Raw genomic sequence first — 113,804 nt, forward strand, 5'->3', positions numbered from 1 at the left:
GGCTGAAGACCGGACCCGTCCTCCTGCAGGTCGCCCGCACGGGCTTCTCCCCGGCCCTGGCCTGCGACCGGTGCCGCCACGCCGCACGCTGCACGGTCTGCGCCGGGCCGCTGGCACAGCCCAGCCGCCACGCGCCGCCGGCCTGCCGATGGTGCGGGCGCCCGGACAACCACTGGACCTGCCCGGAGTGCGGCGGCGGCCGGATGCGCGCCACCGTCGCAGGCGCCACGCGGACGGCCGAGGAACTGGGACGCGCGTTCCCCGGCGTCCCGGTCATCTCCTCGGCAGGCGAGCACATCGTCGACGACGTCCGGGACGTTCCCGCCGTGGTCGTCGCCACCCCCGGGGCGGAACCCGTGGCCGCGGGAGGGTACGCGGCCGTCATCCTCCTCGACGGCAACGCCCTGCTCAGCCGCGAGTCGATGCGCGCCGGCGAGGACGCACTGCGCCGCTGGTTCTCCGCGGCGATCCTCGCGCGCCCCTCCACCGCGGGCGGGACCGTGGTGATCACGGGCGATGACGACGTCGCCGTCGGCCACCTCGTCCGCTGGGACCCTGCGGGCGCCGCGTCCCGCGAACTGGCCGAGCGGCACGAACTCGGACTACCACCGGGCGTCCGGTACGCGGTGCTCACGGGGACCAGGGAAGCCCTCACCCACTTCCTCGACGGGCTGGACACCGAAGGTGCCGTTCGCGTCGTCGGCCCCGCGCCGGTCCCGCCGGATGTCCGCCGGGACGCCGTGGCGGCTGCCCGGGCTTTCGCAGGCCCGAAGCGCGGCGCCGACCGGGAAGTCCCGGCCCCTGCGGAGGCGCTGGCGGGACAGGGCAGCCATCGGATGCTGCTCTTCTTCTCCTACCGGGCAGCCGCCGGCATCACGAAGCTGCTCCGGGCCCGCCGGGCGGCACTGTCCGCCAGGCGGACGGGAGACCCGGTCCACATCAGGCTCGACGCACTCGACGTGCTCTGACCCCTCGCCGGCCGGGCCGCGGAGGGCTCACCGCGCGATGCCGGTGGTCCGGGATGTCCCGGACCACCGGCATCATCCGACCTGGGCTACTTCCGGGCGGTGAAGTACGCGTTGAACGGATCCGACTCGACGCCCTTCGACTCGATGTCCCGGAAGCCGGCCTCGGCCAGCATCGCCAGTGCGCGCTGCTCGCCCCACACGGTGCCGAGCCCGTCGCCGCCGAGTCCGAGCGAGACGCTCATGCAGTGGACCGTGGAGATCGCGTAGAGGTAGCTGCCCCAGGGGAGGTCGATGTTGTCCTGGACGTTGCTGGACGCCTTGATGTCCACCATCAGGAACGTGCCGCCGGGTCGCAGGGCCCGCTGGATGTTGCGGAGCACCCTCGCCGGGTGCGCCTGGTCGTGGATGGCGTCGAAGGCGGTGACGGCGTCGAAGCCGTCCTCGACGTCCAGCCGGGCGACGTCGAACAGTTCGAACCTCGCGTTCGCCACCCCCATCCGGTCGGCCTCTGCACGGGCGGTCCGGATGGCCGCTTCGGAGAAGTCGTAGCCGGTGAACCGGCTGGACGGGTAGGCCTGCGCCATCAGGTTGACCGCATGCCCGCTGCCGCAGCCGATATCGGCGACATCGATCCCGTCCCTGAGCCGTGCCGGCAACTCCGGCACCAGAGGGAGGATGCCATCCACCAGGGCGAGGTCGTGCACCGCAGCGCTGGTCTCCGCCATGTTCCGGTGGAAGTGGGGGTAGTCCTCGTAGGAGAGTCCACCGCCGCGCCGGAAGCGCTCGATGACCTTCTGCTCCATCTCGCCCATCATGGACGTGTGCTGCATCAGGATGGCCAGGTTGTTGGGACCCGCGGCGCTCGTCAGCACGGCCGCGTGCTCGCGCGGGAGCCGGTAGGTCCGGGTCTCCGGGTCGTACCGGACCACCCGGGCCGCCGTCATGCCGCCGAGCCATTCGCGGACATACCGTTCATCGAGGTTCCCGGCGTCGGCGATCTGCTTGCTCGTGGCCGACGGCAGGTGCGCCAGTGTCTCGAAGAGCCCGGTCTGGTGTCCGATGCTCGTCAGCACGGCGATCGCCGCGTCATTGAGGATGCCCACGAAGCGTGCGGCAAGGGCGGCTGCGGCCTCGGCGTCGAACTCCTCGCCGGCGACCCCGGCTGCATCGGCTCCCGCCGTGTCGAACGTCGCGACGGACGAATCATCGAGCACTGTGCCCTGGTTGATGGTCATGATCTTCTCCCTGTGTGCGACGGGCTCCTGTCCGCCCGGTTGATACGACTCTAGGAATCCGGGCCCGGCCCGGCATCGGGTGAACGATGCGTTCTGAGCGGCGCCGCGATGGGGCGAACGATGCAGGCGGCCCACCGGGGTGCCGCCGCGTCGGCCGTCACGGACGGGGGAGGACCCCGTGGTCGTGGGCCCAGGCCGCGGCGGCCGTCCGCGAGGACGTGCCGATCTTGGCGAAGATGTTGGCGAGGTGCCTGCCGACCGTCTTCTGGCTGATGAACAGGGCGTCGGCCGCTGACTTGTTGCTGGCCCCGGCGGCGACCAGCGCGAGGACTTCCGCCTCCCGCTGGGTCAACCCGCCGGGCAGCCGTCCGCCGTCGAGCCGGAAGACGTCCGGCAGCGCACCGAGCTGGCGGTAGATCGCCAGGGCCGTCGCGGAATCCGCGGCCGCGGCTGCGGCGCCGGCCCGCCCCGTGCCGCGGTGCGCCCGGGCCAGGAGCTCGTGGACCCTGGCGATCTCGTAACGGGCCTGCATCCCGCGGTACTCGCGGGCTGCGGCCTGCAGGACGGGCATCGCCTCGGCGTACCGCGCCTGGGCGACGAGGACTGCGGCCCGCGCATGACCTGCCCAGGCCCGGAGCCCTGGGGTGTCGAACACCATGGCGGTCTCCTCCAGCTGGGTGCAGAGCCGATCCGCCTCATCCCGGAGCCCCATCGTGAGGGCGATGTCGACGGCGGCCTGCAGCAGTCGTGCGCAGGCGAGCCGGTCGCGTCCGGCCAGGGACGCGCTCACGCCGGACCACGCGGCGTCCCTGTCTCCTGCTGCGTGCTGGAGCAGGGACTCACCGGGCTGGGGGTCGGTTCCCAGGCTCCGCGCCCGCCCGTAGGCGGTCCGGGCACCGGCGACGTCCCCTCGCAGCCGGCGGAGCTCGCCGAGCTGGTAGAACGCCTCGCCCGCCACCCAGTTGTTGCGGCCCACCAGCTCGGCCCCGCTTCTCTCGATCGCGTCCTCCGCGGCGTCCCAGTCCCCCTCGATGCTGGAGAGTTGCAGGCGGTGGATACGGCAGATGCCGGAGTAGACCACGTCGCCGGAGAACTGCTCGCACCACTGCTCGGTGGCGCGGGTCCACGCCCGCATCCGGTGCAGGTCGTTGACGTCGTAGCAGGCGTGGATGACGATGCAGTAGATCTCCCCGGCCCACTCCGGCGGGAGCCGGCCGGCGAGTACCGGCAGCATCGCCTCGTCCAGTTGCGCGAACCCGGCGGCGGTCCTGCCGCTGCGCAGGTCCGCCAGCCCGGCGAGCACGAGGGAGAAGGACGTGAGCGCCGGAGCGCGCAGGCGCCGTCCCAGGTCCTCCAGGCGCGCTGCGGCCTCCCTGGCCGGGCCGAGGTCGCGGACGTCGAGCGTGAGGGCGGCGTCGAGATAGAGCAGGTAGCCGTGCTCCACTCCCTCCGGGAGGTCCTGCAGGATCCGGCGGGCACGGTTCGTCCAGCCGGACGCGATCACCAGGTCGCCGCGGATGAACCAGACCAGCCCGACGTCCAGGGCCTTCCGGGCGGCGCCGAGCGCGTCCCCGCCGTCGAGCAGCCGGTGGTGGACGTGCTCGGCGATCTCCAGGGATTGCTTGACCCGCCCGGTCCACCACGCCGCCCCGCCGAGCAGGCCGAGGTCCTCGGAGGAAAGCTCCGATCGGAGCCGTGCCTGCTCCAGCTGCTGATAGGCGGCCTGCCAGTCCCCGCGCCCGTACGCCGCCCGTCCATCGGCAAGCAGCTGGTCGAATTCCTCCATGCGGACCTCCGCATCAACGGTAGCTCCGCCGCTGCCCGGCGGGAAGGTCAGCGTCCCGCCTCCGATGACCGCAGCGGGGAAGCCTGCCGGTCCCGCCGGCGGATGGCGACCTCCGCCACGAGCAGGTTGACCGTCCATCCGGCACCCATGAGCAGGGCCCTCGGCGTCACTCCGGGCGGACTGTCGAGGACCTCCGGGACGATGAGGATCAGGGCCTGGGTGCCCGCGCCCAGGCCGATCGCGTAGGCGCGGGTCATCCACGCGCCGTGGGCCCTGATGTTCCCGCGGACCACGGCGCGGACGCCCAGCAGGAGGCTGAGGACCATCCCGGTGCCGAAGAGGAGCCGGAAGGCGAGGAGGAGCTGGCCGTCACTGGGCGGGAGCGCGGAGAAGCAGGCCAGCCACAGGCCGGTGAGCGCCGCCACCAGTCCTGCCGGGAGGAGGATCCGACCGGCGCTCCGGTGCCAGGTCCGCCTGCCCCGCCGCAGGGACGGCAGGAACTGGAAGGCCCCGAGCAGGGTGTACAGCGTGGCGCCCAGGATGTGCAGCACGACGGGCACGGGGAACTCGACGAAGCGCGCGTTCCGCTCGGTGATCCCGGCCCCGCCGGTCAGCTCGGTGAGGCGGGCGGCGCCGGCGAGCACGGGGATGAGGCCCAGCAGGATCAGCCCAGCGGGCACCAGCCACGCCCGTCGGCGCGAGGGTGTGCTCCGTAGCCCGGTCGCGGTCTCGTCGGCTTGCCGGGTTCTCGTCATGGCCGTCCTGCCCTTCTCTGCTGCCCTCCGGGAATGCCCGGGCGGTAGCGGTGGACTGCCGACCCGGCGTAGAGTGTACGGCGTACACTTCATGGGCATCACCCTAGGTGTACGTTGTACACCCGTCAAGGGCTGAGCGGTCGGGAACGGGGGATGGTCGATGATGGCAGGACGCGGAACGTCGCGCACGCGGTTGAGCAGGAACGCGGTCCTCGGCGCCGCCGTCGCCCTCGCGGACGAGCAGGGCGTGGGCGGGCTGAGCATGCGGACCCTCGCCCAGGACCTGGGGGTGGTCCCGATGGCGCTCTACAAGCACGTCTCCAGCAAGGAGGACCTGCTCGACGGCATGGTGGACATGATCGTGGCCGAGATCGATCCGCCGCTCGAGGGGCAGGCGTGGAAGACCACCGTCCGCAGCAGGGTCCTCTCGGCCCGGACCGTGCTGCAGCGCCACCGCTGGGCACGCCAGGTCCTCGAGACCCGGACCACCAGGACCCCCGCCGTGCTCGCCTACACCGACTCGTTCATCGGCATGTTCCTCGACCGCGGGTTCTCGGTCGATCTCACGCACCATGTCATGCATGCGCTGGGCAGCCGGATGTGGGGCTTCACCCAGGAACTCTTCGACGCACCCGGACCTGCGGCCGGCCCGTCGGTCGCGGAGGACGCGCGGGTCGGTACCGCGTCCGGCTCGGCACAGCCCGATGCGGCCCAGCTCGCCGAGCTGGCGCGCCGGTTCCCGAACGTCCTCCGGATCGCGATGGCCTCGGCGCACGACGACGGCGTGGTCGGGCGCGGGTGCGATGACCAGTACGAGTTCGAGTTCGCCCTCGACCTGCTGCTGGACGGCATCGAGGGCCTCCATGCCCGCGGCTGGACGTCGGCGCGGACGTAGTGCATGGTTCCCGCCGGTCAGGGCGCGAGCCGCCAGCCCTCCGAGTCGACGTCGACCACGAGCGGCGGTCGGCCCTGCAGTCCGCGGCGGCGGAGGGCGAGCGCGATGGCCTCGGCCGGTGCCGTGATGAGGAACGTCTCGCCCCGGAACCGGTCGGCGGTCTCCTCGACGACGCCCGCTACGTCGCAGGGATCCGCGAGCTCGAAGCGGTCGGCGATCCTGCGGCGGCCCAGCCAGGGTGGCGGCTCGGCGCCCAGGCCGAGCAGGATCGCCGTGGCGGGGCACTGCAGGTCCGTCATGGACCGATCCTTTCGGGCGCCGTGCCCGCTGACGTGCGGGACGGCAGGCGGATCGGCCGGGTCCGTCGTCGCGTGAACTCCTCGACGGCGCGGCGGCAGGCGTCCCGGAGCTGGTCGGCGGATTCCGCCCACGAGTACGTCGCCGCCCGCTCGAGCCCCGCCCGGGAGGCCTCGGCCCAGCGGCCGGGCTCGTCGAGGGACAGGACGGCGTCCGCGAGCGCCCCGGGATCGTCGGGGTCCACGAAGAGTGCTGCCGTCCCGCCGACCTCGCGGAAGATCGGGAGGTCACTGGCGATCACGGGCGTACCGGCCGCCATCGCCTCGATGAGCGGCAGGCCGTAGCCCTCGGCCCTGGAGAGGGTCACGAGCGCCGTGGAATCGGCGAGCAGATCCTCGTACTCGGCGTCGGTCACGCCGTCGTGGAAGACCACGCGCCCCGCCGCGGGCACGAGTGCCTCGAGCTCCGCCCGGCGTGCGGGCGAGATCCTGCTCAGCAGGTGCAGCGTGTGCCCGGGGAGGGTATGCATGGCGCGGACGATCGTCTCGACGTTCTTGTAGGGCATGAAGGATCCCATGTAGAGCAGCGACGCCGACCGCGGTGCCTCGGGGTCGCGACGCCGCAGCGTCGGCTGGGGTGCGTTGCCCACGAGCAGGACGGGCCGGCGGGTCAGCCGGTGGCGGTGCATCAGCTCCGCCGTCGTCGCGGAGATCGTGGCGACGACGTCCGCACGGTCCAGCAGGAGCCGCTGGGGCCAGTACGCCAGGTGGTAGAGCCGCCACAGGGCGCGGACGGGCAGCGGCAGGAAGGACGGCGGCGTCGGGTTCTGGTAGTAGATCAGGTCGTGCAGCGTGAGCACCAGGGGATACCTGCGGCCCCAGGATCCCATGGTCTGCATCGGGCAGACGACGACGTCGGGCTCCAGCCGGTTGAGGCGTGCGGCGACGAACAGCTCGGCGGGGGAGAGCGGGCTGTTGATCAGGACGTGCGGGACCTCCGGGAGGAGGGCGAGCTGGCGGCGGTCGCTGATGAGCATCACGACGTCGTCGGTCGCGGCGAGCGCGGCGATCAGGCTCGCCCCGTACCGGCTGATGCCGTCGTGGTGGTCGGTGCGGGTGAAGCGCGCGTCGAACAGGATCCTCATGCGGGCACGGCCTCCAGGAATCTCCCGATCAGGAGCGCCGCCTCGCGCGGCTTCTCGTAGTGGACGAGGTGGCCGACGGCGGGGAGGATCTCGAGGGTCGCCGCCGGCATCAGCGCTGCGAGGTCCCGCTGGCTTTCCACCGACCCGATGTCGTCCTCCGCCGCCGCGACGAGCAGGACCGGAAGCTCCAGGGCGCTCGCGCGGTCCCGGACGGTCCCGGAGATGGAGGCGCGGAAGGCCTCGAGCACCACCCGTCGGCTGGCGAAGGAGCTGAAGTACGCGCGGTGCTGGCCGTGGATCCAGCGGCGGAGCGCCCGGTCCTTCGTCTTGGCCATGAAGACGCTCATACCGCGGACGATCACGGGATTCGAGAGCAGGGCCCGGCCCGCGGCCTCGGGCAGCCGGTCCGCTGCCACGTAGTAGGCCTCCGCGACACGGGAGGCGATGCGGCTCGGGCCCTCGAGGGCGGGAGCGCTGATGGGGTTGACCAGCACCAGGGCCGCTGCGAGGTCCGGGGCGAGCGCCACGGCCTCCGCCGCGACGATCGAGCCGAACGAGTGCCCGAGCAGCACGCGGGGCTCCGGGACGAGGAGCCGTGTGCAGTCGGTGATGAACCGCGCGTAGGTGCCGACGTCGTGCGTGCCGGGCAGTTCCTGGCCCTGGCCGAAGCCGGGCAGGTCCGGCAGGAGGACGCGGTGGCCGGGCAGTTCCTCCACGAGGCGCAGCAGTCCGTGGTGGTCGCCGCGGAATCCGTGCACCATGACCAGCGGCGGTCCCGGCAGGACGCCGGGCTCCTCGATCGCCGGGAAGTCCCAGATCCGCTGGAGGGTTCCCTCCCACGCCAGGGTGCGGACGACCGCCTGCCGCATCAGTTCACCCTGTCGGGGTGCGACCCGAAGCGCTGGTCGCGCTCGAGCGCGTCGAGTGCCGCGACCTGGCCGTCGTCGAGCCCGAACCCGAAGATGTCCAGGTTGGAGCTGATCCGCTCGCGTGAACTTGCCTTCGGGATGGTCAGGATGCCGTGCTGCAGGTGCCACCGCAGGATCACCTGCGCGGGCGTCCGTCCGAGTTCCGCCGCGATCCGTCCGATGACGGGGTCGCCGAGGACGTTGCCGCGCCCGAGCGGGCTCCAGGCCTGCGTCGCGATCCCGTGCTGATCGTGGAAGGAGCGGAGTGCACGCTGCTGAAGGTACGGGTGCAGCTCGATCTGGTTGAGGACCGGGACCACCCCGGTCTCGGCGAGCAGGCGCTCGAGGTGGTCCTGCTGGAAGTTGGAGACGCCGACGGACCGAACGCGCCCGTCGGCCCGGAGCCGCTCGAGGGCCCGCCAGGACTCGACGTACAGGTCCCTGGACGGGCAGGGCCAGTGGATGAGGTACAGATCGAGGTACTCGAGGCCCAGCAGCCGCAGGCTCGCGTCGAAGGCGCGCAGGGTGGCATCGTACCCGTGGTCGTCGTTCCACACCTTGGAGGTGATGAAGAGGTCCTCGCGCTCGCCTGAGTAGGCCTGCGCGGCGGCGCCGACGCCGGACTCGTTGCCGTACAGGGCCGCCGTGTCGAGGAGGCGGTACCCCGCCGCGAGCGCCGTCGAGCAGAGGTCCCCGGTGTCCTCGGGCGGCACCTTGTAGACGCCGTACCCGATCACGTCGATCGAGTGGCCGTCGGCGAGCGGCGCGCGGGGAACGGAGGAGTCCATGGGTGAACTCTACCGAGACCGCCGGGGCCCGGGGCCCGGATCCGGCCGTGCGGGGAGCTAGGCGTGCAGGAGGCGGCGGGCCGAGCCTTCGTCGAGGATGAGATCCGACGCGAGGCCCGCGGCGAGGGCGCCTCGCAGGCCGTCGATCTTCGACTCGCCCGAGACCACGCAGATGCGCCGCCGGACCCGGCTCAGGGCGTCCAGATCCGGTCCCGTGCTGCGCCCGTTCAGGAGGATGTCGCGGTGGCTGCCGTCGGCCCGGAAGAACATGGTGGCCACGTCGCCGACCACCTCGTCCTTCTCCAGGGTGTCGAGATCCTCGCGGTCGAGGTACCCGCCGCTGTACACGTGGCTGGGGACCCCCGCGCCGATGGAGCCGACACCGAAGATCGCCATGGTCATGCGGCGCTGCAGGTCGAGGATGCGCCGGACACTGCGCTCGTCCCACATGGCCGTCTTCGTCGCCGCGTGGTCGAAGAACGCGGGCACGGGGAACTGCTCGACGCGCGCCCCGTAGGCCTGCCCGAAGCGGCGCAGGATCTCGCTCGCGTACGTGATGCCCGTGGTCTGCGTGTTGCCCGCCCCGTTGAGCTGGACGATCGTGCTGTCGTGGGTCTGCTTGCGCGTGAGGTGGTGGCTGACCGCGCTGAGGGTCGAGCCCCAGGCGACGCCGATGATCGCGTTGGAGTCGACGAGGGGGCCGATGGTCCTGGCGGCCTGGATCGCGACGCGGTCGAGCACCTCGGAGTCGTTGACCGAATCCGCCACCGGGACCACATGGGCCTCCACGGAGAAGCGGCGGCGGATCTGCTGCTCCAGCGCGGGGGCCCGGTCGGACGGGTTGTTGACCTGGATCTGCACCAGGCCGGTCTCCCGTGCCATCGAGAGCAGCCGCGAGACGGTGGACCGGGAGGTGCGCAGTTCCCGGGCGATCGCGTTCATGGTCAGGTCCTGCAGGTAGTACATCTGGGCGGCCCGCAGGGCGTCCCTCGACCGGGATCCCGGCGACCGCTCCCGTGCCGGATCGTCTGCTTCCGTGCTGCCCCTCGTCGACGTCATCCCGTCAGTGTGGACCGCACTGCACGTTTGTGCAATGCGGTTGACTGCTATTCCCAGTCCTCGAAGAATGAGGAGTGCAGTAACCAATCCCGACATTGACGTTACGGAGTAGTACCTTGAGCATTCCAGCCGACCGGATCAACGGTGAAGGCACAACGACATCGACCCGCAAGGTGGTGCAGGAGCTCCGGGACAACCCCCGGGCCACGGTCCTGATCATCGGCGGCGGCATCAACGGGGTCGGCACGTTCCGCGACCTCGCACTCCAGGGGATCGATGTCGCGCTCGTCGAGCGTGGCGACTACTGCCAGGGTGCCTCGGGTGCGTCCTCGCACATGATCCACGGAGGCATCCGCTACCTCGAGAACGGCGAGTTCCGACTCGTCCGGGAATCCGTCGTCGAGCGCAACGCCCTCCTGCGGATCGCCCCCCACTACGTGAAGCCCCTCAAGACCACGATCCCCATCTACACCACGTTCTCCGGGATCCTCTCCGCCCCGATGCGTTTCCTGACGCACCGCCAGGGCAAGCAGGTCGAGCGGGGCGCCGTGCTCATCAAGGCCGGCCTGACCATGTACGACTTCTTCTCGCGTGACGGCGGCAATGTGCCCCGCCACTCGTTCGTCGGCCGCAAGAAGGCCCTCGCCGCCATGCCCGACGTCCGCAAGGACATCAAGTACGCGGCGACCTACTTCGACGCCTCGGTGCACAACCCCGAGCGCCTGACCCTCGACGTCCTGCGTGACGGGAAGATCGCCAACCCGTCCGCCCGGGCCGCGAACTACGTCAGCGCCATCGGGACGAGCGACGACGGCGTGCTGCTGCGTGACGAACTCACGGGCGAGACGTTTTCCTTCCAGGCCGACGTGGTCGTCAACGCCACCGGAGCGTGGACGGACGGGACCAACGCCACGCTCGGTACGGAGACCCGCTTCATGGGCGGCACCAAGGGCTCGCACATCGTGCTCGACCACCCCGAGCTGCTGAAAGCGTGCAACGGCACCGAGATCTTCTTCGAGCACGTCGACGGCCGGATCGTCCTGATCTACCCCATGGGCGACCGCGTCCTGGTCGGCACGACGGACATCGACGTCGACGTCGACGAGCAGGCGGTATGCACCGACGAGGAGATCGACTACTTCTTCGAGCTGATCGGACACGTCTTCCCGGACATCAAGGTCTCCAACGAGCACATCGTCTACAGCTTCTCGGGCGTCCGTCCGTTGCCGCGGCACGACGAGACGCAGCCAGGCTTCGTCTCCCGCGACTACCGCATCGAGAAGCGCGAGGAGACGCTCGGCACGCGGAAGGTCACCACCCTCAGCCTCGTCGGCGGCAAATGGACCACCTTCCGTGCACTGTCCGAGCACCTCGCCGACGAGACGCTGGCCGCGCTCGGCGCCCCCCGCAAGACCTCGACCGCGGGCGTCGCCATCGGCGGCGGCCTGGACTTCCCGACCGACGAGGCCGCGGAGCGTGCCTGGGTCAGGAAGGCCGTGCGCCCCGGAGTCGACGAAGCACGGGTCGAGGTGCTGCTGACCCGTTACGGGACCCGTGCGACGGACGTCATCGAGTACCTGGCGGACGGCCCCGACAGGATGTTCCACTCCACGAAGGAGCTCAGCACGCGCGAACTCGCCTACATCGTGGAGAACGAGCAGGTCGGACACCTGATCGACGTCCTGATCCGCCGGACCTCGCTCGCCTTCAGGGGACTGGTCACCGCTGATCTGCTCGCAGAACTCGCCGACACCCTGGCGCCCCTGCTCGGGTGGGATGCAGCGCAATCAGCAGCCGAGATCAAGCTCGCCGAGAAGGTCCTCGCGGACGCGCACCGGGTGCACCTCAAGAACCTGACGCCGTAGCGGCACCCGCCGCATCGGGGTCGAGCCGCTGCTTCCAGCAGCGGTGCAGTGCCAACGGCAGTGGTTGCCGGGGGGAAGCGAACGGGTGCCGTCGAGGCGGCGGCACCCGTCGATAAGTGAATAGACAAAGGAGTCAAAGATGTCTCTGGACGTATTCGTCGCCGAAACATTCGGCACATTCATGCTGCTGTTGCTCGGCACCGGTGTGGTCGCGAATGTCGCGCTCGCCAAGACCAAGGGCAATAACGGCGGTTTTCTCATGGTCAACTTCGGGTGGGGGCTCGCCGTCTTCGCCGGCGTCTACGTCGCCGCGCTGTCCGGCGCCCACCTGAACTTCGCCGTCACCATGGGCCTCTGGGTGAACCCCGACGTCGCTGAATTCGCCCCCGGCGTGGACAAGGACTTCGTCAACGCCATGGGCTACCTCGCCGCACAGATGCTCGGCTCGATCCTCGGCGCCGTCTTCTGCTGGCTCGCCTACAAGCAGCACTTCGACGAGGAGCCGGAGCCCGCGAACAAGCTCGGCGTCTTCTCGACCGGTCCCGCCATCCGGAACTACGGCTGGAACCTCGTCACCGAGATCATCGGCACGTTCGTCCTCGTGTTCGTGATCCTGTCCTTCGGCAACACCCCGTCCGGCCTCGGCCCGCTCGCCGTCGCACTCCTCGTCGTCGGCATCGGTGCCTCGCTCGGTGGTCCCACCGGCTACGCCATCAACCCGAACCGCGACCTCGGCCCCCGTATCGCCCACGCCCTGCTCCCCATCAAGGGCAAGGGCAGCAGCGACTGGGGCTACGCGTGGGTCCCGGTCGTCGGACCGATCATCGGCGGCGTCCTCGCCGGCATCGTCATCCAGTACGTCTCTTTCCCGCCCGCAGCCTAGAGAGCATTGCCTCGGGCGGCCCTACGGCCGCCCGCTTCTCCACGTCGTCATCCAATGAAGGAGTAAGACATGTCGCAGCAGTACGTCATCGCCATCGACCAGGGCACCACCTCGAGCCGTGCCATCGTGTTCGACCACAAGGGGGACATCGTGTCCTCCGGCCAGAAGGAGCACGAGCAGATCTTCCCGAAGGCCGGCTGGGTGGAGCACGATCCCGCCGAGATCTGGAACAACACCCGCGAGGTCATCGGCAACGCGCTGTCCAAGGCCAACCTCACCCGCCACGACATCGCCGCGGTCGGCATCACCAACCAGCGTGAGACCGCCGTCGTCTGGGACAGGACCACCGGCAAGGCCGTGTACAACGCCATCGTCTGGCAGGACACGCGGACCCAGAACATCGTCGACGACCTCGCCAAGGACGGCGGCGTCGAGCGCTACAAGGCGAAGGTCGGACTCCCGCTGGCCACCTACTTCTCCGGCACCAAGATCAAGTGGATCCTCGACAACGTCGACGGTGCCCGCGCGAAGGCCGAGGCCGGCGACCTCCTGTTCGGCAACACGGACTCCTGGGTCACCTGGAACCTCACGGGCGGCACCGACGGCGGCGTGCACATCACCGACGTCACCAACGCCTCCCGCACCCTGTTCATGGACCTCGAGACCCTGTCCTGGGACGAGTCGATCCTCGCCGACTTCGGAGTCCCGCTCTCGATGATGCCCGCGATCAAGTCCTCCTCGGAGGTCTACGGCACCGTCCACACCTCGCAGCTCCTCCGCGAGGTGCCCGTCGCCGGCATCCTCGGTGACCAGCAGGCAGCGACGTTCGGCCAGGCGGCGTTCGAGAAGGGCGGCGCGAAGAACACCTACGGCACCGGCAACTTCATGATCGTCAACACCGGCGAGGAGATCGTCCACTCGAAGAACGGCCTGCTCACGACCGTCTGCTACAAGCTCGGGGACGCGAAGCCGGTCTACGCGCTCGAAGGGTCGATCGCCGTCACCGGTTCGCTGATCCAGTGGCTCCGCGACAATCTCGGCATCATCAGGAGCGCCCCCGAGGTGGAGCAGCTCGCGACGACGGTCGAGGACAACGGGGGCGTCTACATCGTCCCTGCGTTCTCCGGCCTCTTCGCACCGTACTGGCGTTCCGACGCCCGCGGCGCGATCGTCGGCCTGACCCGCTTCGTGAACAAGGGCCACATCGCCCGTGCCGCACTGGAGGCGACGGCCTTCCAGACCCGCGAGGTGCTGGACGCGGCCAACGCCGACTCCGGGGTGAACATGGAGGACCTCAGGGTCGACGGCGGCATGGTCGCCAACGACGCCCTGATGCAGTTCCAGGCCGATATCCTCGGCATCCCTGTCATCCGCCCGAAGGTCACGGAGACCACGGCCCTCGGCGCCGCCTACGCCGCGGGGCTCGCCGTCGGCTTCTGGAAGGACACCGACGAGCTCGCCACCAACTGGGCCGAGGACAAGCGCTGGGACCCGGCGATGGACGACGCCGAGCGTGACCGTCAGCTCCGCATGTGGAAGAAGGCCGTCACGAAGACCTTCGACTGGATCGACGAGGACGTGCGCTAGCACGGGTGCATCGAGGGCATCCCCGGTCCGTCGGTCCGACGGGCGGGGGTGCCCTTCCCGCGCGGCGCCCCGGCCGGGCGCCGTTCGGCGTGCACTGCTAAAGTGAAGGCATGCTGCGCATCATGCTCCTTACGTAGCCGTACGGTCTCCGCCGTGCGGCCAGCCCCTCCCGTCTGCGAGGGGCTTTTGTGTGTCCGGCGCAGGACCGCCCCCGTCGTCGCGCCGCCGGGTCGCAGCACGAGCCAGGCAGTGACGCATCACCGCAGAACCACGTTCCACCGACAGGACAGGCCAACATACAGTGAGCAGCAACCCCGAGGTCGCTCAGCCGGACGACAACACCTACGATTTCCCGGCCATCGAGGCGAAGTGGCCGGCGGTCTGGGACAGGCTCCGGGCGTTCGCCCCGGTCGACGACGGCTCGCGCGAGCGGCGCTACGTGCTGGACATGTTCCCCTACCCGTCGGGCGACCTGCACATGGGCCACGCCGAGGCGTTCGCCATGGGCGACGTCGCCGCGCGCTTCTACCGGCAGAAGGGGTTCGACGTCCTGCACCCGATCGGCTGGGACTCGTTCGGGCTCCCGGCCGAGAACGCGGCGATCAAGCGCAATGCGCATCCGGCCGAGTGGACGTACGCGAACATCGAGACCCAGGCGAACTCGTTCCGACGCTATGCGATCAGCGCGGACTGGGACCGCCGGCTGCACACCTCGGACCCGGAGTACTACCGGTGGACGCAGTGGCTGTTCGTGCGGTTCTTCCAGAAGGGACTGGCGTACCGCCGGGACTCGCCGGTGAACTGGTGCCCGAAGGACCAGACGGTGCTGGCGAACGAGCAGGTCATCAACGGTGCGTGCGACCGGTGCGGGACCATGGTCACCAAGAAGAGCCTCAACCAGTGGTACTTCAAGATCACGGACTACGCGGACCGCCTGCTCGACGACATGGAGCAGCTCAAGGGCCACTGGCCGGAGCGTGTGCTCGCCATGCAGCGCAACTGGATCGGCCGGTCCGAGGGGGCCCACGTCCGCTTCCGGATCGGGGCCGACGGCGACCTGCCGGACACCGATGTCACCGTCTTCACGACGCGTCCCGACACCCTGTACGGGGCGACCTTCTTCGTCGTCGCCGCGGATGCCCCCCTGGCGCTCGACCTGGTCACCCCGGAGCACCGGGCCGCCCTGGACGCGTACCGCGAGCAGGTCAAGGGACTCTCGGAGATCGAACGGCAGGCCACCGAGCGGGAGAAGACCGGCGTCTTCACCGGCCGCTACGCCGTCAACCCCCTCAACGGCGAGAAGCTGCCCGTGTGGGCCGCGGACTACGTGCTGGCCGACTACGGCACTGGCGCGATCATGGCCGTCCCCGCCCACGATCAGCGTGACCTCGACTTCGCGCGGGCCTTCGACCTGCCGGTCCGCACCGTCGTCGACACCGGCGCGGAGGACGCCGCCGCCACCGGGATCGCGACGACGGGCGAAGGAACCCTCGTCAACTCGGGGGAGCTGACCGGCCTGGACAAGGCGACCGCCATCCGCCGCGCCGTCGAGCTGATCGAGGCACAGGGCACCGGCGAGCACACCATCAACTACCGGCTGCGCGACTGGCTGCTGTCGCGGCAGCGCTTCTGGGGGACGCCGATCCCGATCATCCACTGCCCGTCCTGCGGGGAGGTCCCGGTCCCCGACGACCAGCTGCCCGTCACCCTCCCCGAGGGACTCCGCGGGGAATCCCTGGCCCCGAAGGGGACCTCGCCGCTGGCCGCCGTCGAGGAGTGGGTCGACGTGGCCTGCCCGTCCTGCGGGGGTTCCGCGCGGCGGGACACCGACACCATGGACACGTTCGTGGACTCGTCCTGGTACTACCTGCGCTTCATCGACCCGCACCTGGACACCGCGCCCTTCGACACCGAGGCCGTCAACCGCTGGCTGCCGGTGGGCCAGTACGTGGGCGGCGTCGAGCACGCCATCCTCCACCTGCTCTACAGCCGGTTCTTCACCAAGGTCCTGTTCGACCTCGGCATGGTCTCCTTCACCGAACCCTTCAGCGCCCTGCTCAACCAGGGCCAGGTGCTCAACGGCGGCAAGGCCATGAGCAAGTCCCTCGGCAACGGGGTGGACCTCGGCGAGCAGCTCGACCGCTTCGGCGTCGACGCCGTCCGCCTGACCATGGTGTTCGCCTCCCCGCCGGAGGACGACGTCGACTGGGCGGACGTCTCGCCGTCGGGCTCCGCGAAGTTCCTGGCCCGCGCCTGGCGGCTGGGCGGCGACGTGACGAGCGCCGTCGGCGCCGACCCGGCGGCGGGTGACCGGGCACTGCGCTCCGTGACCCACCGGACGGTCGCGGACGCCTCCGAGCTCATGGAGGCCAACAAGTTCAACGTCGTCATCGCGAAGCTGATGGAACTGGTCAACGCGACGAGGAAGGCCATCGACTCCGGGGTGGGTGGCGGGGATCCGGCCGTCCGCGAGGCGACGGAGGCCGTCGCCGTCATCCTCGGCCTGTTCGCGCCCTACACGGCCGAGGATCTGTGGGAGCGGCTCGGCCACGAGGCGACCGTGGCGACGGCGGGCTGGCCCGTGGTCGATCCCGGTTTGCTGACGCAGGACAGCGTGGTCGCCGTCGTGCAGGTGCAGGGCAAGGTGCGCGACCGCCTGACGGTCTCGCCGGACATCGACGAGGACGCCCTGCGCGCGCTCGCGCTGGCCAGTGAGCAGGTGCAGCGCGTCCTGGACGGTCGCGACGTGCGGACGGTCATCGTGCGCGCGCCCAAGCTGGTCAACATCGTCCCGGCCTGATGGGACCCCGATGAGCCGGGCATCGACGGGCGGCGGATCGGTGGGGGACGCGCTGTGCGCATAGCCGTCGTCACCGATTCCGCCGCGGGCTTCCCGCCCGGCTGGCGCCTGCCCGGGGCGCCCGCCGAGGGGATCGAGGTGGTCCCCATGCCGGTGCTCGTGGGCGACGAGATCCTCACCGGCGAGTACGACGACGTCACGGCCCCGCTGATGATGGCCCTCGCGGCCGGCGAGGACGTGCGCACCTCGCGTCCGTCGCCCGGCCAGTTCGACCGGTTGTACGGCCGGCTCGACGACGAAGGCTACGACGGCATCGTGTCCGTGCACCTCTCGGGGCTGCTGTCCGGAACGGCGGACGCGGCGCGTCTCGCGGCGTCCCGGGCGGCGCTGCCCGTCGAGGTCATCGACACGCGGACGGCCGCCATGGCGCAGGGCCGGGCGGCCCTCGCCGCCCTGGCGGCGGCACGCCGCGGCGGTGACCTGCAGGCCTCGGCCGCCGCCGCGGCGATGGCTGCCCGCGGGTCGGCGCTCTACTTCTACGTCCCGAGCCTCGAGCAGCTGCGGCGCGGGGGACGGGTCACCGGCGCGGCCGGATGGCTCGGGACGCTGCTCTCCGTCCGGGTGATCCTCCATGTGCAGGGCGGTCGCCTGGTGCCGCTGGAGCGGATGCGCACAGCCGCCCGGGGGATCCAGCGGCTGCAGGAACTGGCCGAGGCCGACGTCGCGCGACGGGGTGGGGGAGCCCTGCTGACCGTGCATCACTTCGGCAACGAGGAGGAGGGTGAAGCCCTCGTCGGGCGGCTCGAGCTGTCCCTCGGGGCCGGCCGGGTCTCGCTGGCACCCTGCCCCGCGGTCCTCGCCGCCCACGCCGGTCTCGGCGTCGTGGCCGTCACGGTCAGTGCGGAGCAGCCCGGGCTCGACTGACACACACGGGGACCTGCCGAGATGTCCACATAGCGGCATCGGCCCTCGGGGACGTACCTCCCCGTTCCTAGGGTGGCTGCATGGGAAAGCACCGATGGCCGACAGCGGGGGACGCCGGGGCGCGGTCGCCCCGCCCGCTTCCGCTCGGCGAGCCCGATGGCGGCACCGAAGGTCATGGTCCCGCCGATGCCGACGAGGGGGTGCCCCGCCATCCCGGGGGTGTCCAGTGGCGTGTCGCGCGCTCGGCCGCGCTCGTGTTCCTCGGCGTCGCGCTGGCCGTCGGAGCGGCCCTCTTCCTCGTCCGCAGCTCCGAACCCTCCGCTGCCGCCGTCTCGGTACAGCTCGATGCCGGGCCCACCGATTCGCGTGAGGGGAGCGCCGGTCCTGCGGACAGCGGACCCGGCCCTGGGGGCAGCCCCGGCCCTGCCGAGGGGGCGTCCGCTCCAGCGGGCGGGAGCGCTCCGCCGGACGGTCGGGTCGAGCCTTCGTCGCCGTCCGGTGCCGATGCAGGGGAGGGGCCGGTGATCGTGTACGTCACCGGGGCGGTGGCGTCCCCCGGGGTCATCACGGTTCCCGCCGGCACCCGCCTCGTCGAGGTCATCGAGCGTGCGGGGGGCGCCCTCCCGGAGGCAGATCTCGAAGGGATCAACCTCGCCGGGATTCCGGCCGATGGCCAGCACATCCATCTGCTGGCGGTGGGCGAGGAGCCCCGCCCCGTCGTGGGGGAGCCTCCGGCGCCCGCGTCCCCGCGGGGCGGGTCCGGGGACCCACCGGATCCGACGGCGGGCGGTGCCGGTGCGCTGCCGGGGAGCATCGACATCAACACCGCCACACTGGCCGAGATCGAGACGCTCCCCGGGGTGGGACCCGTCCTCGGCCAGCGGATCATCGACTGGCGGGACGAGCACGGCCCCTTCGTCCAGGCTGCCGACGTCGACGCCGTCCCCGGCATCGGTCCCGCGCTGCTCGAGGGGATCCTGCCCCTCGTCGCCGTCCGGTGAGCCGGGCGACCGGACACCGTGCCGCCCTCGGCGGCGGGTCGGGGCGAGACCTGCCTCCCGGCGCCACATCGGACGGCGCCACATCGGACGGCGCCACATCGGACGGCGCCACATCGGACGGCGCCACATCGGACGGCACCACATCGGACGGCACCGAGTCGGACGGCGCCACATCGGACGGCACCGAGTCGGACGGCGCCGAGTCGGGTGGTGCGGTGTCGGACGGGCGGCGCCTTCCGCGCTGGAGAGGCGATCTGAGGCTCCTGCCCTCCGCCGCAGCGGCGTGGATCGCGGCCGCGACCGCCATCCACGGCGGAGCGCCCGGCGCGACGGCAGGAGGCCTCCTCGCCGGTGCGGCCGGCCTCGTTCTCGGGTGTGTGCTCCTCCTGGTCCCTCGGGGGCGGGCTCCCACGTGGGCGGTGGTATCCGCGCAGGCCCTCCCCCCGGCCGCTGCTCTGGCGCTCGTCCTGCTGGCTGCGGGCGGCAGCCTCGCCCGCGCCGAATCCGGGCCGGTCGACCGGGCAGTGCAGGCCGGCGTGCCGTTCACGGCGGTCCTGCGGATCTCGGGCGAGCCGAAGCTCCTGCCGCAGGGTGCCTTCGGCGGCGGGGATCGCTATCTGGTGGATGCCGACGTGATCGGGGGCGTCCTGCAGGGGAGACGATTCGCCTCCAGGACACCGGTCGCGGTCCTCGCGCCGGAGCAGTGGGGCGGGATGGGGACCGGAGACACGGTGCGAGTACTGGGAACCGCGAAGCCCTCCGATCGTGTCGGCAGGGCGGTTGCGGTCTTCCTGCCCGCCAGCCCACCGACCATCGACGAGGCGGGCGGGTGGCTGGGCTATACCGATCGTCTGAGGACGCAGTTCCGGGAGCTCTCCCTGCACGACGACCGCGACGGAGGGCTGCTGCCGGGCATGGCGCTCGGTGACAGGACCGGTCTGGACCCCGTCCTGGGGGACGCCATGAGGACCACCGGGTTGACGCACCTGACGGCCGTGAGTGGGGCGAACTGCTCCTACGTCGTGGCCTTCGCCTTCCTGGCCCTGCGTCTCGTCCGCGCCCCGCGTCCGGCGGCGGCCGTGGGAGCGGTGGTCGCCCTCGCGGGGTTCGTGATGCTGGTCCGGCCCGAACCGAGTGTCCTCCGCGCCGCCGTGATGGGCTCGATCGGTGTCGTGGCCGTCCTGTCCGGGCGCGGGAGGGTGTCGTTGACCCTCCTGATGCTGTCCGTGATCGTCCTGCTCGCCGCGGATCCCTGGCTCTCCGTGTCCTACGCCTTCGTGCTGTCGGTCGCCGCGACCCTGGGACTCGTCCTCGCCGGACCACGGGTGTCGGCGACCCTCGAGCGGGCGATGCCGCGACTCGCCGCGCAACTGCTGGCGATCCCGTTGACCGCACAGCTGTTCTGCACACCCGTCCTCGTGCTGATCCAGCCCTCGCTCCCGCTGTATTCGTTGCCCGCGAACGTCCTCGCCTCCCCGGCCGTCCCCGCGATCACCCTGCTGGGCATGCTCGCCGTCCTGGCGCTCGTCGTCGCGCCGGTCCTGGCACCCCCGCTGATCGCCTCCGCCCAGTGGGGTACGCGGTGGGTCGCCGGCGTGGCGGAGGTGCTGTCCCACGGCCCGGGGGCAGCGGTGCCGTGGCTCCCGGGGGTACCCGGAGCGGTCGCCGCGGCGGCCGTATCGCTGACGGTCCTGCTGATCCTCGCCCGGCGGGAACCTCCGGGCGCCACCCGGGGAAGTACCGGTCCCCGCCGACACCGGTCGCCTCTGGGCCGGTCGATCCCGCACCGCACCCCGTCCCCGGGGCTCGAGCCGGCCGTTGTTCCCGCGGGGGCCCGCCGCCGGCGTACGACGGCGGTGGTCCTCGCGGTCCTGGTCCTGTGCGTGGCCGCCGCCGCGATCGTCCGGGTGAGGGCGGGACCCGCCGCCGGGGAATGGGATCTGGCGATGTGCGACGTCGGCCAGGGCGACGGCATGGTCCTGGAGACGACGCCCGGCCACGCACTGGTCGTCGACGCCGGGCCGGACCCGGACGCCATGGACCGCTGCCTGGACGCCCTGCACGTGGAGGTCATCGATGCCCTGGTCATCACGCACCTGCACGACGATCATTACGGCGGCGTCGAGGGCGTCCTCCGCGGACGGGCCCTGGCGGCCCTCTACTACTCCAGCGGCGAAGCCGGCCTTCCTTCGGAACTGACCGAGGCCGCGGCGGCGGGCGGCGTCGAACCCGAGCGGCTCGACACCACGACCAGCCTCGACCTCGCCCCGCTCAGGGTCCGCGTCCTCTGGCCCACGGCGGCAGCGGACCTGACGGAGGAGAACAACGCGAGCGCGGTCCTGGACGTCGAGGTCCCGTCGCCCTCCCGCCCCGTCAGGATCCTGTTGACCGGCGACCTCGAGGAGGACGCCGCGGCGGCGCTGCTCGGCGTCGACCCCGGCCTGGCGGACAGGGGCGTCGACATCCTCAAGATCGCGCACCACGGGGCGAGGAACGGGGGCACGGCGGTGATCGACGCGGTCGGCCCGCGCCTGGCGCTCATCTCCGCGGGGAAGGACAACGAGTACGGCCACCCACATCCGGGCATCCTCGACGCGCTCGGCCGGGCAGGGATCACGGTCGCCCGGACGGACGAGCTGGGCTCCTTCACGGTGCACGTCGTCGGCGCGACCGTCGAGGTCCGACCGCTCCGTTGACGCGTCCGGGACCCGGAGGGCGGCGACTTTGAGGCGCGTCGACGCCGTGCAACAGTAGGAGGTGTTTCGAAGGAAGGAACCTCGCCACGTGGCAACGAGATCACCGGCCGGCCGGACTGGCGCCGCCCATCAGCAGACAGCCTCCTGGCGTGACGTGCAACCGGCGGGAGTCGTCCTGCTCGCGGGCCCGGAGGACTACCTCGCGTCGAGGGCGGCGGAGTCCATCCGCCGGCAGGTCCGGACGGCCCAGCCCGAAGCCGAGCTGGTCCGGTTTGACGCCGGATCCTACGAGGCCGGCCACCTGGCCATGCAGGCCAGCCCGTCACTCTTCGGGGACTGGAAGATCATCGAGGTGGCGGGGCTGGCGCAGATGAGCGACGCCTTCCTGCTCGACGCGCTGTCCTACCTCGCCGACCCGGCACCCGACGTCGTGCTGGTGCTGCGCCATTCCGGCGGCAACCGCGGCAAGAAGCTCCTGGACGCGATCAAGGCCGCCCGGGCCACCGTCGTCGACTGCCAGCCGCTGAAGAAGGATGGCGAGAAGGCCGAGTTCGTCACCACGGAGTTCCGCCTCGCACGCCGACGCATCGACCCCGATGCCGTCCGGGCGCTCGTGGCGGCCGTCGGATCCCAGCTGCCGGAGCTCGCGGCCGCCTGCCAGCAGCTCATGGCCGACATGACCGGCGACGTCACCGTCGAGACGGTGGAGAAGTACTACGGGGGTCGCGTCGAGGCGACGGGTTTCAAGGTGGCCGACGCGGCGCTGGCGGGACGCACGGCGCAGGCGCTGTCGATGCTGCGCCACGCCCTCGCGACGGGCGCCGACCCCGTCCCCATCGTCGCCGCCCTCGCGATGAAGGTCCGGGCCGTCGCGAAGGTCCACGGGGTCCGGGGCTCCTCCATGCAGCTCGCCAAGGACCTGGGGATGGCGCCGTGGCAGGTGGACCAGGCGCGGAAGGAAGCGCAGCGTTTCAGCGCCGACGCCCTTGTCCGGTGTGTCCGGGCCCTCGCGGAGGCCGACGCCCAGGTGAAGGGCGAGTCGCGGGACCCCGTCTATGCGGTCGAACGCGCCGTCACCGTCATCGCGCTCGGGGACGGCTGACCGGGTGTCCCGCGGGGCGGCGGCGCCGACGGCTCCGGAGGAACGACGAAGGGCCGGCCCCGTCAGGAGCCGGCCCTTCGTCGAAGGTTCCGCAGCTTAGAGCGCGTTGACCTTCTTGGAGATCGCGGACTTGCGGTTCGCTGCGTTGTTCTTGTGCAGCACACCCTTGGTGACGGCCTTGTCGAGCTTGCGGCTGGCTGCCTGCAGCGCCGTAGCGGCAGCGTCCTTGTCCGCACCCTCGACGGCCGTGTTCACGGCGCGGATGGCGGTCTTGAGCTCGGACTTGACCGAGTTGTTACGCTGCCTCGCCTTTTCGTTGGTGAGGATGCGCTTCTTCTGGGACTTGATATTTGCCACGTATGAGAACTTTCTTTGTATTGCGGACTGGTCGTGAGGGTATTTCGGCCAACCGAAGACTGAGCGGCGTGGGGATACCGTGTGGCGATCGGCCAAAGTGCCCGAAGACCTGCGCGGACACACAGCTATACAGATTAGCAGAAACCCGCACGCAACCCGAGCGGTCCGGCGTCGGCCGCTGGTTCCGGCGGCTGCGCCGGGCGCGTCCGAGCACCTGCAGGTCAGTCGAGCAGGTGCTCGGGGACCCTCGCGACCACCTGTTCGTACTGCCGGCGAGGGAGGACGGCGCCCTCCCTCCTGACGTCCCCGGGCAGGATGCGGAGCAGGCGGTCCACCCTCACCTCGCTCGGGCGCCCCTGCCGGTCCCATGCCCCCGTTCCGATGTCGACGTAGCGGTCATCGTGATCGCCGGCGTTGTTGCGGTCCCGGCTGGCAGCATCAGCCCGAGCAGGGTTCCGCCCTCCCGCCCTACCAGCAGCACCGGCCGGTCCTTCCCCTGCGACGGGTCGTCCTCGTACGGCACCCATGTCCAGACGATCTCCCCGGGGTCGGGCTTGCCGTCCGCGGTGGGGGAGTACGCACCCAGGGCCGTCCGCCGATCGCTCCGGGGTGGCCGGGACAGGGACATCCCCGGACGTCGGGCCGGCCGCCGCCGCACAGGGGCGTCCTCCCGCTCGACGGGCGTGGTGCTGCCGGCGGCGCGGACGACGCGGTTCGCGAGGACCAGGAGGGAACGCAGGGTGATCGCCATGGTCGAATCCTAGCGAGCACGGCGTCGGCGTCGGCGACCGGCGGTCCGAGCGGCTGAGACACGGCAGAGACACGGCAGCCGGTGCAGGCGATTGCCGCAGCCGTGCGGCGTCATGGGACACTAGGGGAGGCCTCCGTGGACCGGCGGGCCCGGACCCGAGGCCCACCCGCCCGGCCGTCGGACGCCGGACCCGGTTTGGTGAGAGACCCTGCAAGAGACCCTGTTCCGCAAGAGTGAGGAAGCTACGTGTCACCCATGGCCCGCACCGCTCCGGTGCCTGCCGCCACCGATCCGGCGATCATCAGGAATTTCTGCATCATCGCCCACATCGATCACGGGAAGTCCACGCTGGCGGACCGCATGCTGCAGCTCACGGGAGCCGTCGAGCAGCGGGACATGAAGGCGCAGTACCTCGACCGGATGGATATCGAGCGCGAGCGCGGCATCACCATCAAGTCCCAGGCGGTGCGCCTGCCCTGGGAGGTCGACGGCACCGCCTACGCCCTCAACATGATCGACACACCCGGCCACGTGGACTTCACCTATGAGGTGTCACGGTCCCTCGCGGCCTGCGAGGGCGCGGTCCTGCTCGTCGACGCGGCGCAGGGCATCGAGGCCCAGACCCTCGCGAACCTGTACCTCGCGATGGAGAACAACCTCACGATCATCCCGGTGCTGAACAAGATCGACCTGCCGGCCGCCCAGCCCGAGAAGTACGCGGCGGAACTGGCGAGCCTGATCGGCGGCGAGCCGGAGGACGTGCTGAGGGTGTCCGGCAAGACCGGCATGGGCGTCGAGGTCCTCATGGACAAGATCGTCCGCGACCTCCCGTCACCGACCGGTGATCCGGACGCCCCGGCCCGAGCGATGATCTTCGATTCCGTGTACGACACCTACCGCGGCGTGGTCACCTACGTGAGGGTCGTCGACGGCAAGCTCAGCCCGCGCGAGCGCATCCAGATGATGTCCACACGGGCCAGCCACGAGCTGCTCGAGATCGGCGTCAGCTCCCCCGAGCCCAAGCCCAGCAAGGGTCTGGGCGTCGGCGAGGTGGGCTACCTGATCACGGGGGTCAAGGACGTCCGCCAGTCGAAGGTCGGCGACACCGTCACCAACCTGGCCAAGCCGGCCGCCCAGTCGCTGGGCGGGTACCAGGATCCGAAGCCCATGGTCTTCTCGGGTCTGTATCCGCTGGACGGCACCGACTATCCCGTGCTGCGCGATGCCCTCGCGAAGTTCACCCTGAACGATGCCGCCCTGGTCTACGAGCCCGAGACCTCGGCCGCGCTGGGCTTCGGGTTCCGCGTCGGCTTCCTCGGGCTGCTGCACCTCGAGATCACCCGCGAGCGCCTCGAGCGCGAGTACAACCTCGACCTCATCTCCACCGCACCGAACGTGGAGTACGAGGTCACCCTCGAGGACAAGCGCGTGCTGAAGGTGACCAACCCCAGCGAGTACCCCGTGGGCAAGATCGCCGAGGTGCGCGAGCCCATGGTGTCGGCGACCATCCTCGCACCGTCCGAGTTCGTCGGCGCCATCATGGAGCTCTGCCAGCAGCGCCGCGGTGTCCTCGGCGGCATGGACTACCTGTCCGAGGAGCGCGTCGAGATCCGGTACCGGCTGCCGCTCGCGGAGATCGTCTTCGACTTCTTCGATCTGCTGAAGTCCAAGACCCGCGGCTACGGGTCCCTCGACTGGAAGGCCGACGGCGACCAGGTGTCCGACCTCGTCAAGGTGGACATCCTCCTGCAGGGCGAGCAGGTGGACGCCTTCAGTGCCATCACCCACCGCGACAAGGCCTATGCGTACGGCGTCATGATGACGGGCAAGCTCCGCGAGCTGATCCCGCGCCAGCAGTTCGAGGTCCCCATCCAGGCCGCGATCGGGGCCCGCATCATCGCCCGGGAGAGCATCCGCGCGATCCGCAAGGACGTCCTCGCCAAGTGCTACGGCGGCGACATCACCCGCAAGCGCAAGCTGCTCGAGAAGCAGAAGGAAGGCAAGAAGCGCATGAAGATGGTGGGGCGCGTGGAAGTTCCCCAGGAAGCCTTCATCGCGGCCCTGTCCTCCGACGAGTCGAAGGACAAAGCCAAGAAGTGATGCGCCACTGTTCCGGGTGGACGGGACGTCATGCCTAGCGTCCTGCCGCTCGGCCTGCCGGCACCGGAGGACGGCGTCCTGCCGTCCTCCGCAGCGCGGGGAGCCGTCGACCGCGCCTTCTGCCTCTATGTCCACATCCCGTTCTGCGCCGTCCGGTGCGGCTACTGCGACTTCAACACCTACACGGCCACGGAGCTCGGCGGCGGCGCATCGCAGGACGCGTACGCCGGCTCCGTCCTCACGGAACTCGCCCTCGGCGCCCGGGCGCTCGAAGCCTCGGGTGTGCCGCCACGGCCACTGGCGACGGTCTTCTTCGGGGGCGGGACGCCCACGCTGCTCCCCGCGGAGGACCTCGCGGCGATCCTCCGGGCGGCCCGTGACCGGTGGGGACTGGCGCCCGACGCCGAGGTGACCACCGAGGCGAACCCGGACTCCGTCACGCCGGAATCGCTGGGGGTCCTTCGGGAGGCCGGCTTCACCCGGATCTCCTACGGCATGCAGTCCGCCGTGCCGCACGTCCTGGCGGTCCTCGACCGGACCCACTCCCCGGAGCGCGTCCCGCAGGCCGTGCAGTGGGCCCGGGAGGCCGGGCTGAAGGTCAGCCTCGACCTGATCTACGGCACCCCGGGGGAGTCCCTGGAGGACTGGCGGACATCCCTGGCCACGGCGCTGTCCTACGGCCCCGACCACATCTCCGCCTACGCCCTCATCATCGAGGACGGGACGAAGCTCGCATCGCGCATCCGCCGCGGGCAGGTGCCGCCGATCGACGACGACGACCACGCCGACAAGTACGCCCTCGCGGACGAGATGCTCACCGAGGGCGGGCTGCAGTGGTACGAGGTGAGCAACTGGGCGCGCACCCCCGCCGACGCCTGCCGGCACAACCTGGCCTACTGGCGCGGCAGTGACTGGTGGGGAGCGGGCCCGGGAGCCCACTCGCACGTCGGCGGCACCCGCTGGTGGAACGTGAAGCACCCACGCCCCTACGCGGACGCCCTGGCGGCGGGCCGTTCCCCGGCGGCCGGACGCGAGGTCCTGTCGGACGAGGACCGCTACGTCGAGGACGTGATGCTGCGGGTGCGCCTGCGGGAGGGGCTTGCCGCCGACACCCTCACGTCGTCGGGCCGTCGGGCCGTCGCGGGCCTGATCGCGGACGGGCTCGTCGAGCCGGCGGCGGCCTTCGCGGGTCGCGTGGTCCTGACGTTCAGGGGTCGGCTGCTCGCGGATGCCGTCGTGCGCCGGCTGCTGCCCGACTGAGCCGGTGGCCGCCCACCGACCCATCCGGAACGGGTCGGTGGTTCAGCGGATGAGGCGCAGGTTCAGGGGGTAGCGGTAGGGCCGGCCTCGGTTCACCTGGATGCCGGCGTTCACCGAGAAGATGGTGATCGTCAGCCAGATGAGGGCGTTGGCGACGGCGAACACCCCGCCGACGACCGGCACCAGGGAGAGCAGCCAGGTAACCAGCGCGAGGATCGTGGGAGGGAGCGTGAAGTTCAGCGCCTCCTTCGACTCCTGGGCCGTGAACGGGCCGCGATCCTTGAAGATGAGGAAGATCAGCAGGGAGGGGATGAATCCGAGGATCCCTCCGAAGTGGGCCAGGGTCGCGAACTGGCGATCCTCCGACGCCGTCAGGGGAAGGGCGTTCGCCGGAGTGCCTTCGAATGCGGGCTGCGACTCGCTCCGTCCGTGGTGCTGGCGGTCGGCGGTATTGGACAACGTGGATTCCTTTGCTGGCTGTCGAAGAACTTCCCCCGGAGTGTGATCCAAGGATACGTGGTGGCCGGGACCGCCCGGCTCAGGAACCGCCCGGAGCCGCGGTGAGGAAGTCGATCACTTCCTCGACCCGGCCCAGCAGGGAAGGCTCCAGATCCGCGTAGGTGCTGACCCGGCCGAGGATGCGTTTCCATCCGTTGGCCACGGCGGCCTGGTCGTGGTGGGGCCAGCCGAGACCGGCCAGGATGCCCGTCTTCCAGTCCTGGCCGCGGGGGACCACGGGCCAGGCCGCCAGGCCCAGCGCCGTCGGCTTCACGGCCTGCCAGACGTCCACGTACGGGTGGCCGACGATCAGCACGTTGCCGCGGGCCCCGGGAGCGGTCATCGCCTGCTGCGCGATCCGGGATTCCTTGGTGCCCGGGAGCAGGTGGTCGACGAGGATGCCGAGCCTGCGCTGCGGACCGGGGCCGAAGGCGCGGATGGCGCCTTCCAGGTCGTCCACGCCGTGCAGCGGCTCGACGACGATCCCCTCCAGGCGCAGGTCGTCGCCCCACACCTTCTCGACGAGCTCGGCATCGTGCTGGCCCTCCACCCAGATCCTGCTCGCGCGGGCGGTCCTGGCCCTCGCGTTCTCCACCCGCACGGAGCCGGAGGCGGTGCGGTTGGCGGTGCGGGCGGCGGTGCGGGCGGCGCCCGGGACGGGAGCGACGACGTGGACCGGGCGTCCGTCGAGGAGGAAGCCGTGGCCGAGCCGGAACGTGCGCGTCTTGCCGCGCCGGTCCTCGAGCACCATCACGTGGAGACCGCCGGACTTCTCGACGCGGACCACCGCGCCCACGAATCCGCTCTGGACGTCCTCGAGAACCATGTCCTTCTCCACAGGGACATCGGCGAGTTCCACCCGCTTCGGGGCCGCTAGGTCGCGGGCTCCCCAGCTGTAGTCCATCCCGGGTGTGTCCTTCCCACGGGGGCTCCGACGGTCTGCCGCAGCCCGGGATCCCAATGCTAACAATCGAAGCGGACGTACTAGACTTGGCACTTGGGCGTGTCGAGTGCTAACCGTGGGGGTACCCGCCTGCCACGCGAGCCCAGGGGAGGAACGGAGCCGGAGGTGACACAGGAATGAGTGAACCGCGACGCCTGGAGGTGCTCCGGGCCATCGTCGAGGACTACGTCCACTCCCGGGAGCCCGTCGGGTCCAAGGCCCTGGTGGACCGCCACCGGCTCGGCGTCTCCTCGGCCACCATCCGCAACGACATGGCCGTCCTCGAGGAGGAGGGCCTGATCACCGCGCCGCACACCAGCTCGGGACGCATCCCCACCGACAAGGGCTACCGCCTGTTCGTGGACCGCATCTCCGAGGTCAAGCCGTTGTCCGCGCCGGAGAAGAAGGCCATCCAAACCCTCCTCGAGGGTGCGGAGGACCTCGACGACGTCATGGACCGCACGGTGAGGCTGCTCGCGCAGATCACCCACCAGGTGGCCGTCGTCCAGTTCCCCCGCGTCGGCGGGGCGTCCGTGCGGCACATCGAATGCGTGCTGTTGGCCCCGCAGCAGATCCTCGTCGTCCTGATCGCGACGAACGGCACCGTGCAGCAGCGCATCGTACGGACCCACGCGGACATCGAGGAGTCCGAGCTCGCCGAGCTCAAGCAGCGCATCCTGTCCGCCGTGTCGGGCGTGAAGCTCGCGGCGCTCCCGGGTGAGCTCGGCCTCGCCCTCTCGCAGTTCCCTCCAGGCCTCCGTGCCCACGGGGGTACGATCGTCAGGGCACTCGAACAGCTCGCCGGGCTCGGACGGGACGATCGCATCCTGCTGGCCGGGACGGCCAACCTGGCCCGCTCCACCGGGGACTTCCCGCTGAGCATCGGCCCCGTCCTGGAGGCTCTCGAGGAGCAGGTGGTCATGCTGAGGCTGCTGTCGGAGATGGAATACGACGCGCGCGGCATCTCGGTGCGGATCGGGAGCGAGAACCCCTACGGAGGGTTGTCGGAGGCCTCCGTGGTGGCGACAGGGTACGGACCGGATGCCGGAGCGAAGCTCGGGATCCTCGGCCCCACCCGCATGGACTACCCGACGACGATGGCGGCGGTGCGCGCCGTCGCCCGCTACCTCTCGAGGATCCTCGAGGAATAACACGGGAGCGGGCAGCGGTTCTGGGTAGTCGACGGCCGCCCACGGCCGACCACGGCCTTTCCGCCGGCACAGCCGGCGAGCAGATGACAGAACGTTCAACAGGAAGTGATGTGTACGAGTGAGTAATCACTATGAGGTCCTCGGTGTAGCGCAGGGTGCAACCGGGGAGGAAATCAAGAAGGCGTACCGCAAGCTCGCCCGGAAGCTCCACCCCGACGTGAACCCGGGTCCGGACGCGTCGGAGGAGTTCAAGCGCGTCAGCCACGCCTACGAGGTGCTGTCCGACCCCCAGAAGCGGCGGGTCTACGACACCACCGGCAACGAGAACGGGACGGACAGCGGCTACGGCGCCGGGTACTCGGGCTCGGGCTTCGCCTTCCAGGACATCTTCGAGACCTTCTTCGGCGGCGGTGGCCAGCAGGCCGGCGCCCCCTCGCGGACGCGTCGGGGACAGGACGCGCTCATCAACGTGCGCATCGACCTGAAGGACGCCGTCTTCGGCACCAACAAGAAGATCGAGGTGGACACCGCGGAGACGTGTCCCACCTGCGACGGCAGCTGCTGCCAGCCCGGCACCTCACCCCGCACCTGTGACATCTGCGGCGGGTCGGGCCAGGTCCAGCGGGCCGTCCGCTCGATCCTCGGCCAGGTCATGACGAGCGCCCCCTGCGGCACCTGCCAGGGCTTCGGCACCGTCATCCCCAGCCCCTGCCACGAGTGCAGCGGCGAGGGCCGCGTCCGCGCCCGCCGCACCCTGACCATCAAGGTCCCCGCGGGCGTCAGCACCGGCACGCGCATCCAGCTGGCCGGCCAGGGCGAGGCCGGGACGGCCGGCGGACCGCAGGGCGATCTGTACGTCGAGATCCGGGTCGCCACCGACTCCACCTTCCTGCGCGACGGCGACGACCTGCACGTGACACTGAGCGTCCCCATGACGGCGGCGGCGCTCGGCACCACGGTGCACCTGGACACCTACGACGGCGACCAGGAGCTCGATATCAAGCCCGGCACGCAGCCCGGCGAGATCCTGACCCTGCGGGGACTCGGCGTCACGCACCTGCGGAGCCAGGGCAGGGGTGACCTGCGGGTCCACCTCAACGTCGAGACCCCGCGCAACGTGGACCCGCAGCAGGAGGAGCTCCTGCGCAAGCTGGCCGAGCTGCGCAACGAGGAGTACACCGACGGCCAGCTGGCCAGCAGCGGCTCCGGTGTCTTCGCCCGCCTGCGGGAGCGGCTCGGGAACCGCTGACCATGACGCGTCCCCTGTTCTTCGGACCGGGTGAGGCGGTCCGTGCGGCGACCCCCGGCAGTGTCTTCGTGCTCGGCGGGGACGAGGGGCGGCACGCTGCGACCGTCCGCCGCCTCGGCGCGGGCGAGCACCTCGATGTCTCCGACGGTGCCGGTTTCCGGATCGGCGGCGTCATCACGGCCGTCGGGAGCGGGACCGTCGAGGTCGCCGTGGAGACGGCCGGCCAGGAGCCCGCACCGCGGCACCGGCTGATCCTCGTTCAGGCCCTCGCCAAGGGCGGACGCGACGAGCAGGCCGTGGAGGCGGCGACCGAACTCGGGATCGACGCCGTCGTGCCCTGGCATGCCGAGCGGAGCATCGTGCGCTGGCGCGGCGACAAGGCCGAGAAGGGCCGGCAGAAGTGGGTGTCGCTCGTGTCGGCGGCATCGAAACAGTCGCGGCGCTCGTTCGTGCCCGAGGTCCATGCCGTGATGGACACGTCGCGGCTGGCCGCGTGGGCGGAGACCGTCGACCGCATGATCGTCCTCCACGAGGACGCCGACCTCCCGCTCGCCGACCAGGTGTCCGCGCTGCTCGCGGGCGGGCCGTCGCACGGGACCTCGACGGCCGTCGTCGTCGGACCGGAGGGTGGGATCAGTGAGGCGGAACTGGGGAAGCTGCGCGCCGCCGGAGCCGATGCTGCGCGCCTGGGCCCGCACGTGCTGCGCTCCTCGACGGCCGGCCCTGCGGCCCTGGTGCTGTTGAACCACCTGCTCGGGCGCTGGTAGTCCGCGTCGCGCGAGTCCGTCCGCTAGTCGACGACGACGGTCTTCGAGTCCGCCGACTCCCCGTCGTCCGAGGAAACCGAGACGGTGATCTCGTACCGCCCCGGTGGCAGGGTCACCGGGAACGAGTAGGCACCCGGGGCGCCGTCCTGGGGGGTGATGTCGACGGAACCGTCCCGGAAGAGTTCCGTGCCACCCTCCGCCGATCCGTCGACGCTTCGGTCGATCCGCCAGGCCAGTTCGTCCTCCGAGGCCGGGCCGATCCCGTGGATGGTCAGGCTCCCGGAGTCGACCTGCACACCCTCCTGCGGATCGATGATCCACAGTGGCGCGAGGGTCGCGGTATCCCGGGTCCATTCCCCGCCCAGGTCGATGGACCCGAAGGCACGGTGATCCGCCGCGCCGTCGACCAGCACGACGACCGAGCTCGCCTCGCCGCCCGCGATCAGCCCCGCGTCCGAGGCCGCCGCAGTGGCCGTGTACACGAGCTGCTGCAGTGCCAGCCGCCCCTGCTCCTCGTCGAGGCGCCGCGGGAAGGCGTCGGAGGAGATGTCGAGGGTGATGACGTTCTTCGTCGAGACGGATGAGCTGACGTTCGAAGCCGCCCGCCAGGACGAGTGGTAGTCGGGATCGAGGGGCTGCGCCGAGGTCATCAGCCGGACGGCATCCGCGATCGGATCGCCGGCTGAATCCTCCGGCGCGGCCAGGTACTCGCGGAAGAGCCGCTCGGCGCCGTCGTCGGCGCCGAGCCAGTAGACGGGCACGAGCGGTCGGGCGGTGTCCGACGGGCCCTCGGTGGGGCCCCGCCCCGAGGCCTCATCGGGTGGATCGGTGGCGGCGCGCTCGTCCGTCGTCGTCGCGCGGGGATCGGGAAGGGGAGCCATCTGCGCATTGCTCGACGGCAGCCCCAGATCGGGGAGGAGGAAGGCGCCGGTCCCCAGCAGCACGGCACCGGAGGCCAGGAGGATGCCGCCGAGCCCCAGCCGGTTCTTCCTCAGCGGGTCCTGGTGGTTCATGCTTGCCTCCTTCCGTCGAATGCGCGCGGGACGATCGGTGGTTCCCGGCAACAGGTGGTGTGGTCCCGGGGTGTGCTCCGGCGGCTCCGACCCTGGCGCGGGCGGTGGCGGACTGCTCAGGGTGGACCTGTTTCAGCTTGGCACAGGGCGGCAGCGGTGCCGGGTCGAATATCGACACTGGGGATGACTGAAACCTGATCGATACGAAGCCGTGGCCTATTCGCTATGAATTCCGGGACCGACGGGCGGCCGAGGGACAGCCCGAGAAACGGCTTGCATTCCGGCCCCTCCCGGGGAATGGGGAGCGCACGGGACATGTTGACGGAAGGACCGGGACAGGCGGGGTGGCGTATCATTGGCATCCCTGCCTCATGGGCGGACACGGGACGGAACCACCCGTACGACACCAGTACGACAATTCGGATGAGGGGCGATCGAAGGCCGGACGGCCGAGGTATGAGCGAAACTTCAACAGGCATCAACGCGGCAGGACTCGACACCAGGGTGTTCCTCTTCGACTCGACGGAGCAGATGGTGCAGGCGCTGGGATCCAACGACGAGGCGCTGCGGCTGATCGAGGACTCCTTCCCCGGCGTCGGTCTCCATGCCCGCGGCAACGAGCTGACCATCACCGGTCCCTCGGCCGACGTGCTGCGGACCGAGCGGCTCGTCGCGGAGGTCCGTTCCATGGCGGCCAACAACGCGCCGGTCTCGCCCCAGGTCCTGGAGCAGCTGGTCAGCATGCTGAAGACGCAGAGCGCTGCCCGCCCGGCGGAGGTGCTGTCCGTCAACATCCTCTCCTCGCGCGGCAGGACGATCCGCCCGAAGACCCTCAACCAGAGCACCTACGTCGACGCGATCGACCGCAACACCATCGTGTTCGGCATCGGTCCGGCAGGTACCGGCAAGACCTACCTGGCGATGGCCAAGGCCGTGCAGGCGCTGCAGCACAAGGAAGTGAACCGGATCATCCTGACCCGGCCGGCCGTCGAGGCGGGGGAGCGTCTCGGATTCCTGCCGGGAACCCTCAACGACAAGATCGACCCGTACCTGCGCCCCCTGTACGACGCGCTGCACGACATGATGGACCCCGACTCCATCCCGCGCCTGATGGCGGCCGGCACCATCGAGGTGGCCCCGCTCGCCTACATGCGTGGCCGGACGCTCAATGACGCGTTCATCATCCTGGACGAGGCCCAGAACACCACCCCGGAACAGATGAAGATGTTCCTCACGCGCCTCGGCTTCGGTTCGAAGATGGTGGTGACGGGCGACATCACCCAGGTCGACCTGCCCAGCGGCACGAGCTCGGGCCTGCGCGTCGTCAGCGAGATCCTCCGCGACGTCGACGACGTGTACTTCAGCGAGCTCGACGCCTCCGACGTCGTCCGGCACCGGCTCGTCGGGGACATCGTCAGCGCCTACGGCACCTGGGACGAGACCCAGCGCGCCGCCCAGGCGCACACCGGCCGGCCGGCGGCCGTCCGATGAGCGTCGAGGTCAACAACGAGTCCGGGCACGACGTCGACGAAGCGTCCCTCGTCCGCCTGGCGAACTTCCTGCTCGAATCGCTCTTCGTCCACCCCGAGGCGGAGCTGTCGGTCATCCTCGTGGACGTCGCCGCGATGGAGAAGCTGCACGTCGAGTGGATGGACGAGCCCGGACCCACCGACGTGCTCTCCTTCCCCATGGACGAGTTGCGACCGGGTACGCCGGGCCGGGTGACGCCGGCCGGGCTCCTCGGTGACATCGTCCTGTGCCCGGAGGTCGCGGCGTCGCAGGGCGCCGCTGCAGGGCACAGCACGAATGAGGAGCTGCTGCTGCTGACGACCCACGGGGTCCTCCACCTCCTCGGTTACGACCACGCGGAACCCGAGGAGGAGAAGGAGATGTTCGGTCTGCAGCGCCAGCTCCTGTCCGATTTCCTCGGCGGTAACGCCCCTCAGGAGACGCGCGCTTGACCATCTGGCTACTCGCACTGATGGGGTTGCTCTTCGCGCTCACGGCTGCCCTCGTCACGGCCGCCGAGGCGGCCTTCAGCTACCTGCCGCGCCAGGAGGGCGAGGCCCTCGTGCAGGAGTCCCGGAGGGGGTCGATCAGCCGCATCCTCGACGCGCCCGTCGCCCACATGCACGCCCTCCGGTTCTGGCGGGTGTGGTTCGAGATGGCCGGTGCCGTCGCCGTCGCGATCCTCTTCCACGACCTGCTCGACAGCATCTGGCTGGCGGGACTCCTCGCCACCGCTGTGATGGCCGCCATCGGTTTCGTGATCGTCGGTGTGTCACCCCGTCAGCTGGGGCGCACCCACGCGCCGGCCGTCGTCCGCCTGACGGCCGGGCTCGTGTCCTTCCTGTGCGTGATCCTCGGCCCGATTCCCCGGTGGCTCGTGCGCATCGGCAGCTCGATCACACCGGGCGCAGCCCGCGACGAAGCCGCGTTCTTCACGCAGGAGGAGTTCAGGGAACTCCTCTCCCGTGCGTCCGACGCCGAGATGATCGAGGACAACGAGGCGGAGCTGATCCACTCGGTGTTCGAACTCGGCGACACCAAGGTCCGCTCGGTCATGGTCCCGCGCACCGACATGGTCACCATCGAGTCCGGATCGACGCTGAGCCAGGCCATGTCCCTCTTCCTCCGCTCGGGCTACTCCCGGATCCCCGTCATCGGAGAGAGCTCGGACGACATCCGGGGGCTGCTGTACCTGAAGGACGTCGTGGCGAACCTCCACGGACGGCCCGCGTCGAACCTCTCCCGTCCCGTCGACGCCGACTGCCGACCCGCGCGGTACGTCCCGGAGTCCAAGCCGGTCGGCGATCTGCTGCGCGAACTGCAGCGCGAGTCCACCCACGTGGCCATCGTCATCGACGAATACGGCGGCACAGCCGGTCTGGTCACACTCGAGGACCTCATCGAGGAGATCGTCGGCGAGATCGTGGACGAGTACGACTCCGAGGTGCCGGAGCAGGAACAGCTCGACGGCGGCGAGTACCGGGTGAGCGCCCGCATGGGGATCGACGACCTCGGTGAGCTCTTCGGGATCGACCTGGACGATGAAGAGGTGGACACGGTCGGCGGCCTGCTGGCCAAGACCCTGGGCAGGGTGCCGATCGTCGGATCAGAGGTCACAATTGACGGTATCGGGCTGCGGGCCGAACGCGTGGAGGGGCGCCGCAACAGGGTCTCCCACGTGATCACCTACCGCTTGCCGCCCGAGCACGCAGCGCACGACGAACGAGAGACGATAGAGGCTGACAATGAGCGACGCTAAGCACAGGGCCGGATTCGTCTCGCTCGTCGGACGGCCGAACGCAGGCAAGTCGACCCTCACGAACGCCCTCGTGGGGCAGAAGGTCGCCATCACCTCGGCCAAGCCGCAGACCACCCGCCACACCATCCGGGGGATCGTGAACCGCGAGGACTCGCAGATCGTCCTCGTCGACACCCCCGGACTCCACCGCCCCCGCACGCTGCTGGGCCAGCGGCTCAACGACCTCGTCGCCGACACCCTCTCCGAGGTGGACGCCGTGGGCTTCTGCCTCCCCGCCAACGAGAAGATCGGTCCCGGCGACCGCTTCATCGCCGAGCAGCTGGCCCGGTTGAACCGTAAGCCCCTGATCGCGGTGGTCACCAAGACGGATCTCGTGGACCGGCAGGCCCTCACGGAACAGCTCCTCGCCGTCGCGAAGCTCGGCACCGAGGTGGCGGGTGCCGACGGGTGGGCCGACATCGTTCCCGTCTCCGCCGCCGACGGATTCCAGGTGGCCACCGTCGCCGAGGTCTTCAGCAGGCACATGCCCGAATCCCCCGTCCTGTACCCGGACGGGCAGCTGACGGATGAACCGGAAGCCGTCATGGTGGCCGAACTGGTCCGCGAGGCCGCCCTGGAGGGCGTCCGCGACGAACTCCCGCATTCCCTCGCCGTCGTGGTGGAGGAGATGATCCCGAGGGAGGGGCGCCGGGACGACGATCCGATGCTCGATGTCCACGTCAACCTGTACGTGGAACGTCCGTCGCAGAAGGCCATCATCATCGGCAAGGGTGGGGCACGGCTCCGTGAGGTGGGGACGAACGCGCGCCGGGGCATCGAGGCCCTGCTGGGGACGAGGATCTACCTGGACCTCCACGTCAAGGTGGCCAAGGACTGGCAACGCGACCCCAAGCAGCTCGTCAAGCTAGGGTTCTAGCGGGCACTACTTCCCGGCACCGCTCGTTGGACCGCCGGGACACGCCGCCTGCAGGCCCATCCGGCCGACCGACTTTCTCACCTTCCACCGTGCACCGGTGCGCCGTCCGGCCGCCGTCCCGTACGTCCGACCAAGCACCTGAAGGAGCCCCGGCATGACCCGCCGACCATCCAGCGATGGCGCGCAGAGCGCCGGCGACGCCCCCGCGGCGGTCCCGGGTGATGCGTCCGTCGACACGGCCCCGGCCGGACGGCACCTGGGCCGCGGGAGGCAGCACCGCGGGCTGGCCGTCGGGGCCATGGTGATGGCATCCGTGCTCCTCGCCGCCGTGGTGTTCGTCGCGGTCCAGGTGTTCCGCCTGCAGTCGAACGTCGCCACCTCCCCGCTCAACCTGGGGCAGAACGGGGAATCGGCGCTTCCCGTCGACTCCAGTACTGACCCCGTCCAGATCCTCATCCTCGGCACGGACACGCGGACGGGCAACTCGGGGAAGTTCTTCGGCAGCGAGGACGACTCGGCCGGGGAGGGCAATTCGGACGTCATGATGCTGCTGACGCTCTCCGCCGACCGGGAGGACGTCGCCGTCGTCTCGTTCCCCCGCGATCTGCTGGTGCCCCTGCCCAGCTGCGTGAATCCCGAGACGGGGGAGGCCTCCCCGGCGATGGATCTCGGCCAGCTGAACGGCGCGCTCGGCGAGGGCGGTCCCGGATGCACCGTCGCTGCGATCAACAATCTGACCGGACTCTCGATCGACCACTTCATGATGGCGGATTTCGATGCGGTCAAGGAGCTGTCCTCCACCCTCGGCGGCGTCGAGGTCTGTGTCGAGGAACCCGTGGACGACGAGTACTCCGGTCTGACCCTGCCCGCAGGGACCAGTGAGGTGGAGGGGGACCAGGCCCTGGCCTTCCTGCGGACGCGCCACAGTTTCGGCGATGGGGGCGACACGGGGCGCATCGCGGCGCAGCAGTCCTTCATGGCCTCCATGGCCCGCAAGGTGCGCGCCGAAGGCACCTTGACCAATCTGCCCCGTCTCTATGCGATCGCCGACACCGTCACACGCAACCTCACGGTGGACGAGGGCCTGTCCAGGCCCGTGGAACTGCTGAAGATCGCCGACCGCATGAAGGACGTCGACCTCGGCAACATCGCCTTCGTGACGGTCCCCACCGAGCAGTGGGTCGAGGATCCCAACCGCCTCGTGCTCGACGAGGAGGCGGCCGCGCCGCTCTTCGACGCGCTGCGCGAGGACCGGGGCCTCACCGAGGACGAACCGGAACCCTCGGCCACGCCGACCGCTCCCGCGACGCAGGCACCCACCACGCAGGCCCCCGCCACCCCGGAGGCCCCGGTGGTCGATCCGGGGTCGGTCCCGGTCCTCGTCGTGAACGCCACCTCGGACCCGGAGCGGGCGGCCGAGGTGCAGAAGATCCTCGTCGCGGCCGGCTACACGCAGGCCGCACCCTACCCGTCCGTGCCGGCGGAGTTGTCGCAGGTCTATTTCAGCTCGGGCTACGAGGCGGCCGCGGCGGATCTCGCCGCCCGGTTCGGCGTGCCGCAGAGCCAGGTCACCCTCGACGAGTCGGCGGCCGGGGTCCAACTGCTCGTCGGTGCGGACCTGGCGACGGGCTCCAGGGTCGTCGTGCCGCCGCTCGGCAGCGCGCTGGAGGGACAGACCGCGGACGAGGTCACCTGCCAGTCCTCGTCGGGCCTGTAGGGAAGGCTCCCCGGGACGCAGGCCGGCCCCCGCGTCCGGGGGACACGGGGGCCGGTCGGCTCCCTGCGGTGCGGCCTACCAGATCCGCACGCGGTCCTCGGGCTCCAGCCACAGCCGGTCCTCCGCTCCGAGGCCGAAGGCCGCGTGGAACTCGTCCAGGTTCCGGACCACCTGGTTGCAGCGGAATTCGTTGGGGGAGTGCGGATCCACGGTCAGGCGGCGCTTCGCTTCCTCCGGCCGGATCTTCTGCTGCCAGCACGTGGCCCAGGAGAGGAAGAAGCGCTGGGTCCCGGTCAGTCCGTCGATCTCCGGCGCCTGAGCACCCCCGAGGCTCAGCAGGTACGCGCGGTAGCTGATGCCGAGCCCGCCGAGGTCGCCGATGTTCTCGCCCAGGGTGAGTTCGCCGTTGACGCTCTGTCCCGCGACCTCGGACGGTTCGAGCGCCGCGTACTGGGCGACGAGCCGCCCGGTCAGGGCGTCGAACGCGGTCCTGTCCGCCTCGCTCCACCAGTTGCGCAGGCGCCCGGTGCCGTCGAACTGGGACCCTTTGTCATCGAAGCCGTGGCCGATCTCGTGGCCGATGACCGCACCGATCGCTCCGTAGTTGACGGCGTCGTCGGCCTCGATGTCGAAGAACGGGGGCTGGAGGATGGCCGCCGGGAAGACGATCTCGTTCATGGTGGGCATGTAGTAGGCGTTGACGGTCTGCGGTGTCATAAGCCAGGTGCCGCGGTCGATCGGTCCGCCCAGCTTGTCGAGCTGCCGACGGTGCTCGAACTCGGCGGCGCGGAGCACGTTGCCGTGGAGGTCGGATGCCTGCACCTCGAGCGGGCCGTAGTCGATCCACGTCTCCGGGTAGCCGATCTTCGTGGTGAACTGCGAGAGCTTCTCGAGGGCGCGCTCCCGCGTCTCGTCCGTCATCCACGCCAGGGACGTGATGCTCGCTTCGTAGGCGGCGATGAGGTTGCCGACCAGTTCGAGCATGGCGGCCTTGTGCGTCGCCGGGAAATGCCGTTCGACGTACCGCTGCCCGATCGCCTCGCCGACCGCACCCTCGACCAGGGCGACGCCACGCTTCCAGCGGTCCTTGATGCGGGGAGTCCCTGCGAGGTGCGTGCCGTAGAACGCGAAGGCGGCATCTACGAACCGCTCGTCGAGGTAGTCGGCCGCGTGCAGCAGGACGCGGCTCTGGAGCCACTCGCGCCAGGTGCCGAGGTCCTCGGAGCGCAGCGCGGCGTCGAGTCCGCGCACGAACTCCGGCTGGTTCACCACGAGCTCCGCAGCCTGGTCCGACGTGTCGGTGATGATGCGCAGCCACGGGAGGAGATGGTCCGACAGCCCGGCGACGGCGTCGTGCTGCACCAGGTTGTACGTCTTCTGCGGGTCCCTCCGCTCCACGGACCCCATCGACGACGCCGCGAGGCGCGTCTCGAGCGCGAGCACGCGGGCCGCGGCGCCGGCCGGATCAGTGGTCCCGCCGAGTTCGAAGAGCTGCGCGAGGAGCTCCCGGTACCTGTCGCGGGTCTCGGCGAAACCCTCCTCGCGGTAGTAGGACTCATCGGGCAGGCCGAGGCCCGACTGGTACAGGTGCAGCAGGTAGCGCTCGGGATTGCCGGCGTCGTTGCTCACGTACGGCGCCACGAAGCCCTGGACGCCGGAGCGGGTGAGGCCGGCGCTGAGGTCGACGAGGTCCTCGACCGTGGCCGCCGCCCGGATGCGTTCGAGCAGGGGCACGATCGGCGCGGTACCCTCGGCCTCGATGCGCGCCGTGTCCATGAAGTCCGCGTACAGGGTGCCGATCTTCGCGTCCAGCCCCTCCGTGGAACCGTCCGCCGCCTGCGCCGCGGCCTCCTCGATGATGGTCCGGACGGCGAGCTCCGAGGCATCGCGCAGGGCGGTGAACGAGCCCGTGAGCGGTCGGTCGTCGGGGATGACCGTGTCCTTCAGCCACACGCCGTTCGCGTGCCGGAAGAGGTCGTCCTGGGGCCGGATGGTGGTGTCGAGAGTGGCCGGATGGAAGGTGCTGATCGTCATGATGGCTTCCTGATTCCTCGTGGTGCGGCGGGCCGGCACTCGTCCGAGCGCCCCCGGCAGCCATCCTATGTGCCGTGCTATCGTGGCACTGTGCGTGCACAGAGAACTCTTCTTCGGTGCCGCGGCGAGGCCAACTAGGACTCAGAGCCACTGGCCACCCCTCGCCGCGGTGTTCGCGTTGCCCGGCCGCCGGCACACTCAGTTCCCATAGACAGGGCCGATTTCCCCATGCGAAACGCACAGAAGACCTCCGGTATGCCGTTCGGCAAGTACCGCCCCTTCCAGGACCAGATCACCGTCGAACTGCCCGACCGCACCTGGCCGGACCGCGTGATCACGAAGGCGCCCCGCTGGTGTGCCGTCGACCTCCGCGACGGGAACCAGGCCCTGATCGACCCGATGAACCCCGAACGCAAGCACAAGATGTTCGATCTGCTCGTCCGGATGGGCTTCAAGGAGATCGAGGTCGGCTTCCCGTCGGCGTCGCAGACCGATTTCGACTTCGTCCGCCAGCTCGTCGAGGGGGACCGCATCCCCGACGACGTCACCATCCAGGTCCTGACGCAGTCGCGCGAACACCTGATCGAGCGGACCTACGCGTCCCTCGAGGGGGCGGACCGTGCGATCGTGCACCTCTACAACTCCACCTCGGTGCTGCAGCGGCGCGTGGTGTTCAACCAGGACCAGGACGGCATCATCGACCTCGCCCTCCAGGGCGCCCGGCTGTGCCGCAAGTTCGAGGAGAACATGGGCAGCACGGCGATCACCTACGAGTACTCCCCGGAATCCTTCACGGGGACCGAGCTCGAGTTCGCCGCACGCATCAGCAACGAGGTCTCAGCGGTGTTCGAGGCCTCCGCCGACCGGCAGGTGATCCTGAACCTGCCCGCCACCGTGGAGATGGCGACGCCGAACGTGTACGCGGACTCCATCGAATGGATGAGCCGCAACCTCACGGACCGGGACAGCATCATCCTGTCGCTGCATCCCCACAACGACCGCGGCACCGGGGTGGCCGCGGCGGAACTCGGGTACCTGGCCGGCGCCGACCGCATCGAGGGGTGCCTGTTCGGCAACGGCGAGCGGACCGGCAATGTGGACCTGGTGACGCTCGGCATGAACCTGTTCAGCCAGGGCATCGACCCGGAGATCGATTTCTCCGACATGGACGGCATCCGGCGCACCGCCGAGTACTGCAACCAGCTCAGCGTGCCCGAGCGGTCCCCCTACGGCGGCGACCTCGTGTTCACGGCCTTCTCCGGCTCCCACCAGGACGCCATCAAGAAGGGCTTCGAGAGCATGGAGCGCGACGCCGCCGACGCCGGCGTCGGTGTCGACGACCTCCCGTGGGCCGTCCCGTACCTGCCGATCGACCCCAAGGACATCGGCCGGTCCTACGAGGCCGTCATCCGGGTGAATTCGCAGTCGGGCAAGGGCGGGGTGGCCTACCTGCTCAAGAACGAGCACAGCCTCGACCTGCCGCGCCGCGCGCAGATCGAGTTCTCCGGTGTCATCCAGCGCCGTACGGAGACCCAGGGCGGAGAGGTCAGCGGTGCGCAGCTGTGGTCGGTGTTCCAGGACGAGTACCTGCCCACGCGCACCGAGGGCGGCTCGGAGGCCTGGGGCCACTACGAGCTCACCTCGGTCAACACGGATACGGCGGAGGACGGCTCGTTCAAGCTGGTCGCGACGCTCCTGGTCGACGGCGTGCAGCAGCGGAAGGCTTCCCAGGGCAACGGTCCCATCGATGCCCTGCTCACCATCCTCGGCCAGGACGGCGTGGACGTCCGTGTCCTCGACTACACCGAGCACGCCCTGTCCTCGGGCGGCAACGCGCGTGCCGCCGCCTACGTGGAGTGCGCCGTCGGTGAACGCGTGCTGTGGGGCGTCGGTATCGACGCGAACACCACGATGGCTGCGCTGAAGGCCGTCGTCTCGGCGGTCAACCGGGCCATCCGCGACGCCGCCTGAACCCCGTCCGGTCCCGACCTGCCGCCCCCGCCGTCCCGCGCCGAGCGGACCTGCGGGGGTGGCAGGTGGAAGAATGGTCCAGTGCCCTCCTCGTCAGCATCACGCACCTACCGCACCGAAGGTGTCGTTCTGCGCACCTACAAGCTCGGCGAGGCGGATCGCATCATCGTCCTCCTGACGCGGGAGCACGGGCAGGTCCGTGCCGTCGCCAAGGGCGTCCGCCGGACCAGCAGCAAGTTCGGTTCCCGGCTGGAACCGTTCATGGCCGTGGATCTCCTGCTCGCGCACGGACGGAACCTCGACGTCGTCACCCAGGCCCAGACGAAGGGCGCCTACGGCCACGGCATCGCCTCGGACTACGGCCGCTACACCGCCGCCACCGCCATCGCCGAGACCGCCGAACGCCTCACGGACCTCGGAGAGGCAGGAGGGGCGCAGTACGCGCTCGTCGCCGGGGCGTTCTCCGCCCTGAGCCGCGACCTGCACCCCTCGGAGCTCATCCTCGATTCCTACCTGCTGCGCGCCCTGGCGACGGCGGGGTGGGCCCCGAGCTTCACGGACTGCGCCCGCTGCGGTGCGCCGGGCCCCCACTCCGCCTTCTCCGCGCCGCTCGGTGGCGCGGTCTGCCCGGCCTGTCGGCCGCCCGGCTCGGCCTCGCCGGCACCCGCGACCATGGAACTGCTCGGCGCGCTGCTCACGGGCGACTGGTCGGTCGCGGACGCGTCGGAGGCCGGCGCGCGGCGCGAGGCCGCCGGTCTCGTCGCCGCCTTCCTGCAATGGCACCTCGAACGCGGGGTCGCCTCCCTCAAACATGTGGAGCGTGTATGAACAACCCGGCCCGACCCGTGGCGCCGTGGCCCCACCCGAGCGGTGAGCAGGCACCGTCCATCCCGCGCCAGTTCGTCCCCGACCACGTGGCGATCGTCATGGACGGCAACGGCCGCTGGGCCAACGAGCGCGGCCTGCCCCGCACCGAGGGGCACAAGGCCGGGGAGGCGGCCCTGCTCGACGTCATGGCCGGCGCGATCGAGATCGGCGTCCGCCACGTCTCCGTGTATGCCTTCAGCACCGAGAACTGGAAGAGGTCCCCCGAGGAAGTGCGGTTCCTGATGGGGTTCAACAAGGACGTTCTGAGGCGCCAGCGCGACCAGCTCGACGCGTGGGGGGTCCGGATCCGGTGGTCGGGGCGCCGGCCGAAGCTGTGGCAGTCGGTCATCCGCGAACTGGAGGAGGCCGAGCGGCACACCGCGGGCAATACGACCTGCACCCTGACGATGTGCGTCAACTACGGCGGACGCGCGGAGATCGCCGACGCCGCGCGGGCCATCGCCGAGGACGTCGCGGCCGGCACCCTGAAGGCCTCGTCGGTGAGCGAGAAGACCGTGCAGCGCTACCTCGACGAGCCGGACCTCCCCGACGTCGACCTGTTCCTGCGCACCTCGGGTGAGCAGCGGTTGTCGAACTTCATGCTGTGGCAGTCCGCCTACGCGGAGATGGTCTTCATGAACACGCTGTGGCCGGACGTCGACCGCCGCACCCTGTGGCGCGCCATCGAGGAGTACGCCGCGCGCGACCGCCGGTACGGCGGAGCGGTGGACCAGGCGGCGGACCGGGTGTCCTCCTGACGCGTCGGCGGCCTCAGCCGGGAAGGGGCCGCCCCGGCGTCCGGTACCCCACGGGGACCTGCGCGTCCATCCACCCGGCGGCCGCCCGGACCGCGGCGCCGCGGACCTCGGGTCGGGACAGGAAGACGTCGTGCAGTGCGCCGGGCAGGCGCCGGATGGTGACGTCGTGCCCGAGTTCCGCCGCCCGGCGTACCATCGGCACCACGTCGAGGATGATGTCGGACTCCAGCATCGACTCGTTCCAGGTGGCGCCGATCACGGACGCCGTGGAGCACAGGACCAGGACCGGAGCATCCACCGTGACGCCCCGGGCCAGGGTCCTGTGGCCCGCCAGGACCGCCGCAAGCCACCCGGCCCGGATGGGGAAGCCCGTCTCGGGCCGCCAGACCGGGTCGATCCGCCATTCGCCGTCGAGCGTGTCGCTGATGCTCCTGAAGTAGAACCCCAGTGCGGGAAGGCGCAGCCGTGCCTTCGGCCGACGGCGCGAGAGGGTCTCGAGGAGGCCCTGCGCGGCGGTGCGCAGCAGGGTACTGCCCTGGGTGTCGAGCCACGGACTGTTGAGGACGAGCGCCGCGATCCTCCCCGGGTTGCGGGCCGCCCACAGCGTCGCGGTGAGCCCGCCGGTGGAGTGCGCCATCAGGACGACCTCCGGGTCGATCCCGGTTCCCGCGCGCGCCGCCAGCCGCGCCCGCAGCGCGGCCAGTGCCGCCTCGATGTCGGGGTCGTACTCCTCGAGGGACAGGGCGAAGCCGGGTGTCTGGCCGGGCAGCAGGCTGCGGCCGTATTTGTGCAGGTCCAGCGCGAAGAACGCCCAGCCCCGCGCGGAGAGCGCTTCGGCGAGCTCGGCGTGGAAGAAGTAGTCGCTGAAACCGTGGATGTAGAGCACGGCCCGGGTGGGGCTCGATGGTCCGCCGCGGGCACCGGGCGACGCGTCCGGCTCGTACGCCACGAGGGTCGCCACCCGCGCGCCCTCGTCGTCGGGCTCGAGAGGGAGGGTCAGTGCGCGGAAGGGATCGCCCAGGATGTCCACCGACCAGCTCTCGTCCATGCCCCGACCCTACCGGCGCGCCCCGCCGGGCGCCGGGTCCTCCTGTCGAGTTGGCGCCCGCCGGGGCAGCGTGGAACTCTGGTGCCATGCGCTTCTACCCGACCTTCTTCAGGATCGTCTTCTCCGGGATGGACGCCGAACGGGCCCACAGGATCGGTTTCGCCCTGATCCGGGCGGTCGACCTCACACCGGTCGGCTGGGCCCTGCGCCGTCTCTGCGCGCCCGACCCGAGCCTCGCCACCACCGCCTTCGGCGTGGAGTTCCCCTCGCCGTTCGGACTCGCCGCGGGCTTCGACAAGGGCGGCAGGGGAGTGCTCGCCCTCACCGCGCTGGGATTCGGCCACGTGGAGATCGGCACCATCACCGGCCGGGCCCAGCCGGGCAACCCTGCGCCGCGCCTGTTCCGGCTCGTCGAGGACCGGGCCGTCATCAACCGGATGGGCTTCAACAACGACGGCGCCGTCGCCGCCGCTCCCCGCCTCCGGGCGGCCCGGCAGCGGCTGACGCGCCGCTCCGGCGGACAGCAGCGGCCGGTGGTCGGCGTGAACATCGGCAAGACCAAGAAGGTCGACATCGCCGACGCCGTCGCCGACTACCTCGTGAGTACCGAGCAGCTCGCCCCCGTGGCCGACTACCTCGTGGTCAACGTGTCCTCGCCGAACACGCCGGGGCTCAGGCTGCTGCAGAGCGTCGAATCGCTCCGCCCGCTGCTCGAGGCGGTGCGCAGCACGGCGGACAGCGCGGCGGGTCGGCATGTGCCGCTCCTCGTCAAGATCGCCCCCGACCTCACGGACCAGGACCTCGACGACGTCGGCGCCCTCGCCCTGGACCTCGGCCTCGACGGGATCGTCGCCACCAACACCACCATCACGCGCGAGAATCTTGCCACCGACCCCGCCACCGTGATGGCCATGGGCGTCGGCGGCCTCAGCGGGGCGCCCCTGAAGGCACGCTCGCTGGAGGTCCTCACCCGGCTCCGGTCCGCCGTGGGCGACCACCTGGCCATCGTCTCCGTGGGCGGCGTCGAGACGCCCGACGACGTCCTGGAGCGGCTCGAGGCAGGTGCCACGCTGGTCCAGGGGTACACGGCGTTCCTCTACGAGGGTCCGTTCTGGGCGCGCAGGATCAATCGCGGACTGCTGCGGGCCCGGCGCACCTCACCGGCCTGAGCTGCGGTGGACGCGAGAGAGCCGGGCCCGCGGGCCCGGCTCTCGGTGGTGCACCGCACCTGCACGGTGCGTGTCGAACGGTCAGGCGGGGTACTGGCCCCGGCGGACCTGCGGCTTGGGCAGGCGGAGGCGCCGGAGCTGCAGGGCGCGGGTGACGCCGTACCAGAGGTCGCCCTGGTTGGGGGACCCGAACTTCTCGGTCAGCTTCTTCTTCAGCTTGCGGCGCAGCAGGACGCAGTCCACGATCACCGCGACGATCAGGACCCAGAACGCCATCAGCACGGCACTCTGCACGGCGAGGGACTGGAAGAAGCTGAGGATCACGAACACGAGGGCGGCGATCATGAGGAACTCGCCGATGTTCACCCGGGCGTCGACGAACTGGCGGATGTACCGGCGGTTCGGGCCCTTGTCGCGCAGGGGGAGGTAGCGTTCGTCGTCGGTGTCGAGCGCCCGCCGCATCCTCGCGCGCTCGTCCCGCACCGTGGTGCGGCTCTGGTCGCGCGCCGCCTTCCGGTCATTGGGCACGAGGGGCCGCTTGCGGGCGGCCTCCTGCACGCTGCGCTTGGGCGTGGGCGCGCCCTTTCGCTGCGCGCGCTGCGCCTCGGGGGTGCTTGAAGCGCTGTCAACGGCTTCCTGGGCAGAGGGGGCTTCTTTGTTTCGTCCGAACACCCCCTCAGGATACCGGGTCCGCGCCCGCCGGAGGCCGAGCCCCGACCACCGCTCCCGGCGGGGCGCCGGCCTCCGACCTCCGGGTGCGGCGTGTGTAGGGTTCTGGCATGACTTCCGTGAACACCCCGACCGACCACCCGCACGATTCCCCGCGTGTCGGCGACCGGCTCCGCGCCAGCGTCGACGCGTCCTTTCCCCGCATCGTCGAGCAGCTCTCGAGCCTCGTCACCATCCAGGGCATCGCCTGGGACGCATTCGACGCCCACGAGCTCGACCGCAGCGCCGAGGCGGTCGCGGACCTGATCCGCGGCGTGGGGATCGACGACGTCCGCATCCTGCGCGTCGACAACGACGGCACGCCGGGCGGTCCCGCCGTCGTCGCCCGCCGCGCCGCGGCCGACGGGCAGCCGACCGTCCTCCTCTACGCCCACCACGACGTGCAGCCGCCCGGGGACCCGGCGCTCTGGGAGTCCGAGCCGTTCGTCGCGACGGAGCGCGACGGCCGGCTGTACGGCCGCGGCGCGGCCGACGACAAGGCGGGCATCATGGCGCACATCGGCGCGTTCGGGGCGCTCACCGAGGTGCTCGGCGACGCCTTCGGCGTGGGCGTGACCCTGTTCATCGAGGGGGAGGAGGAAGCCGGTTCGCCGACCTTCCGGTCCTTCCTCGAGACCTATCGGGACGACCTCCAGGCCGACGTCATCGTGGTCGCGGACTCCAGCAACTGGAAGGTGGGCGTGCCCGCCCTGACCACGAGCCTGCGGGGACTCGTGGACGGCACCATCGAGGTGCAGGTCCTCGACCACGCCGTCCACTCGGGCATGTTCGGCGGCCCCGTGCTGGACGCCCCGACGCTCCTGTCCCGGCTGATCGCGACACTGCACGACGACGCCGGCGACGTCGCCATCGCGGGCCTGCACGGCGGGGACCACGCGGACGTGGACTACGACGAGGACGACTTCCGGGCGGATGCCTCGGTGCTCGACGGCGTACTCCTCGCCGGGACCGGGTCCATCGCCTCCCGGCTGTGGCACAAGCCCGCACTGTCCATCATCGGCATGGACATCCCGTCCGTCGCACTGTCCTCCAACACGCTCCTTCCGCGGGCCCGCGCCAAGTTCAGCCTGCGGCTCGCCCCCGGACAGGACCCCCGGGCCGCGATGGAGGCCGTCCGGGCCCACATTGAAGCCCACGCACCGTTCGGCGCTCGGGTGATGTTCACGCCGGGGGAGACGGGGAGCCCCTTCCGGACGGACACCACGGAACCCGCATCCCGGCTCGCCCTGTCGGCGCTCGAGGAGGCCTGGGGCGTCCAGGCCGTGGAGGCGGGCATGGGTGGCTCGATCCCCTTCATCGCCGACCTCACCGAGCTGTTCCCGTCCGCGCAGATCCTCATCACCGGCGTGGAGGACCCGGACTCCCGTGCGCACAGCGCGAACGAATCACTGCACCTCGACGAGTTCCGGAAGGCGGTCCTGGCCGAGGCGATCCTCCTCGCCCGCATCAACGACGGCGGACTCACCCGCAGCTGATCGGGTGATGAACGCGGCGGGGTGGAAATGTTTCAGCCCCGCCGTCCGTTATCACTGGTGCGGGCCCGGCGTACGATGAAGGAAAGCCGTGCGCGCCATACCGCGGACGGCACTGAGAGCGGACACACCACGGTGGGGTCCGAGCGAGGAGAAACACCATGAGCACATCGACCACCGACACCGGATCCGTCCAGGATTCCGCGGAACTCACCGCGCACGAGGTCAACCTGTCCGACGTCGCGGCAGGGAAGGTGCGCAGCCTCCTCGAGCAGGAAGGCCGGACCGACCTCAGGTTGCGCGTCGCGGTCCAGCCTGGCGGCTGCTCCGGCCTGATCTACCAGCTGTACTTCGACGAGCGTGTCCTCGACGGTGACGCGGTCCGCGACTTCGACGGCGTCGAGGTCATCGTGGACAAGATGAGCGTCCCGTATCTGTCGGGTGCATCGATCGATTTCGAGGACACCATCTCGAAGCAGGGCTTCACCATCGACAACCCCAACGCGGGCGGATCCTGCGCCTGCGGGGACTCCTTCCACTAGCACGCCGACAGGGCCCGGAACGTCACCGACGAGGTGTGTTCCGGGCCTTTTGCGTGTCACCGGATCGCGGGTCTTCCGGGTAAGCTCTACAGTGAGTAGTAAAACTGGATGTGCACCCCGGGCCGCTTCACGGGCGGGTGGCAACGCACGTAGAAAAGGAAGGTCCGTCTGTGATTTCGCAGGACCGAACCGGTAGCAAGCGCGTCAGGATCACGAAGATCTCCAGCATCTCGCTGGTCGGCGCCCTCCTACTGACCGGCTGTTCGGCAGAAGCCCAAAGGGGCTGGCTTCCGGCAGACCGGGACAACACCAACCACACCGGGGCCATCACCGATCTGTGGGTCAATTCGTGGATCGCGGCCATGGTCGTCGGCATCATCACGTGGGGCCTGATCATCTGGTGCATGGTCGCGTACCGTCGCCGCAAGAACGACACCGGGTACCCCCGGCAGATCAGCTACAACCTGCCGCTCGAGATCTTCTACTTGACGATCCCGCTGTTCATGGTCCTCGTGTTCTTCTACTTCACGGAGCGCGACATCGCGACCATCGACGCCCGCGTCGAGGATCCCGACGTCATCGTGGACGTCCGTGGCAAGCAGTGGTCGTGGGACTTCAACTACGTCAAGGAAGACAAGTACTCCACGGGCGTCCAGGGGAACCTGAACGGTGAAGAGGGCGTACCCGAGAACCTGCCGACCCTGTACCTGCCAGTCAACCAGTCCGTCGAGCTCCAGCTCAACGCACGCGACGTGCAGCACTCGTTCTTCGTCCCCGGATTCCTGATGAAGCGCGACCTGTACCCGGGCCGCACCAACTACATCAACCTCACTCCGACGAAGGAGGGGGTGTTCGCCGGCAAGTGCGCCGAGCTGTGCGGCCAGTACCACTCGGAGATGCTCTTCAACGTGGAGGTCGTCTCGCAGGAGGAGTTCGACGCGCGGATGGCGCAGCTCGAGGACGGCCAGCTCGGCGACGAGTACGACCGCGATTCCTATCCCGAGGACGATCCCGATACCGACCCAGCCAGGAGCAGCAGCTGATGTCCACCTTCGAATACACCCTTGAGGAAGCCGGCACCGTCGCGGCTCCGCGTGTAGTTCCGAGGTCCAAGGGACGCATCGTCGTCAACTGGATCACCTCGACCGACCACAAGACCATCGGGTACATGTACCTGATCGCGTCCTTCGTCTTCTTCTGCTTCGCCGGCGTCATGGCCCTCATCATCCGGGCGGAGCTGTTCGAGCCGGGTATGCAGGTCCTGCAGACGAAGGAACAGTACAACCAGCTGTTCACGATGCATGGCACCGTGATGCTCCTGATGTTCGCGACCCCGCTGTTCGCGGGCTTCACGAACGTCATCATGCCGCTCCAGATCGGCGCCCCCGACGTCGCCTTCCCCCGCCTGAACGCCCTGGCTTTCTGGTTCTTCCTCTTCGGCAGCACGATCGCCGTCTCCGGCTTCATCACCCCGCAGGGCGCCGCGTCGTTCGGCTGGTTTGCCTACGCGCCGCTGTCCAGCACGACGTTCTCGCCGGGCGTGGGTGGAGACCTGTGGGTCTTCGGTCTCGCGCTGTCGGGCTTCGGCACCATCCTCGGTGCCGTCAACTTCATCACCACGATCATCTGCATGCGCGCCCCGGGCATGACCATGTGGCGCATGCCCATCTTCACCTGGAACGCACTGATCACCTCCATCCTCGTCCTGATGGCCTTCCCGCCGCTGGCCGCCGCGCTGTTCGCGCTCGGCGCCGACCGTCGCTTCGGCGCCCACATCTTCGACCCTGAGGCCGGTGGAGCCATCCTCTGGCAGCACCTCTTCTGGTTCTTCGGCCACCCCGAGGTGTACATCATCGCGCTGCCGTTCTTCGGCATCGTCTCCGAGATCTTCCCGGTCTTCAGTCGCAAGCCGATCTTCGGCTACAAGGGCATCGTTTACGCGACGATCGCCATCGCGGCACTCTCCGTGACCGTGTGGGCGCACCACATGTACGTCACCGGCGCCGTGCTGCTCCCGTTCTTCGCCTTCATGACCATGCTCATCGCGGTACCCACCGGCGTGAAGTTCTTCAACTGGATCGGCACCATGTGGCGCGGGTCCATCACGTTCGAGACGCCGATGCTGTGGAGCCTCGGCTTCCTCGTGACGTTCCTCTTCGGAGGGCTCACGGGCATCATCCTGGCGTCACCGCCGCTGGACTTCCACGTCTCCGACACCTACTTCGTGGTCGCGCACTTCCACTACGTGGTCTTCGGGACCGTCGTGTTCGCGATGTTCGCGGGCTTCTACTTCTGGTGGCCCAAGTTCACCGGCAAGATGCTCAACGAGCGCCTCGGCAAGATCCACTTCTGGATGCTGTTCCTCGGCTTCCACGCCACGTTCCTCATCCAGCACTGGCTCGGCGTCGAGGGCATGCCCCGCCGCTACGCGGACTACCTGCCGGAGGACGGCTTCACGGCGATGAACCAGTTCTCCACCATCGGGTCCTTCGTGCTCGGCGCCTCGCTGATCCCGTTCTTCTGGAACGTGTACATCACCTGGCGGACCGGCAAGAAGGTCGAGGTCGACGACCCGTGGGGCTTCGGCGCCTCGCTGGAGTGGGCGACGTCATGCCCGCCGCCGCGTCACAACTTCACCTCACTGCCGCGCATCCGGTCCGAGCGCCCCGCACTCGACCTGCACCACCCCGAGCTGCAGCAGACGCACACCCCCGATGACAGTGCCGCCAGCTTCATGGGTGCCGCTGACCGAGAGGACGCCGACGCATGAGGATCGAGACGAAGCTCTTCACCTACTTGACGCCGTTCTTCCTGCTGGTAGGCACCGTGTACGGGTTCATGGTCGAGTGGATGGAGCCGGTCGGGTTCCTCGGTCTGTACCTCACGGCCGGCCTCTCCGGGATGATCGGTTTCTATCTCGGCTTCACCGGCAAGCGCGTGGGCGACCGCCCGGAGGACCGACTCGACGCGGAGATCCACGAGGGTTCCGGCGAGCAGGGACACTTCAGCCCCTGGAGCTGGTGGCCCCTGGTGCTCGGCCTGTCCGCCGCGACCAGTTTCGCCGGCCTGGCGGTCGGCTTCTGGATCCTCTACATCGGCATGGGGCTCGCCGTGATCGCCCTGGTCGGCTGGGTCTACGAATACAGCCGCGGGTACCACGCCCACTGATCCGAACCCCCGTAATCCGAAAGGGAGCCCGCCATGTGCGGGCTCCCTTTCGTTCGTCCGGCGTCGTACAGTCGTAGTGCCGTCCGACGCCCCGATCACAGGAGATGGAATGTATGGCCGTGGTGCCGCGACGCTTCGACGCCGAACCGCTCGACGACGCATCAGCAACACCGAAGCATGTGCAGCTGCGCGAGAGCCTCAGGCGCTACATCCGCCGGTTCGGTGAACCCGGAGCGGGGATACCGTCCGAACGGGCGCTCGGCAGCTACTACGGGGTCGCGCGGATGACGGTCCGTCACGCCATCGACGCCCTCGTCGCCGAGGAGGTGCTCGAGCGCGTCGTGGGTCTCGGCACCTTCGTCGCGCGCAGCAAGATGGATCTGCACATGAAGATGACGTCCTACACCGAGGAGATGATCCGCCGGGGGATGGTCCCCGACGCGCGGGTCCTCAGCTTCGAGCAGCAGGGGGCCTCGCCCCTCGTCGCGCGGGAACTCCGGATCGAGATCGGGCAGCCCGTGGTTCGCTTTCGACGCCAGCTCCTCGCCGACGGTGAGCCCATGAGCGTCGACGAGAACTTCATCCCGTCCCACCGCGTGCCGGGTATCCTGGACGATCCTCCACCCACGTCTCTCTACAACGTCCTGAGCGAGAAGTACGGGCTGGTCATGGAGTGGGGCGAGGACACCATCGAGGCGACCGCCGCCTCGCCGTCGATCGCGCGCCTGCTCAACGTGGAGATGAACGCGCCCCTGCTGAGGATCCAGCGGCACGCGTACGTGGCCCGCACCATGGTCGACTACTCCGTCTCCTACTACCGCGCCGACCGGTACAAGCTGTGGGTGCCCCTGCAGCGCCCCGGCGTCCGCACGCCGCGCGCCTACAGCGCCCAACGCCTTCACTAGCCCCAGCCGGCCGTCCTGAGCCGCTGGGGCGCACGCTCCAGGAAGCCCACGGGAACGCAGAAGGACCCGGACGGTGACGTCCGGGTCCTTCTGTCAGCCTGCCGGGGGTTGGCCGCTAGTGACTGGCGATGGACTCGCGGTCCTTCGCGCCGGCGACCTCGCCGTGGTGATCTCCGTGCGACGCCTCGAGTTCCTTCGGCGTCACCGGTGCCACACGGTCCTCGAAGAAGAAGCGGGACACACGGCCATGGGCCTTGTCCAGGAGCGAGATCTTGCCGTTCTCGTCCTGCTTCGGCACCGTGACCTCGGGCGACTCGAAGGCGGTCAGCTTGTACCGCTTGTAGTCGTCCACCGGTTCGTGGACCTCGATGAACTCGCCGTGCGGCAGGCGCACGATCCGTCCGGTCTCGCGGCCGTGGAGGGCGATCTCGCGGTCCTTGCGCTGCAGCGCGAGGGAGATCCGCCGTGACGCCATGAACGCGAGGATCGGACCGAAGATCACGAGGAAGCGCAGCCAGTACGTGACGTCGTTCAGCGACACCATGAAGTGCGTGGCGATGAGGTCGGAGCTCGCGGCCGCCCACATGACGCAGTAGAACGTGACTCCTGCGACGCCGATCGCGGTGCGGGTCGGGGCATTGCGGGGACGGTCGAGCAGGTGGTGCTCCCGCTTGTCCTTCGTGACCCAGGCTTCGACCCACGGCCAGGCGAACATCGCGGTGAACACGATCATGGCGGGGACGAGGGCGGGGATCAGGACGTTCAGGGACAGCGTGTTGACGCCCCAGGGGAAGGGGAGCAGGAACTCGAAGTCGAAGTTGTCACCGAGCGTCCCGGGCATGAGGCGCAGCGCGCCGTCCACCCAGCCGATGTACCAGTCGGGCTGGGTACCGGCGGACACGGGGGAGGGGTCGTACGGGCCGTAGTTCCAGATCGGGTTGATCGTGAACGCTGCGGAGATCGCGGCGAGGACACCGAACACGATGAAGAAGAATCCACCGGCCTTCGCGGCGTACACGGGGCCGACGGGGTAGCCGACGACATTCGTGTTCGTCCGGCCGGGGCCGGGGAACTGCGAGTGCTTGTGCAGCACCACCATGAACAGGTGGATACCGATCAGCAGCAGGATGACCGCCGGGATCAGGAGGATGTGCAGCACATAGAGTCGGCCGATGATCATGGTGCCCGGGAATTCCCCTCCGAAGAGGAAGAAGCTCAGGTAGGTTCCGACCACGGGGATGGCCTTCATGACGCCGTCGATGATGCGCAGCCCGTTGCCGGAGAGCAGATCGTCGGGGAGGGAGTACCCCGTGAAGCCGGCAGCCAGGCTGAGGATGAGCAGGGTGCAGCCGACGACCCAGTTGAACTCGCGCGGGCGGCGGAAGGCCCCGGTGAAGAACACGCGCAGCATGTGCACCGCGACCGAGGCGACGAAGAGCAGGGCCGACCAGTGGTGGATCTGGCGCATCAGGAGCCCGCCACGGACGTCGAAGGAGATATCCAGCGAGGATGCGTAGGCGACGGACATCTCGACGCCGCGGAGGGGCAGGTAACTGCCCTCATAGTGCGTCTCGGCCATCGAGGGATCGTAGAAGAAGGTGAGGAACGTGCCGGTGAGCAGCAGGATGACGAACGTGTACAGTGCCACCTCACCGAACATGAAGGTCCAGTGGTCCGGGAAGATCTTCCGCCCGAACTCCTTGACGATCCCGGAGCCGCCGACCCGTGAGTCGACGTAATCGGTGACCTTACCCGTGCGTGTCTTCGGCGCATAGGGTTGTGCCGCGGTTGAGCTGCTCATGTCAGCCTCGCTCCCAGAAACTAGGTCCTACGGGTTCTTGGAAATCGCTGGACGCGACGAGGTAGCCCTCGTCGTCGACCTCGATCGGTAGCTGTGGCAGCGGACGCGCAGCCGGACCGAAGATCACCTTGCACTCTTGTTCGAGGTCGAAGGTGGACTGGTGGCAGGGGCACAGCAGGTGGTGCGTCTGCTGCTCGTACAGTGCCACCGGGCAGCCGACGTGGGTGCAGATCTTGGAGTACGCGACGATGCCGTCGTACGCCCAGTCCTCGCGCCCGGGGGAGGGGTTGAGCTCTTCGGGATCGAGGCGCATGAGGAGGACGACGGCCTTGGCCTTCTCCTCGAGCTTGTGCTCTGCCTCGTTCAGTCCTTCGGGGATGACGTGGAATGCCGAACCGATGGTCACGTCCGACGCTCGGATCGGCGTGCCGCTGGGATCGCGGGTCAGGCGGACACCCGTGTCCCACATGGTCTGCCTGAGCACGTTCCCCGGGAGGGGGCCCAGGTCGCGGAAGATGACGATCGCCGGGAGCGGAGCAAGGAGAGCGGCCCCCAGGAGGGTGTTCCGGATGAGGGGACGCCGCTTGATGCCTGACTCGTCGAGGATGTCATTGACGATCTTCTCGGCGTCGCGGCGGTCCTGCTCCGGACGGATCTCGTGACGCTGCTCCGTGACCTCGTGGTCCGGCATGAGTGTCTTGGCCCAGTGGACGATCCCGACACCGATGCCCAGCATCGCGAAAGCGGTCCCCAGACCGAGCATCAGGTTCTGGAGCCGCAGCCGCGCGATGGTCTCGTCGAGCGGTACGAGGAAGTACCCCGCGAAGAACAGCAGCGTCCCGAGGACGGAGATGAAGAACAGCAGGGCGACCTGGCGTTCGGCACGCTTCTCGGCACGCGGATCCCGGTCCGCGAGGCGCGGGCGGTGGGGCGGAAGGCCCGGGTTCTCGAACTCGTCCAGCGCCCGCCCTGGCGTCGCAACGGTGACCGAGCTTCCGGGAGCGCCGTGACTAGAGTCGGCCATGATCCCTCTTATCTTTCATTAGGTACTGCGAGTCTGTAATTGATTCGTTCACGCGGCGCTCCCGGATGGTCAGGAGGAGCGCGACGTGAGCCACACGGTGAACGCGATGATGACGCCGAGCCCGGCGACCCAGATGAACAGGCCTTCGGAGACCGGTCCGAGCGAGCCCAGATCCGCTCCGCCCGGGGAGCCCTGCTCCTCGATCGTCTTCAGGAAGGCGATGATGTCCTGCTTGTCCTCGGGGCTCACATTGGCGTCGCTGAAGACCGGCATGTTCTGCGGGCCGGTGACCATGGCTTCGTAGATGTGCTTCTCGCTGACGCCGTCGAGGGACGGGGCGTACTTGCCGCGGGTCAGGGCGCCACCGGCGGCTGCAGCGTTGTGGCACATCGCGCAGTTCACCCGGAAAAGCTCGCCACCGTGGGCGGGGTCGCCCTCGGACGCGTCGAGGATCTCCTCGGAGGGGATCGAGGGACCGGCGCCGAGCGAGGCCACGTACGCGGCCATCTGGCTGATCTGCTCCTCGGTGAACTGGACCGGCTTGGCCTGCGCCTGGGGGCCGTCCATCTGCATGGGCATGCGCCCCGTGCCGACCTGGAAGTCGACGGAGGCTGCGCCGACGCCGATGAGCGACGGTGCGGCGTCCGACCCCGTGGCGCCCATGCCGTGGCACGAGGCACAGTTCGCCGAGAACAGCTTGCTGCCCTCTTCGACGTCGTCGGCAGTAAAGGTCGTGGTCTGAGCCTGCGCCTCGTTGGCGGTACTGGCTGCGGCGTAGATTCCGCCGGTGAGGAGGAGTGCCATCAGGAGCAGCGCCAACGCTGCGAGTGGGTGACGCCGCCTCTGGGAGAGTGCCTTCACGGGGTGGTTCCTGCCTTTTTCGATGCGAGCGCTGCGGAGATTCTTCAGTGAATTCTACCTCTAGTAGAAGAGCCTACAGGAGGAGTCACTGGAGGAAGTAGATGATGATGAACAGGCCGATCCAGACCACGTCGACGAAGTGCCAGTAGTAGGACGTGACGATGGCGGAGGTGGCTTCGAAGTGCCCGAACTGGCGGGCGATGAATGCGCGGCCGATGATCAGCAGGAAGGCGACGAGGCCGCCCACCACGTGGATCCCGTGGAAGCCGGTGGTGATGTAGAAGGCCGATCCGAAGGCGTTGGAGCTCAGGGCGACGCCTTCCGCGACCAGCTCGGCGTACTCGTACGCCTGCACCGAGACGAAGATCGCGCCCAGGAGGAACGTGAGCAGGAACCACTCGACCATGCCCCAGCGGGAGAACTGGAAGAGCCCGCCCGTCCTGCGGGGCTGGAGGCGCTCCGCGGCGAACACGCCGAACTGGCAGCTGAACGAGCTCGACACCAGGATGACGGTGTTCACGAGCGCGAACGGGACGTTCAGCTTCTCGGTCTCCATCGCCCACATCTCGCCCGAGGTGGAGCGCAGGGTGAAGTACATGGCAAAGAGGCCGGCGAAGAACATCAACTCGCTGGACAGCCACACCACGGTTCCGACGGAGACCATGTTGGGGCGGTTCAGAGCGGGATGCGGGGCGGCGCTGGGGGCTTGGGTCGCAGATGTCACAGACTCATTATGTCCCCAAGATCAGCGCGATCACCAACGCGAAACGGCCGTCGCGAGGGCCGTGGCGGGGCGGGGGACGTGTTACGCCCGTGATTCCGCGGAAGTTCCCCGGGATGACTTTCTACAATTCGTAGATAATCTTGGACGGTGATCCCGACAACGAGCCCTGCCGCGGTGCAGCCCACCTGGCCGTCGATCTTCTCGTCCCTCCTCGCGAGGGCGGATCTGAGTGTGGGACAGAGCCGCTGGGCGATGGACACGATCATGGCGGGTGAGGCGAGTCATGCCCAGATCGCAGGCTTCCTGATCGCGTTGCGTGCCAAGGGGGAATCCGTCGACGAGCTCGCCGGGCTCGTCGAGGCGATGCTCGGCAGGGCCCACCGGATCCGGGTGGACGGTCCCACGCTGGACATCGTCGGGACCGGCGGTGACGGGCTGGGCACGCTCAACATCTCGACGATGTCCTCGCTGGTGGCCGTGGGTGCGGGCGCGAGGATCGTCAAGCACGGGAACCGGGGCGCCTCGTCCGCATCCGGCGCGGCGGACGTGATCGAGGAACTCGGGGTCCGCCTCGATCTGCCACCGGCGGACGTCGCCAGGACGGCCGAACGGGCCGGGATCACGTTCTGCTTCGCGCAGGTCTTCCACCCGTCCATGAAGCACGTGGCGGTGCCGCGGCGGGAGCTGGGTGTCCCCACGGCCTTCAACTTCCTGGGGCCGCTGAGCAACCCGGCCGGCGTCAGCGCGCAGGCGCTCGGGTGTGCGGACGCGAGGATGGCGCCCCTGATGGCGGGCGTCCTCGCGGCGAGGGGGATCCGCGCCCTCGTCTTCCGGGGCGACGACGGCAGGGACAAGCTGACCACCAGCGGGTCCTCCACCGTGTGGGAGGTCCGCGACGGGCAGGTGGAGGCCCACGAGGTGCACCCCGGGGACTTCGGGCTCGAGGTCGTCCCCGTCGACGCGCTGCGCGGCACCGACGCCGCGGGGAACGCGGCGGTCGTCCGGTCGGTGCTGGGCGGCCTGACCGGGCCCGTCCGGGACGCCGTCGTGCTCAACGCCGCCGCCGGCCTCGTGGCGCTGGACCCGGCCGCGGAGGGAAGCCTCGTGGACCGCATCACGGCGGGCATGGAGCGTGCGCGGACATCGATCGATTCCGGTGCCGCTGCGGCCGTGCTGGAGCGCTGGGTCGAGGTCAGCCGCTCGTACTGACCGTCGTGCCGGGCGCCGCGGTCGGCTCCTAGCTGTCGAACCCCAGGCTGAAGGCTGCGTCGAGGTCGTGCTGGGAGTAGGAGCGGAAGGCGATCTGCGTCGTCGTCGAGCGGATGCCCTCGATCTTGGAGAGGCGGTCGGCGATGACGTCGGCCAGGTCCTCGTGGCGGCTCACGCGTGCGATGGCGATGAGGTCCCACTCGCCCGTCACCGAGTACACCTCGCTGATGCCGGCGATCTCCGAGATCGCCTGTGCGCTCTCGGGGATACGCGAGGCGTCGGTCTGGATGAGGACGAATGCGGTGATCATGGCATGCCTTTCGGGACAGGAAGGGGAATCGGACCTACGCTACCGGCCGGCGGCGGCGCCGGACCACGCGGAGAACGACGATGCGCGGGAGCAGCAGGAACGCACCGAGGACGATCAGCGTGACGATCTGGAAGCTGAGCGCGACCCCGCCGCCCGACAGCGCCCGCACCGCCAGGCCGCCGGCGACCGTCACCAGCCACAGGACCACCCCGATGGGCCAGGGTGCGCCCGGCGCCCGCCACGCGCGGACGGCCACGGTCGCGACGGCGTAGGCGAGGAGGAACGGCCAGGCGGTGTCGAGCACGCCGACGGTGACGCCGTGCTCGTGCGTGCGGCGTCCGGAGGCCGCGAAGACGAGGATGAGGACGACGTCGGCGACTCCCCAGACGATCGAAGTCCTGCGGGCAGGTGCCGGCCGGGACGACGACGGGTCGGCGGGGCGGAGGAAGGCGCTGCGGGGCATGGCATCAGCCTAGTGGCTGACGCCGACGTGCTTCCCGGCACCGGTGACGTGGAGACTCAGGTGGTGCGTTCGGACGGTGTACCCGAGGCTACCGGAGCGGACGCGAAGAGATCGAGGCCGAGGCTTCGCGACAGGCTCCGGATGGCGTGCTGCCCCCGGATGCTGGTACCGGCCGCGTCGAGTCGCGGGGAGTAGGCGGCCAAGCCGCCCTTGCCCGGTGCCACGGTGACGATGCCGCCGGAGACGCCACTCTTGCCCGGCAGCCCGACCTCGTAGAGCCAGTCGCCCGAGCGCTGGTACAGGCCGGAGGCGGCCATGACGGCGAGGGTGTCCCGGCAGACGGAAGGGTCGACGACCCGCTCGTGCGTCAGGGGATTGACCCCGCCGTCCGCCAGCGTCGCGCCCATCACGGCGAGATCTCTGGCCGAGACGAGGAGCGAGCACTGCCGGGTGTAGATGTCCGTGGTGAGCAGGGGATCGTAGGACATGTGCCCATAGCTCCTGAGCAGGGCCGCGAGCGCACGATTCCGGTGGTTGGTCGCCGCCTCCGATTCGTAGACCTCGACGTCGAGCAGCAGCCGCCGGCCGGCGAACCGGGACATGCCTTCCTGGAGGAACTGCCACTTGGCGGCGGCGGAGTCCCCTGGGACGAGGCTGATCATGACGAGCGCCCCGGCATTGACCATCGGATTCCTGGGACTGCCACCGTTGAGTTCGAGCGCCATCACCGAATCGAACGCCAGTCCCGTGTTGTTCACCCCGACCGCCTCCCGGACGGTGGTATGACCGATGGCCTCGCACACCAGGGCGAACGTGAAGGCCTTCGAGACCGATTGGATGGAGAACGCGTCCTGTGCATCGCCGATCGAGAACGAGGTGCCGTCCACCCCGCAGACGCTGATGCCGAACCGGCCCGGATCAGCGGCGGCGAGCGATGGGATGTAGTCGGCCACCGTGCCGTCGTCGAGCGTGGCATAGGTCGCATGGGCGTCGCGCAGGAGACCGGTCACTGTCGGACGGGCGGGGAGGCGACCCGTCGAGGTAAAGGGCGCGTCACCGGGCGGGTCGGCAGTACGAACCGGGTTGAGGAGGTCGAGGTCGCCGCCGTCCAGGGACGTCACTAGGCCGACCGACGGTTGAGCAGCCACCCCACGGCGATGCCGACGACGGTGGCACACGTGAGCGTGATCCACAGGGGAAGCGTCACCGTGACGAACAGCAGCGAGACGCTCGTGTCCTGCCTGTTCTGGGCGATGAAGATCACGGCGAGAACGGCGAGGGCGATTGCAACGATCCGGCCCACGGTGAGCCGGTGCCCCCCAGGCTTCACCGCGGTCGTACCCTTGGCCCTGTTGCGGTCCGTCATGACGATCCCTCTTCTCGATGGGTCGTGGCCGGTCGGCTCGCCGAGCCGACCGGCTCCCAGTATGTCCCGACGCCTCGGGCGCTGATCATCGACGGACGCCGATTTGCTCCCGTGCTGGCGCGGATCACCCGTGCGGGGTGTGGGCACCGTCTGTCCCGTGGCAGAAGCTGGCCGGAGTCGTGGAACCGCGACGGGAGGTGGCACCGTGTGGGAGGAGCTGGTCCACGGGGGGAAGGTCCGCCGCGTCGGGGCCATGACCGTGGCGACGACAGCGCAGTCGGCACCCAGGCTCTCCGTGATCGGGCCCGAGCTGCGGGGCATGACCTACCTCGGCTTCCTGGTCCGCGGACGTGCAGAAGCACGGGTGCCGGACGGGTCCGTTCTGGCCATCCACCCGGGGGAGGCCGTCCTGCTCGCGGAACCGCTGGGCGTCGTCCTGGAGAGCCTGGTCCCCACGCGCTGGGTCCATGTGCTCGTCACCACATCCAGGCTGTGCGAGCGTGGCGTCCCGGTCCGCGCCGGCCGGGGCGAGAAGCGGGGTGGGGCGCTCGCCGGCCCTGTCGCCGCCTTCGCTTCCTCCCTCGCGGAGGGGCCGGAGGACGCCGGTCCGGTCAGCGACGTCGTCGCGGCCCGCGTCCTCGAGAACCTGGTGGTCGCGGTGTACGGCGACGCGCACGAGGAGGCGGACCCACGGCCGGAACGGCGCCGCCGGGTGCGGCGCGCGGCGATCGATCTCATCGATGAACGCTTCAGCGATGCCCTGCTGACACCGGCGGCCATCGCGGCCGGTGTCGGCGTCTCGCTGAGGCACCTGCAGCGCTGCTTCGAGGGAAGCGGGACGACCATCGCCACGGAGATCAGCAACCGGCGGACGGAGAACGCCTTCGTGCTGCTCACCGCACCCGCCTCGCGGGAGCTCACGGTCAGCGAGGTGGCCCGGCGGTCAGGTTTCTCGTCCGCCTTCGAACTGCGCTCGCGGGTGCGTGCGAGGTTCGGCGTCCCACCCTCGGAGCTGCGACGGTCCGGACCCCCGGCAGGCCCACGCGTCCCCATCGGGACGCCGCCGTGACGCGTCAGGCGGAGGCCGGGAGGACCTCCGCGGCGCGCGCGTGGCGGTAGTGCGCCATCGGCACGCCGAAATGCCCTTCGAAGGCGGTGCGCAGCTGATCGGCCGAGGAGAAGCCGGCGCGGAGGGCGATGCGCGGGTCCGAGCGGTCCGGACCGGTGAGGGTGGCCAGGAGGAGCGCCGCGTACTCGCTGCGGGCGCGCCTGATCTCGAGGGCCAGCGTGGTGCCGGAGCCCTCGAAACTGCGTTGGAGATGCCGCAGTGACACGTTCAGTTCCCGCGCGATTCCTGCCGGGCGCAGCGACGGATCCGCGAACCGCCGGTCGACGACGCCCACGGCGCGCTCGCGGAGGAGCGCCCTGAGTGCGGCGCCGTCGGTCCGCGGCGGGTCGGACTCGAGCAGGGCGCCCGTCAGGAGTTCCACGAGGCTGCGCTCGGTCGCCCTGGACGTCGTCGTATCCCGCAGGGCCGGACCCGACCGCAGCAGGGCGTGCGCGAACTCCCCGAGCGGCGCGGAGAGGGATCTGCCCGGGCAGGCTCGTGCCACACCGCCGCGCAGGCGTAATCCCCGCGCCGCAAGGATGTGCACCGGCAGGCGCAGGAGGAGGATCAGTGCGGGGTCCCGGCCGTCGTCCGCGATACGCAGGTCACCCTGAACGACGGCGAGCGCCCCCTGCGGCAGGGCGAGCACTGGCCCCACCGGCCCGCCCAGCGTGATCGACCCGTCGAGGGGGATGACGGCCTGGAGCCTCCGGCCCGTGGGTTCCCGTGCCTGCAGGGCGGGGACGGCCGATCCGGGGAGGCAGCTGATCGTCAGGTCGCCGATCGTCCGTGACCGGTCGGTGACGCTGCGGGCGGGGCGTGCCGACACTGGCCGCTCCTTCCCCGCCGCCCTTCCAGCGCGACGGCGGGGAATTGCGACGCCCGGTCCTTTCCTGGCGGATCCTTCCCAGAGTGCGACGGCGGAGCGCGCTTCCGGATCACCTCCCGTGGGTGAACGGCACCGGTCGCTGGTCCATCCGGGTGCCTGGGAAGCAGGACAGCGGCCTTCCCTAGGGCAGCCGGGAGGGACTCCGCACCGCCGCCATGTGTGCCCGGGCCGCGTCCAGCGGCACCGGGCTGACCAGGACGGCCGGTCCCCGATGCAGGGTTCCGCTGTCCAGCGGTCGGCACCGGAGGCCACCCCGGCCGCGCATGGCCCGATGGGCACCCGGCGCCAGGACGCGGTCCATCCAGGCGCAGGGGTGGGCGTGCCGGCCGCCGTGGAGGGAGACGCTCCCGCCCGCACTCTCGAGGGTGAAGTCCTGACCGATCAGCGGGGTGAGCTCGGCACCCCGGAGGACCACGTTGCGGCGCGGGAGCAGTGGATCGAAGGGGGCCGCTCCGAGCTCCGCAGCGATGGCCTCTAGCGACTCGATGGAGAACAGAGTCACGGCGGCATCCATGTGGGCGGCCTTTCCGAAGAAGCGGTCGCCCGCGATGCCCTTGCCCGCCACCACCTCCGCGCGGTCCGCATCGACGGTGGCCACATCGGCTGCCCCGTCCCGGGCACGCCCGAAGTAGGCGTGGTCCGGCGAGACGAGCAGGTGCAGGATGTCGACGTCGTACCGGAACTCGTGCGTCATGGTCCCACGCTAGCCGGTCCCGCTCGTGACGTCGCCGCTCCGGCTCAGACACCGGCCGGCTGCGGCTCGCGCTCCCCGTGGACCGCCCAGTAGCCCAGCGAGCGCGCCTTGTAGATGGCGGGGTTGTGGGAGGCGATGGTCCGCGCATTGCGCCAGTGCCGGTCGAGCGCCCGGCCCGTCGAGGTCGCCGACGCCCCGCCGACCTCGAACAGCTCGGTGGCCGCCAGCAGTGACTGGGCGACGGCGACGAGCTGCGCCCGGCTGACCGCCAGGTCGGCCTCGTCCACCGCCGCCCGGGCAGCCTGCCGCCCGGGGGTCCCGTCGTCGGCCCCGTCGCAGGGCATCGCGGTCCGGAGCCGCTCGTAGGCCGTGTCCAGGTGGTCGGCGGCCGCGAGGACGACGGCCTCGGCCGCGAACGCGCGGCTGCCCAGTTCGCCCACCACCTGCAGTACCTGCGGATCCTCGCGCGGCAGCGCCGTGGTCGCGTTGATGTAGGACCGCGTGCGGGGCCGGACGAAGTCTGCCGCATCGTCGGCCGCGGCCCGGGCGATCCCGGCGAGCGACGCGACGAGCACCAGCTGGAAGAACGCGTGGACATGGCTCGGCGCGTCGGGGGAGAAGGGGCGCACGTTCCGCGGGTCCACGCGCACCTCCGTGAAGTGGGTGGTGCCGCTGCCGGTGAGCCGCTGGCCGAAACCGTCCCAGTCGTCGATGCGCTCCACGCCGGGGGCCGTGGCCCGGACCGCGTACCCGACGCGCTCGCCGTCGTGCACGGCGCTGCCGGCGATCCAGTCGGCGTAGAGGCTCCCGGTGCTGTAGTACTTGGTGCCCGTGAGCGTCGACGCGCCGTCGGGTGGGCCCGGGGACGTCAGGGCCGTCCGGATGTCCCGCAGCGATGTGCCGGTGAGCTCGCTCGAGGCGTTGCCGACCATGGTCCCCGCCGCGATGTCGAACAGCCACCGGTCCCGGTGCGCCGACGGCGGCTGGAGCAGTGTCCCCTCGACGTAGGCGAAGTGGCCGCGCCACAGCTGCGTGAGATTCGAGTCCGCCGCCGCCAGGTCGGTGAGGAGGGTGAAGAGCTGCCGTAGGGACACCCCGGATCCGCCGTACTCCCGGGGGATGCGCAGGGCGCCGAATCCCGCCTCCTTCAGGGCCGCGACCTCGTCGAAGGGCAGCACGCGGTCCTGCTCCCGGCGGGCCGCTCCGGCGGCGATGGTGTCGAAGAGCGGACGGAACCGTTCCCTCAGGGCTGCGGTCGTCCGCGGGGTGGCCGCCGGGCCAGGCTCGCTCGTCAGGGACTGATGGGTGGTCGTGGTGGGCACGATGGACTCCTAGGCGTAGGACGGGGCGGGCGGGATGGTCCCGGCAGGTCCAGGCGGGATGCCGCCGACCAGGGGCACGTCGAGAGGCACAGCGTCGTGGCCGAGGTTGGCCCCGTTGCGGTACCGCGCGCCGGGATGCTCGTCGAAGAGCCGTGCGGACCCGCGCCCGAACAGGCGCTCGCGGAAGGTCGATTCCTCGTACGACCTGCGGTACAGGCCGCGCTTCTGCAGTTCGGGGACCACGAGTTCGACGAAGTCCTCCGCGGTGCCCGGGGTGAGGAACTGGCGGAGGTTGAAGCCGTCGAGGTCCGTGCCCTCGACCCACCGCTCGATCTCGTCGGCGACCTCCGTGGGTGTGCCGATGGCCACGAAGGGCCCGCGGTCGAAGCGCGTGATGCGCTCGAGGGCCTCGCCGACCGTGGTCCCCGCCGGGTGCCGCCGGTTGCTGGGCTGCCGGTCACGGCCGGGCCGGTCCTCCCGCGCAAGGATGTCGTCGATCACCTCGTCGGGCCGGTAGGCCGCGAGGTCGATGCCGCCGCCTCCCGCGTGGGCGAGATAGCCTTCCGCGCTGGAGAGTCGACGGTACTCGTCCGCCTTGCGCCGGGCGTCCTTCGACGTCCTGCCGACGATCACGACGGCGCTCGCGAACGTCTTGATGTGATGGGCGCCCCGGCCGTTGGCGACGGCGAGACGACGCAGGTCGGCCACGTTGTCCCGGTAGGCCGCGGCGTCACGGCCGCCCACGAACACGCCCTCGGCGTGACGCGCCGCGAAGGCCTTGCCCGCGACGGAGCTCCCGGCCTGGAAGAGCACCGGCGTGCGCTGGAGGGAGGGTGCGCTCAGGTGCGGTCCGGCCACGGAGAAGTGCGGTCCGCGGTGGTTGATGTAGCGGACCTTCGACGGGTCGGTGTAGGTGCGCCGCTCGCGGTCCTCGATCACGGCGTCGTCGTCCCAGGAGCCCTCCCACAGCTTGTACAGGACGTCGAGGTACTCGTCCGCGATGGCGTACCGCTGGTCGTGCTCCACCTCGTCCGCCAGGCCGAAGTTCCGGGCCGCGTTGGGGAGGTAGGACGTGACGATGTTCCAGGCGAACCGACCCTTGGTGAGGTGGTCGAGGGTCGACGCGCGCCGGGCGAAGGCGAACGGCGGTTCGTACGTCGTGGAGAACGTGGCCGCGAAGCCGAGGTGCGTCGTCGCTGCGGCCATCGCCGGGATGACCAGCAGGGGGTCGTTGCTCGGGATCTGCACGGCTTCGCGCAGGGCCGTCTCCGGGCCCCCGCGGTAGCCGTCGTACGCGCCGACGACGTCGGCGAGGAAGACGCTGTCGAACAGCCCGGCCTCGAGCATCTTCGCGGTCTCCACCCAGAAGTCGAGGTCGTTGAAGCGGTGGCGGTTGTTCTCCGGGTGCACCCAGAGACCGTGGGAGATGTGTCCCACGCAGTTCATCTCGAAGAGGTTGAAGGCGATCTGGCGTGTCATGGGCGGAACAGGTCCTTCCGGACGGCGGGGAGTTCGGGGATGGCGTTGATGAGGTGGCGCGTGTACTCGTGCCCTGGCTGGTCGAAGACCTCGGCCACGGGCCCGTGCTCGAGGACCACGCCGTCCTTCAGGACCAGCACCTCGCGGCTGATGTGCTGGATGACGCCGAGGTCGTGGGAGATGAACAGGTAGCTGAGCCCGAAGCGGTCCTGCAGGTCCGTCAGGAGGTCGAGGATGCGGGCCTGCACGGTGATGTCGAGTGCAGAGACGGGTTCGTCGCAGATGATGACCTCCGGTTCGGCGGCCAGGGCGCGGGCGATGGCCACCCGCTGCCGCTGGCCGCCGGACAGGTCGAGCGGTCGGGCACGGGCCCGGTCGGCGGGCAGTCCGACGAGGTCGAGCAGTTCGAGGACGCGTCCGGCCCGTGCGGTCCGCGGGGTCCCGGCCGCGGCGACGGCCTGTCCGACCACCTGCCGCACGGTCTTGCGGGGATCGAAGGACTGCAGCGGGTCCTGGTAGATCATCTGCACGGAGCGGCGGGCCACGAGGTCTCTCGACGCCCGGTGCTCGCCCCAGGTGCGTCCGCGGACGTGGACCGTCCCGGCGTCGGGTGCTTCGACGCCGAGGGCGATGCGCGCCACGGTGCTCTTGCCGCTCCCGGATTCGCCCACGATCCCGAGGGTGGTGCCCCGGTGCAGCGTGAAGGACACGCCGTCGACCGCCGTGCGGCGGCCGCGGCCGGGCCCGCCGAAGGCCTTGGTGATCCCCTCGACCGTCAGGGAGGGCCGGCCCGGCGTGGGGGCCTTTCGGGGGGCCGCGATGCCCTGCCCGCCGTGGGGCTGCGAGCGGTCGTGTCCGTGTCCCCGGTCGGATCCGACGACGGTCAGGCGCCGTCCGCGCGAGGACCGCGACGGGATGGCCGCCAGCAATCCCTGCGTGTAGGGGTGCCGGGGGTCCTCGAGGACGGCCTGGACGCTGCCCTCCTCCACGATCACGCCGTCGCGCATCACGGCCACACGGTCGGCGAGGTCCGCGACGACGGCCAGGTCGTGGCTGACCACGAGCATCGCGGTGCTGCCTCCCTTGAGGTCGCCGAGCAGGCGGAGGACCTGCGCCGCGATGGTGGCGTCCAGCGCCGTCGTAGGTTCGTCCGCGATGAGGAAGCCCGGGTCCGCGGCGATCGCGGAGGCGATCAGGGCGCGCTGGCGGAGTCCGCCGGAGAGCTCGTGCGGGTACTGTCCGGCGCGGACCTCCGGGTCCGGGACGCCCACGGAGGCGAGGAGTTCGACGACGCGCTGCCGGCGGGCACCGCGGTCGAGGTCTCCGTGCAGGCGCAGGACCTCTCCCACCTCGTCGCCGACCGTGCGCAGGGCGTCGAGGGAGGACAGCGCGTCCTGCAGGATGAACCCCGCCTCCTTCCCCCGGACGCGGGTCCACTGGCGTTCACCCCAGGCGGAGGCCTCGCGGCCGCGGAAGCGTTGCGCGCGGGAGCGGACGTCGGCACCGGGGCCGGTGAGTCCCACGAGGGTGCGCGCGGTCACGGACTTCCCGGAACCGGACTCGCCGACCAGCGCGAGGCATTCGCCCGGTCGGATGGAGAGGCTGAGGTCGTGGATGATCTCCCGGCGGTGGATGCCGCGACCGAAGGCCACGGAGAGCCCTTCGAGTTCGACGACGGGAGTGTCCGCCGCGGTGGTCGGGGTGGAACCGGCGGGGGTGGTCAGGGCGGTGGGGCTCATGTGAGCCTCCCTTCGGCACGGCGTCGGAGCTCGCGCCCGATCACGGTGATGGACAGGACGGTCGCGACGAGGAACGCCGCGGGGAAGGTGATCATCCAGGGTGCGTTCGAGATGAAGTTGCGGCCGGCCGAGAGCATGGCTCCCCATTCGGGGGCGGGGGGAGGCGTCCCGAGTCCGAGGAAGCTCAGGGACGCCCCGGCCCCGATCGCCGAGCCGATGCCGATCGTGGCGAGGACGAGGACGGGCTTGAGGACGTTCGGCACGGTGTGGGTGACGAGGATCCGCCACGCCGGCAGGCCGAGGGTGCGGGCGGCCTCGACGAAGCCCGACCGCCGGACGAGGTGTGTCTGCGCCCTCGTGATCCGTGCGTAGTAGGCGATGCTGCCGGCACCGATGGCGAGGATCGCGTTCTCCGTCCCTCCGCCGATGATGCCGATCACCACGAGGGCGAGGAGGATCTCCGGGATGGCGAGGGTGACGTCGAGGAAGCGCATCACCGAGGCTTCGACGAGCCGCCCGTTGAGCCCGGCGAGGAGCCCGATGGCGGTCCCGCCGACCACGCCGATCGCGGTCGCGCCGACGCCGATGTACAGCGAGGTGGCGGCTCCGTGGACGATCCGCGTGTAGTTGTCGGCGCCGGAGTCGTCGGTGCCGAACCACGCGGTAGCGCCGGGTGCCTCGAAACTCCTGGCCGGGTCCACGGCGTACGGGTCGGCCGGAGCGAGCAGGCCGGGGGCCAGGACCGCCGCCGTCAGCCACAGGAGGAACGCGGAGGCTGCCAGGATGCCGGGACGCACCCGCCACCGGCGGCGCCGCGTCCGCGGGGTCCCGACAGGGGCCGCCGGGCGGTCCGGGATCCCTGCCGGCGGGGCGGCTGCGGAGGGGACGGCGGGTGCGATGGTGCGCGAGGCGATGCTCATGCGGTCACCACTTTCGGGTCGATGAGCGTGTACAGGAGGTCGATGACGAGGTTCACGACGACGTAGACGGCAGCCGCGAGGAGCACGATCCCGATGATGACCGGCAGGTCCTTGTTGTAGACCGACGCCAGGGTGAGTGATCCGATGCCCTGCCGGCTGAAGAGGGTCTCGACGACCACCGACCCGCCGAGCAGGGCCGCGACGACGAACCCGGACATGGTCATCACGGGGATGGCTGCGTGCCGGAGGGCGTGGCGGATCCTCACCGGGAGGTCGCGCATGCCGCGGGAGCGGGCCGTCAGGATGAACGGCTGCTCCAGGACGTCCTCGAGCTCGTTCCGCAGGACCTGCGAGAGGGTCCCGAAGATCGCCAGGGCGAGGGTGAGGGCGGGAAGGACCAGGGCGGCGGGCCCCTGGTTCCCGCCGATGGGGAACCAGCGCAGCGTGAACGAGAAGACGATCAGCAGCGCGAAGCCGATGATGAAGGTCGGCGTCGCCGCGAAGACCACTTCGATGCCGGAGACGATCGACCGGATCCAGGGGGCCCGGTGCGCGGACAGGATCGCGACCGCGAACGTCAGCGGCAGGGCCACGACGACGGCGGCCGCAGCGAGCGCCGCCGTCGCGCCGATCTGCTGCCCGATGGCTTCCGTGACGGGCAGGCGCAACCGGTAGGACTGTCCGAGGTCCCCCTGGAGGAGGTTCCCGAGGTAGCTGCCGTACTGGACGATGAAGGGCTGGTCGAGCAGGTAGTCGGCACGGACCTGCGCGAGCGTCTCGGCGGTGGGCCGTGCATCGGGTCCTCCGAGGATCAGCAGCGCCGTGTCGCCCGGGATCAGGTAGACCGCGAGGAACGTCAGCGTCGCGGCTCCCCAGAGGACACCGATCCCGACGGCGAGCCGCGTGAGGACGCGCCGGAGCACGGCCATCTACTCGGCCTTCCAGGCGTACGTGAGGACCGGCACCGGGTGGGAGGTGTCCACGGCGACGTCGTGCAGGGTGTTCGCGTAGGCGAACTGGCTCGGATTCTCGTAGAGCGGCACGCCGGGCACGATCTCGAGCAGCCGGTGCTGCGCCTTCGAGTACGCCTCCTCGGCGGCGGGTCCGTCATCGGCCTCACGGGCCGCGGAGAGCAGCGCGTCGAGCTGCGGGTCGTTCACGTACGAGGAGTTCTGACCGATCCGCTCACCTGTGATCTCGGAGGAGTGGTAGCGGATGAACAGGACGTCGGTGGTGTTGGTGTGCCACACCCCGGCCAGGGCGTCGTAGTCGCCGGCGTAGCGGAGTTCGGTGAGCTGCGCCTGGGGGAGCTGGATGATCTGGAGGTCGAAGCCGACCTTCCGCGCCTCACCCTGGAGCTGCACGAGCAGCGGGCTCGGCGTGGAACTCTCCACCGTGGGCACCTCGACCGTGAGCCGCTTCCCGTCCCGCGTGCGGAAGCCCTCGTCGTCCCGCCCGGTCCAGCCGGCGTCGTCGAGCAGCTGGTTCGCCCGCTCGGGGTCGTGGGTCAGCACGCCCTCCACGGACGGGTCGTAGTACTTGCTCTCCTTCGACAGGAAGCCGTCGATCGGGGTGTAGGTGCCGAAGCCGAGGCTCTCCGTGACGGCTCCCGTGTCCACGGCGGCGGCGAACGCCTGGCGGACCGCGAGGTCGTCGAACGGCGCCCGGTCGAGGTTGAAGCTCAGCACGTAGGGGCTGCCGGTGCGGGGCAGGTTCTCGTAGGTGAAGTCCGGGTCCGCCTGGACCGCGGCGGCGTTCTGCGGCGCGAGGTTCTCGGTCAGGTCGTACTGCCCCGAGACGAGGGACTGGTGGCGGATGACGGGTTCGCTGACGAGGGTGACCTCCACACCGTCGAGGTGCGCTTCGCCGTCACCGTCCAGCCATTCCGGCGCCCAGTCGTAGCCGTCCCGTTTGGTGTAGCTGATGCTCTGGCCAGGCTTGTAGTCGGCGACGGTGAAGGGACCGGTGCCGATCGGCTCCTGGCACAGCGTCTCGGGGGACTCGGAGATGGCCTTGCCCGAGTTCATGCCGAGCCAGGACTGCGCGAGCGTGTAGAGGAACGGCGTGTAGGGGTACGCGAGGTGCGCTTCGAAGGTGTACTCGTCGATCACGGTGCCGTCCACGTACGGGGCGATGTACGCGGCGGCGAGGGGCGACTTCGTGGCGGGGTCCCTCATGTGCTCGAAGTTCTGCCCGAGGACCTCCGCGTTCCAGGGGGAGCCGTCGCTGAAGGTGACGCCCTGCTTCAGGCGGAACGTGTACGTCTTGCCGTCCTCCGAGACCTCCCAGGACTCCGCGAGGTACGGCGCGATCTCCCCGTTCTCGTCGAGGGTCACCACGTTGTCGTAGATCAGGCGCCCCAGGAACTGTTGCTGCGTCGCCGAGATGCCGTGCCCGTCGAGGCACCCCGGCTCGGCCGAGATGGACACGTCGAGGACGCCGCCGGCCACCGGCTCGCCGTCGGTGACGGCGGACGGGCTCGCCGGCCCGGCGCAACCGGTCAGGAGGGCGAGGAGGCCGACGGCGGACAGGGCGGTGACATGTCCGAAGTAGTTTCGATTTCGGGCAGGACAAAGTACGGATGCATTCATGGAGAATTCCTCGGAAAGGCGTTCCGGCGCAACGCACAGCGCATTACGCAGGGAATGGGAAGAAAAGGGGAAGACGCGCAGAAGGCGCCGGGATCCTGCTAGGGGAAGGCGGTACAGCTCATGATGAGTGCCTTTCGAAGTGCTCTTGCCCGCGCCGGACCGGCACTGAGTGCCAAGGCGAAGGCCGCTTCGTCATCCGAACCACCCACGAACATGGGGTTGGTGCGCGGCCTAGTCGGAGCTTGGCGACCGCGTCTCTTGAAGCTGCAATTACTATAAGCATGCCCCTCGATCGATTCGGTCAACAAGAAGTTATGTGACTACGACTATGCGCGGGCCCGGCCGCGCCCGGGGATAAGGCCGGGTATCACGATCGGAAGCGTCGGCCCGCCGGCAGATGTCGCCGCGTGCTGCGGGCACCGGTCCCTGGGGCCCGTGCCGCGCGCAGCGCGTAGAGGATGGTCAGGAGATCGATGCCCTCCTGGCCGAACGCGCCGGCCAGTGGGGGGACGAGTCCCCGGGCGGCGCCCGTCATCAACACGAGGCTCAGGGCGATGCCGATGCCGATGCTCTGCAGCGCTATGCGCAGGGTCCGCTTGCCGATGATCACGGCCTCTGTGACTTTCGCGAGGTCGTCGACGGTGATGATCACCTCCGCCGATCCCGGCGCCCCACGTAGACGGCGGTTTCCCCCGGTGCCAGGGGAGTGTCCGGGACGCGCCCGACGATGCCTTCCACGAAGCGGCGTTTGCCGACGGCGATCGCGGTCCCCGCGACCTCGGCGCGAGGACCTCGTCCTCGGTGAGGGGTCCCGCCGTCGGGGCGAGGACGATCCCACCCACCAGTAGGAATAGGACGTCGCGATGATCTGCGCGGCGGCCGATGTGCATGCGCGTCATCCTGGGCCGCGCCACGGAGGGCATGCAGGGCCGCTGTGCCCCATCGGCTGGCGTGTCAGGCGTCGCGTGAGGTGGTCAGGTGGGTCCCGAGGAGACGGTCAGGTTGTTGTAGACGGCGCGGACGGCCGGGTCGCACCAGCAGGCGAAGCCTGCGCGTGACTTGTCTTCGCGGCGCACGGCGATTCCGGAAAGCACCACGATGCCCGCCGTCACGGTGATGTCCAGAACGCGCAGTCGGCCGCGCGGCGCAGCAGATCCTCGAGTGATGCGGGACTACTTGCCCCGCGTCCTCCTACATCCTCGACGAGGTGGTTGTCGACCGACGTCGTCATCCGTCCACTGTGCGCCGGGCACCGGTTCCCGTGCAGGGTCCAAGGTCCTTCCCCGGCCGTCCCGGCCCGCAGGTCCGGGCGGAGGACGACGCCGGATGGGACTTTAGGCCCTAGTAGTCGGTTGATGACTCGCGTGTGATGTTCGTGCAAAGCGAGACACCGATCCGAGAGGTTCGCACAGTGACCAACATCAGTTCAATTTGGACGAGGATCGATCCTGGAGTGCAGCAGTGGGTTCTCGCGAACCCGGGATGCCTGGTCCTGCCGCGCACTCTGGTGAATCGGGTGGAAGCAAGCATCGGCGAGAGCCTGCACGCGGACGACCACGGGGAGTACTGGTTCTCCGGCGAGGAGCTCGTGTTCCTGAAGGCGCGTCGTCGGGCACAGGAACTCGGCGGGTACAGCGCGGATGGGCAGGGCAGCATCCGATGGGACGACCACGCAGAGATGCTGGACCGGTGAGGCGGCGTCCAATCGCGGCCGGCGGTGTGACCCGGGGATCGGCGAGGACCGCCTACCGTCGGGGAGGGACCACTGCCCTCGGTGCCGAGTCCGAGGAGACGATGCGGCGGCGCGCGATGGCGATGCACCCCTCGGCCTCCAACCGGAAGCTCAAGATCCTCGTCAGCGCCGACGCCGAAGCGCACATCGTGCAGATCCTCGTGCACGGCTGCGTGTCTGCGGTCAATCTGCACGCCCTCGACCTCGTGGTGAGACGGGCAGCCACCCTGTCACCGGGAACGAACGTCGTTCTCGACCTGAGCGAAGCGCAGGCCTGGGACTCGGTGCGGACCGATCTTCGCTCCGAGTCGATCACCGCGCGTCTGACCGCGCAGGGGACCGCACCCGCGCCCTTCCCTCTGGGGGTCATACCGCCCGCACCCTAGGGTGCGGGGCAACGGACAGGTGCACCCTGGGTTCAACGGCGAGCGCGGGGTGCACCGAGGTGGGCCCCGCGCTCGCGGGTCTTTCAGGTGCACCAGAACCAGCCCGGTGGGCGCCAGCTCGACGGAACCTCGTGATCGCGACGGCATCCGCAGTTGGAGCAGCAGTATCTCGCCCGAGCGTGTCGGGTGCGACCGTTGGGGAGGATTACCTGTTCGGAGTAGGCGGAATAGACGAGGGCCTCGTCCGAGCCGCAGGTCAGGCAGACCGGCACCAGTCCACGAGGACGCTCCTGCCGGACTGCCCGTTCACGGATGGCCTTCGTGTCCATGATGTGTCCTTTGTCCAGAATGCGTCATTTCGCATCCGCCGTCGTAGGGGATGGACTGCGGATGATTCCTGACTCCCGATCCGGATGGTCGACATGGCTGCCGGGGGCTAACGGGCGGTCGACAGGCGGCGGTCACGCATCCGGGTGGGGGCCATTTCGTAGAAGAGGTCGCGCATGCCGGGCGCCCACGGCTCCTCCGAGACCTTGCCCCAGGGGGTGGTGAGGAAGGCCGGGTCGTCGACGTGGGTGGCTGGTCCGTTGGCGAGGACGGTCCGCCCACTCTGGGTACTCCGTTCGGTGAGACCGACCTGGAATCCTGCGTGCTCGAGGAAGCTGCTGGCGATGGTGTCCTGACATGGCGGTGTCGACACCGTGTCCTCCTTCGTCCCTGGGGGTCGTCCGATCGCGCGTCGCACCAGGTGCTTCCGGGGCTGAGGGGTGCTTTCTGTCGACGCTACAAACACTTCGCCCTCCGTATCAGGGTCCAAAGGCCCTGATCAGCGCTCCCGGGATCTGTGATCGTGGGACGGTGCCTCACCTCCCCGCGACGCCGGATATTCACGGCCGCCCTGCGGGTCGGTCCGCCGGCCGTAGTCGGCGCCAGGAAGGATGCGCGTGGGGGGCAGTCGTCGTTCCCGATCAGAATGGGCATGCTAAGGATGCATCATGACCACGGTCCTCCCGGAGGCGGAAGCAACCAAACCCTCGATCCAGCGTTCCGAGCCGATGCTCGTCGCGGTGCGCGATTCCGCGGCGGACCGCACCGCGGTGGAATGGGCTGCCGCGCGGGCGGCGGCTCTCGAGGCTCCGCTGACGGTGCTGCACGCCATCGCGGACCCGTCCCTGATGCCGCCCGGCCGCCTGTACGGCGACGAGGTGATCGCCGGGCGCGTCATGGTCAGTCGCGAGGCATCGCGCGTCGCCCACCGGTATCCGGGACTGCGGGTCAGCACGTACCTCCACTGCGGTGACGTAGTCGAGGCGCTGCTGGGCCTGTCCGCCGCCGCGCCCATGATCGTGGTGGGTGCGGACCGGCGCGATCCGTCCAGTGGCGAGTTCAAGGGCTCCGTAGCGCTGCAGGTGGCGCTGAACTCCGCGACGCCCGTCGCCGTCGTGCCACCGGGGCACGGCTATCGGATGGACTCCGGGCAGGCCAGAGGGGGAGTGGTCGTGGGGGTGGACGGCTCGGACGTGTCGCGGGCCGCCCTCATGAGAGCGGCTGAGGAGGCCCACAGGGCAGGCGTGGTCCTGACCGTGGTGACCGCACTGGGGTCGTCACCGCAGCGTATGGCGGTCGGTGCGTCGCCTATGCTCCTGGCCGTGCGCACGCGCTATCCGGATCTCCTCGTGAGCTGGATCGTGGATGACCTGCATACGCCGGTCGAGGCCCTCGCGCTCTACGGCTCCGGCTCCGATCTACTGGTCATCGGCCGCCATGGGAGCGGTGCGCGATCAGCGATGTCGCTCGGCTCGGTCACGCATACGCTGCTCCTCGATCCACCCTGTCCCACCCTGGTCCTCACTCGTCGTGAGCCCGAGCCGTCCGTGAATGCGCCGCCGCGTGCAGAGGAGCGAATGAGCGTCCGGTGATCGTCTCGGGCACCAGTCGCATGAAGCGGTCCTTACGGCCCATCTCCCACGGATGCAGCGGCAAGGTGACCGTGTCCATGAGTTCCCCCGTCTGGTTGATGGTCGCTGCTTGTCCGTGGACGATCACACTCCACACCAGTGCGCCCCCGTTGAGGAAACCGTCCGCCTCGAGAGCGACCGGCGCCTTCTCGGAGAATCGGGACTTCGTCCCCTCCGAGGTCCGGAAGACGATCGTGCCGTGTTCCACGACGAAATTGACCGGGAAGATGCCCGGAACCCCCTGAATGCACAGGGCGAGGCGCCCGAAGGGAGCATCCCGGAGCAATTTCCAGCATTCGTGCGCTGGAAGGATTTCCGTAGGTGTATTCTCGGCTTCCATAGATCGACACTACGAAGTGGCCCACAGGCCGGATAGGGCACTCTGACCCTTTTCCCGGCCCGCCGGTCAGGTCTCATTCAAAGTGGACGGATCGTGGGTCCCTGGGGGGCGGGGCCACACGTCGACAGTACGGAGTGCGGCACGTGGTCACCTATTCTGAAGAACTGCCCAACGGAGTGTCCCCTCGGACGACGGCGTTGGCCGGGATGGAAGACCTACTCGCTGCCTTTGCGGCCATAGCGGACGACCTCGGGCTCGACACCGTGCTGGAACGCGTCATCTCGGCGGCCTGCCGACTCGTCGATGCCCGCTACGGAGCACTCGGAGTCATCGGCCCGGACCGTACCCTTGGTCACTTCACCACCGTCGGCCTGGAGGACGACGAGATCCGGCGGATCGGCCAGTTCCCGACAGGGCACGGGATCCTCGGTCTGCTGATCTCGGTGCCGCACTCGCTCCGCCTGTCCGATCTGCGCGAACATCCCCTCGCCTACGGCTATCCGTCGGACCACCCGCCGATGAAGTCCTTTCTCGGCGTTCCGATCCGTATCCACGACCGCGTCTTCGGCAACCTGTACCTGACCGAGAAGAACGGAGGTGCGGATTTCTCCGTCGACGACGAACAGCTCGTCGTGGCGCTCGCCTCGGCTGCCGGGGTCGCGATCGAGAACTCGCGGCTCTTCGATGAAGCGAATCGACGCACCCGCTGGCTCGAGGGCGGACTGAATGCCGTGAGGGAACTGCTCGGCCAGCATGACGAATCGCGCCATGATCTGGACATCCTCGCGACCCACGCGCTGAATGCCTCGCAGAGTATCCTCGCGGCCGTCCTCAGGGATTTCGGCAACCATCGCGGAGTGGGCTGCGAGGCAGTGGACGGTGTCGAGGTCGAGGCCCTTCTCGGCCAGTCGAGCCTGGATCCGACGCTGCTCGACAGGCTTCCGACCACGCTGTCGCCGATCGTCCTGGACGCGGACGAATTCGCCCAGGTGCTTCCCGGCGCCCCGGAAGGCATGATCGGGACGGCGCTCTGCAGCAAGCTCCCGGGCGACGGCAACCGCCGATTCCTCGTCGTCGGCCGCTCACCGGGCGGGTCGCCGTTCTCCGACGTTGACCACGAAATGATGACCACCTTCGTATCCCACGTGTCCCTGGCCCTCGAACTGCTGCGTGTTCACCGCCAGCGGGAACAGGAGGCAGTCTTCGGCGACCGTGACCGGATTGCGCGTGACCTGCACGACCTGGTGATCCAGCGGCTCTTCGCGGCCGGCCTGAGCATCCAGAGCCTGCGGAAGTACACGCCGGACATGGAGGCCCTGAACCGCATCTCGGCGGTGACGACGGAGCTGGACGAGACCATCCGGGAACTGCGTGACACCATCTACTCGTTGCGCACGGTTCCGCAGGTCACCCCGACGTTCACCTCCACCATCTTCTCCCTCGTGGCGGATGCATTCGACGGCCACGACCTCGCGCCGGTCCTCCAGCTGTCCGGCCCGCTCGACGCGGCGCTGGATGACGAGCGAGCCGATCATGTCCGAGCCGTACTGCTCGAGGGGCTGTCGAACGCGCTGCGCCACGCCGACGCGCAGACCATCACGGTCACGCTGCGAGCGATCGGCGAACACCTCGAGTTGAGGATCACCGACGACGGCCGTGGGTTCGAGAACCCCACCCGCAGCAGCGGCCTAAGCAATATGAAGCGCCGCGCGGAGCTGTGCGACGGCACGATCTCCATCCTCAGTGAACCCGGTGCGGGGACCGAGGTCCACCTCAGGATCCCTCTGAATTCGACGGAGACAACGGATCCGACGGGCGGGAGATGAACACCGCTGCCTGGGTGCGGCGCTGGAACCCCAGCTTCGACAGCAAGGACGACACATAGTTCTTCACGGTCTTCTCCGCCAGGAACAGTTCCGTGCCGATCTCCCGGTTGGTCAGCCCGGCCCCGATGAGCGTCAGTACCTTCTTCTCCTGACTCGTCAGGCCCGTCAGCCGCGGGTCCTCCGCAGGGGTGTCAAGGAGTCCGGAGGTGATCCGTTCCGTCACCCCGGCGGCGAACAATGACTGACCGGACGCCGCACGGCGGACCTTCTCCACGAGGTCGGACCCGAGGATCTCCTTGAGGATGTATCCGGCGGCACCCGCGAGTACGGCGCCCCGCAGCGCCTGCTCATCGTCGTAACTGGTCAGGATCACGCAGGCCAGCGAAGGGTCGACCGAGCGCACGTCACGACACACTTCGATCCCCGTGCCGTCGGGCAGCCTCGCATCGAGGATCGAGATGTCCGGTGACAGGGCAGGGATCCTCCGGGCCGCCTCCTCCGCGGATCCGGATTCTCCGACGATGGAGAAACCCTCGCTCTCCAGCAGCTCGCGCAACCCACGCCGGACCAGCTCATGGTCATCGAGGAGGAACACCGTTGCTTCCTCCGGATGCCCACCGGTCGCGGGGTAGTCCATCTCCAACCTCCGACGTCGTCGACGCGCCCGACGCTACCGGTCCGGCTGCCTCGTGTCCAAGGACCATCATCACCCGGTGCCGCGCTCGCGGTCAGGGCACAATGGCCCCCAATCGGGTGGGTCTTTCGGCCCTATCTCGCCCACGAGGGGCCGGAGACGATGACGGGGCGCACGTTCACCGGCGGCGAAGGAGCAGAACCCCATCATGGACATGACACCCCCACCCCGCCGATCCCGCGTCATCGTGGTCGGCGTCGACGGGTCAGAGCAGTCGATCGCCGCACTGGAACTCCCAGGCAGGCTCGTCCCGCTCGCCGGTGACGTCATTCGGGCCGTGACGGTATGGCAGTACCCCATAGGGTTCGGCACCTTCGCCCCGATCACCTGGAACCCCGACGAACTGGCCGGGAAGGCACTCGACGACGCGCTGTCGGCAGCGTTCCAGGGTGAGCCACCCTGCCCGCTGGAGCGCCGGGTCCTCCAGGGGGCCCCGGCCCAGGTGCTCATCGAGGAGAGCCGGAAGGTATCGATGGTCGTCGTCGGATCGCGGGGTCACGGCGGGTTCGTGGGACTCCTCCTCGGCTCCGTGAGTTCCGCCGTCGCGGAGCGCTCCGCCTGCCCGGTCGTCATCGCGCACGGCGGGCTCCCCGCATCCGACGGCGAGCCCGCCGCGGCCCGGCCCGCCACCGCCTCGGCATGACCTCCACCACGGGCGGTACCTCGGGGTTCCGTCAGGGCAAGCCGGTGATGGTCGGCTACGACGGGTCCGACGAATCGAAGAGAGCTCTCCTGTGGGCTTCACGCTATGCCGGGGTGGCCCAGCTGCCGCTCGTCGTCGTCCATGCCTTCATCTGGCCGTACTTCACCGACCGGCTGGGACCGGTGGCGGGTATCGAGGACAGCGGGCTGCGTGGGGAAGCACTCCGGATCGTGGCGGAAGGACGTGAACTGGCGCGGCGCTCCGAACCGGATCTCGAGGTGCAGGACCGGATGGTGACAGGCGCCCCCACTGCTGTCCTGACGACGCTCTCGGAGGAGGCCTCCCTCCTCGTCACGGGAACGCGGGGCCTCGGCGGCTTCTCCGGTCTGCTGGTCGGCTCGGTGAGCCTCCATCTCGTCTCCACCGCGTCGTGTCCCGTCACGGTCGTCCGTGATGCCCGTCCTACGCACGACACCGTCCTGGTCGCCGTCGACGGTTCCCCCGAGAGCGACCGCGCGGTGCTGGTTGCCGCTGAGTTGGCCCGCACCCTGCACAAATCACTCCGGTTCCTGCACGTCGGCGGCCCTCACCGGCGTGGGGAGGCGGAGGCTTCTTCGCGTGCCCAGGAGCAGGATCCGGTCCTCGAACAGGCTTCCGCGCTGCTCGGCGAGCACGCGGGGCTGACGACGAAACGGGACCTCCTCCTCGCGGCCTCCGTTCCCGGCAGCATCGTGGAGGAGGCCCGGAAAGCCGCCTGTGTCGTGCTCGGAGCGAAGGGCCGCAATACGCTGGGCATCCGGCTCGGGTCAACGGTCCACGCGGTACTGCACCACGCGAGCGGCAACGTCGTCGTCGTGCGGTAGGTCAGGCCCGTGAATGGACCCTGGTGCTCGCCGCCAGGGGCACCGTCACTTCCGGATCGCGCCTGAACGGCACCTCGAGCGCTGCCCGCAGGAACCAGCGCACCCGCAGGACGGGCGAGGTGACCGTCGGAGCGGGAACGGTCCCGGCCGTGAGGGTGAACGGCACAACCGAACCCCTGGCCGCGTGCGCGGGGACGCGGACCTCATCGATCACCGTCTCCTCGACGAGGAAGTTGCCGGCATGGTGCTCCTTCTCGGCACGTTGCCCGGCCCAGTACATGACTTCCTCCTGCATGACGATACTGATGCTCAGGGTGCGTGCCTTGGAGTCGCTGACCGTCACGACGCCGGACACCTCCACCCCCGGATGCACTGAATGGGTGGACAGCTCGGACACGTGCAGATCCGTTGCGGCACGGCGCCCGTCCGTAGGGTCGACGCCGGGGTCGACGTCGACCCCGGTCCCGTCCGATTGGACGACCAGCGGATGGGAGCGGACGACGTCCCCGTTGCCCTCCGAGGACACCCGGGCACGCACCGACCAGCCGGACAGCGCGAGCTTCCCGTGAAGAGTGGGGATCGCCTCGGCGGGCACTATCAGCTGGCCCACCTCGAAGCACGACTCGCCCTCGCGCAGGGTGGTGTTCGCGCTGACCAGGGTGCTCCCGATGTCCCTCGAGCTGCGCTCGGCGGCATGGTAGGTTCCGCCGAATTGGTTCCCACGCATCTGCGTGAGTTCCAGCGAGTGCACGAGCGTGAACTGGACGGAGGTCACCCGTACGCGGCGGGTCGCGCGGATCTCCACGCTCACGGGGGTGCTGTGGCCCAGTACGGCGGTGCCCTCCGCGCCACGCTGCAGGAGGGAGAGATCCATGATCTCGTGGGGGTGAGTGGGGGTCATGATCGGTGGGCCTTTCCGTCGTGATCGGTGGGTGGGAGGTGTCGCGGACGGTCAGAGGCCGGGCGGACGGGCCGGGGGCGGCGGTGGTTCCCTTCGTGCTGTCCCCCAACCGGCGGTGGCGCGTGGCCGGGCTTCCGGCTCCTCCGGTCCCTGATCCAGGCGGAACGGCGGATACTCGTCACGGAGCAGGAACACATAGGCTGCCACGCGATAGGTCCAGCGGTGGATGCCGATCACCAGGCCGAAGAGCGGCGCCGGATAGCGGGCCGTGAACAGGAGCGCGACCCCGGCGACGATCACCAGCAGGCCCAGCAGTGACGGCGCGGTGGTCCGGACCACGTCGCCGGAGCCGGGTATGACGACGACGGTCGTCGACCAGGCACCCGTCAGGGCAGCGACGACGAGGAGGTGCGGGAGGGCCAGCAGCCACCATTTCACGAGGACGAGGCCGCGGTGGAGCCTGGACGGGTAGGGGACCTCGAAATCGGCGGGATAGTCCGGTACGCGGGCCAGGGTGAAGGGCGGATACAGGTCTGTTCCGAGCGCGGAGGCGTAGAACTGCACGCGCCACGTCCAGCGGAAGACCCCCACGGCAAAGGCGAACAGGCCTGCCGGATAGCGCCCGGTGAACAGGATCATGACGCCGGCGGCCACCGTGCTGACGAAGCACGCAGTCCAGAGCAGCCACAGCACCACCAGATGCGGGATCACGAGGAACCACTTCACCAGCCACAGCCACCGGGAGAGTCGGGGTTGCAGGTAGCCCGTGAGGCGGGCCGGGTGGGCCAGGAAGTCACGCGCGGGGTCGTCCGACGCGGTGCGGTGGAGGTCCTCCGGGAGCCCCCGACGCCGGTTCTCGTCGGCGGCCAGGGACGGATCGATCCCCTTTCCGAGGGCGTTCGCCCCGATGAGGATAAGTGGGACGCCGACCAGCACCAGGACACCCGCGATCAGGAGCATCGTCAAGCCGACGGGCGCGAAGAGGCTCGACCGGAGGCCTGCCTGCAGATCGACGACGCCGGCCTGGCTGCCGTCGGCGTTCATCACCACCACCGCCCAGCTCCCGGAACGCACGTCCACGGAGATCACCTGCGTACCGGTACCGGAGGCCGACGCCGTCCAGAACGTCTGTTCGGTGGGTGGGCGCGGAGCCGAGGAGCCCGGGATCTCGCGGTAGCTGGCGCGGAAGGGGTCGGTGCGGACATCGGTCAGCTCTGTGTGCTGCACCGACGACAGGTACGCGTCGACGTCGGCCTGTCGTGCCACGCCGACGAAGACCGCCTCGGTGCTGGGCACGCCCGTGGCCGCCAGCTGGATCGTCGCGATACCCGCGGGGAGGACGCCCTCGTCGGTATCGAGTTGGACGTCCTGCAGCCGGGTGGTCAGCGCGTAGGAGTCGTACTCGAAGCGTTCCGTGGATGTAGTCAGGAATTGCCCACCCCGCTGGAAGCCGGCGAGAGCGCTGACGAGCAGTCCGCCGAATGCAAGGCCCGCTGCTATCGAGACGAGCAAAGCGCCGAGGAGGACCATGATCAACGGTCCTGCCCGCATGGGCGTCCGAGCGGGCGGGGGAGTGGTACTCAACGAACTCGAACTCATGGCGGGCGTCCTCCGTGGTGGTACCTGGATGAGGAAGGAGCAGCCCTTACTCCGGCACGGGCGCGAGCTTCCGGGTTACTCCTTCGAGGGGAGCGGGTGCGTCTCCCGGTATTTCTGGATATGCAGGGCAAGCTTGCGCTCTGCTTCCCGCCGACGCTCCATCAGGCGTTTGAGGTCGGATCCGGTGGGCCTGAGACCAATGGGCCTGAAAGTTTCGTCTTCGGTGGAGGGGTCGAGGTGGATAGGGGGAGGTGCGGGGATTGTTGAGGCAATCGGTCGCTCTGTCGAGCTCATTCATTTGTCCTTCGTTCGTTCGTGAAGTGGTCGACGACCGGTTGATGCTTCCCGTGTGCTTCTCGCCGGCGTCGCACGACGACCACTCCCGAAAGGGTTGCGTCCCAGTGTCCTGCGGGGTGGGTCGGTACTCTAGGGACTTTCGTCACCATTGCGGCGGCCGCTGCGATCGCCGCTGGCAGTCCCAGGGGCGCTGCGTGGTGCGACAGGAGATCGGACCTGCGGGGGAGTCACAGCCAGAGGCGGGGGCGCAGGAGCGCGCGGACCGGCATGGAGCCAAGGAGTTCGCGTTCCTGCAGCGGGGTGGTGTGTTCGTCGAGGAAGTCCAGGATCAGATCCGCGTCCAGCGACGCGAACGCCGCTCTCATGAAGCGGACTGCCGAGTCGGGGTCGTGCAGCCACATCTTGAGGACGGGCTTGTCGTAGAAGTGGAAGCGGCGCGGGGGGTCGGGTCCGCTCGGCGAGCCGGTCGCGGCGAACGACGAGGCGACGTGCTCGGTCTGGTGGAGGATGCGGGTGAAGCCGTACCCCGTCGTCGCCTTGATGATCCCGGAGGCCGTGCCAACGTAGAGATGTCGTCCTCGCGACGACTGGCGACGAAGACCGAGCGGGATCACCCCTCGCTGGACGGCGAGCGTGGAGAAGTCCGTCACTCCACAGGTGTTGCGGAGGTATGCCGCGGCCGCCGTCTCGAAGGGCCAGCCCAGGGCCGGTGCATCACCACGGGTGATCCTCGTCGTCTCCACGAACGCTTCGCGTGTCGACACCGGCAGGAGGCAGTGGAGGCGGACAGGCTGCCGGCCGTCGCCCGACCTGAAATCCATGAAGGTGGCCACTGACGGGTCGAAGGATTCGCTCGCGGTCCGGACCTGCCGGATCTCACCGGTCATGAGCAGGGGAGGAGTCGCACCGGGCGGTGGGGTGGTGCTGTCACAACAGTAGGAGGCCGTGAAGGATCGGCCGTCGGCGAGTTCCACCGCGACCCGATCCCTCCGCGCGCGGATCCCCGTGACGTGGGCGTCGAGTCGGGTGATGCGAGGATCGGCGTTGATCACCCGATCCAGGCACTCGAAGATGTTCTGTGAGGAGGTCAGGGACAGCGTGTGGCGCTCGAGGGACAGGTTACGCAAGCCTCCGACGGTATCGACCGCGAGCATCGTGTAGCTCGCCGAAGGGGTCAGCCGCAGCGGAAGGACGCCGTCGTACCAGTAGATGATGGACCGGTGCTGGTAGTGACGGCTGTCGTCGACGAGCAGGATCCGCATCTCGCCCAGGCCGGGGTGCCCGCTCAGGAAGTAGGCGAGGCTTCGTCCGGCCAGTCCACCGCCGGCGACGATGATGTCGAACTGCGCAGGTTCACGACTCACGACGACATGCTCGCCCGACGGGCCCCGCATCCGGCCAGGACGCGCCGACGACGCCGGGAGGGCGGTGGCGGGATCCTCAAGCGTCTGCGTCTTCGGTTACCTTGCCCTTGCCCGCTTTGCCCTCCCGTGGCTCGCTCTCCGTCACCTCATGAACGACGAGGACCGGACAGTGGGCGTGGGAGACGCAACTGGCGCTCACGGAGCCCAGGAGCAACCCGCGAAATGTTCCGTGACCCCGCCGGCCCACGATGAGCAGGGCGGCGTCGCGGGAGGCCTGAACGAGAGCCTTGCCGGGGTGGGCGAATATCACCGTGGTCTCGAGGCCGCTCGGGACATCTTCTCCGTAGGCCGTGGTGATGGCATGCTCCAGGTGGATCTTCGCGGCGTCGGCGAACTCACTGGTGCCGAGCGGAACGTACCCGGGGTATTCGGCCGGGTAATCCCACGCCGCGACCGCCAGGATCGTCGCGTCGAAGACGGGTGCCAGCCGGTGAGCGTACCGCAACGCCTCGACGGACTGCTGCGAACCGTCGACGCCGACGACGATTCGAGGGCCGGCTGCTGTGCTCATGGGGTTTCTCCTCGGGCTCGCTGCGATCAGGGTGGTGGTGCTGCCTGAAGCGTGCCCATCGCTTGCAGGGGGCGATAGGGGCTTTCGTCCTATGAGCAGCGGGAGGCAGTCCTTGTGGCCCTGGAGCTCACTCGCTGCAACCTCCGACACGGCTCGATGCCACCTCCCGTGAGACGAGCCGCCGAGTGGGCCGGTAGGAGGCAACCGTGAATCAGGGACCAAAGACCCTGATGGGTATGGGGCATCCCGGCAACAATTGCCGGGTGATCTGCATCTCGACGGACAGCAAGGATCGTCCGGGCCGTGATGCGAACCCGGCGCACAATCGGGTGCGGGAGTTCGTGACATGTGAGGGAGCGGTACATCGCCGGTGAGAGTCCACAGGGCAGTGCCGGCCGGCAAGCACCGGGTGGCGTCCCGGACGGTCCAGGATCAATGTGCGTCGCATTTCTGCGCGACCGCGAACCGGCCCGGTTCAGGGCCACTCCTGGGGAACGGGTGAGCATTCAGGTCAGGCTCCCGCAGCCGGGAAGTGTCGACACCCGCCATGACCGTGCTCGCCACGCGGTTCGGGGCTGGAAACCGACCTCCCACGAACCCGATGATCAGGAAGCGTCTTCATGGTGCAGTCGGGGTCCGGCCACTGAGCCGGACGATGGGCCGCATGCGATCGTGATCCCTCGACAGGCGGTCGGGCGTGCACGCCGAAGGAGAACACCATGAGCCTGCGCAGCAGCATCAAGAATGCGGCGAAGAAGCTTGGCGGCAGGGCCAAGGAGGCCGCAGGCAGGGCGACGGGAGACGAGCGACTCGAGGCAGAGGGGAAAAGGGATCAGGTCAAGGCGGACCTGAGGCAGGCTGCCGAGAAGGTACGGGACGCCTTCCGGAAGCGCTAGCGGCGGGGCGTGGCCACGCAGTGGGCCGCCCCTGCTCACTCGTTGGCGTCACGGTCCATCGGTGCGGGCTGCGACGAGTGCGGTGAACCAGCGTCGGAAGCGGTTCGGCCGGTCGGTTCATCCTGCTGTCCCGCATCAGTCGGCGGACGGACGACCAGGACGGGGCAGTGGGCGTGGGCCACGCAGGCGCTGCTGATGGAGCCGACGAGTAGCCCCCTGAACGTCCCATGTCCGCGACTGCCCACGACGAGCAGGGCGGCGTCCCGCGAGGCCTTCACGAGGGTTTTCACAGGGTGCCCGAAGACCACTGACGCCTCGAGGCCTGGGGGAGCGTCCTCTCCGAAGGCGGCAGCCAGGGCCTCGTCCAGTTCCTTGCGGGCGGCGTGGGTGTATTCGCTGCGGCCGAGGGGGACATATGCGGGGTACTCGGCGGGGTCGTCCCATGCTGCGACGGCGCGGATGGTCGCGTCGAGGACGGGAGCCAACTTCCGGGCGAACCGCAGTGCGGCGATGGACTGTTCTGATCCATCGACACCGACAACGATCTGTGAGGCGGGCGCAGGGCTCACGACGCTTCTCCTTCTGAATCACAACGGTGGCATGAAATGCTCTGTCTCTGCACGATCTCCGCTGTCAGTCCTTCCACGTAGGGCCTTTCGTCCCCATCCACCCCGCGAGGGGTGGCCGAGGTCATGATCGGACCCGTGGATCCTACTGCCGCTCGAACCGTCTGCTCGGAGGCGTGGTGTCCGGGCGAGGATCGCGATGCGCATGTCCGGTCTCACTGAAGCTGACACTTCTTGCAACCTCTGGCAAGGGACGATGTCCCTTCTATTGAGACGGAACTGCGAGATCTGTCGCAATGTACATGGCATTTCCGGATGGCTTTCGAGTCCAACATCGGAGCCTGACCGTTGAACCTGCTTGGGACGCAGCCACCTTGAAGGCCGGTGTTCACGTCTGCGCGAGGGATTGGGTCCGAAGCTTTCGCCTCCTATCCCAACCTCAAGGGTTGCGTGTGAAGGTTAGTAGTTGCGAGCTGCAGGGGGCAAGTTCCGGCAGGGAACTCTTCGGGCATGTGCATGCTCGCCCGCTGGTATGTGGGCGAAGAAGCCCGCATCAAGAATAAAGTTGTGGGCGATCATGATGCAGCCCTGAAGGATTTTCGTCAGAGTGAGGGCCGCTTATGCGAAGGTGGACCCACTGAGGATGTCAGCCGGCCGGATAAGGTGCACGCGCTGGGGTCCAAGATCACGGCCATGACTGATCAGTATTTCCTACCAATCCACGATTCGATCGGAGGCATCGACACGGACGACGCCGATTTCCGCTATTCGGTGGTTACCTCCATGACGGAATCCTGTTGTTTCGGCGTCGACAACCGCGGAGAGTGGTTCAGCCACGATCGCTCACCCACTCGGAGGCCGGTGTTGGCCACGAGCGAATCGCTGGGCCTCCGACTCCGTTAAAGTATGTCCGAGATTTCCGGAAGCGGTCATTTTCGATGTCGATCCAAAAGTTCAGTAGCCTGATGCACCCGTTGGCGACCCGGAGCGCTTCGGCGTTCACTGGATCCGTACAGTCCTTCGACGTTCGCCAAACTTCCGGACGAGGACTTGCGGGCCAATCAATATTCAACAGTGGTGCTTGCCGCTGATAATCGGGCGGGATTTGACCAGCCGCACGCGCCGCCTTGCGTTCGGCAACCTTCATCCGATTGTGAGCAACCCTGCGCTCATTCTCCTGCCAGAACATCTCCTGCAGCATGTCTATCCACGAGGCGCAGTGAGCGACGAACGTGTCCGGGTCAAAAATGGGAGCGTCAAAGACTTGTGGCTCGTCACATGCCTGCTCGGCACGCGCGGTCAGCAGGACCGGCCGTTTGTAGGTCAGGCTTTGAAAGGCCCGCTCATCGAATCCATCCGAGACAACGGCGTTCGTCGCAGTGGCGCGCAGTGGACCGGCCATAGCTACCGCCGATACCTGCCACAGCCCCCAGCGCCCCTCGTAAATATCAAGCACAGTAATCCCATGCGAGACGGCATCGACAGTGGACACAATTTCCCCCTTCAACAGTCACTGGTCGTGATTCTAGGGGCGTAACCATCACAAAGCTTCATCCCTCGCCGATGAATCATGTAACCACGGCAATATCTGAGGCGCAGACCCCCACGCCCTCGACTATCTCCGGTTCGGACGGTGCCCGAAGGGCAAACACTTACTGAGGATCGGTTGGCCTCTTAGCGGCGTCGGCGGTGATTCCGTTTGATGCTCCGTATGATCCAAACCGGAATCTGGACAATGGCTGCCAGCCAGGCCAAGGCAACTGGCGCGATCCAAATCGCGGAGTCCGAAAGGATGATCGCGCCGATCACCGCGAAGATGAACATGCCAACGGTCAGGAAGAGGAAAATTGCACTCATGGTGAGGTGGAACTTCCGTTGGCCCTCCATAGACTTTTTAGGAGTTGGCGTCTGAGGTGGATTGGCTGCGGACGGATACGGCTGACGGCGTGCGACGGTCTGTGGAGGGGCGGACGTCGGTGCCCCTCCGCCGGGGGTGTACTGGTTTGGCGGGGGCGGTTTCGGAGATGCCTGCGCCGATTCCGTTGGACGCAACAATTTGGAGGTCTCGGTAGGTGTCCCGGGCCCAACTGGTGGAGCCCACTGCTGCGGCACGGGTTCCGTCACCGGCGCCTTGAGAAGTGTTGTTGGTGGTGGTGGCCCTTCTTCGGGAGGAGCAGCCGGCTTCTGAAACATCGCTGCCTCGGGCTGAGGGGCTTGCATCGGCGCCGGAACCGGTTTCACTTTCACGGCCTGCTCTGCTTGGGGCGGCGCGATTGGCTGGATAGGCGGCTTTTCTAACATCGGAGGAATCGATGGTGTCGTCGGCTGGCTGGAGGCCGGTGCGGGCTCGGGCGTGGTTTCCTGGGCCGTCGTCGTTGTTATGTCTCTCGGAAGCCGCTGCGATTGGTGTGAGGGTGTTAGCGGGGTAGCCCCGTTGGGGCCCCTTGGGACGTGAGTTATCTTCACCTGCGGAAGGGGACGCTTTTCGGCCTCCACGGAGATGCTTGGCATTTTTCCATTGGCCCAGGCTAGGAACTCTTCGGCGGTGAAGACTGGCTTGCCCCACTGGGCGGCCTTTTGGGCTTTGCCTGACTGGGACCCAGTCTCAGCTGAGATGAGGACCTCGCACTTGGTCTTGGTGACGCTGTCTACTGGCTTGAGCCCGCACCCGATCGCGATTTCCTTCAAGTCCTCCCTTGAGAGGTTGCGTCCTTGTTCGTCCTGGGCGGAGCCGGTGAAGCAGATGCGGGCTCCGTCCACCATGACTTGCTCGATGTCGTGTCGGCCGTCCTGGGTGTAGGTGTCGTCGAGAACTGGTGTCCCAGTGGCTGCTGATACCGCTCGGGCGACGTCTTGGGCCTGTGGGTCCAGCCGAGCACGGCGTGAAGCTGCCTGTAGCTTCTGGGCGAGCACCTCGCCTGGGGTCGACGACTGTGGCATGTGGCCGCCGACGAGAAAGGTTATGCGGCCGTTGGGACGAGGCATCAAGTAACCGGTGTTAGTGGTTGGGTCGGGGAAAACGTCGGCGAAGGCGTCGCTGGGTTTGAGTTTCGTGGCGATGTCTCGGACTGCGTGGGCGCGTTCCAAGGCGGTGGGCGCATTGAGCCGCTTCCTGTCACGGGCGCCGAGCTGGTCTTCATCGATGTCTGTGCCGACCGGCATTTGCACGACGTAGCCGTTGCGTTTGAGCTCGAAGTCGAGGTAACCGAGGTCCCGGTCGATGTTGACGCCCACCGGGGTCCGCCCGCTCAGATGGGGCGCCAGAGCAGCCCAGGCTTCGGTAAGCAGCGGGGCCAGCTGCACGTCTCCGGCGGTGATGCCGTATTGCGACCGGGCTTCGCCCATGTCACGGGTGGGGTTGACGAGAGTGGAGAGCTCTATCCCGTCGTCGGTAACCAAGGCGATCTCCGCCGGGCGCGGTCGCCACCGATCACCTTCATCTCCAATGGTGCACACGCCCAAGTAAGCGGTGCCGAGAGAGGTGGTCTGGGTGCCTTTGGACCGCACAAATCTGCGGATCCGCTGGTCGACCTTTAGGTCCTTCGGCGCCACGTCTCGGCGCAGCACCAGCCCGTTCAGGGAGGTGCACCGGCTTAGTGCCACATAAAGCTGGCCGTCGGCGAAGGTACCGCCGGACAGATCAACCACCACGCGCTCCAGGGTCTGCCCCTGGCTCTTGTGAATGGTGATGGCCCAAGCCAGCCGGAATGGCAGCTGAGTGTAGGTCCCGACTACCTCGTGCCGTAGCGCACCGTCCTCGACGAGGGGCCGGGTGACCTCCCAGGTGTGCTGACCAATCTCGACCGTTTCGCCGCGGGGGAGCTCGATCGTGACGTGCTGCTCCTCGTCCTTAATCCGGTGATCCGCGACCCGGGCGAGGGTCCCGTTGACCCACCGGTCGTGGGGGTCATTGGTGAGCATCATGATCTGGGCACCCGTCTTGAATACCAGCTCCTTTTCGGCTGGCAGATCGAACCCGTCCAGCTCTCCCACCGTCTTGCCCGGGTGGCGGGTGGCGGGCTCGTCGATCTGCTCGAGCATCTCGCGGTTGCGGGCGGTGGCCATCCGATTGGTGGTCGTCAATGTCAACCAAAATTGCTCAAGTGGGGGGCGGAAGGTGGGATCGGTGCGGGTGTTGAGCTCGGTCCGATCGTCCTCCAAGAGCGCGCCTTCACGTACGGCGTTGAGGATCTCGACCAGCCGGGTGTCACCGACCTGCCGGAAGACGTTGGTCAGCTCGACGACGGGGAAAGCGTGGGTGTCGTAGTGATCGGCTGAGAAGAAGTACGGCGAGTCGTATCGCGTGCTGAAATGCTCCCGCTCACCGTCGGTGACAACGGGTGGAAGTTGGTAGAGGTCACCGACCAGCACCAGTTGGACTCCACCGAACTGTTTCCCTGGGCGTGGCCCGAATCGCTCTAGGGCGATAGCCAGGCAATCGAACAGGTCCGCCCGGACCATCGAGGCCTCATCGATAATCAGAGTGTCGAGTTTCTTGAGCGTCTTCGCGAACCGGCTCGGGTAGTACTCACGGCTGCGGACGTATTCGGCGGTGGTGCCTTGCCGGAAGGAAAAAAGGCGATGGATGGTGTAGCCCTCGACATTGAGAGCGGCAATCCCAGTAGGAGCGGCTACGACCACGTTGCGGTCGGTAGCGGCCAAGAACTGCCGCACCAGCGTGGACTTACCCGTACCCGCCTTACCAGTCAAAAAGAGGTTATGGCCCCGCTCCAACCGGGACAGCGCGTCTTGGAACTCTTGGGTAAGGACGAGCCCTGATTCCTTGCCAATCAACACCGGCCACTTCCTTTCTAGGTACGCGAACCTTGATGCTATGCCGCCGAATCAGCTACGCGACGCTGGGCTCGCGGAAGAAGGGAATTCGCGTACGATCACGTGCCAATTGACTTGGCTCGCTCATCGGGAGCGAGCAACTAAGGAAGTTTGGGCGGCGTGCAGTTGCTGGCCGGGAAACGACAGGGGTACAAGCGCACACCAGTTGCACAGCTTCAGGAGTTGTCCAGCTAACGCCCGCTTTGAAGCGCTAAGACTGCGTTAGCTCACTAACTCTCCGGGCAGCTCGACCCGACGCGTTTTGGTTTCTGCCCCGCGGATGCGGGGCGGGCGGTGCGGCTGCGGGAGCTCTCGACAGGAAGAACCCGGCAAGATTTCGTTTCCACCACTTCACCCAGCACTGCGAAGGCCCCCTACTACTTGCCTCCAGAACGGGTTGCCACCGAAACATCGACGTGCCGAATGGTCAAGAAGGACCACCTAGTTTACCTTCGGCAAAATGTGCATCGACCGCATGTTCCGTGTCGTCTCCGGAGGAGTGGAGTGGTCCCCGGGGCCAAGTGCCTCGACAATATTCAGCCTTGGAGGGGAGATCCGGCCCTAGTTGGCGGAAGTAAACCTAGTCGGCGGAAGCGCGCCGCCTAGTGCAAAACCTCGACCGAACTGCGTAAGTGAGATGTCGAGATGCAGACCCAGTTGGAAGATACGGATCACCTAATTGGAACTTCCAACTATGTGCTCCGTTGTCGTCTGTGCGAGTTGCTGGAAGGGCGATGATTAGGGATAGTCGTCACCCTCGTCTAGTTCGCTCAGAAGTGTCGTAATTGGGATGCCGAGTACGTCAGCGATGTCCCAGAGCCGTTCGAAGCTCATGCCTCGGCGGCCGAACTCCACGCCGATGATCATGTTGCGGCTCAGTCCTGACTCGAGTGCTAGCGCCTCCTGGCTGAGGCCTTGGTCGATGCGCAGATTCCGGATGCGCCTTCCGACCGACTGCCGGCGTTTCGTCCACTTCTGCTGCGTCTCGGCGGAAGTCTGAGTCGGTCGAATGGGCACACTCCATGGCACTAGCTGCAGACCCCATTGTCTGCTCTACTAGTGGTACATCGCGGTCGGATGGAGGTGAGATGTGGCACTGCACATCATCATTAGCCTTGATAGCCCTGTGTCCCTGCGTGACCTCAGAAGGTTTGTCTACCTGACGGAGTCAAAGACCAACCTTGACGAAGACCTTCGATACCTCGATGCAGAGACCGGACACGCGGAACTCCTGGAAGTGACGCTGTCGGAAACCGGTTCAACCGTTCACCTGTACGGGGACATCCTCGACTTACGGAGAGACGGCCAGACCTTTCGTCGTGACGTTGCACGCGAAACGGAACCAGAAGCTGATTCGTCGAAGGGTTGAGGCCTGATACACCGAGGGTGAGAATGAACGCCGACAAAAACGTTGCGCCGACGAGCGGACCCGTCAGAGCAGTGCAAGACGCCGATCGTGGCGAGTATCTTGTCGAGACGCTCACGGGTAGCGTCTACGTCCTCGACCTGGACTTGCGAGTTATCAGTCGCTACGTCGGGGACGGGGGAGGTGTGCCGTTCGCTCCGTCCGGTCTGCGGAAAGACGGCTTGCCCATCCCGCTGCTGTCCATCGTGCTCTGCGAAGTCGAGAAATCCGCCGTGTTCTGGGTGCAGGTCCGTGATGATCGGACGCCGACGTTGCGCACGACCAGCCCGGTAGTTTTGATCACGCGTCCTAGATAGATCACCCGGTCCTCACAGGGATCATGACCAGTACCCTGGCAGCGCATGTCGCCGGTCCCGTCTGGACTGAGCCAGGGACCACCAATACTCACCGACCTGCAACGAGTAGCGGTTCGACCGCCAGGTACAGGCTGCTGGTCGGCCTCAATAGGACGGCGTTGCCTTCCCGGTTCAGCTCCTTGCCGAGTACATGCACTTGTGTCTCAGTGCCGTCGGCTCGTGCCAGCGAATGTTGCCGGCGTTGATGCCAGTGACCGCAGAACACGAGGGGTGGCCGGAGGCGTTCGATGACAGAGTCAAGCAACCGCCTCGTGTCCTCAGCCTGCTCCGCAATGTGCGGCGGCAGGGCGAACTCCCCCTTCATAGGAACCGAGGCGGGGACATCATGGGTGAGCAGGACATCGACGGGCCCGCCGGCGATCAGATGCTCGGCTTCCTCCAGCGTAGGTTCCTCGCGGGGCCACCAGTTCTTGCCTGCTCTGCGCCAGCTTTGGTCGACGCTGTAGGCGCCGCCGAGCCCGCCGATCACGAGCCCCTGGATGGTGGTGCGGCCACCGCGAGGCAGTATCCGGATCTGTTCCGTGAACTCTGCGGTGCCGTCCTCGCTTACCGGCAGTTTCTGGATGGTGCTCCAGTTGTCGTGATTACCGGGGGACACGAGGATGTGCATGTCCGAGGCAGCCAGCCGCCGGCCCAGCTTGCTTTCGTACCGGCCCCGCTGCGGGCCGGGGAAGTCGAGACCGAAATCGCCCACATGCAACAGCGCCCTCACCCCGGCACGTTCAGCGGCGTCGATAGCACCGAGAGCCCAGCCAAGGTGCCCGTGCCAATCGCCGAAAACGGCCAATGGACGATCAGACAGTTCCATGCAACAAACCTACGTGCTCGACTGACGTGAGGCTGCGCGCTACTAACTGCCCCAGCCACCCTAAATTAAGCTGAATGCCGCGGCCCTGACTTCCGCAAGGCGTCCCTCACGGAGGGCGGCGAGCAGGCTTGTCGTCATCAAGACGACCATTACCGCCGGTGAACCGGTCGCGCGCAGCGCCCTCGCCCCCGCACCGCTGTCATCTGCTCGAACACCGAGAGGGCAAAGTGGATGGGCTCCACTTCGTGCTCGTTGTGCGAAGCACCCGGCGCCTGTTCCCATCTCACGCTGATCAGGCGATCCGCGCTGCCATCGACGACGGCAACCTGGGCGGGACCGCGACAGGGATTGAATCCTGTGACGCTCGGCGGGTCTGCTCATCCTCCATCGGCGCCTCCGTCCGTCGCTATTGGCCTACCATCTAGGCCGAGCCGGATTCTCTGCGTTCGCGCTTCCGCAGGTCCGTCGTCTGAACCTAGGATTAAAACCAGCAGGCCCAGCCGCCTTCGCAGGACTGTTTGGCCGTCATCGATCGGAGGCCCGGTGGATGAACTAACGGAGTGGTTGAAGGACTTCGCGTACGACCTTCGGATTGGGTCAGGCACGCCAACGCTGCTGACCCTGGCCGTAACCGATAGCGAGGCCGCGACAGAGGAGCTCATGGAACAGGCAGGCGAACTCATCCGGGACGCTGGACAGCCCCTGGAGGAAGTGTCGGCCAAGCACCTGACACTTGAAACGCCGGCTTTCCAACACGTGATGTCGCGCCGTCCGGGGTTCCTGATCGTTCGGGACGTGAAGGTACCGCTCAACCAGTTGGTGACGAACATTTGTGCCGCGCACCAGCACCGGATCGGGGAGGCCACCCAAGCTGGTCTTCTCGTCATCGGTACCCCCGCAGGCATTGCGGCATTGCGGTCACGGCCAGCAATGGGGTTCCTGAGCAGGGCTATGCCGTTGGATATGCGCAAGCCCGAAGGTGAACCTCCGGCCCCACATGGGTGACCCAACCAGGGATCTTGCCGTATCGAAGGCGAACAGTAACTGCGTGCGGTGAAAGCGGAGCGGTTGGATTGGTCGACCCTGGGGCAGTAGTGGGGCTGCGTGAACATGGTGAACTTGGAAGCTGCTCACCGGCGCGTAACCGGGCGGTCGGCATCGCTGAAGGATGAGCGGAGAGCGGAGCGAGCAGGACTGATGATCTGTTTGAAGGACGTTCTGAGCGGCCCCGTGAGCGCATCGATCTGCTCCTGACTCTTGTGGAGCAAGACTGGAGACGCACCGGCGCCGACCAGCGATTCTTTCAGTACGTCACCAATCTCGCCTACGACCTCACAGGTTCCCACGGACGCGTACCCGGTCGAGGACGACGCCGTCATCGAAGCCCTGCGGAAACGGGCTGACAACAGAATTTAAGGCACAGGCGAGGCCAATACCACTGTGGGCTGCTTGCCCTGCCCCGGCATTACCCGACCCGGCCCTATTCAGGCGCCGATCGTGAAGTGATCGGGCCTCGGTCGTCGGCCCCGCCCTGCCGCGACGGGTCGTGAAGTTCGGGATGCGTGATCCCGGCGGCGGCAGTGACTTCGACAGTTTCGCCCCGGATGAGGCGGTGAAGATGTTGCACTCGTACCGGCTCGGCGGAGACTGTTTTAGCTTTTCGACGACGAGGCCTCATTTGAGCGCGGCTGGCTCATCGAGGGCTGGCGGTACCTCCTGGGAGGCCACTAGGAGCAGCGGCAGCGCGGGGCGGGAGATGGAAGCCGTAGTCAGCCTCACCCGCCATGAGGGCGGATCCGGGCGGGCCATTGCCGAGATACTTCGCCTACCGCTGGCTGATCGTGCACGCTTCGACCCGTCGTCCCAGGGCCAGGGCTCGACCCATTCCAAGACCGCTGTACCGCTGTCTCCGGCCCACACCGCCAGCCGGGCCATAGAGGGGCTGGCCGGTGTGGGCCGTGGTCAGGGAGTGTCTTAGTGGGCTGCGGCGTAGGCGTCGATGATGGTTTGACTGATCCGTCCGCGGGGGCTGGGGTTGTGGCCGTTGTCCTGGGCCCACTGGCGGATCTGCTGGGTGTCTTCCCGCTTGGACCGGTTTGTGGAGGTTCCCGATGTCGAGGACCGCTGGCTCTTCCGGCCGGTGGCCTTGCGGGCTTTGTCCACGTATTCGGTGAGGGTTGCGCGGAGTTTCTCCGCGTTCTCGGTGGTCAGGTCGATCTCGTAGTCGGTGCCATCGACTCCGAAGCGGACGGTTTCCTGGGCGATCTCCCCGTTGAGGTCATCGACGAGTTCGACCTGTACGCGCTGTGCCATTATTTGATTACTCCTAGAATCGCTAGTGGTGAATTACTGATCCCAAGTCTTCGACTCTATCGCAGAACGAATATGTTTTGCACGCCAGCGCATTACTCGAATAACACCAACTCATTACGTACGGCTGATTGCTGGTTTGTTGCCAGCTGATTCGGGGCTTACGCCAAGGCTTAAACTAGGGATCTTGTCCGGCGCGTGTGGTGTGGGTCATCAGTGCGGGGCAGTGGGCCCGCTAGGAGATCTGGTCGCGGATTCGTCATTGGAATCGTTGGAGGGGACGGGGGTGACGGAATTGAGCCATACCCAGCCCTCCCGGTGGATCTGGATGAGGGGTTCGAGGACCCGGATCTTCACGGCGGTCCTGGCGTAGGAGATGGCGTGGGCTTGGATGCGGAAGGCTTTGGAGGGGTAGCGGATCCACGCGTCCACCCGGCGGGGTTCCGGAAAATCGGTGGCAGGAGTGTTCTCGAAGTCGAGCTCGGCGGCGGTGAGCATGATGAGTTCCTCGCGCATGACGAAATCCTCGATCCGGTTATCCATGGCCCGGGCGTAATGAGCCTTATGCCTGCGGGTCTGACCCATAACTCGCTACTTGCTTCGCTATCTCCGGCGCGTATTGGCTCGGCACGGACCGCTGATACCCGACCAGATCTAATTGAGGCATCGATCGTGAACTGATTAGGGACCGGTCGGGACTGCTCGGAGTTAGTTGGTGTCCTGTTAGAAGTCGTCGACGGTGGTGACGCGGCACAGCCGCCAGTCCGTCGAACGTGGGCCTGCGCTCATCTCGAATTCCAGGACCGGGGACGCCGGCCCGGTCTGTGCCTGGAACTGCCAAAACCGGGTGTCAGCATTGCCACCAGGCCCGGGTGGGGGAGTAGGCACAGAGGCGAGCCCGAGTCGGTTGTCCGGGGTGGACCAGGAGGCGGGGGTGCCGATGACCTGCCAGAGGGCGCCCCGCCAGCGCAGCGCCAGCGGGAGCCCCGAGGGCAGGAACCGGACAGCCGCGGTCTCATCGAGCACCAGACCGGCACCCAGCCCACCATCGGTTCCACGGTCGGCCCCACCCTTGGCCCCACTGCCCGTCCTGCCGCCGGCACTGCCGCCCTGCGCGAGGGTGTGCTGGTGGGTGGTGTTCCTGCGGTGGGTTGTCGTGGTCGCCATCGACTGCTTCTCCTGATCCGTCCTGCCGTCCCTCGGGCAGGTTCCTTAAAATAGAACACAGCTTCGATTTGTTGGGAAGCCAATCCGGACAGCAGGGCCCGGTTGCTGGCACGCGGGGGTGTGGGGCATCCACGTGTGGTCGGGTGGAGCCCGAAGGGTGGAGCTCAAAGCCGTCCACAGGTGGGAGCGCCGCACCCCGCCCCCACGTATCCTCTGGTTACCCTCGACACCATGAACCGCACGAACAGTCCGGACCAGACAGGCCGGACGGATCAAACAGACCAGATGGACCAGGTGGGCCGGACGGACATGCTGGGATCCGGTGGCGAGGTTGATCCGATGGATGAGCTTGCTGCGTTCATCCTGGCGCGCGTCGCCGACGACCTGCAGGTCCTCGCCGGGGTAGGCGTGGTGCCGGTTCTGGTGGGGGAGCGGCTGTTGGTCGAGTGTGAGGTCAAGCGGCGCCTGGTCGGACACGTGCAGAGCATCGATTGGGCGTATGAGCCGGCCGGGGATCAGGACTACATGCGGACAGTCCTGGAGTTGCTCGCCCTGCCCTGGGCTGCGCACCCCGCCTACAACACGGCCTGGACGCCCTGGCACCGATGCAGACCCCCATCCAGACCCCTGCCGACCCGAAGACGCCGCCAGCACAGCGAGGCGACGTGACGATGGGTCCCGTGCGGATGGATGGGCCGACCCTGTCCGAGGACGAGAACCTGCTGCAGCCGTGTGAGAGCCGGCAGGAGTGGCTGCTCATGTACTCCCGCGGCGTCCCGGCACCCGTGATCGCCGCCTGGTGCAGGGTCACCGTGAAGCGCGTGGTCCGCGCCGTCGACCGGCAGATCGAACGCGACCCGGCATGGTTCGATGCGTGCTGGGTGATCCATGACCAGCCCGCGTGGCCTGCGAACAGGAAGCACCGCCGGCGGACCAGGGAGCAGGCGTGGTGGGAGCACTACGCCCGGCTTACAGTCCACATGCGCGAGCACGGGAGGATCCCGGCGCAGAACGACAGCAAGGACAGCCGCGTGTTGTATCGGTGGGTGGAGAACCAGCGCAGAAACCACGATGCCGGCACCCTCACCCCAGACCGAACTGCAGCCCTGAATGCGCTGGGGGAGTGGGTCGGTGCCCGGAGAGGTAACGCGGACGCGCTGTGGGAGCGCCGCCTGGAAGAGGTGCAACAGTTTCGGGATGAGATGGGTCGGCTCCCGATCTACGACCGTCACCGGCACCCGGACGAGACGGTCCTCGCCGTGTGGCTGGGCCGACAACGCACCTGGCAGCGCAAGGGCCGGTTGCGACCCGACCGGTTTCAGCAACTCAACCAGACCTTGCCCGGCTGTATTTCTTGCGCCACCGCTAGTTCTCGTTAGTTCAAACTCGTCGTCGTTGGCGGCATGGCGCTTGTTCTGGCCCACTCTGCGGACAGTACGAGGGGCCGCCGACAATCAGACTCTGATTGTGATCTCTGCTCTAGTCCCAGCCCGCACCTGTGGAGGCTGTGCACGGCCACCGCTCGCTCGAGGTGAGCTATCCCGTATCGGCGATGCGGGTGGGTGTGTGCAGGCGGGCCCGTGGTTCCTGCTGTGCAGCATGTGTGCGGGACGAGCAGCGGAGCGTGGGGAGCTCGTGCCGTGCCCATGTGGGCAGGAGGCGCGCCAAGATTATGGACGCCGCAGGTGACACGCGACACGCCGTGAGGAACGCGACACGATCTTTTTTCTGCCTGGGAGGAAGCACTCCAGAGGGCTGTGGGCGACGGCTCCGGGAGGCCGTGGATCGGCTCGTTTCCGGGCTTTCCGATTAGCCCGTTCTGTGGACATCGTGTGGACGACGACCGCCCCGAATGACATGCTTGTAATACATCATCTAGGGGTCGGCATCACGATCGGCCACTACATGTAGTATCGGAAGCGTTCGAAGGTCTAGGCGCCGACGGACACGAAAAAGCGCACGGAGTCGACACTCCATGCGCTTCTTCAAGAAAAAATCGCGACACCTGCCCGGCGGTGAAAGTCACCGCCCGACGGTCCCGCAATCGTGTGGTTCGTTCTCAATCTTTGGCGAGAGTTGGAACGTGCCTAAGCGTATGAGCGGCGTGTACGAGAGTCAAAGGCTCCCGTCACGATGACGGACCTGGCAGTCGCGGGAGAGGAACGATGCCTTATGGCTACTCGCGTAGTCCGCATCCGCATCAAGCGGACCATCCGGATCCAGCCCGTCCGCCGCTGACCTCATCGGTCACGGAGGATCACCGCTGGCCCGAGCCTCGCGCTCGACGAGGCCCGGGCCAGCATCCAACCTCATATCTAGGAGCCATCGTGGCAAATGCTAAGCAGACCAGCCGGGGAGTTGCACGGAAGGCGAGCAGTCTCCTTCGTAGTTCACGGACAACCAAGGGCGTGAAGAGCGTCGCGGCCAGCGCTCTCGCGCAGACAAGGCGCTCGAAGAAGAAGTAGGTGCGGTGCCCTCACCGTAGCTTCGGTGAGGGCACCTGCTCCTCTTGAGGGACCGGGTGCTTTGCTGAAGAGCTAGGGGAGAATGACGGGCATGTGTGGACGCTTCGTAATCGCAGGGAACAAGGCCGCCATCCGGGACGCATTCAGCGTGGACGAGACCTTCGAGGATGAGCTGAAGCCCTCGTGGAATGTGGCCCCGATGCAGGGGATCCCGTTCGTGTCCGAGCAGCTGCGCGAGGGGACATTGGTGCGCCGGCTCGAGATCGCCCGCTGGGGACTGGTTCCCGCCTGGAGTAAGGATCCCAAGGCCGGGGCGGCGATGATCAACGCCCGCAGCGAGACGGTCACGGAGAAGCCGTCGTTTCGCACCGCGGCCGCCAAGCGCCGAGCCCTGGTGCCGGCGAACGGGTACTACGAGTGGCAGAAGAATGAGGACGGGACGAAGACCCCGTACTACCTCCACGCCGAGGACGAGGACCAGCTGCTGGGCTTCGCCGGCCTGTACGAGTTCTGGCCCGACCCCACTAAACCCGAGGATGCCGAGGACAAGTGGCTGGTGACCGCGACGATCCTCACCCGGGCCGCCCATGACGCGCTCGGCCACATCCACGGCCGGACGCCCGTCATCATCCCTGCAGACCTGCAGGATCAGTGGCTGGACCCGACCATGACCGAGCGGGACCAGGTGCAGCACTTCATCGACACCATCCCTGAACCCAACCTCGTGCCGCGCATCGTCGGCAACGAGGTCGGATCAGTCCGCAATGACGGACCCCAGCTGATACGCCCCGTGAGTGCGACCGATGCCTAGGCGATCGACCTACTTTCAGGAGATTGGGTCTGCCGAGTCGGATCTCGCCTGGAAGGGCATGTACTTCGACTTCAAGCGGATTGATGAGTGGCATGAAGCGGGGCAGAACGTGCCAGACGAGGCACCAGGGTCACTCCTCGTCATCGTCGATGCAATGACTGAGCCCCTGCAAACATCACACCTGCTGAGATACCTCCTCCATACGGCGATCGACCACCTTCACGCGCTCAAGGCGCAACTCGTGGAGGCAAAATCGCAGCACACTTTCGCTCCCTTCACCCTGATTCGAGGAGCGATCGAAGCGTCATCGACTGCGCTTTGGCTTTTGCAGGACGACGTACCCCTAAATGTCGCGAAGCGATCGCTCACCCTTGAGCACATGAACCTCGCTGATCAGAGGAGGGCGACGCGGACCGTAGACCCTAGCGCAGACTTTGACGAGGATCGGCTTGGAATGCTGCGAGGTGTACTCAGTCGTAATGGGATGAAGATCCAGGACGTCAACAAGAATGTGACGCTCACCAAGCTCATCCAAGACTCAGCGCAATGCTTCGGTCTTCCTAACTCCTACCTCACCTGGCAGATGTGTTCAGCTGCCGCTCATGGTCGTCCGTGGGCACGGCAGCACATTACGCTTTTCGAAGTTCACGAAGACGACGGTTTCTCGAAGACGCTCAGCGGTCAGTTGTCCTCCAATGAGCTAGCCATGGCCATCTCATTGCATACCGCGTGCGAGGTGTTTGAGAAGGCGCTGGCAGTGCGCCGTACGTACTCGATAAACGCAGAACGCCCCGGGAACAGCTTCACGAGGCAGCAGCAGGGTCTTCACATTGTGCGGCGACGACTCCTAGTTCCACCAGGCTAGGGGCCTCCTGGCTGCTACGACTTGCGTGGGATGTTGGCGAGGACGTCCGCTGCCTCATCCTCGTCGAGAACCCATGGCTGGTAGGGCGGGTGATCTGGATACTTCGTGCGTAGGTAAGTGCGTACCACGCTGCCGGGGCGGGATTCACTCGTGTACCCGAGCTTCCGGGCAAGTTCAACGGGTCGATACGTAGCCATTGCAGGAGTATAGATAGGGCGCCTATCGGAGAGGTGCGGGGTAGTAGCGCCGGATTCATTAGGGTTTGAGTATGCGTGCATGGGATTTCCTTCTACCGAACGAGCCACCTAAACCTGATCCTTTCGCATGGGGTGGGCAGCTCGAGCAGATTGCGCAGCCCGACCAGCGACTCGATACGGAGCTACTGGAGCGGCTGCTGAAGGGAGCCGATAGCGCACGGGATGATCTAGAGGTCGCTGTGGCACTCGCGCGCCTCGTCCATCAGGAATTTGAGGCTCACGGTACTGACGGCTCAACGCACAGCAACGATGATGCGCGGTTACTTATGCGCGCACTGAAGGCAGTTCTTGGGCGACTCGGTATAACTTCTTTCGATCCGCCGTTCAGGGACTTCGACACGTTCCGCAAGCACTGGCGCACCAGTGGAGCGGTTGGTAGCTGGCAGGCGCGACGGGACATGCTTGATGAACATTTTGAGCCGGTTCATGCGTTACTTGATGCCCGTGAGACTGACGCTCTTTCGTCAGTGCTGGCGGACCCAATTTCACCGCGCAAAGCAACCGGGTGGAGTGTCGTCGACGAAGAGCTGAACGAGATGCGTCGCCACTTCCAGAACGCAAGCACTGAACAGGACTACTCGAATGTCGGCAACGACGCTGTAGCCGTACTCGAGGCGTTGTCCGGCGCCGCCTATGACCACGTTCGACATGGACGGCCAGGAGCAGACGAGCCCCCCGTGCCGAAGACTAAGGACCGGCTCGACAGGGTCGTCGAGGTCGAGCTAGTTGGTTCGGAGAATACCGAACTGCGGAAGCTCACTCGAGCGGCCATTGAACTCGCACAGGCCACGAAGCACCGTCGGAACGGTGACCGGAGATCGGCGGGTATGGCCGCAGACGCTGTAGTGCTGCTCGTGAACCTGATTCGGCGACTTCGCTAGACCCGATGATGAGCAGGTTGCCACGGGAAGTGTCGCGTCGGGTACGCCTATCAAAGGCACCTTGTCGGCTGGCATTTTTGGTGGGGCGGAACGGGGTCAAAGCTAACGCATGCGCTTGCTGATGAGCCAGGCGAGACTCGATCCAGCAATGCCGAGAAGTACGGGCGCTGCGATGAGGCGAAGGTGGTCAAGGGGGTCCGCATCATCGCTCCTGCTGTTAGGAGAGGGTGTTGGGTCTCGGGCTTGTTCTGCTGCAGGTATGTTGCGGTTCCGGCGGTTCTGGCCAAGGTCATTCAGTACCGGGCCTACGGCTCCAACGAACCAGATCAGGCCACCACCCGCGGTACCTGCCGCTGCGGAAGCAAGAAAGAGTTTGCGCTGGACCTCCGTTTCGTCTTGCTGGTCGACGCCAGACAGTCGAAATCCCGCGTCCGCATAAGCACCTTGAATGGGAAGCTGCCATCTGGGAGCTGTCGGATCTTCCACCAGTGGGCTTGAAATCGTTGGTACGTACTCGGTTGGGAGATTCTCGGGTTGGATGCCGGCCACGGATTCAGCAGCCACTGCCTGAACATCTAGTGGGCCCATGGCCGTAGGCAATGTCAGAGTCGCGACACGCGGGAAGGCATAGCGATGATGAGATCCGGCGAAGGCTTCAGTTGCTGCAGTGGTCTCGCCCTCTAGAGACACTGCCCAGCCGATACCCGCTTCTCCGATGGTCGTATCCCTGAAATCCGTTGGATTGATAACGGTCATAACGCAGTCGTCATCAAGAGAGAATTCAAGTCCGATCGAACCCACCCTAGGGTTCGTATCTGTCGGAGGTATCGGAGGCTCAAATGTGAGCTCTTCGCCATTGCTCGTCCTACGCAGTTGAACCTCCTTCATTGCCCCACAGAACCCAACCATCAGCTCGCCCGCTTGGTCAGGGGGGACGGCGGCATCGCCGTCCCCTTTGAGGATCATGTCGAAGGTGGTCCGGTCTGGAGAAGGGTCGAAGCGCAGGTCGACATCCACTCGGACTGGCGCCGGTGCTGACCCCCGCTTCACGCCTACGAAAACGGCACCGGGCATATCCAGCGGTGGGACGGAAGAGAGGGCTGGTTGAGAAAAGTGCCACGCTCCGAGGAATGAAGCGAGAGTGACGGAGATGGCTGCCACCAGCTGCCACATTCCGTTCGTCTTGACCATCTCAGCAGTCTACGAGCGTGCAAGTGAGGCTCAGGACTGTGGCGTTGGGGTACACCCCAACGCCACAGTGCAGAACGGCTCAGATCGTGTTGCATTAGGGTCTTTTTGCGGCTTCTGCAACAGAAGCGACCGCTGGTCTAGACATCACGCAACGCCGCTCTGGCGTGCGTCGCAACAGATCGGCATACCGGATGAAGCGTAGGTGGTCAGAGCAGGTTGCGGGGGCCGCGGAGTTCGCCCCATCCGAACTGGCTCTCGGCGATGAAGTCCTGCAAGTCGCTCTGCACAAAGCGGACAAGTGCATCTGCACCGTCATCCAGAGGAAGGCTGCCCGAGCCGCCCCGCTCCAGTATCTGCCATCGGACCCAGGCGTCGTTCGTCTTGATGTTGGTGTCGTCGGGAAGCTCGACGCCGTCGGCGACCCTCTCCAATCGGAAGGTGAATGACCGTAGCTCCCTGGGACTGAGCATTGACTCGCACATGGGCTCGAGGAGCCGCTTCACGTCTCGCACGTGCATTGATCCGATCATGTCTCCACGATAAGGATGCTCGGGGCGCCACCACCCACGTCGAGCGATCGAAAGCGGATAGCCCAGCGCCGGCTATTTCCAGTCCGAGCAAAGGATCCTTTTATTAGACCGGCGGCAAGGTCAGAGGGTGGGTCGGTGAACTCCACAATCGGCGGGGGAGTGGGTGGGCACGTCTTGTCTCAGCAATGTGTCTCATGCAGGGTATTCTCGGGAATAGAGAAAGTAACCTTTGATGAGCACAAGGAGCGCTTCGAGGGGAAGTTTCGGGTACGCCAGGGTCAGCACCCTGGATCAGAACGTCGAGCTGCAGCACGCTGCACTCATTGCGGCGGGGTGCGGTCGGATTTTCACTGATCACGGGGTGAGCGGAACGACGGCCAGCCGCCCCGAGCTCGACAAGCTCCTCGAACACCTACGCCGCAGCGATGAAGTGGTGGTGTGGAAGCCGGACCGGCTGGGACGCAATACCCGGAACCTGCTGGCCCTCATCGATGACCTCGAACACCGAGGCGTGCACTTCCGCAGCGTTACCGAAGGGATCAGCACCACCGGTCCCATGGGGCGGGCGATGCTCACCGTCATGTCCGCGTTCGCTCAGCTCGAGCGCGACCAACTCGCCGAGCGGACCAGGGCAGGTATGGCCGCGGCAGCCGAACACGGGCGCAAGGCCGGCCGGCGAGAAATCACCACCGACCACGCGAAGGTCAGACGCGCCCGGGACCTCAAGGCCCAGGGGCTGGCTGCGGCTGACATCGGGAAGATCATCGGAGCCAGCCGGGCGACGGTGTACCGCTACCTCAGCATCGGGATGAACGATGCGTCGTGAGGACCCGTGATGGACGCTGAGCGGACACGGTCACCGACGGCATCCTGCTGTTGATTCGGATGACCGAGGCAGTCCTAGCCGCCCAAGAAGGTCATGCCGGCTGCAACCCGCCGGACTCCATACACTGTTCATTGGACAGGTCCGCGCAGGAGTATTTCCCCAGTGTCTCCCGCTTGGGACATAAAATTGAGGTACTGAGTGTCCATCTGGAGGTATTCCGGTTCTTCAGCGGTGCTTCAAAGAGCACGGGCACGTTTCGTCTTCCGGGCGCACGCGTAAGCAGGTCCTGCTATGACCCAACAGGCCCAACAACACAGCGCACAGCTCGCCACCGAGGCTGCAGGACTGACCGCGCAGGAGCTCTGGTTGCACTACTTCAGCCTCGGCGGCAACCTTCGGGTTTTCGAGCTCGACGCGTATCTCCACGGTGCGTACCCGCTTCCGATAGGGGAGCGTAACCTCATCGCCCTTGCGCTGAACGAGATGATTGATGCATTGCCGCCACGGCTCAAAGCAGCCTTCGGCGATGACCTGGCACTTCCCGAGCCCCTACGAGGCCAGATGTTGCGGGCATCCTTTGGCAGCGCTCAGCTCGATGGTGAAGCAGGCCACCCCTAGTTCATGGATGGCAGGAAAACTTGCTATGACCGGCACCGTGAGTGATTGGCGCTAGGCACGTCCCGAATCCGAGAGGGAGGCCTTCACGGGCAGTCGGTTCGTGGTGGATCGAGAAGCGTTAGGTTCGAGCGCAGAGCAAGATACGCATGTGTGAAGAGAACTGCTTCCGTGGTCAGGGCCCGCAAGAAGCGGCAGGCGGTGGTACTGGTTGGCGTGTTGCCGGCCCAAAACAGGTCATGGTCGACCGTGGCGAGAGCGTTACCGGTGAGCGCGTGGAGTTGCAGGGCACCGACGGTCAGCGCATGGGCGTGCAGGCTCGTCAGGGCGGCGGTCGTCTGTCCGGAATCCAGCGCGGCGAAGGCCCCGTGAATGGTGCGGACGCGTTGAGGTAAGCCTGCCTGGAATCGGTCGAGGAACTCCAGGGCTTCCTCTGGTGAGTTGAGGTCGACCGCCAGCGCATTAACAGTACTCAGGTCCAACACGGGCATCATGGGATCATTTTTCTCCTGTGCTGTTGGGTGCTGTACGGGTCTTTCGCCCTTACCTGCACCCATAGTGACGCGTCGGCCGTACTCCTCCATGAGGACGGTGGGTGGAGAGCGTGCCGGTAGGGGCAGCCGCACACCGGAAGGATGTGCTTTACACCACCTGTGATGGACTGGACCATGGAGTGCTGGTGCAGAAAGTGATCAGGATCAACCAGAGTGGATGCGTCATCAGCATAGGGATGCTGCGGAAGCCGTCGAGGGAGTCCGGCGTATGCGGCCGAGTTGCGTGACTGGGCACGCCCGACCCGAGGTGCGAGCATCGGAGCTTTCTATTCGGGACAGAGAAGCTTAAGATTCGAGGGACTCAGGGTTCAGAAAGCAGCCTCGGGTAACGCCGATGTTAGGCACCCATGAAAACCTCGAATCTTTACCCCGTCGCATCCGGAACCGGTCTCACCGCAGAGCCCACTGAGGTACATGCCGGTCCGCAGCGCAAACTCCCCGACCCAAGCCGCTCGATCGCGGTGGTGGCTTCCGAGCGTCGGCTCCAAGCGCTCGAGCAGGCGTGGGAATTGGAGGAGCCACGGTTCGCCGCGGCCGAGTGTTCCGCCCTGCCTCTCCAGCGGTTGCGCCGACTGTGCGATGAGGCGTTCACCGCACTAGACGCTGATTTCCCGGCATGGGGTGTCCGAGACGAGTACGAGGTTCTGTGCGCGGAACTCACGATCCGCGCACAGGCTCTCAAGGATCGGTCGACGTCCGCCCCCGATTGAGGGGTACTGGCTCATCGACTGTGGCTAAGTCCCATGGGCACCGCCTGAGAGCCGGGATGATCAGAGGGCCCGCAGGAGTTCCTGCAGAGCCCGATCGCGGGCCAGGTCCTGATCCTGTTGCTGGTTCTGGCGGGTGAGTGCCATGGCCCGGTCGATGACCTCCTGGGCGATGACGACGACCTTGCGGTTCGTCCGTTGACTGTGGGAGCTGATCAGGGCGAACGCTTCCGTCGCGGTGAGGCCGGCGCGGCCCATGAGGATGCCTTTGGCCTGCTCGATGACGGCCCGGCGGAGGGCGGACGCGGCGACGGCTTCGTTGGCGAGCTGGTGCCGGTCGACGTGGATGGAGCGGGTGAGGTCCACGACCAGCGCCCAGACCCCGATGGGTTCGGTGTCCTCGACGATCAGGTCGGCGGAGATGAGGAGTTTGCGGGTGCTGCCATTCAGGTCACGCAGGGACGCGTACACCGAGGATGGTCCGCCGCTGGTGGTGACCTTGGTCCAGAACGCCTGGACGGCGGCCCGGTCCGCAGGGTCGACATGGGACATGCCCAGTTCCAGGGTGGGAACCACATCGCCGCGTTCGTAGCCGTGGATCCGATACACCTCATCCGACCAGTTGTAGGTGTCGTCGGCGAAGTAGTGCTCCACCGTGCCGGTCGGGCAGTCGATGAAGTACTCGACACTGGACACGGCCCCGGACAGGGGCACGGAAGGTTCAACTGTGGAGGTCATGGGGAAGCCATTCGACGCACTCTGATCCGGGCTAGCGTCTTAACCCGAACCTCACAGGAGACTACCAAGACCCAGCTAATCCTCGGCCGCCTCACGGCCCACTCGGCCGCTCGTCGACAGGTCCGGCCCGCCAGCGGCAGTCACTCAAGCGGGGGCGGTTGCCGTGCCGATGTCACTCCGGTAGCCGGCTGCTTGACGACTGGAGGGACTCCCACGTTCGTGCACGAGGCTCGTCGGTGTATTCCGGCTGAGGCCCGCGGACGGATCCGGGGACATCGTTAGGGGTAACCCCAGTATGCGCCCCCAATATGCAGGTCCGCCCTGTGGGCCATCAAGATCCGGTGTGTTTTAGCCCTGCAGGAACTGGGAGGAATTCCTCAGCGTGCGGTCTTCCGGCCGGGGAGTTCGCCGCTGCTGATGAGGTGGTCCGCGACGTTCCAGAGCTTCAGGTGGGCGCGCTGACTCGCTATGGACAGCACGATGAACGCTTGCTCGCCGGTGATCTTGTGGCGTTCCATGAGGATGCCTTTGGCCTGACCGATCACATCCCTGGAATCCACCGCCTCATGGAGTTGGCGGGCCTTCTCGGCCTCGGCGAACGCCACCGACGCGTGGGAGGCGACCAGCAGGCCGATGTTCTCCGACTCGTCCGTGAACGCATTGGGCTCGTACGAGTAGAGATTCAACGCCCCCAGGTCATCGCCCTCGACCCACAGCTGGATGGAGAGCATCCCCTTGGCCCCTGCCTCGGTGGCCCGCTGCGCGAAGAGCGGCCATCGCTCTTCGTGCGCCATGTCGGGGACCCGGACGGTCCGGTGCTCGTAGGCCGCTTCCAGGCACGGGCCTTCCCCGGTCTCCTCCTGCAGCGCGTCGATCCGCTCGGGCAGCTCCCCGGATGGGGCACGGGATCCGACGTTCTTGCGTCCCAGGACGACACTGACGGAGCCTTCGTCGACGCCGGGGATCAGGTCGAGGGCCGCGTGGACGAACCCGGCGAGGATCGCGTCGGAGTCCGGTTCCTGCTGCAGCGACCGGGCGAGCTCGGCCAGTTCCGTGGCGAGATCACGGATCCGGTCACTGCCGCCGTGGTGAGACGAGGGCATCCCCCTGTGCACTTTGGGCTCCTCGCTCATCATGCACGCCTTCCAGAAGAGGGTTCACCATTTGTCCGGGTGGTACCGCCAAGACCGGATCCATGAGATGAGCCGGCCCATTTGGGCTGGTACTCCGCGTGGTCTTGCCACCGGAGGGCAGAGTGCGTTTGTTGTGGTGGTACTGGCTCCCTCTTCGGGAACCAGTACCACCACCCGCATGCGGGGGTCTTATGTCCGGTGCTTGCTCCTCGATGGGGGGCGAGGAGCGCTCCTAGTGTAACCATACAGACCGGTCTGTCCAGGGTGCGTAGGATGATGGTCGGTCCTGATCCCGGCGGAAGAGGGCGTATGTTTCCTGTGGTGGAACAGCCTATGAAAAACGCTCGGCAGCGGATCCTTGACGCGTCCTACGACCTGTTCCTCCAGCGCGGCGTCCGGGCGGTGGGCATCAACGAGATCATCCGCACTGCGGAAGTGGCGAAAGCGTCCTTCTACAGCCATTTTCCGTCCAAGAACGAGCTCATCATGGCGTTCCTGAGTCGCCGGCGGGAACTTTTCACGGTCGGCTACCTGGGAGCCGAATCCCGCAAGCGGGGGGACTGTCCGCAGGATCAGCTCCTGGCGATCTTCGACATCTTCGACGAGTGGTTCCAGACCGAGGACTTCGCCGGCTGCCCCTACATTCGAGCCCTGGTCGAGAGTGGCGCGGGCGATGAAGTGGGTGCGGCCAGCGCACAGTATCTGCGGGACATGCGTGAGGAAGTCAAAACCGCCGCCGCAGCAATAGGACTCACCGACCCACACGATTTCGCGGAATGCTGGATGATCCTCCTCCAGGGCTCCGTCGTCGCCGCCATGGGCACCGGCTACACATCGCCCCAAAGGGTCAGGACCCTCGGGCAACTGCTCATCACAAGCCACACACCCGAAAGCGTCTCCCTCTGACGCCGAGCTCCTCAACCACGCGCTTCAGCCGAGGTCGAGGTCGAGGCTCTCGGGGCTGGTTAGTTCCCGCCAGGTCGAGGTGATCCTCGCCGTAGGGGCCGATTGATCCTCTGTCATCTCACCGATACTCCGGATTGGGTTCAAGGCCTGGCCTGTCGCCGTTGCTCCAGGCCTCGGGGGTGTTTCCCCATGCCGGGATGCCTCCTGCATCTTTCAGGATGCGCGCCATGTGAAGGAGATTCCAGGTCATGAAAGCTGTGTTGCGGTTAGTGAAATCATTCTCGGGGCCGCCTGATCCTTCATCGAGGTAGCTCGGTCCCGGCCCCGCTTCCCCGATCCAGCCTGCGTCCGCCGCCGGGGGGATGGTCACTCCGATGTGCTGCAGGCTGTACAGGATATTCATGGCGCAATGCTTGACGCCGTCTTCGTTTCCCGTCACCAAGGCACCCCCCACCTTGCCGTAGTAGATGTACTGTCCGCGGGAGTTGGTCATGCCCGACATGGCATAGAGACGCTCGATGATTTGCTTCATGACCGAACTGTTGTCTCCGAGCCAAATAGGTCCGGCGAGAACGATGATGTCGGCTTGGTCGATCTTCTCAAAGATGGTCGGCCAGGCATCCTCGTCCCACCCGTGCTCGGTCATATCCGGGTACACCCCCGTCGCCACCGGATGATCGATGGGCCGCACAACCTCAACTTCGACGCCCTTGTTCCGCATCAGTTCAACGCTGAGGTCTATCAGGCCTGACGTGTGGCTCAACTCAGGGCTGCGCTTCAGGGTGCAGTTGAGGAAGATCGCACGGAGCCCCGTGAAGTCGTCGGCTCTGCTGCCGGGTTTCCCATGTTCGGACATATCCATAGCTCCTATCTCGGTGGCGCTCTTCCAAGCTCATGTCGACCTGCCACAGTTCGGCCTGTCAGCCCAACGGCCAGCTTTGCGGGACGCCGGTGCGAGTGGTGCCTCTAGTTCTTCGGGTCGAAGTCCAGGTCAAGGCTCTCTCGACTGGTGAGTTCCCGCCAGGTCGATGCGATCCGGGCGGTGGGAAGGGCTGCGGCGATCGGCATCCGGTCGACGGCGGTCAGTTGTGTCAGGTCCAGTCCGCTCAGCGCAGCGATGTCTCGGATGGGGACCTGGAAGGTGCGGAACGGGCCGAGCGGGGGAGCGTCGCCGTCATCCACGGCGCGCGGCCGTGGCACGTCCGGTAGGTCCTTGAGCTGCGGCGTCTGGTCCACAACATATCCCGTCGCGGCGAGGGACCCGCCCACGAGGAACACCGCAATCTTGAAGAAGCGCAGCGGGATCTCCACGCCCCGGTAGACGGGGTCGACGTCGCTGAAAACGGGTCCGGTGAAGACGATGAGGCGCCGGCCGTGGTCGGCGGCGTTCTCCAGCAGATAGGTCTCCAGCCCCAGCCACAGCTCGAGGCCCTGGTTGAACGTCGCGGCCTGCGGTGCGGCGTTCGTGTAGTGGAAGGTGTCCTCGTTCGCCTGCGCTGCCCCGGCGCGGGTTTCCCCCCAGACAGCGCGCTGCCTCGGCGCGGGGTTTCCCCCCAGACAGCGGAGGCTCGCCGGACGAGGTGCCCGCGGTCGATGTCGTTGCGGGCGTAGACCCGTTCCCCGGTCTGCTGGTCCTCCGGCAGGCGCGGGTCCAGCCGCCAGTAAATACCGGACCGGTCGAGGTCCATGAGCCGTTCCCCGTCGATGCCAAGCGCGGTGATGGCCGCCAAGCGCTTGTCCAAGCGCATTAGGATCGAGAAGTGGGTGTAGGCCAGCAGGACCGCCTCGACATCGTCCAGAGCCGGGATCGGCACGGGTAAGCCCAGGAACTGCTCATCGAAGCCCACACGATCGGACAGGTCCTCGGTGGTGGCGGCAGCGCCGGCGGAGGCGATGATGCGAAGTTCGGGCACGGTGGCATCCATCGATCGACGATACCAGCGGCAAGTGACAAGCGGATGAACGCAACCACCAGGGGCCCATGCCGTTGCTCGTCAGGCGCCACCTCCGGCCAAGGAGCGTCACTGCACCGGAGACGGCCCCCGCAGGACCTGACGTCCAAGAAGATCGACGCCGACCTCGACGCGGAGGACATTGGTCCGGGCCTGACGATCGGGTACGCCGGTGACACCGGCACCCGGGCCGTCATCCAGGGGTGGCGGGGTGTTCCGCGCCTGTGTGGGGTACCGGGCGGGGGAAGACCACGACGCAGGTCGTGCGGCACGCCACCGAGGCACCCGGCGCGTACATCATGATCAGCAACAAGGTCGACGGCGTTGCCGAGGTCCTCGCCGCACGCTCCGCGACCGGGACGGTGTGGCTGTTCGACCCGCAGCGGATCTGGCGCGACGGCACCCGTCCCGCGATGATCCTTAACCCGCCGTCCGTCGACACCGACACGGTGAGCGCCGGCGAGGTTGCGTCGATTTTCGAAACCTCGTCCGCGCCGAACGCGGGCCAGGGCAAGGGGGACGCGCAGTTCGACTCGCAGGCACGTGACTTCATGTCCTGGTGCCTCCTCGCCGCCGCCAAAAGCGGCGACACCATGAAAGAGGTGTTGCGGTGGGTGTCCTCGTCGGCCTTCATCGAACCCGCCGAACTGCTCGAGCGGGCCGGGCACGCGGGTCCGGCGTCGGCGTTGAAGGGGATGGGCGCGCAGCCGGAGGACACCCGCGGGTCCGTGGCCAGCGCCCAACGCATGGCCTCCGCCCTCGTCCACGACGACCTCGTCTCCTGGCCAACGCCCACCCCCGGCGTTCCGGTGTTCGATCCGGCCCGGTTCGTGACCAGCAAGGACACGCTCATCCTGCTCACCCAGGACGCCGCCGGCTCCGGGGCCGCAGTCGTGTCGACCCTCGTCTACGCGGTGTTCACCGCAGCCCAGCTTGCCGCACGCAGGGTTGGCGGGCGCCTGACGGTGCCGTTGGTCTCGGACCTGGATGAGGTCGGGAACGTCATCAAACCCAAGCAGCTGCCCGAGCGGCACTCCTTCTTCGGGTTCATAGGCATCGTCGTCAGCGCCTCCTTCCAGACCCGCGGGCAGGGGATGGCCATGCTCGAGCGCACCGGCTGCGACACCCTCTGGTCCGCCGCCGCGATCAAGGTCTACGGCGGAGGCTTTGACGACACCGCATTCCTCGACTCCCTGACCAAGGACATCGGCCAGTACGACGCGAAGATCCACAGCACCTCCACCTCACGGAACAGGTTCTCCCAACCCGTGCAAACCCAGCGCCGGGACATCCTGTCCGTCGCCCAACTCTCCGAACTGCCTGCCAACAGGGCCTGGGTAAAAACCTCCCACGGCGGCGGAACCATCGTCCGCACCATCCCCTGGTTCCGCGACAAGGCAGTCACCGCCCGCATCGGACCCACCCTCGACCGCATCCAGGCAGGACACCACCCATGACCGATGCCCTCCACGACGGACTGAGTAGTACTGCGGCTGATACTTCGCCTAACGGTTACGACGGGGAGGACGAGGGCTTCGCCTTCACCCCGGAGGAGCTGGTCGACTGGGTGGAGTCCCTTGTGGCGATGCTCGAGTCCGTGGACCGGTCCCAGAACCAGTACTGGTGCGCCCCAGTGGTGGAAGCATCCCGAAGCCGTGGACAGGTTCCGTGCCATATACGAGCAGTGGCTCGAGGCTCGAGGCTCGAGGCTCAAGCGAATGGCGGAATGTCGTCTTGGTGGATCGACTACTACGGCCGCCACGCCACCGTCCGCTTCGCCAAACGCGGACCCTTCGGAGAATGCGGAAGCAGAGATGTGGAGAAGACCGCTCGGCGGGTTCTGTCAGCTGACCGCCCAGCACCCGGGTGGAAATAGTGAATCGAACCTGAATCGGTGCACTCTCACTCGTTGAGGGAGTCGAGACGCCGATCGCCGATGACCGTATTGAGGGTTGGGCGGATGTATAGGGCTGCCCTGATGAGCCGTGCTT

The 113,804-nt window shown here is 68.0% G+C and carries 108 protein-coding genes, 1 pseudogene and 1 riboswitch (1 of these 110 only partly in view); of the genes and pseudogenes, 52 read left to right on the forward strand and 57 right to left on the reverse strand.

From position 1 onward, the window contains the following. On the forward strand, positions 1-968 hold the end of the coding sequence (locus tag AC4D2E_RS05685; RefSeq protein WP_490951909.1) for a primosomal protein N' family DNA-binding protein. 1,258 nt of this gene lie to the left of the window's left edge; the window shows 968 of its 2,226 coding nt (coding positions 1,259-2,226); the start codon falls outside the window, past its left edge; its stop codon occupies positions 966-968. Between the two features lie 86 nt (positions 969-1,054). Here the strand turns inward: AC4D2E_RS05685 and AC4D2E_RS05690 are convergent, their stop codons facing one another. The 3 genes from AC4D2E_RS05690 to AC4D2E_RS05700 form a co-directional block, all read right to left on the reverse strand. Beyond that, on the reverse strand, positions 1,055-2,203 hold the full coding sequence (locus AC4D2E_RS05690; protein ID WP_490951910.1) for a class I SAM-dependent methyltransferase: 1,149 nt from the start codon (positions 2,201-2,203) through the stop codon (positions 1,055-1,057). 157 nt (positions 2,204-2,360) lie between these two features. Next, on the reverse strand, positions 2,361-3,989 hold the full coding sequence (locus tag AC4D2E_RS05695) for a LuxR C-terminal-related transcriptional regulator (protein ID WP_490951911.1): 1,629 nt from the start codon (positions 3,987-3,989) through the stop codon (positions 2,361-2,363). Positions 3,990-4,036: 47 nt separating this feature from the next. Continuing rightward, complete coding sequence (locus AC4D2E_RS05700; RefSeq protein ID WP_490951912.1) at positions 4,037-4,744, reverse strand: DUF2306 domain-containing protein; 708 nt, start codon at positions 4,742-4,744, stop codon at positions 4,037-4,039. Positions 4,745-4,907: 163 nt separating this feature from the next. On the opposite strand from AC4D2E_RS05700, the gene AC4D2E_RS05705 reads away from it, so the two are divergent. After that, entirely contained in the window at positions 4,908-5,639 is a 732-nt protein-coding gene (locus tag AC4D2E_RS05705; protein WP_490952328.1) for a TetR/AcrR family transcriptional regulator C-terminal domain-containing protein, read from the forward strand. Between the two features lie 17 nt (positions 5,640-5,656). On the opposite strand, the gene AC4D2E_RS05710 is transcribed toward AC4D2E_RS05705, so the two are convergent. The 5 genes from AC4D2E_RS05710 to AC4D2E_RS05730 are packed head-to-tail and all read right to left on the reverse strand — an operon-like array spanning position 5,657 to position 9,835. Further along, a complete protein-coding gene (locus AC4D2E_RS05710; RefSeq protein WP_490909415.1) occupies positions 5,657-5,938 on the reverse strand; it encodes a hypothetical protein in 282 nt (93 codons plus the stop codon). Continuing rightward, on the reverse strand, positions 5,935-7,080 hold the full coding sequence (locus tag AC4D2E_RS05715) for a glycosyltransferase family 4 protein (RefSeq protein ID WP_490951913.1): 1,146 nt from the start codon (positions 7,078-7,080) through the stop codon (positions 5,935-5,937). Before AC4D2E_RS05715 ends, AC4D2E_RS05710 begins: the two co-directional genes overlap by 4 nt. Beyond that, the gene (locus AC4D2E_RS05720) at positions 7,077-7,949 is read right to left on the reverse strand and encodes an alpha/beta fold hydrolase (RefSeq protein WP_490951914.1); all 873 of its coding nucleotides are present in this window, start codon (positions 7,947-7,949) and stop codon (positions 7,077-7,079) included. The genes AC4D2E_RS05715 and AC4D2E_RS05720 overlap by 4 nt, the downstream gene beginning before the upstream one ends. Next, positions 7,949-8,776, reverse strand: a complete 828-nt coding sequence (locus AC4D2E_RS05725) for an aldo/keto reductase (RefSeq protein WP_490951915.1) — start codon at positions 8,774-8,776, stop codon at positions 7,949-7,951. The genes AC4D2E_RS05720 and AC4D2E_RS05725 overlap by 1 nt, the downstream gene beginning before the upstream one ends. Before the next feature lie 57 nt (positions 8,777-8,833). Further along, positions 8,834-9,835, reverse strand: coding sequence for a sugar-binding transcriptional regulator (locus tag AC4D2E_RS05730; RefSeq protein WP_490909411.1), 1,002 nt, complete (start codon positions 9,833-9,835; stop codon positions 8,834-8,836). A gap of 116 nt (positions 9,836-9,951) precedes the next feature. On the opposite strand from AC4D2E_RS05730, the gene AC4D2E_RS05735 reads away from it, so the two are divergent. The 8 genes from AC4D2E_RS05735 to holA all read left to right on the forward strand — a co-directional run bounded on the left by AC4D2E_RS05735 (position 9,952) and on the right by holA (position 22,693). Then, complete coding sequence (locus AC4D2E_RS05735) at positions 9,952-11,700, forward strand: glycerol-3-phosphate dehydrogenase/oxidase (RefSeq protein WP_490951916.1); 1,749 nt, start codon at positions 9,952-9,954, stop codon at positions 11,698-11,700. Positions 11,701-11,839: 139 nt separating this feature from the next. Further along, the gene (locus tag AC4D2E_RS05740; protein WP_104165147.1) at positions 11,840-12,583 is read left to right on the forward strand and encodes an MIP/aquaporin family protein; all 744 of its coding nucleotides are present in this window, start codon (positions 11,840-11,842) and stop codon (positions 12,581-12,583) included. Between the two features lie 69 nt (positions 12,584-12,652). Next, the gene (gene glpK, locus AC4D2E_RS05745) at positions 12,653-14,170 is read left to right on the forward strand and encodes a glycerol kinase GlpK (protein WP_104165145.1); all 1,518 of its coding nucleotides are present in this window, start codon (positions 12,653-12,655) and stop codon (positions 14,168-14,170) included. A gap of 301 nt (positions 14,171-14,471) precedes the next feature. Beyond that, positions 14,472-16,970: a leucine--tRNA ligase gene (gene leuS / locus AC4D2E_RS05750; protein ID WP_490951917.1), complete on the forward strand. Its 2,499-nt coding sequence runs from the start codon at positions 14,472-14,474 to the stop codon at positions 16,968-16,970. A 54-nt stretch (positions 16,971-17,024) separates the two neighbouring features. Continuing rightward, on the forward strand, positions 17,025-17,894 hold the full coding sequence (locus tag AC4D2E_RS05755) for a DegV family protein (RefSeq protein ID WP_490909408.1): 870 nt from the start codon (positions 17,025-17,027) through the stop codon (positions 17,892-17,894). A gap of 80 nt (positions 17,895-17,974) precedes the next feature. Beyond that, positions 17,975-18,895: a ComEA family DNA-binding protein gene (locus AC4D2E_RS05760; protein WP_490951918.1), complete on the forward strand. Its 921-nt coding sequence runs from the start codon at positions 17,975-17,977 to the stop codon at positions 18,893-18,895. Next, positions 18,892-21,591 (forward strand): ComEC/Rec2 family competence protein, encoded by a 2,700-nt coding sequence (locus AC4D2E_RS05765; RefSeq protein ID WP_490951919.1) that lies wholly within the window; start codon positions 18,892-18,894, stop codon positions 21,589-21,591. Before AC4D2E_RS05760 ends, AC4D2E_RS05765 begins: the two co-directional genes overlap by 4 nt. An 88-nt stretch (positions 21,592-21,679) precedes the next feature. Then, a complete protein-coding gene (gene holA, locus AC4D2E_RS05770; protein WP_490909405.1) occupies positions 21,680-22,693 on the forward strand; it encodes a DNA polymerase III subunit delta in 1,014 nt (337 codons plus the stop codon). Positions 22,694-22,789: 96 nt separating this feature from the next. Here the strand turns inward: holA and rpsT are convergent, their stop codons facing one another. Then, entirely contained in the window at positions 22,790-23,050 is a 261-nt protein-coding gene (gene rpsT, locus AC4D2E_RS05775) for a 30S ribosomal protein S20 (protein WP_104120398.1), read from the reverse strand. 337 nt (positions 23,051-23,387) lie between these two features. Continuing rightward, positions 23,388-23,801, reverse strand: coding sequence for a hypothetical protein (locus AC4D2E_RS05780; protein WP_490951920.1), 414 nt, complete (start codon positions 23,799-23,801; stop codon positions 23,388-23,390). Between the two features lie 246 nt (positions 23,802-24,047). Between AC4D2E_RS05780 and lepA the strand changes: the two genes are divergently transcribed. Both lepA and hemW read left to right on the forward strand, forming a co-directional pair. After that, entirely contained in the window at positions 24,048-25,901 is a 1,854-nt protein-coding gene (gene lepA / locus AC4D2E_RS05785) for a translation elongation factor 4 (protein WP_181033533.1), read from the forward strand. Between the two features lie 30 nt (positions 25,902-25,931). Beyond that, entirely contained in the window at positions 25,932-27,161 is a 1,230-nt protein-coding gene (hemW, locus tag AC4D2E_RS05790) for a radical SAM family heme chaperone HemW (RefSeq protein WP_490951921.1), read from the forward strand. A gap of 42 nt (positions 27,162-27,203) precedes the next feature. Here hemW and AC4D2E_RS05795 read toward each other — a convergent pair whose 3' ends face one another. Continuing rightward, complete coding sequence (locus AC4D2E_RS05795) at positions 27,204-27,620, reverse strand: DUF4870 domain-containing protein (protein ID WP_490909402.1); 417 nt, start codon at positions 27,618-27,620, stop codon at positions 27,204-27,206. A 79-nt stretch (positions 27,621-27,699) separates the two neighbouring features. After that, the gene (locus AC4D2E_RS05800; protein WP_490909401.1) at positions 27,700-28,563 is read right to left on the reverse strand and encodes a DUF3097 family protein; all 864 of its coding nucleotides are present in this window, start codon (positions 28,561-28,563) and stop codon (positions 27,700-27,702) included. A gap of 176 nt (positions 28,564-28,739) precedes the next feature. Between AC4D2E_RS05800 and hrcA the strand changes: the two genes are divergently transcribed. From hrcA to AC4D2E_RS05815, 3 genes are all read left to right on the forward strand, one after another. Continuing rightward, complete coding sequence (hrcA, locus tag AC4D2E_RS05805) at positions 28,740-29,753, forward strand: heat-inducible transcriptional repressor HrcA (RefSeq protein ID WP_104165129.1); 1,014 nt, start codon at positions 28,740-28,742, stop codon at positions 29,751-29,753. A gap of 118 nt (positions 29,754-29,871) precedes the next feature. Beyond that, the gene (gene dnaJ / locus AC4D2E_RS05810) at positions 29,872-31,002 is read left to right on the forward strand and encodes a molecular chaperone DnaJ (protein WP_104165127.1); all 1,131 of its coding nucleotides are present in this window, start codon (positions 29,872-29,874) and stop codon (positions 31,000-31,002) included. Between the two features lie 2 nt (positions 31,003-31,004). Further along, positions 31,005-31,769 carry a 16S rRNA (uracil(1498)-N(3))-methyltransferase gene (locus AC4D2E_RS05815; RefSeq protein WP_104165125.1) on the forward strand — a complete coding sequence of 255 codons (765 nt, stop codon included), beginning with the start codon at positions 31,005-31,007 and terminating at the stop codon, positions 31,767-31,769. A 23-nt stretch (positions 31,770-31,792) separates the two neighbouring features. On the opposite strand, the gene AC4D2E_RS05820 is transcribed toward AC4D2E_RS05815, so the two are convergent. After that, the gene (locus AC4D2E_RS05820; RefSeq protein ID WP_490909400.1) at positions 31,793-32,782 is read right to left on the reverse strand and encodes a GerMN domain-containing protein; all 990 of its coding nucleotides are present in this window, start codon (positions 32,780-32,782) and stop codon (positions 31,793-31,795) included. Between the two features lie 456 nt (positions 32,783-33,238). Between AC4D2E_RS05820 and AC4D2E_RS05825 the strand changes: the two genes are divergently transcribed. The 5 genes from AC4D2E_RS05825 (at position 33,239) to AC4D2E_RS05845 (ending at position 38,683) form a co-directional block, all read left to right on the forward strand. Beyond that, positions 33,239-34,273: a PhoH family protein gene (locus AC4D2E_RS05825; RefSeq protein ID WP_104165121.1), complete on the forward strand. Its 1,035-nt coding sequence runs from the start codon at positions 33,239-33,241 to the stop codon at positions 34,271-34,273. Continuing rightward, positions 34,270-34,743, forward strand: a complete 474-nt coding sequence (gene ybeY / locus AC4D2E_RS05830) for an rRNA maturation RNase YbeY (protein WP_490909399.1) — start codon at positions 34,270-34,272, stop codon at positions 34,741-34,743. The genes AC4D2E_RS05825 and ybeY overlap by 4 nt, the downstream gene beginning before the upstream one ends. Then, the gene (locus AC4D2E_RS05835) at positions 34,740-36,050 is read left to right on the forward strand and encodes a hemolysin family protein (RefSeq protein WP_490909398.1); all 1,311 of its coding nucleotides are present in this window, start codon (positions 34,740-34,742) and stop codon (positions 36,048-36,050) included. The genes ybeY and AC4D2E_RS05835 overlap by 4 nt, the downstream gene beginning before the upstream one ends. After that, positions 36,037-36,966 (forward strand): GTPase Era, encoded by a 930-nt coding sequence (gene era, locus AC4D2E_RS05840; RefSeq protein WP_490909397.1) that lies wholly within the window; start codon positions 36,037-36,039, stop codon positions 36,964-36,966. The genes AC4D2E_RS05835 and era overlap by 14 nt, the downstream gene beginning before the upstream one ends. A 154-nt stretch (positions 36,967-37,120) precedes the next feature. Continuing rightward, a complete protein-coding gene (locus AC4D2E_RS05845) occupies positions 37,121-38,683 on the forward strand; it encodes an LCP family protein (protein ID WP_490951922.1) in 1,563 nt (520 codons plus the stop codon). Between the two features lie 75 nt (positions 38,684-38,758). Here the strand turns inward: AC4D2E_RS05845 and AC4D2E_RS05850 are convergent, their stop codons facing one another. After that, complete coding sequence (locus tag AC4D2E_RS05850) at positions 38,759-40,717, reverse strand: M13 family metallopeptidase (RefSeq protein ID WP_490909395.1); 1,959 nt, start codon at positions 40,715-40,717, stop codon at positions 38,759-38,761. 228 nt (positions 40,718-40,945) lie between these two features. Between AC4D2E_RS05850 and leuA the strand changes: the two genes are divergently transcribed. From leuA to AC4D2E_RS05865, 3 genes are all read left to right on the forward strand, one after another. Then, positions 40,946-42,688, forward strand: coding sequence for a 2-isopropylmalate synthase (gene leuA / locus AC4D2E_RS05855; RefSeq protein ID WP_104165112.1), 1,743 nt, complete (start codon positions 40,946-40,948; stop codon positions 42,686-42,688). Between the two features lie 81 nt (positions 42,689-42,769). After that, positions 42,770-43,516 (forward strand): DNA repair protein RecO, encoded by a 747-nt coding sequence (recO, locus tag AC4D2E_RS05860; protein WP_490909394.1) that lies wholly within the window; start codon positions 42,770-42,772, stop codon positions 43,514-43,516. Then, a complete protein-coding gene (locus AC4D2E_RS05865) occupies positions 43,513-44,313 on the forward strand; it encodes an isoprenyl transferase (RefSeq protein WP_490909393.1) in 801 nt (266 codons plus the stop codon). Before recO ends, AC4D2E_RS05865 begins: the two co-directional genes overlap by 4 nt. Before the next feature lie 13 nt (positions 44,314-44,326). On the opposite strand, the gene AC4D2E_RS05870 is transcribed toward AC4D2E_RS05865, so the two are convergent. Beyond that, positions 44,327-45,361 carry an alpha/beta hydrolase gene (locus AC4D2E_RS05870; protein WP_490951923.1) on the reverse strand — a complete coding sequence of 345 codons (1,035 nt, stop codon included), beginning with the start codon at positions 45,359-45,361 and terminating at the stop codon, positions 44,327-44,329. Positions 45,362-45,447: 86 nt separating this feature from the next. Here AC4D2E_RS05870 and AC4D2E_RS05875 point away from each other — a divergent pair, with 86 nt between their 5' ends. Then, the gene (locus AC4D2E_RS05875; RefSeq protein ID WP_104165105.1) at positions 45,448-46,530 is read left to right on the forward strand and encodes a quinone-dependent dihydroorotate dehydrogenase; all 1,083 of its coding nucleotides are present in this window, start codon (positions 45,448-45,450) and stop codon (positions 46,528-46,530) included. Positions 46,531-46,611: 81 nt separating this feature from the next. On the opposite strand, the gene AC4D2E_RS05880 is transcribed toward AC4D2E_RS05875, so the two are convergent. Continuing rightward, a complete protein-coding gene (locus tag AC4D2E_RS05880; protein WP_490909391.1) occupies positions 46,612-47,202 on the reverse strand; it encodes a DUF3043 domain-containing protein in 591 nt (196 codons plus the stop codon). A gap of 107 nt (positions 47,203-47,309) precedes the next feature. Here AC4D2E_RS05880 and AC4D2E_RS05885 point away from each other — a divergent pair, with 107 nt between their 5' ends. The 6 genes from AC4D2E_RS05885 to AC4D2E_RS05910 all read left to right on the forward strand — a co-directional run bounded on the left by AC4D2E_RS05885 (position 47,310) and on the right by AC4D2E_RS05910 (position 53,346). Continuing rightward, positions 47,310-48,734: a dipeptidase gene (locus tag AC4D2E_RS05885; RefSeq protein WP_490951924.1), complete on the forward strand. Its 1,425-nt coding sequence runs from the start codon at positions 47,310-47,312 to the stop codon at positions 48,732-48,734. Between the two features lie 158 nt (positions 48,735-48,892). Then, the gene (locus tag AC4D2E_RS05890) at positions 48,893-49,273 is read left to right on the forward strand and encodes a HesB/IscA family protein (protein WP_104165099.1); all 381 of its coding nucleotides are present in this window, start codon (positions 48,893-48,895) and stop codon (positions 49,271-49,273) included. Positions 49,274-49,443: 170 nt separating this feature from the next. Beyond that, complete coding sequence (gene ctaC, locus AC4D2E_RS05895) at positions 49,444-50,316, forward strand: aa3-type cytochrome oxidase subunit II (RefSeq protein WP_104165097.1); 873 nt, start codon at positions 49,444-49,446, stop codon at positions 50,314-50,316. Next, a complete protein-coding gene (gene ctaD / locus AC4D2E_RS05900; RefSeq protein WP_104165095.1) occupies positions 50,316-52,043 on the forward strand; it encodes an aa3-type cytochrome oxidase subunit I in 1,728 nt (575 codons plus the stop codon). Before ctaC ends, ctaD begins: the two co-directional genes overlap by 1 nt. Beyond that, positions 52,040-52,441 (forward strand): cytochrome c oxidase subunit 4, encoded by a 402-nt coding sequence (locus AC4D2E_RS05905; RefSeq protein ID WP_104165093.1) that lies wholly within the window; start codon positions 52,040-52,042, stop codon positions 52,439-52,441. Before ctaD ends, AC4D2E_RS05905 begins: the two co-directional genes overlap by 4 nt. Positions 52,442-52,554: 113 nt before the next feature. Then, on the forward strand, positions 52,555-53,346 hold the full coding sequence (locus tag AC4D2E_RS05910; RefSeq protein WP_104165091.1) for a GntR family transcriptional regulator: 792 nt from the start codon (positions 52,555-52,557) through the stop codon (positions 53,344-53,346). 115 nt (positions 53,347-53,461) lie between these two features. Here AC4D2E_RS05910 and qcrB read toward each other — a convergent pair whose 3' ends face one another. From qcrB to ctaE, 4 genes are all read right to left on the reverse strand, one after another. After that, positions 53,462-55,147, reverse strand: a complete 1,686-nt coding sequence (gene qcrB / locus AC4D2E_RS05915) for a cytochrome bc1 complex cytochrome b subunit (protein ID WP_490951925.1) — start codon at positions 55,145-55,147, stop codon at positions 53,462-53,464. Between the two features lies 1 nt (position 55,148). Then, a complete protein-coding gene (gene qcrA / locus AC4D2E_RS05920) occupies positions 55,149-56,171 on the reverse strand; it encodes a cytochrome bc1 complex Rieske iron-sulfur subunit (RefSeq protein ID WP_490909387.1) in 1,023 nt (340 codons plus the stop codon). 69 nt (positions 56,172-56,240) lie between these two features. Beyond that, positions 56,241-57,032 (reverse strand): cytochrome bc1 complex diheme cytochrome c subunit, encoded by a 792-nt coding sequence (qcrC, locus tag AC4D2E_RS05925; protein ID WP_104165085.1) that lies wholly within the window; start codon positions 57,030-57,032, stop codon positions 56,241-56,243. A gap of 85 nt (positions 57,033-57,117) precedes the next feature. Further along, entirely contained in the window at positions 57,118-57,756 is a 639-nt protein-coding gene (gene ctaE / locus AC4D2E_RS05930) for an aa3-type cytochrome oxidase subunit III (RefSeq protein ID WP_104165083.1), read from the reverse strand. Between the two features lie 150 nt (positions 57,757-57,906). Here ctaE and trpD point away from each other — a divergent pair, with 150 nt between their 5' ends. After that, the gene (gene trpD, locus AC4D2E_RS05935; RefSeq protein ID WP_490952329.1) at positions 57,907-58,965 is read left to right on the forward strand and encodes an anthranilate phosphoribosyltransferase; all 1,059 of its coding nucleotides are present in this window, start codon (positions 57,907-57,909) and stop codon (positions 58,963-58,965) included. Between the two features lie 28 nt (positions 58,966-58,993). Here trpD and AC4D2E_RS05940 read toward each other — a convergent pair whose 3' ends face one another. From AC4D2E_RS05940 to AC4D2E_RS05955, 4 genes are read right to left on the reverse strand one after another with little or no spacing between them, the layout of a single operon-like run. Next, complete coding sequence (locus AC4D2E_RS05940) at positions 58,994-59,275, reverse strand: Lrp/AsnC family transcriptional regulator (protein WP_104165081.1); 282 nt, start codon at positions 59,273-59,275, stop codon at positions 58,994-58,996. 34 nt (positions 59,276-59,309) lie between these two features. Further along, a complete protein-coding gene (locus tag AC4D2E_RS05945) occupies positions 59,310-59,738 on the reverse strand; it encodes a DUF3054 domain-containing protein (RefSeq protein WP_490951926.1) in 429 nt (142 codons plus the stop codon). 56 nt (positions 59,739-59,794) lie between these two features. After that, positions 59,795-60,859, reverse strand: coding sequence for a glutaminase A (gene glsA, locus AC4D2E_RS05950; RefSeq protein ID WP_490951927.1), 1,065 nt, complete (start codon positions 60,857-60,859; stop codon positions 59,795-59,797). Continuing rightward, complete coding sequence (locus AC4D2E_RS05955; RefSeq protein WP_490951928.1) at positions 60,859-61,104, reverse strand: LapA family protein; 246 nt, start codon at positions 61,102-61,104, stop codon at positions 60,859-60,861. The genes glsA and AC4D2E_RS05955 overlap by 1 nt, the downstream gene beginning before the upstream one ends. Before the next feature lie 205 nt (positions 61,105-61,309). Here AC4D2E_RS05955 and AC4D2E_RS05960 point away from each other — a divergent pair, with 205 nt between their 5' ends. Continuing rightward, positions 61,310-62,173, forward strand: a complete 864-nt coding sequence (locus tag AC4D2E_RS05960) for a helix-turn-helix transcriptional regulator (protein ID WP_490951929.1) — start codon at positions 61,310-61,312, stop codon at positions 62,171-62,173. A gap of 4 nt (positions 62,174-62,177) precedes the next feature. Here AC4D2E_RS05960 and AC4D2E_RS05965 read toward each other — a convergent pair whose 3' ends face one another. The 10 genes from AC4D2E_RS05965 to AC4D2E_RS06010 form a co-directional block, all read right to left on the reverse strand. Beyond that, positions 62,178-63,041, reverse strand: coding sequence for a helix-turn-helix domain-containing protein (locus tag AC4D2E_RS05965; RefSeq protein ID WP_490951930.1), 864 nt, complete (start codon positions 63,039-63,041; stop codon positions 62,178-62,180). A gap of 181 nt (positions 63,042-63,222) precedes the next feature. Beyond that, positions 63,223-63,795 carry an MOSC domain-containing protein gene (locus AC4D2E_RS05970; RefSeq protein WP_490951931.1) on the reverse strand — a complete coding sequence of 191 codons (573 nt, stop codon included), beginning with the start codon at positions 63,793-63,795 and terminating at the stop codon, positions 63,223-63,225. 44 nt (positions 63,796-63,839) lie between these two features. Then, a complete protein-coding gene (locus AC4D2E_RS05975) occupies positions 63,840-65,117 on the reverse strand; it encodes an acyl-CoA dehydrogenase family protein (RefSeq protein ID WP_490951932.1) in 1,278 nt (425 codons plus the stop codon). Positions 65,118-65,126: 9 nt separating this feature from the next. Then, the gene (locus AC4D2E_RS05980; RefSeq protein ID WP_490951933.1) at positions 65,127-66,596 is read right to left on the reverse strand and encodes an LLM class flavin-dependent oxidoreductase; all 1,470 of its coding nucleotides are present in this window, start codon (positions 66,594-66,596) and stop codon (positions 65,127-65,129) included. Continuing rightward, on the reverse strand, positions 66,593-68,335 hold the full coding sequence (locus AC4D2E_RS05985) for a dipeptide ABC transporter ATP-binding protein (protein ID WP_490951934.1): 1,743 nt from the start codon (positions 68,333-68,335) through the stop codon (positions 66,593-66,595). The genes AC4D2E_RS05980 and AC4D2E_RS05985 overlap by 4 nt, the downstream gene beginning before the upstream one ends. Next, positions 68,332-69,255 carry an ABC transporter permease gene (locus AC4D2E_RS05990; protein ID WP_490951935.1) on the reverse strand — a complete coding sequence of 308 codons (924 nt, stop codon included), beginning with the start codon at positions 69,253-69,255 and terminating at the stop codon, positions 68,332-68,334. The genes AC4D2E_RS05985 and AC4D2E_RS05990 overlap by 4 nt, the downstream gene beginning before the upstream one ends. Continuing rightward, positions 69,252-70,184, reverse strand: coding sequence for an ABC transporter permease (locus tag AC4D2E_RS05995; RefSeq protein ID WP_104165063.1), 933 nt, complete (start codon positions 70,182-70,184; stop codon positions 69,252-69,254). The genes AC4D2E_RS05990 and AC4D2E_RS05995 overlap by 4 nt, the downstream gene beginning before the upstream one ends. Then, positions 70,185-71,846, reverse strand: a complete 1,662-nt coding sequence (locus AC4D2E_RS06000) for an ABC transporter substrate-binding protein (protein WP_490951936.1) — start codon at positions 71,844-71,846, stop codon at positions 70,185-70,187. Positions 71,847-71,982: 136 nt separating this feature from the next. Further along, positions 71,983-72,110: riboswitch (SAM riboswitch) on the reverse strand. A gap of 103 nt (positions 72,111-72,213) precedes the next feature. Beyond that, a complete protein-coding gene (locus AC4D2E_RS06005) occupies positions 72,214-72,498 on the reverse strand; it encodes a hypothetical protein (protein ID WP_490951937.1) in 285 nt (94 codons plus the stop codon). Positions 72,499-72,820: 322 nt separating this feature from the next. Continuing rightward, positions 72,821-72,958, reverse strand: coding sequence for a BON domain-containing protein (locus AC4D2E_RS06010; protein WP_490951938.1), 138 nt, complete (start codon positions 72,956-72,958; stop codon positions 72,821-72,823). Positions 72,959-73,257: 299 nt separating this feature from the next. On the opposite strand from AC4D2E_RS06010, the gene AC4D2E_RS06015 reads away from it, so the two are divergent. Both AC4D2E_RS06015 and AC4D2E_RS06020 read left to right on the forward strand, forming a co-directional pair. Continuing rightward, positions 73,258-73,539, forward strand: a complete 282-nt coding sequence (locus AC4D2E_RS06015; RefSeq protein ID WP_146067365.1) for a hypothetical protein — start codon at positions 73,258-73,260, stop codon at positions 73,537-73,539. After that, the gene (locus AC4D2E_RS06020) at positions 73,536-73,964 is read left to right on the forward strand and encodes a hypothetical protein (protein WP_490951939.1); all 429 of its coding nucleotides are present in this window, start codon (positions 73,536-73,538) and stop codon (positions 73,962-73,964) included. Before AC4D2E_RS06015 ends, AC4D2E_RS06020 begins: the two co-directional genes overlap by 4 nt. Positions 73,965-74,400: 436 nt before the next feature. Here the strand turns inward: AC4D2E_RS06020 and AC4D2E_RS06025 are convergent, their stop codons facing one another. Beyond that, entirely contained in the window at positions 74,401-74,664 is a 264-nt protein-coding gene (locus tag AC4D2E_RS06025) for a hypothetical protein (RefSeq protein WP_490951940.1), read from the reverse strand. A gap of 295 nt (positions 74,665-74,959) precedes the next feature. On the opposite strand from AC4D2E_RS06025, the gene AC4D2E_RS06030 reads away from it, so the two are divergent. Next, the gene (locus AC4D2E_RS06030; RefSeq protein ID WP_490951941.1) at positions 74,960-75,883 is read left to right on the forward strand and encodes a universal stress protein; all 924 of its coding nucleotides are present in this window, start codon (positions 74,960-74,962) and stop codon (positions 75,881-75,883) included. Here AC4D2E_RS06030 and AC4D2E_RS06035 read toward each other — a convergent pair. Next, entirely contained in the window at positions 75,813-76,262 is a 450-nt protein-coding gene (locus AC4D2E_RS06035; RefSeq protein WP_104165046.1) for a pyridoxamine 5'-phosphate oxidase family protein, read from the reverse strand. The two genes, AC4D2E_RS06030 and AC4D2E_RS06035, sit on opposite strands and share 71 nt — an antisense overlap. A 206-nt stretch (positions 76,263-76,468) precedes the next feature. On the opposite strand from AC4D2E_RS06035, the gene AC4D2E_RS06040 reads away from it, so the two are divergent. Next, positions 76,469-78,088: a GAF domain-containing sensor histidine kinase gene (locus AC4D2E_RS06040; RefSeq protein WP_490951942.1), complete on the forward strand. Its 1,620-nt coding sequence runs from the start codon at positions 76,469-76,471 to the stop codon at positions 78,086-78,088. Here the strand turns inward: AC4D2E_RS06040 and AC4D2E_RS06045 are convergent. After that, a complete protein-coding gene (locus tag AC4D2E_RS06045) occupies positions 78,036-78,725 on the reverse strand; it encodes a response regulator (protein ID WP_104165042.1) in 690 nt (229 codons plus the stop codon). The genes AC4D2E_RS06040 and AC4D2E_RS06045 overlap by 53 nt on opposite strands. Positions 78,726-78,930: 205 nt before the next feature. Here AC4D2E_RS06045 and AC4D2E_RS06050 point away from each other — a divergent pair, with 205 nt between their 5' ends. Then, positions 78,931-79,425, forward strand: coding sequence for a universal stress protein (locus tag AC4D2E_RS06050; RefSeq protein ID WP_490951943.1), 495 nt, complete (start codon positions 78,931-78,933; stop codon positions 79,423-79,425). After that, positions 79,422-80,288: a universal stress protein gene (locus AC4D2E_RS06055; RefSeq protein ID WP_490951944.1), complete on the forward strand. Its 867-nt coding sequence runs from the start codon at positions 79,422-79,424 to the stop codon at positions 80,286-80,288. The genes AC4D2E_RS06050 and AC4D2E_RS06055 overlap by 4 nt, the downstream gene beginning before the upstream one ends. Before the next feature lies 1 nt (position 80,289). Here AC4D2E_RS06055 and AC4D2E_RS06060 read toward each other — a convergent pair whose 3' ends face one another. The 4 genes from AC4D2E_RS06060 to AC4D2E_RS06075 form a co-directional block, all read right to left on the reverse strand. Continuing rightward, the gene (locus AC4D2E_RS06060) at positions 80,290-81,189 is read right to left on the reverse strand and encodes a hypothetical protein (RefSeq protein WP_490951945.1); all 900 of its coding nucleotides are present in this window, start codon (positions 81,187-81,189) and stop codon (positions 80,290-80,292) included. A gap of 51 nt (positions 81,190-81,240) precedes the next feature. Further along, the gene (locus tag AC4D2E_RS06065; protein WP_490951946.1) at positions 81,241-82,788 is read right to left on the reverse strand and encodes a DUF4389 domain-containing protein; all 1,548 of its coding nucleotides are present in this window, start codon (positions 82,786-82,788) and stop codon (positions 81,241-81,243) included. A gap of 524 nt (positions 82,789-83,312) precedes the next feature. Then, the gene (locus tag AC4D2E_RS06070; protein ID WP_490951947.1) at positions 83,313-84,449 is read right to left on the reverse strand and encodes a lycopene cyclase family protein; all 1,137 of its coding nucleotides are present in this window, start codon (positions 84,447-84,449) and stop codon (positions 83,313-83,315) included. 76 nt (positions 84,450-84,525) lie between these two features. Further along, positions 84,526-85,020: a universal stress protein gene (locus tag AC4D2E_RS06075; RefSeq protein WP_490951948.1), complete on the reverse strand. Its 495-nt coding sequence runs from the start codon at positions 85,018-85,020 to the stop codon at positions 84,526-84,528. A gap of 719 nt (positions 85,021-85,739) precedes the next feature. Here AC4D2E_RS06075 and AC4D2E_RS06080 point away from each other — a divergent pair. After that, positions 85,740-85,916, forward strand: coding sequence for a CsbD family protein (locus tag AC4D2E_RS06080; RefSeq protein ID WP_490951949.1), 177 nt, complete (start codon positions 85,740-85,742; stop codon positions 85,914-85,916). Between the two features lie 35 nt (positions 85,917-85,951). Here AC4D2E_RS06080 and AC4D2E_RS06085 read toward each other — a convergent pair whose 3' ends face one another. From AC4D2E_RS06085 to AC4D2E_RS06100, 4 genes are all read right to left on the reverse strand, one after another. Continuing rightward, a complete protein-coding gene (locus AC4D2E_RS06085; RefSeq protein ID WP_490951950.1) occupies positions 85,952-86,485 on the reverse strand; it encodes a universal stress protein in 534 nt (177 codons plus the stop codon). Positions 86,486-87,311: 826 nt separating this feature from the next. After that, complete coding sequence (locus AC4D2E_RS06090) at positions 87,312-87,974, reverse strand: hypothetical protein (protein ID WP_490951951.1); 663 nt, start codon at positions 87,972-87,974, stop codon at positions 87,312-87,314. Positions 87,975-88,156: 182 nt separating this feature from the next. Further along, positions 88,157-91,279 carry an AAA family ATPase gene (locus AC4D2E_RS06095; protein ID WP_490951952.1) on the reverse strand — a complete coding sequence of 1,041 codons (3,123 nt, stop codon included), beginning with the start codon at positions 91,277-91,279 and terminating at the stop codon, positions 88,157-88,159. Between the two features lie 774 nt (positions 91,280-92,053). After that, on the reverse strand, positions 92,054-92,344 hold the full coding sequence (locus tag AC4D2E_RS06100) for a helix-turn-helix domain-containing protein (protein ID WP_490951953.1): 291 nt from the start codon (positions 92,342-92,344) through the stop codon (positions 92,054-92,056). 61 nt (positions 92,345-92,405) lie between these two features. Here AC4D2E_RS06100 and AC4D2E_RS06105 point away from each other — a divergent pair, with 61 nt between their 5' ends. Further along, on the forward strand, positions 92,406-92,684 hold the full coding sequence (locus AC4D2E_RS06105; protein ID WP_490951954.1) for a hypothetical protein: 279 nt from the start codon (positions 92,406-92,408) through the stop codon (positions 92,682-92,684). Between the two features lie 23 nt (positions 92,685-92,707). Continuing rightward, positions 92,708-93,037, forward strand: coding sequence for a hypothetical protein (locus AC4D2E_RS06110; RefSeq protein ID WP_490951955.1), 330 nt, complete (start codon positions 92,708-92,710; stop codon positions 93,035-93,037). Between the two features lie 88 nt (positions 93,038-93,125). Here AC4D2E_RS06110 and AC4D2E_RS06115 read toward each other — a convergent pair whose 3' ends face one another. Further along, positions 93,126-93,905, reverse strand: a complete 780-nt coding sequence (locus AC4D2E_RS06115) for a metallophosphoesterase family protein (protein ID WP_490951956.1) — start codon at positions 93,903-93,905, stop codon at positions 93,126-93,128. 543 nt (positions 93,906-94,448) lie between these two features. On the opposite strand from AC4D2E_RS06115, the gene AC4D2E_RS06120 reads away from it, so the two are divergent. Next, complete coding sequence (locus tag AC4D2E_RS06120) at positions 94,449-94,910, forward strand: hypothetical protein (protein WP_490951957.1); 462 nt, start codon at positions 94,449-94,451, stop codon at positions 94,908-94,910. 969 nt (positions 94,911-95,879) lie between these two features. Here AC4D2E_RS06120 and AC4D2E_RS06125 read toward each other — a convergent pair. From AC4D2E_RS06125 to AC4D2E_RS06135, 3 genes are all read right to left on the reverse strand, one after another. Next, a complete protein-coding gene (locus AC4D2E_RS06125) occupies positions 95,880-96,218 on the reverse strand; it encodes a histone-like nucleoid-structuring protein Lsr2 (protein WP_490951958.1) in 339 nt (112 codons plus the stop codon). A 210-nt stretch (positions 96,219-96,428) separates the two neighbouring features. After that, complete coding sequence (locus AC4D2E_RS06130; RefSeq protein WP_490951959.1) at positions 96,429-96,758, reverse strand: hypothetical protein; 330 nt, start codon at positions 96,756-96,758, stop codon at positions 96,429-96,431. A 180-nt stretch (positions 96,759-96,938) separates the two neighbouring features. Next, on the reverse strand, positions 96,939-97,382 hold the full coding sequence (locus tag AC4D2E_RS06135; protein WP_490951960.1) for a hypothetical protein: 444 nt from the start codon (positions 97,380-97,382) through the stop codon (positions 96,939-96,941). Between the two features lie 231 nt (positions 97,383-97,613). On the opposite strand from AC4D2E_RS06135, the gene AC4D2E_RS06140 reads away from it, so the two are divergent. From AC4D2E_RS06140 to AC4D2E_RS06160, 5 genes are all read left to right on the forward strand, one after another. Beyond that, a complete protein-coding gene (locus tag AC4D2E_RS06140) occupies positions 97,614-98,051 on the forward strand; it encodes a DUF6221 family protein (RefSeq protein WP_490951961.1) in 438 nt (145 codons plus the stop codon). Between the two features lie 17 nt (positions 98,052-98,068). Next, positions 98,069-98,761, forward strand: coding sequence for a helicase associated domain-containing protein (locus tag AC4D2E_RS06145; protein ID WP_490951962.1), 693 nt, complete (start codon positions 98,069-98,071; stop codon positions 98,759-98,761). 1,177 nt (positions 98,762-99,938) lie between these two features. After that, positions 99,939-100,658, forward strand: coding sequence for an SOS response-associated peptidase (locus tag AC4D2E_RS06150; protein WP_490951963.1), 720 nt, complete (start codon positions 99,939-99,941; stop codon positions 100,656-100,658). Positions 100,659-100,716: 58 nt separating this feature from the next. After that, positions 100,717-101,523, forward strand: a complete 807-nt coding sequence (locus AC4D2E_RS06155) for a hypothetical protein (protein WP_490951964.1) — start codon at positions 100,717-100,719, stop codon at positions 101,521-101,523. 268 nt (positions 101,524-101,791) lie between these two features. Further along, positions 101,792-102,661: a hypothetical protein gene (locus AC4D2E_RS06160; protein WP_490951965.1), complete on the forward strand. Its 870-nt coding sequence runs from the start codon at positions 101,792-101,794 to the stop codon at positions 102,659-102,661. A 102-nt stretch (positions 102,662-102,763) separates the two neighbouring features. Here the strand turns inward: AC4D2E_RS06160 and AC4D2E_RS06165 are convergent, their stop codons facing one another. Together AC4D2E_RS06165 and AC4D2E_RS06170 are read right to left on the reverse strand one after the other, a co-directional pair. After that, on the reverse strand, positions 102,764-103,852 hold the full coding sequence (locus AC4D2E_RS06165) for a hypothetical protein (RefSeq protein ID WP_490951966.1): 1,089 nt from the start codon (positions 103,850-103,852) through the stop codon (positions 102,764-102,766). Between the two features lie 206 nt (positions 103,853-104,058). Continuing rightward, positions 104,059-104,382: a hypothetical protein gene (locus AC4D2E_RS06170; protein WP_490951967.1), complete on the reverse strand. Its 324-nt coding sequence runs from the start codon at positions 104,380-104,382 to the stop codon at positions 104,059-104,061. 232 nt (positions 104,383-104,614) lie between these two features. Here AC4D2E_RS06170 and AC4D2E_RS06175 point away from each other — a divergent pair, with 232 nt between their 5' ends. Together AC4D2E_RS06175 and AC4D2E_RS06180 are read left to right on the forward strand one after the other, a co-directional pair. Next, positions 104,615-105,208 carry a recombinase family protein gene (locus AC4D2E_RS06175; protein ID WP_490951968.1) on the forward strand — a complete coding sequence of 198 codons (594 nt, stop codon included), beginning with the start codon at positions 104,615-104,617 and terminating at the stop codon, positions 105,206-105,208. 291 nt (positions 105,209-105,499) lie between these two features. Continuing rightward, entirely contained in the window at positions 105,500-105,826 is a 327-nt protein-coding gene (locus AC4D2E_RS06180) for a hypothetical protein (protein WP_490951969.1), read from the forward strand. 83 nt (positions 105,827-105,909) lie between these two features. On the opposite strand, the gene AC4D2E_RS06185 is transcribed toward AC4D2E_RS06180, so the two are convergent. The 3 genes from AC4D2E_RS06185 to AC4D2E_RS06195 form a co-directional block, all read right to left on the reverse strand. Further along, complete coding sequence (locus tag AC4D2E_RS06185; RefSeq protein WP_490951970.1) at positions 105,910-106,317, reverse strand: hypothetical protein; 408 nt, start codon at positions 106,315-106,317, stop codon at positions 105,910-105,912. 830 nt (positions 106,318-107,147) lie between these two features. Continuing rightward, a complete protein-coding gene (locus AC4D2E_RS06190; RefSeq protein ID WP_490951971.1) occupies positions 107,148-107,822 on the reverse strand; it encodes an ANTAR domain-containing protein in 675 nt (224 codons plus the stop codon). Between the two features lie 377 nt (positions 107,823-108,199). Then, complete coding sequence (locus tag AC4D2E_RS06195) at positions 108,200-108,955, reverse strand: GAF and ANTAR domain-containing protein (protein ID WP_490951972.1); 756 nt, start codon at positions 108,953-108,955, stop codon at positions 108,200-108,202. Between the two features lie 309 nt (positions 108,956-109,264). On the opposite strand from AC4D2E_RS06195, the gene AC4D2E_RS06200 reads away from it, so the two are divergent. Next, a complete protein-coding gene (locus AC4D2E_RS06200) occupies positions 109,265-109,861 on the forward strand; it encodes a TetR/AcrR family transcriptional regulator (protein WP_490951973.1) in 597 nt (198 codons plus the stop codon). A gap of 118 nt (positions 109,862-109,979) precedes the next feature. Here AC4D2E_RS06200 and AC4D2E_RS06205 read toward each other — a convergent pair whose 3' ends face one another. The 3 genes and pseudogenes from AC4D2E_RS06205 to AC4D2E_RS06215 form a co-directional block, all read right to left on the reverse strand. Then, positions 109,980-110,717: a flavodoxin family protein gene (locus AC4D2E_RS06205; protein ID WP_490952330.1), complete on the reverse strand. Its 738-nt coding sequence runs from the start codon at positions 110,715-110,717 to the stop codon at positions 109,980-109,982. Between the two features lie 110 nt (positions 110,718-110,827). Continuing rightward, complete coding sequence (locus AC4D2E_RS06210; RefSeq protein WP_490952331.1) at positions 110,828-111,523, reverse strand: DNA/RNA non-specific endonuclease; 696 nt, start codon at positions 111,521-111,523, stop codon at positions 110,828-110,830. Further along, positions 111,466-111,786, reverse strand: a pseudogene (locus tag AC4D2E_RS06215) (hypothetical protein); the annotation flags it as partial. The pseudogene AC4D2E_RS06215 and the gene AC4D2E_RS06210, both read right to left, overlap by 58 nt. Before the next feature lie 290 nt (positions 111,787-112,076). Between AC4D2E_RS06215 and AC4D2E_RS06220 the strand changes: the two are divergent. Further along, positions 112,077-113,270 (forward strand): TraM recognition domain-containing protein, encoded by a 1,194-nt coding sequence (locus AC4D2E_RS06220; RefSeq protein ID WP_490951974.1) that lies wholly within the window; start codon positions 112,077-112,079, stop codon positions 113,268-113,270. Further along, entirely contained in the window at positions 113,267-113,689 is a 423-nt protein-coding gene (locus tag AC4D2E_RS06225) for a DUF4913 domain-containing protein (protein ID WP_490951975.1), read from the forward strand. The genes AC4D2E_RS06220 and AC4D2E_RS06225 overlap by 4 nt, the downstream gene beginning before the upstream one ends. Positions 113,690-113,804 lie beyond the last annotated feature (115 nt).

It is taken from the genome of Arthrobacter sp. TJ-265, assembly GCF_058269135.1.

Bases quoted from the DNA above. Each gene is read 5' to 3' on its own strand.
- AC4D2E_RS05690 (WP_490951910.1), bottom strand. From the start codon at position 2,203: ATGACCATCAACCAGGGCACAGTGCTCGATGATTCGTCCGTCGCGACG.
- AC4D2E_RS05695 (WP_490951911.1), bottom strand. From the start codon at position 3,989: ATGGAGGAATTCGACCAGCTGCTTGCCGATGGACGGGCGGCGTACGGG.
- AC4D2E_RS05700 (WP_490951912.1), bottom strand. From the start codon at position 4,744: ATGACGAGAACCCGGCAAGCCGACGAGACCGCGACCGGGCTACGGAGC.
- AC4D2E_RS05705 (WP_490952328.1), top strand. From the start codon at position 4,908: ATGGCAGGACGCGGAACGTCGCGCACGCGGTTGAGCAGGAACGCGGTC.
- AC4D2E_RS05710 (WP_490909415.1), bottom strand. From the start codon at position 5,938: ATGACGGACCTGCAGTGCCCCGCCACGGCGATCCTGCTCGGCCTGGGC.
- AC4D2E_RS05715 (WP_490951913.1), bottom strand. From the start codon at position 7,080: ATGAGGATCCTGTTCGACGCGCGCTTCACCCGCACCGACCACCACGAC.
- AC4D2E_RS05720 (WP_490951914.1), bottom strand. From the start codon at position 7,949: ATGCGGCAGGCGGTCGTCCGCACCCTGGCGTGGGAGGGAACCCTCCAG.
- AC4D2E_RS05725 (WP_490951915.1), bottom strand. From the start codon at position 8,776: ATGGACTCCTCCGTTCCCCGCGCGCCGCTCGCCGACGGCCACTCGATC.
- AC4D2E_RS05730 (WP_490909411.1), bottom strand. From the start codon at position 9,835: ATGACGTCGACGAGGGGCAGCACGGAAGCAGACGATCCGGCACGGGAG.
- AC4D2E_RS05740 (WP_104165147.1), top strand. From the start codon at position 11,840: ATGTCTCTGGACGTATTCGTCGCCGAAACATTCGGCACATTCATGCTG.
- glpK (WP_104165145.1), top strand. From the start codon at position 12,653: ATGTCGCAGCAGTACGTCATCGCCATCGACCAGGGCACCACCTCGAGC.
- AC4D2E_RS05760 (WP_490951918.1), top strand. From the start codon at position 17,975: ATGGGAAAGCACCGATGGCCGACAGCGGGGGACGCCGGGGCGCGGTCG.
- AC4D2E_RS05780 (WP_490951920.1), bottom strand. From the start codon at position 23,801: ATGGCGATCACCCTGCGTTCCCTCCTGGTCCTCGCGAACCGCGTCGTC.
- hemW (WP_490951921.1), top strand. From the start codon at position 25,932: ATGCCTAGCGTCCTGCCGCTCGGCCTGCCGGCACCGGAGGACGGCGTC.
- AC4D2E_RS05800 (WP_490909401.1), bottom strand. From the start codon at position 28,563: ATGGACTACAGCTGGGGAGCCCGCGACCTAGCGGCCCCGAAGCGGGTG.
- hrcA (WP_104165129.1), top strand. From the start codon at position 28,740: ATGAGTGAACCGCGACGCCTGGAGGTGCTCCGGGCCATCGTCGAGGAC.
- AC4D2E_RS05815 (WP_104165125.1), top strand. From the start codon at position 31,005: ATGACGCGTCCCCTGTTCTTCGGACCGGGTGAGGCGGTCCGTGCGGCG.
- AC4D2E_RS05820 (WP_490909400.1), bottom strand. From the start codon at position 32,782: ATGAACCACCAGGACCCGCTGAGGAAGAACCGGCTGGGGCTCGGCGGC.
- AC4D2E_RS05825 (WP_104165121.1), top strand. From the start codon at position 33,239: ATGAGCGAAACTTCAACAGGCATCAACGCGGCAGGACTCGACACCAGG.
- ybeY (WP_490909399.1), top strand. From the start codon at position 34,270: ATGAGCGTCGAGGTCAACAACGAGTCCGGGCACGACGTCGACGAAGCG.
- era (WP_490909397.1), top strand. From the start codon at position 36,037: ATGAGCGACGCTAAGCACAGGGCCGGATTCGTCTCGCTCGTCGGACGG.
- AC4D2E_RS05845 (WP_490951922.1), top strand. From the start codon at position 37,121: ATGACCCGCCGACCATCCAGCGATGGCGCGCAGAGCGCCGGCGACGCC.
- AC4D2E_RS05850 (WP_490909395.1), bottom strand. From the start codon at position 40,717: ATGACGATCAGCACCTTCCATCCGGCCACTCTCGACACCACCATCCGG.
- leuA (WP_104165112.1), top strand. From the start codon at position 40,946: ATGCGAAACGCACAGAAGACCTCCGGTATGCCGTTCGGCAAGTACCGC.
- AC4D2E_RS05865 (WP_490909393.1), top strand. From the start codon at position 43,513: ATGAACAACCCGGCCCGACCCGTGGCGCCGTGGCCCCACCCGAGCGGT.
- AC4D2E_RS05870 (WP_490951923.1), bottom strand. From the start codon at position 45,361: ATGGACGAGAGCTGGTCGGTGGACATCCTGGGCGATCCCTTCCGCGCA.
- AC4D2E_RS05875 (WP_104165105.1), top strand. From the start codon at position 45,448: ATGCGCTTCTACCCGACCTTCTTCAGGATCGTCTTCTCCGGGATGGAC.
- AC4D2E_RS05885 (WP_490951924.1), top strand. From the start codon at position 47,310: ATGACTTCCGTGAACACCCCGACCGACCACCCGCACGATTCCCCGCGT.
- AC4D2E_RS05890 (WP_104165099.1), top strand. From the start codon at position 48,893: ATGAGCACATCGACCACCGACACCGGATCCGTCCAGGATTCCGCGGAA.
- ctaD (WP_104165095.1), top strand. From the start codon at position 50,316: ATGTCCACCTTCGAATACACCCTTGAGGAAGCCGGCACCGTCGCGGCT.
- AC4D2E_RS05905 (WP_104165093.1), top strand. From the start codon at position 52,040: ATGAGGATCGAGACGAAGCTCTTCACCTACTTGACGCCGTTCTTCCTG.
- AC4D2E_RS05910 (WP_104165091.1), top strand. From the start codon at position 52,555: ATGGCCGTGGTGCCGCGACGCTTCGACGCCGAACCGCTCGACGACGCA.
- qcrB (WP_490951925.1), bottom strand. From the start codon at position 55,147: ATGAGCAGCTCAACCGCGGCACAACCCTATGCGCCGAAGACACGCACG.
- qcrA (WP_490909387.1), bottom strand. From the start codon at position 56,171: ATGGCCGACTCTAGTCACGGCGCTCCCGGAAGCTCGGTCACCGTTGCG.
- AC4D2E_RS05940 (WP_104165081.1), bottom strand. From the start codon at position 59,275: ATGATCACCGCATTCGTCCTCATCCAGACCGACGCCTCGCGTATCCCC.
- AC4D2E_RS05945 (WP_490951926.1), bottom strand. From the start codon at position 59,738: ATGCCCCGCAGCGCCTTCCTCCGCCCCGCCGACCCGTCGTCGTCCCGG.
- AC4D2E_RS05955 (WP_490951928.1), bottom strand. From the start codon at position 61,104: ATGACGGACCGCAACAGGGCCAAGGGTACGACCGCGGTGAAGCCTGGG.
- AC4D2E_RS05970 (WP_490951931.1), bottom strand. From the start codon at position 63,795: ATGACGCACGAGTTCCGGTACGACGTCGACATCCTGCACCTGCTCGTC.
- AC4D2E_RS05980 (WP_490951933.1), bottom strand. From the start codon at position 66,596: ATGACACGCCAGATCGCCTTCAACCTCTTCGAGATGAACTGCGTGGGA.
- AC4D2E_RS05985 (WP_490951934.1), bottom strand. From the start codon at position 68,335: ATGAGCCCCACCGCCCTGACCACCCCCGCCGGTTCCACCCCGACCACC.
- AC4D2E_RS05990 (WP_490951935.1), bottom strand. From the start codon at position 69,255: ATGAGCATCGCCTCGCGCACCATCGCACCCGCCGTCCCCTCCGCAGCC.
- AC4D2E_RS05995 (WP_104165063.1), bottom strand. From the start codon at position 70,184: ATGGCCGTGCTCCGGCGCGTCCTCACGCGGCTCGCCGTCGGGATCGGT.
- AC4D2E_RS06000 (WP_490951936.1), bottom strand. From the start codon at position 71,846: ATGAATGCATCCGTACTTTGTCCTGCCCGAAATCGAAACTACTTCGGA.
- AC4D2E_RS06030 (WP_490951941.1), top strand. From the start codon at position 74,960: ATGACCACGGTCCTCCCGGAGGCGGAAGCAACCAAACCCTCGATCCAG.
- AC4D2E_RS06035 (WP_104165046.1), bottom strand. From the start codon at position 76,262: ATGGAAGCCGAGAATACACCTACGGAAATCCTTCCAGCGCACGAATGC.
- AC4D2E_RS06040 (WP_490951942.1), top strand. From the start codon at position 76,469: ATGGAAGACCTACTCGCTGCCTTTGCGGCCATAGCGGACGACCTCGGG.
- AC4D2E_RS06045 (WP_104165042.1), bottom strand. From the start codon at position 78,725: ATGGACTACCCCGCGACCGGTGGGCATCCGGAGGAAGCAACGGTGTTC.
- AC4D2E_RS06050 (WP_490951943.1), top strand. From the start codon at position 78,931: ATGGACATGACACCCCCACCCCGCCGATCCCGCGTCATCGTGGTCGGC.
- AC4D2E_RS06055 (WP_490951944.1), top strand. From the start codon at position 79,422: ATGACCTCCACCACGGGCGGTACCTCGGGGTTCCGTCAGGGCAAGCCG.
- AC4D2E_RS06060 (WP_490951945.1), bottom strand. From the start codon at position 81,189: ATGACCCCCACTCACCCCCACGAGATCATGGATCTCTCCCTCCTGCAG.
- AC4D2E_RS06065 (WP_490951946.1), bottom strand. From the start codon at position 82,788: ATGAGTTCGAGTTCGTTGAGTACCACTCCCCCGCCCGCTCGGACGCCC.
- AC4D2E_RS06075 (WP_490951948.1), bottom strand. From the start codon at position 85,020: ATGAGCACAGCAGCCGGCCCTCGAATCGTCGTCGGCGTCGACGGTTCG.
- AC4D2E_RS06080 (WP_490951949.1), top strand. From the start codon at position 85,740: ATGAGCCTGCGCAGCAGCATCAAGAATGCGGCGAAGAAGCTTGGCGGC.
- AC4D2E_RS06110 (WP_490951955.1), top strand. From the start codon at position 92,708: ATGAACGCCGACAAAAACGTTGCGCCGACGAGCGGACCCGTCAGAGCA.
- AC4D2E_RS06115 (WP_490951956.1), bottom strand. From the start codon at position 93,905: ATGGAACTGTCTGATCGTCCATTGGCCGTTTTCGGCGATTGGCACGGG.
- AC4D2E_RS06125 (WP_490951958.1), bottom strand. From the start codon at position 96,218: ATGGCACAGCGCGTACAGGTCGAACTCGTCGATGACCTCAACGGGGAG.
- AC4D2E_RS06130 (WP_490951959.1), bottom strand. From the start codon at position 96,758: ATGGATAACCGGATCGAGGATTTCGTCATGCGCGAGGAACTCATCATG.
- AC4D2E_RS06135 (WP_490951960.1), bottom strand. From the start codon at position 97,382: ATGGCGACCACGACAACCCACCGCAGGAACACCACCCACCAGCACACC.
- AC4D2E_RS06140 (WP_490951961.1), top strand. From the start codon at position 97,614: ATGAACCGCACGAACAGTCCGGACCAGACAGGCCGGACGGATCAAACA.
- AC4D2E_RS06145 (WP_490951962.1), top strand. From the start codon at position 98,069: ATGGATGGGCCGACCCTGTCCGAGGACGAGAACCTGCTGCAGCCGTGT.
- AC4D2E_RS06150 (WP_490951963.1), top strand. From the start codon at position 99,939: ATGTGTGGACGCTTCGTAATCGCAGGGAACAAGGCCGCCATCCGGGAC.
- AC4D2E_RS06155 (WP_490951964.1), top strand. From the start codon at position 100,717: ATGTACTTCGACTTCAAGCGGATTGATGAGTGGCATGAAGCGGGGCAG.
- AC4D2E_RS06160 (WP_490951965.1), top strand. From the start codon at position 101,792: ATGCGTGCATGGGATTTCCTTCTACCGAACGAGCCACCTAAACCTGAT.
- AC4D2E_RS06165 (WP_490951966.1), bottom strand. From the start codon at position 103,852: ATGGTCAAGACGAACGGAATGTGGCAGCTGGTGGCAGCCATCTCCGTC.
- AC4D2E_RS06170 (WP_490951967.1), bottom strand. From the start codon at position 104,382: ATGATCGGATCAATGCACGTGCGAGACGTGAAGCGGCTCCTCGAGCCC.
- AC4D2E_RS06175 (WP_490951968.1), top strand. From the start codon at position 104,615: ATGAGCACAAGGAGCGCTTCGAGGGGAAGTTTCGGGTACGCCAGGGTC.
- AC4D2E_RS06180 (WP_490951969.1), top strand. From the start codon at position 105,500: ATGACCCAACAGGCCCAACAACACAGCGCACAGCTCGCCACCGAGGCT.
- AC4D2E_RS06185 (WP_490951970.1), bottom strand. From the start codon at position 106,317: ATGATGCCCGTGTTGGACCTGAGTACTGTTAATGCGCTGGCGGTCGAC.
- AC4D2E_RS06190 (WP_490951971.1), bottom strand. From the start codon at position 107,822: ATGACCTCCACAGTTGAACCTTCCGTGCCCCTGTCCGGGGCCGTGTCC.
- AC4D2E_RS06195 (WP_490951972.1), bottom strand. From the start codon at position 108,955: ATGAGCGAGGAGCCCAAAGTGCACAGGGGGATGCCCTCGTCTCACCAC.
- AC4D2E_RS06200 (WP_490951973.1), top strand. From the start codon at position 109,265: ATGTTTCCTGTGGTGGAACAGCCTATGAAAAACGCTCGGCAGCGGATC.
- AC4D2E_RS06205 (WP_490952330.1), bottom strand. From the start codon at position 110,717: ATGTCCGAACATGGGAAACCCGGCAGCAGAGCCGACGACTTCACGGGG.
- AC4D2E_RS06225 (WP_490951975.1), top strand. From the start codon at position 113,267: ATGACCGATGCCCTCCACGACGGACTGAGTAGTACTGCGGCTGATACT.